The 114,030-nt window shown below is 65.0% G+C and carries 102 protein-coding genes, 1 tRNA gene and 2 pseudogenes (2 of these 105 running past the window's edge); 54 read left to right on the forward strand and 51 right to left on the reverse strand.

Going from position 1 to position 114,030, the window contains the following annotated elements:
- The 5 genes from dxr to pyrH all read right to left on the reverse strand — a co-directional run.
- Positions 1–670: the 5' portion of a 1-deoxy-D-xylulose-5-phosphate reductoisomerase gene (gene dxr, locus ACXYMN_RS03095; protein WP_459011951.1), read on the reverse strand. Its footprint begins 503 nt before the window's first position; only the first 670 of its 1,173 coding nucleotides appear in the window; the start codon lies at positions 668–670; its stop codon lies beyond the left edge, outside the window.
- 1 nt (position 671) lies between these two features.
- The gene (locus ACXYMN_RS03100) at positions 672–1,463 is read right to left on the reverse strand and encodes a phosphatidate cytidylyltransferase (RefSeq protein WP_459011952.1); all 792 of its coding nucleotides are present in this window, start codon (positions 1,461–1,463) and stop codon (positions 672–674) included.
- Positions 1,460–2,185 carry a polyprenyl diphosphate synthase gene (uppS, locus tag ACXYMN_RS03105; RefSeq protein ID WP_459011953.1) on the reverse strand — a complete coding sequence of 242 codons (726 nt, stop codon included), beginning with the start codon at positions 2,183–2,185 and terminating at the stop codon, positions 1,460–1,462. The genes ACXYMN_RS03100 and uppS overlap by 4 nt, the downstream gene beginning before the upstream one ends.
- A gap of 45 nt (positions 2,186–2,230) precedes the next feature.
- Positions 2,231–2,794, reverse strand: coding sequence for a ribosome recycling factor (gene frr, locus ACXYMN_RS03110; protein ID WP_459011954.1), 564 nt, complete (start codon positions 2,792–2,794; stop codon positions 2,231–2,233).
- Positions 2,795–3,106: 312 nt separating this feature from the next.
- Positions 3,107–3,838, reverse strand: a complete 732-nt coding sequence (gene pyrH / locus ACXYMN_RS03115) for a UMP kinase (protein ID WP_459011956.1) — start codon at positions 3,836–3,838, stop codon at positions 3,107–3,109.
- A 102-nt stretch (positions 3,839–3,940) separates the two neighbouring features.
- Between pyrH and miaA the strand changes: the two genes are divergently transcribed.
- The 3 genes from miaA to ACXYMN_RS03130 are packed head-to-tail and all read left to right on the forward strand — an operon-like array spanning position 3,941 to position 7,376.
- Positions 3,941–4,849 (forward strand): tRNA (adenosine(37)-N6)-dimethylallyltransferase MiaA, encoded by a 909-nt coding sequence (gene miaA / locus ACXYMN_RS03120; protein ID WP_459012352.1) that lies wholly within the window; start codon positions 3,941–3,943, stop codon positions 4,847–4,849.
- Entirely contained in the window at positions 4,846–5,709 is an 864-nt protein-coding gene (locus ACXYMN_RS03125) for a helix-turn-helix transcriptional regulator (RefSeq protein ID WP_459011957.1), read from the forward strand. The genes miaA and ACXYMN_RS03125 overlap by 4 nt, the downstream gene beginning before the upstream one ends.
- Positions 5,706–7,376 carry an ABC transporter substrate-binding protein gene (locus ACXYMN_RS03130; RefSeq protein ID WP_459011958.1) on the forward strand — a complete coding sequence of 557 codons (1,671 nt, stop codon included), beginning with the start codon at positions 5,706–5,708 and terminating at the stop codon, positions 7,374–7,376. The genes ACXYMN_RS03125 and ACXYMN_RS03130 overlap by 4 nt, the downstream gene beginning before the upstream one ends.
- A 158-nt stretch (positions 7,377–7,534) precedes the next feature.
- Here the strand turns inward: ACXYMN_RS03130 and ACXYMN_RS03135 are convergent, their stop codons facing one another.
- Complete coding sequence (locus ACXYMN_RS03135; protein ID WP_459011960.1) at positions 7,535–8,122, reverse strand: lytic transglycosylase domain-containing protein; 588 nt, start codon at positions 8,120–8,122, stop codon at positions 7,535–7,537.
- A 220-nt stretch (positions 8,123–8,342) separates the two neighbouring features.
- Between ACXYMN_RS03135 and ssb the strand changes: the two genes are divergently transcribed.
- Positions 8,343–8,891, forward strand: coding sequence for a single-stranded DNA-binding protein (gene ssb, locus ACXYMN_RS03140; RefSeq protein WP_459011961.1), 549 nt, complete (start codon positions 8,343–8,345; stop codon positions 8,889–8,891).
- Positions 8,892–9,090: 199 nt separating this feature from the next.
- On the forward strand, positions 9,091–10,155 hold the full coding sequence (locus ACXYMN_RS03145; RefSeq protein WP_459011962.1) for a site-2 protease family protein: 1,065 nt from the start codon (positions 9,091–9,093) through the stop codon (positions 10,153–10,155).
- Here ACXYMN_RS03145 and aroB read toward each other — a convergent pair.
- Complete coding sequence (gene aroB, locus ACXYMN_RS03150; RefSeq protein WP_459011963.1) at positions 10,133–11,254, reverse strand: 3-dehydroquinate synthase; 1,122 nt, start codon at positions 11,252–11,254, stop codon at positions 10,133–10,135. The genes ACXYMN_RS03145 and aroB overlap by 23 nt on opposite strands.
- Positions 11,251–11,820 (reverse strand): shikimate kinase, encoded by a 570-nt coding sequence (locus ACXYMN_RS03155; protein ID WP_459011964.1) that lies wholly within the window; start codon positions 11,818–11,820, stop codon positions 11,251–11,253. Before ACXYMN_RS03155 ends, aroB begins: the two co-directional genes overlap by 4 nt.
- 101 nt (positions 11,821–11,921) lie before the next feature.
- Between ACXYMN_RS03155 and ACXYMN_RS03160 the strand changes: the two genes are divergently transcribed.
- The 4 genes from ACXYMN_RS03160 (at position 11,922) to ACXYMN_RS03175 (ending at position 15,936) form a co-directional block, all read left to right on the forward strand.
- The gene (locus ACXYMN_RS03160) at positions 11,922–12,071 is read left to right on the forward strand and encodes a hypothetical protein (RefSeq protein ID WP_459011966.1); all 150 of its coding nucleotides are present in this window, start codon (positions 11,922–11,924) and stop codon (positions 12,069–12,071) included.
- Entirely contained in the window at positions 12,061–13,623 is a 1,563-nt protein-coding gene (locus tag ACXYMN_RS03165) for a hypothetical protein (protein ID WP_459011967.1), read from the forward strand. Before ACXYMN_RS03160 ends, ACXYMN_RS03165 begins: the two co-directional genes overlap by 11 nt.
- Entirely contained in the window at positions 13,620–14,546 is a 927-nt protein-coding gene (locus tag ACXYMN_RS03170) for a site-specific tyrosine recombinase XerD (protein ID WP_459011968.1), read from the forward strand. Before ACXYMN_RS03165 ends, ACXYMN_RS03170 begins: the two co-directional genes overlap by 4 nt.
- 73 nt (positions 14,547–14,619) lie before the next feature.
- The gene (locus ACXYMN_RS03175; protein ID WP_459011969.1) at positions 14,620–15,936 is read left to right on the forward strand and encodes an HlyC/CorC family transporter; all 1,317 of its coding nucleotides are present in this window, start codon (positions 14,620–14,622) and stop codon (positions 15,934–15,936) included.
- Here ACXYMN_RS03175 and ACXYMN_RS03180 read toward each other — a convergent pair.
- Positions 15,878–17,023 carry a histidine kinase dimerization/phosphoacceptor domain -containing protein gene (locus ACXYMN_RS03180; RefSeq protein ID WP_459011970.1) on the reverse strand — a complete coding sequence of 382 codons (1,146 nt, stop codon included), beginning with the start codon at positions 17,021–17,023 and terminating at the stop codon, positions 15,878–15,880. The two genes, ACXYMN_RS03175 and ACXYMN_RS03180, sit on opposite strands and share 59 nt — an antisense overlap.
- A gap of 271 nt (positions 17,024–17,294) precedes the next feature.
- Between ACXYMN_RS03180 and ACXYMN_RS03185 the strand changes: the two genes are divergently transcribed.
- The gene (locus ACXYMN_RS03185) at positions 17,295–17,912 is read left to right on the forward strand and encodes a nucleotidyltransferase family protein (protein ID WP_459011972.1); all 618 of its coding nucleotides are present in this window, start codon (positions 17,295–17,297) and stop codon (positions 17,910–17,912) included.
- Positions 17,913–18,093: 181 nt separating this feature from the next.
- On the opposite strand, the gene ACXYMN_RS03190 is transcribed toward ACXYMN_RS03185, so the two are convergent.
- Positions 18,094–21,315, reverse strand: coding sequence for an Ig-like domain-containing protein (locus tag ACXYMN_RS03190; RefSeq protein ID WP_459011973.1), 3,222 nt, complete (start codon positions 21,313–21,315; stop codon positions 18,094–18,096).
- 1,130 nt (positions 21,316–22,445) lie between these two features.
- Between ACXYMN_RS03190 and ACXYMN_RS03195 the strand changes: the two genes are divergently transcribed.
- Positions 22,446–23,192 (forward strand): 5-oxoprolinase subunit B family protein, encoded by a 747-nt coding sequence (locus tag ACXYMN_RS03195; RefSeq protein ID WP_459011975.1) that lies wholly within the window; start codon positions 22,446–22,448, stop codon positions 23,190–23,192.
- A complete protein-coding gene (locus ACXYMN_RS03200; protein WP_459011976.1) occupies positions 23,189–24,205 on the forward strand; it encodes a 5-oxoprolinase subunit C family protein in 1,017 nt (338 codons plus the stop codon). Before ACXYMN_RS03195 ends, ACXYMN_RS03200 begins: the two co-directional genes overlap by 4 nt.
- Before the next feature lie 742 nt (positions 24,206–24,947).
- Here ACXYMN_RS03200 and ACXYMN_RS03205 read toward each other — a convergent pair.
- Positions 24,948–25,033 (reverse strand) — tRNA-Leu (locus ACXYMN_RS03205).
- A 110-nt stretch (positions 25,034–25,143) separates the two neighbouring features.
- Here ACXYMN_RS03205 and ACXYMN_RS03210 point away from each other — a divergent pair.
- A complete protein-coding gene (locus ACXYMN_RS03210) occupies positions 25,144–25,722 on the forward strand; it encodes a YqaA family protein (protein WP_459011977.1) in 579 nt (192 codons plus the stop codon).
- The gene (locus ACXYMN_RS03215; RefSeq protein ID WP_459011978.1) at positions 25,719–26,177 is read left to right on the forward strand and encodes a disulfide bond formation protein B; all 459 of its coding nucleotides are present in this window, start codon (positions 25,719–25,721) and stop codon (positions 26,175–26,177) included. Before ACXYMN_RS03210 ends, ACXYMN_RS03215 begins: the two co-directional genes overlap by 4 nt.
- A gap of 3 nt (positions 26,178–26,180) precedes the next feature.
- Here ACXYMN_RS03215 and ACXYMN_RS03220 read toward each other — a convergent pair whose 3' ends face one another.
- Positions 26,181–26,606 carry an Lrp/AsnC family transcriptional regulator gene (locus ACXYMN_RS03220; RefSeq protein WP_459011979.1) on the reverse strand — a complete coding sequence of 142 codons (426 nt, stop codon included), beginning with the start codon at positions 26,604–26,606 and terminating at the stop codon, positions 26,181–26,183.
- Positions 26,607–26,733: 127 nt separating this feature from the next.
- Here ACXYMN_RS03220 and rocF point away from each other — a divergent pair, with 127 nt between their 5' ends.
- Positions 26,734–27,657: an arginase gene (rocF, locus tag ACXYMN_RS03225; RefSeq protein WP_459011980.1), complete on the forward strand. Its 924-nt coding sequence runs from the start codon at positions 26,734–26,736 to the stop codon at positions 27,655–27,657.
- A gap of 8 nt (positions 27,658–27,665) precedes the next feature.
- Positions 27,666–28,712, forward strand: a complete 1,047-nt coding sequence (locus tag ACXYMN_RS03230; protein ID WP_459011981.1) for an ornithine cyclodeaminase — start codon at positions 27,666–27,668, stop codon at positions 28,710–28,712.
- Between the two features lie 119 nt (positions 28,713–28,831).
- Here the strand turns inward: ACXYMN_RS03230 and ACXYMN_RS03235 are convergent, their stop codons facing one another.
- From ACXYMN_RS03235 to purC, 5 genes are all read right to left on the reverse strand, one after another.
- Positions 28,832–30,169: a sigma-54-dependent transcriptional regulator gene (locus tag ACXYMN_RS03235; protein ID WP_459011982.1), complete on the reverse strand. Its 1,338-nt coding sequence runs from the start codon at positions 30,167–30,169 to the stop codon at positions 28,832–28,834.
- A 6-nt stretch (positions 30,170–30,175) separates the two neighbouring features.
- Positions 30,176–31,939 carry a sensor histidine kinase gene (locus tag ACXYMN_RS03240; RefSeq protein ID WP_459011983.1) on the reverse strand — a complete coding sequence of 588 codons (1,764 nt, stop codon included), beginning with the start codon at positions 31,937–31,939 and terminating at the stop codon, positions 30,176–30,178.
- A 37-nt stretch (positions 31,940–31,976) separates the two neighbouring features.
- Positions 31,977–32,645, reverse strand: a complete 669-nt coding sequence (gene purQ, locus ACXYMN_RS03245) for a phosphoribosylformylglycinamidine synthase subunit PurQ (protein ID WP_459011984.1) — start codon at positions 32,643–32,645, stop codon at positions 31,977–31,979.
- Positions 32,645–32,875, reverse strand: a complete 231-nt coding sequence (gene purS, locus ACXYMN_RS03250) for a phosphoribosylformylglycinamidine synthase subunit PurS (RefSeq protein ID WP_459011986.1) — start codon at positions 32,873–32,875, stop codon at positions 32,645–32,647. The genes purQ and purS overlap by 1 nt, the downstream gene beginning before the upstream one ends.
- Before the next feature lie 70 nt (positions 32,876–32,945).
- The gene (purC, locus tag ACXYMN_RS03255) at positions 32,946–33,707 is read right to left on the reverse strand and encodes a phosphoribosylaminoimidazolesuccinocarboxamide synthase (RefSeq protein ID WP_459011987.1); all 762 of its coding nucleotides are present in this window, start codon (positions 33,705–33,707) and stop codon (positions 32,946–32,948) included.
- Positions 33,708–33,875: 168 nt separating this feature from the next.
- On the opposite strand from purC, the gene ACXYMN_RS03260 reads away from it, so the two are divergent.
- On the forward strand, positions 33,876–34,190 hold the full coding sequence (locus tag ACXYMN_RS03260; RefSeq protein WP_459011989.1) for a DUF1476 domain-containing protein: 315 nt from the start codon (positions 33,876–33,878) through the stop codon (positions 34,188–34,190).
- Between the two features lie 215 nt (positions 34,191–34,405).
- Positions 34,406–35,425 (forward strand): betaine--homocysteine S-methyltransferase, encoded by a 1,020-nt coding sequence (bmt, locus tag ACXYMN_RS03265; protein WP_459011991.1) that lies wholly within the window; start codon positions 34,406–34,408, stop codon positions 35,423–35,425.
- A gap of 5 nt (positions 35,426–35,430) precedes the next feature.
- On the opposite strand, the gene ACXYMN_RS03270 is transcribed toward bmt, so the two are convergent.
- Positions 35,431–36,516, reverse strand: a complete 1,086-nt coding sequence (locus tag ACXYMN_RS03270) for a PA0069 family radical SAM protein (protein ID WP_459011993.1) — start codon at positions 36,514–36,516, stop codon at positions 35,431–35,433.
- A 193-nt stretch (positions 36,517–36,709) separates the two neighbouring features.
- Here ACXYMN_RS03270 and ACXYMN_RS03275 point away from each other — a divergent pair, with 193 nt between their 5' ends.
- From ACXYMN_RS03275 to ACXYMN_RS03285, 3 genes are all read left to right on the forward strand, one after another.
- The gene (locus tag ACXYMN_RS03275) at positions 36,710–37,414 is read left to right on the forward strand and encodes a corrinoid protein (RefSeq protein ID WP_459011995.1); all 705 of its coding nucleotides are present in this window, start codon (positions 36,710–36,712) and stop codon (positions 37,412–37,414) included.
- A gap of 107 nt (positions 37,415–37,521) precedes the next feature.
- Positions 37,522–37,695 (forward strand): hypothetical protein, encoded by a 174-nt coding sequence (locus tag ACXYMN_RS03280; RefSeq protein ID WP_459011996.1) that lies wholly within the window; start codon positions 37,522–37,524, stop codon positions 37,693–37,695.
- The gene (locus tag ACXYMN_RS03285; protein WP_459011997.1) at positions 37,676–38,320 is read left to right on the forward strand and encodes a DUF1638 domain-containing protein; all 645 of its coding nucleotides are present in this window, start codon (positions 37,676–37,678) and stop codon (positions 38,318–38,320) included. Before ACXYMN_RS03280 ends, ACXYMN_RS03285 begins: the two co-directional genes overlap by 20 nt.
- A gap of 70 nt (positions 38,321–38,390) precedes the next feature.
- Here the strand turns inward: ACXYMN_RS03285 and ACXYMN_RS03290 are convergent, their stop codons facing one another.
- On the reverse strand, positions 38,391–40,025 hold the full coding sequence (locus ACXYMN_RS03290) for a divergent polysaccharide deacetylase family protein (RefSeq protein WP_459011998.1): 1,635 nt from the start codon (positions 40,023–40,025) through the stop codon (positions 38,391–38,393).
- Positions 40,026–40,214: 189 nt separating this feature from the next.
- On the opposite strand from ACXYMN_RS03290, the gene ACXYMN_RS03295 reads away from it, so the two are divergent.
- The 6 genes from ACXYMN_RS03295 to ACXYMN_RS03320 are packed head-to-tail and all read left to right on the forward strand — an operon-like array spanning position 40,215 to position 44,922.
- On the forward strand, positions 40,215–40,796 hold the full coding sequence (locus ACXYMN_RS03295) for an anthranilate synthase component II (protein WP_459011999.1): 582 nt from the start codon (positions 40,215–40,217) through the stop codon (positions 40,794–40,796).
- The gene (trpD, locus tag ACXYMN_RS03300) at positions 40,793–41,806 is read left to right on the forward strand and encodes an anthranilate phosphoribosyltransferase (RefSeq protein WP_459012001.1); all 1,014 of its coding nucleotides are present in this window, start codon (positions 40,793–40,795) and stop codon (positions 41,804–41,806) included. Before ACXYMN_RS03295 ends, trpD begins: the two co-directional genes overlap by 4 nt.
- A gap of 35 nt (positions 41,807–41,841) precedes the next feature.
- Positions 41,842–42,480, forward strand: coding sequence for a uracil-DNA glycosylase (locus ACXYMN_RS03305; RefSeq protein WP_459012002.1), 639 nt, complete (start codon positions 41,842–41,844; stop codon positions 42,478–42,480).
- Positions 42,477–43,277, forward strand: a complete 801-nt coding sequence (trpC, locus tag ACXYMN_RS03310; protein WP_459012003.1) for an indole-3-glycerol phosphate synthase TrpC — start codon at positions 42,477–42,479, stop codon at positions 43,275–43,277. The genes ACXYMN_RS03305 and trpC overlap by 4 nt, the downstream gene beginning before the upstream one ends.
- Before the next feature lie 2 nt (positions 43,278–43,279).
- Complete coding sequence (gene moaC, locus ACXYMN_RS03315) at positions 43,280–43,759, forward strand: cyclic pyranopterin monophosphate synthase MoaC (protein ID WP_459012004.1); 480 nt, start codon at positions 43,280–43,282, stop codon at positions 43,757–43,759.
- Entirely contained in the window at positions 43,756–44,922 is a 1,167-nt protein-coding gene (locus ACXYMN_RS03320) for a molybdopterin molybdotransferase MoeA (protein ID WP_459012005.1), read from the forward strand. Before moaC ends, ACXYMN_RS03320 begins: the two co-directional genes overlap by 4 nt.
- 33 nt (positions 44,923–44,955) lie before the next feature.
- On the opposite strand, the gene ACXYMN_RS03325 is transcribed toward ACXYMN_RS03320, so the two are convergent.
- The 11 genes from ACXYMN_RS03325 to ACXYMN_RS03375 all read right to left on the reverse strand — a co-directional run bounded on the left by ACXYMN_RS03325 (position 44,956) and on the right by ACXYMN_RS03375 (position 57,757).
- Positions 44,956–47,226 (reverse strand): hybrid sensor histidine kinase/response regulator, encoded by a 2,271-nt coding sequence (locus tag ACXYMN_RS03325; RefSeq protein WP_459012006.1) that lies wholly within the window; start codon positions 47,224–47,226, stop codon positions 44,956–44,958.
- 104 nt (positions 47,227–47,330) lie between these two features.
- Positions 47,331–48,479, reverse strand: coding sequence for an RsmB/NOP family class I SAM-dependent RNA methyltransferase (locus ACXYMN_RS03330; protein WP_459012007.1), 1,149 nt, complete (start codon positions 48,477–48,479; stop codon positions 47,331–47,333).
- A gap of 293 nt (positions 48,480–48,772) precedes the next feature.
- On the reverse strand, positions 48,773–49,387 hold the full coding sequence (locus ACXYMN_RS03335; protein WP_459012008.1) for a hypothetical protein: 615 nt from the start codon (positions 49,385–49,387) through the stop codon (positions 48,773–48,775).
- A gap of 94 nt (positions 49,388–49,481) precedes the next feature.
- Entirely contained in the window at positions 49,482–51,161 is a 1,680-nt protein-coding gene (locus ACXYMN_RS03340; protein WP_459012009.1) for a bifunctional protein tyrosine phosphatase family protein/NAD(P)/FAD-dependent oxidoreductase, read from the reverse strand.
- 10 nt (positions 51,162–51,171) lie between these two features.
- The gene (locus tag ACXYMN_RS03345; protein WP_459012011.1) at positions 51,172–51,606 is read right to left on the reverse strand and encodes an EF-hand domain-containing protein; all 435 of its coding nucleotides are present in this window, start codon (positions 51,604–51,606) and stop codon (positions 51,172–51,174) included.
- Positions 51,607–51,618: 12 nt separating this feature from the next.
- Complete coding sequence (locus ACXYMN_RS03350; protein ID WP_459012012.1) at positions 51,619–52,503, reverse strand: MBL fold metallo-hydrolase; 885 nt, start codon at positions 52,501–52,503, stop codon at positions 51,619–51,621.
- A gap of 87 nt (positions 52,504–52,590) precedes the next feature.
- Positions 52,591–52,770, reverse strand: coding sequence for a YgaP family membrane protein (locus ACXYMN_RS03355; RefSeq protein WP_459012013.1), 180 nt, complete (start codon positions 52,768–52,770; stop codon positions 52,591–52,593).
- Positions 52,770–54,437: an ABC transporter ATP-binding protein/permease gene (locus ACXYMN_RS03360; protein ID WP_459012014.1), complete on the reverse strand. Its 1,668-nt coding sequence runs from the start codon at positions 54,435–54,437 to the stop codon at positions 52,770–52,772. Before ACXYMN_RS03360 ends, ACXYMN_RS03355 begins: the two co-directional genes overlap by 1 nt.
- A gap of 27 nt (positions 54,438–54,464) precedes the next feature.
- Positions 54,465–55,160, reverse strand: coding sequence for a Crp/Fnr family transcriptional regulator (locus ACXYMN_RS03365; RefSeq protein ID WP_459012015.1), 696 nt, complete (start codon positions 55,158–55,160; stop codon positions 54,465–54,467).
- Positions 55,161–55,213: 53 nt separating this feature from the next.
- Positions 55,214–56,428, reverse strand: coding sequence for a TsoY family (seleno)protein (locus ACXYMN_RS03370; protein WP_459012016.1), 1,215 nt, complete (start codon positions 56,426–56,428; stop codon positions 55,214–55,216).
- 438 nt (positions 56,429–56,866) lie between these two features.
- Positions 56,867–57,757, reverse strand: a complete 891-nt coding sequence (locus ACXYMN_RS03375; protein ID WP_459012017.1) for a LysR substrate-binding domain-containing protein — start codon at positions 57,755–57,757, stop codon at positions 56,867–56,869.
- A 116-nt stretch (positions 57,758–57,873) separates the two neighbouring features.
- Between ACXYMN_RS03375 and ACXYMN_RS03380 the strand changes: the two genes are divergently transcribed.
- Positions 57,874–58,578: an SDR family oxidoreductase gene (locus ACXYMN_RS03380; RefSeq protein WP_459012018.1), complete on the forward strand. Its 705-nt coding sequence runs from the start codon at positions 57,874–57,876 to the stop codon at positions 58,576–58,578.
- Positions 58,568–58,816 (forward strand): DUF6552 family protein, encoded by a 249-nt coding sequence (locus ACXYMN_RS03385; protein WP_459012019.1) that lies wholly within the window; start codon positions 58,568–58,570, stop codon positions 58,814–58,816. The genes ACXYMN_RS03380 and ACXYMN_RS03385 overlap by 11 nt, the downstream gene beginning before the upstream one ends.
- 247 nt (positions 58,817–59,063) lie before the next feature.
- On the opposite strand, the gene ACXYMN_RS03390 is transcribed toward ACXYMN_RS03385, so the two are convergent.
- Positions 59,064–60,230: a CARDB domain-containing protein gene (locus ACXYMN_RS03390; protein ID WP_459012020.1), complete on the reverse strand. Its 1,167-nt coding sequence runs from the start codon at positions 60,228–60,230 to the stop codon at positions 59,064–59,066.
- Entirely contained in the window at positions 60,227–62,272 is a 2,046-nt protein-coding gene (locus ACXYMN_RS03395) for a hypothetical protein (protein ID WP_459012021.1), read from the reverse strand. Before ACXYMN_RS03395 ends, ACXYMN_RS03390 begins: the two co-directional genes overlap by 4 nt.
- A gap of 281 nt (positions 62,273–62,553) precedes the next feature.
- Between ACXYMN_RS03395 and ACXYMN_RS03400 the strand changes: the two are divergent.
- A pseudogene (locus tag ACXYMN_RS03400) lies at positions 62,554–62,716 on the forward strand (integrase); the annotation flags it as partial.
- A 1,257-nt stretch (positions 62,717–63,973) separates the two neighbouring features.
- On the opposite strand, the gene ACXYMN_RS03405 reads toward ACXYMN_RS03400, so the two are convergent.
- Positions 63,974–65,062, reverse strand: a complete 1,089-nt coding sequence (locus ACXYMN_RS03405) for an NAD(P)/FAD-dependent oxidoreductase (protein ID WP_459012022.1) — start codon at positions 65,060–65,062, stop codon at positions 63,974–63,976.
- A 36-nt stretch (positions 65,063–65,098) separates the two neighbouring features.
- On the reverse strand, positions 65,099–65,992 hold the full coding sequence (locus ACXYMN_RS03410; RefSeq protein WP_459012023.1) for a pirin family protein: 894 nt from the start codon (positions 65,990–65,992) through the stop codon (positions 65,099–65,101).
- A 103-nt stretch (positions 65,993–66,095) separates the two neighbouring features.
- Here ACXYMN_RS03410 and ACXYMN_RS03415 point away from each other — a divergent pair, with 103 nt between their 5' ends.
- Entirely contained in the window at positions 66,096–66,989 is an 894-nt protein-coding gene (locus ACXYMN_RS03415) for a LysR family transcriptional regulator (RefSeq protein WP_459012025.1), read from the forward strand.
- 422 nt (positions 66,990–67,411) lie between these two features.
- Here the strand turns inward: ACXYMN_RS03415 and ACXYMN_RS03420 are convergent.
- Positions 67,412–68,181: pseudogene (locus ACXYMN_RS03420) on the reverse strand (IS3 family transposase); the annotation flags it as partial.
- Positions 68,182–68,355: 174 nt separating this feature from the next.
- On the opposite strand from ACXYMN_RS03420, the gene ACXYMN_RS03425 reads away from it, so the two are divergent.
- The gene (locus ACXYMN_RS03425; protein WP_459012026.1) at positions 68,356–70,620 is read left to right on the forward strand and encodes a RyR domain-containing protein; all 2,265 of its coding nucleotides are present in this window, start codon (positions 68,356–68,358) and stop codon (positions 70,618–70,620) included.
- On the opposite strand, the gene ACXYMN_RS03430 is transcribed toward ACXYMN_RS03425, so the two are convergent.
- The 3 genes from ACXYMN_RS03430 to guaB all read right to left on the reverse strand — a co-directional run bounded on the left by ACXYMN_RS03430 (position 70,584) and on the right by guaB (position 76,796).
- Entirely contained in the window at positions 70,584–72,614 is a 2,031-nt protein-coding gene (locus tag ACXYMN_RS03430; protein WP_459012027.1) for a toll/interleukin-1 receptor domain-containing protein, read from the reverse strand. The two genes, ACXYMN_RS03425 and ACXYMN_RS03430, sit on opposite strands and share 37 nt — an antisense overlap.
- Positions 72,611–74,848 carry a hypothetical protein gene (locus ACXYMN_RS03435; protein WP_459012028.1) on the reverse strand — a complete coding sequence of 746 codons (2,238 nt, stop codon included), beginning with the start codon at positions 74,846–74,848 and terminating at the stop codon, positions 72,611–72,613. Before ACXYMN_RS03435 ends, ACXYMN_RS03430 begins: the two co-directional genes overlap by 4 nt.
- Positions 74,849–75,347: 499 nt before the next feature.
- Positions 75,348–76,796, reverse strand: a complete 1,449-nt coding sequence (guaB, locus tag ACXYMN_RS03440) for an IMP dehydrogenase (RefSeq protein WP_459012029.1) — start codon at positions 76,794–76,796, stop codon at positions 75,348–75,350.
- Between the two features lie 524 nt (positions 76,797–77,320).
- On the opposite strand from guaB, the gene speB reads away from it, so the two are divergent.
- The 5 genes from speB (at position 77,321) to ilvN (ending at position 84,629) form a co-directional block, all read left to right on the forward strand.
- Entirely contained in the window at positions 77,321–78,280 is a 960-nt protein-coding gene (speB, locus tag ACXYMN_RS03445) for an agmatinase (RefSeq protein WP_459012030.1), read from the forward strand.
- Positions 78,281–78,397: 117 nt separating this feature from the next.
- Positions 78,398–79,546 (forward strand): CaiB/BaiF CoA transferase family protein, encoded by a 1,149-nt coding sequence (locus ACXYMN_RS03450; protein ID WP_459012031.1) that lies wholly within the window; start codon positions 78,398–78,400, stop codon positions 79,544–79,546.
- Between the two features lie 77 nt (positions 79,547–79,623).
- Positions 79,624–81,660: an ASKHA domain-containing protein gene (locus tag ACXYMN_RS03455; RefSeq protein WP_459012032.1), complete on the forward strand. Its 2,037-nt coding sequence runs from the start codon at positions 79,624–79,626 to the stop codon at positions 81,658–81,660.
- A gap of 562 nt (positions 81,661–82,222) precedes the next feature.
- Positions 82,223–83,977 (forward strand): acetolactate synthase 3 large subunit, encoded by a 1,755-nt coding sequence (locus ACXYMN_RS03460; RefSeq protein WP_459012033.1) that lies wholly within the window; start codon positions 82,223–82,225, stop codon positions 83,975–83,977.
- A gap of 91 nt (positions 83,978–84,068) precedes the next feature.
- Positions 84,069–84,629 carry an acetolactate synthase small subunit gene (gene ilvN / locus ACXYMN_RS03465; protein WP_459012034.1) on the forward strand — a complete coding sequence of 187 codons (561 nt, stop codon included), beginning with the start codon at positions 84,069–84,071 and terminating at the stop codon, positions 84,627–84,629.
- 9 nt (positions 84,630–84,638) lie between these two features.
- Here ilvN and ACXYMN_RS03470 read toward each other — a convergent pair whose 3' ends face one another.
- Positions 84,639–84,986, reverse strand: a complete 348-nt coding sequence (locus tag ACXYMN_RS03470) for a hypothetical protein (RefSeq protein WP_459012035.1) — start codon at positions 84,984–84,986, stop codon at positions 84,639–84,641.
- Positions 84,987–85,266: 280 nt separating this feature from the next.
- Here ACXYMN_RS03470 and ACXYMN_RS03475 point away from each other — a divergent pair, with 280 nt between their 5' ends.
- Positions 85,267–86,016 (forward strand): helix-turn-helix domain-containing protein, encoded by a 750-nt coding sequence (locus ACXYMN_RS03475; RefSeq protein WP_459012036.1) that lies wholly within the window; start codon positions 85,267–85,269, stop codon positions 86,014–86,016.
- A gap of 2 nt (positions 86,017–86,018) precedes the next feature.
- Here ACXYMN_RS03475 and prfB read toward each other — a convergent pair whose 3' ends face one another.
- From prfB to ACXYMN_RS03495, 4 genes are all read right to left on the reverse strand, one after another.
- On the reverse strand, positions 86,019–87,143 hold the full coding sequence (gene prfB, locus ACXYMN_RS03480) for a peptide chain release factor 2 (RefSeq protein ID WP_459012037.1): 1,125 nt from the start codon (positions 87,141–87,143) through the stop codon (positions 86,019–86,021).
- A 328-nt stretch (positions 87,144–87,471) separates the two neighbouring features.
- Positions 87,472–89,979, reverse strand: coding sequence for a penicillin-binding protein 1A (locus ACXYMN_RS03485; RefSeq protein ID WP_459012038.1), 2,508 nt, complete (start codon positions 89,977–89,979; stop codon positions 87,472–87,474).
- Between the two features lie 100 nt (positions 89,980–90,079).
- A complete protein-coding gene (locus ACXYMN_RS03490) occupies positions 90,080–91,318 on the reverse strand; it encodes an N-acetylmuramoyl-L-alanine amidase (RefSeq protein ID WP_459012039.1) in 1,239 nt (412 codons plus the stop codon).
- A 153-nt stretch (positions 91,319–91,471) separates the two neighbouring features.
- Positions 91,472–92,635, reverse strand: a complete 1,164-nt coding sequence (locus ACXYMN_RS03495; RefSeq protein ID WP_459012040.1) for a pyridoxal phosphate-dependent aminotransferase — start codon at positions 92,633–92,635, stop codon at positions 91,472–91,474.
- Between the two features lie 54 nt (positions 92,636–92,689).
- Between ACXYMN_RS03495 and ACXYMN_RS03500 the strand changes: the two genes are divergently transcribed.
- From ACXYMN_RS03500 to ACXYMN_RS03530, 7 genes are all read left to right on the forward strand, one after another.
- Entirely contained in the window at positions 92,690–94,015 is a 1,326-nt protein-coding gene (locus tag ACXYMN_RS03500) for a M48 family metalloprotease (protein ID WP_459012041.1), read from the forward strand.
- Between the two features lie 38 nt (positions 94,016–94,053).
- Positions 94,054–94,806 (forward strand): DsbA family protein, encoded by a 753-nt coding sequence (locus ACXYMN_RS03505; protein WP_459012042.1) that lies wholly within the window; start codon positions 94,054–94,056, stop codon positions 94,804–94,806.
- 65 nt (positions 94,807–94,871) lie between these two features.
- Entirely contained in the window at positions 94,872–95,327 is a 456-nt protein-coding gene (locus tag ACXYMN_RS03510) for a hypothetical protein (RefSeq protein ID WP_459012043.1), read from the forward strand.
- 68 nt (positions 95,328–95,395) lie between these two features.
- Positions 95,396–96,169: a transglutaminase-like domain-containing protein gene (locus ACXYMN_RS03515; protein WP_459012044.1), complete on the forward strand. Its 774-nt coding sequence runs from the start codon at positions 95,396–95,398 to the stop codon at positions 96,167–96,169.
- A 223-nt stretch (positions 96,170–96,392) separates the two neighbouring features.
- Complete coding sequence (locus ACXYMN_RS03520) at positions 96,393–96,647, forward strand: PepSY domain-containing protein (RefSeq protein ID WP_459012045.1); 255 nt, start codon at positions 96,393–96,395, stop codon at positions 96,645–96,647.
- A gap of 78 nt (positions 96,648–96,725) precedes the next feature.
- Entirely contained in the window at positions 96,726–97,250 is a 525-nt protein-coding gene (locus tag ACXYMN_RS03525) for a cytochrome b/b6 domain-containing protein (RefSeq protein WP_459012046.1), read from the forward strand.
- 11 nt (positions 97,251–97,261) lie between these two features.
- Entirely contained in the window at positions 97,262–97,774 is a 513-nt protein-coding gene (locus tag ACXYMN_RS03530) for a helix-turn-helix transcriptional regulator (protein WP_459012047.1), read from the forward strand.
- Between the two features lie 28 nt (positions 97,775–97,802).
- On the opposite strand, the gene ispG is transcribed toward ACXYMN_RS03530, so the two are convergent.
- From ispG to hemA, 3 genes are all read right to left on the reverse strand, one after another.
- Complete coding sequence (ispG, locus tag ACXYMN_RS03535; RefSeq protein ID WP_459012048.1) at positions 97,803–98,957, reverse strand: flavodoxin-dependent (E)-4-hydroxy-3-methylbut-2-enyl-diphosphate synthase; 1,155 nt, start codon at positions 98,955–98,957, stop codon at positions 97,803–97,805.
- 112 nt (positions 98,958–99,069) lie between these two features.
- Entirely contained in the window at positions 99,070–100,347 is a 1,278-nt protein-coding gene (locus ACXYMN_RS03540; RefSeq protein ID WP_459012049.1) for a helix-turn-helix domain-containing protein, read from the reverse strand.
- Positions 100,348–100,476: 129 nt separating this feature from the next.
- Positions 100,477–101,700 (reverse strand): 5-aminolevulinate synthase, encoded by a 1,224-nt coding sequence (gene hemA / locus ACXYMN_RS03545; protein WP_459012353.1) that lies wholly within the window; start codon positions 101,698–101,700, stop codon positions 100,477–100,479.
- Positions 101,701–102,099: 399 nt separating this feature from the next.
- Between hemA and ACXYMN_RS03550 the strand changes: the two genes are divergently transcribed.
- The 3 genes from ACXYMN_RS03550 to ACXYMN_RS03560 all read left to right on the forward strand — a co-directional run bounded on the left by ACXYMN_RS03550 (position 102,100) and on the right by ACXYMN_RS03560 (position 105,122).
- Entirely contained in the window at positions 102,100–103,479 is a 1,380-nt protein-coding gene (locus ACXYMN_RS03550) for a dipeptidase (RefSeq protein WP_459012050.1), read from the forward strand.
- 188 nt (positions 103,480–103,667) lie between these two features.
- Entirely contained in the window at positions 103,668–104,177 is a 510-nt protein-coding gene (locus ACXYMN_RS03555; protein WP_459012051.1) for a hypothetical protein, read from the forward strand.
- Between the two features lie 72 nt (positions 104,178–104,249).
- Complete coding sequence (locus ACXYMN_RS03560) at positions 104,250–105,122, forward strand: alpha/beta fold hydrolase (RefSeq protein ID WP_459012052.1); 873 nt, start codon at positions 104,250–104,252, stop codon at positions 105,120–105,122.
- Positions 105,123–105,218: 96 nt separating this feature from the next.
- Here ACXYMN_RS03560 and ACXYMN_RS03565 read toward each other — a convergent pair whose 3' ends face one another.
- From ACXYMN_RS03565 to choW, 3 genes are all read right to left on the reverse strand, one after another.
- The gene (locus tag ACXYMN_RS03565) at positions 105,219–106,094 is read right to left on the reverse strand and encodes a glycosyltransferase family 2 protein (protein WP_459012053.1); all 876 of its coding nucleotides are present in this window, start codon (positions 106,092–106,094) and stop codon (positions 105,219–105,221) included.
- Between the two features lie 62 nt (positions 106,095–106,156).
- The gene (gene choV / locus ACXYMN_RS03570; RefSeq protein WP_459012054.1) at positions 106,157–107,188 is read right to left on the reverse strand and encodes a choline ABC transporter ATP-binding protein; all 1,032 of its coding nucleotides are present in this window, start codon (positions 107,186–107,188) and stop codon (positions 106,157–106,159) included.
- Positions 107,185–108,024 (reverse strand): choline ABC transporter permease subunit, encoded by an 840-nt coding sequence (choW, locus tag ACXYMN_RS03575; protein ID WP_459012056.1) that lies wholly within the window; start codon positions 108,022–108,024, stop codon positions 107,185–107,187. The genes choV and choW overlap by 4 nt, the downstream gene beginning before the upstream one ends.
- A 157-nt stretch (positions 108,025–108,181) precedes the next feature.
- On the opposite strand from choW, the gene betI reads away from it, so the two are divergent.
- Both betI and ACXYMN_RS03585 read left to right on the forward strand, forming a co-directional pair.
- On the forward strand, positions 108,182–108,751 hold the full coding sequence (gene betI, locus ACXYMN_RS03580) for a choline-binding transcriptional repressor BetI (protein ID WP_459012057.1): 570 nt from the start codon (positions 108,182–108,184) through the stop codon (positions 108,749–108,751).
- A gap of 96 nt (positions 108,752–108,847) precedes the next feature.
- Entirely contained in the window at positions 108,848–109,039 is a 192-nt protein-coding gene (locus ACXYMN_RS03585) for a hypothetical protein (RefSeq protein WP_459012058.1), read from the forward strand.
- On the opposite strand, the gene ACXYMN_RS03590 is transcribed toward ACXYMN_RS03585, so the two are convergent.
- Together ACXYMN_RS03590 and ACXYMN_RS03595 are read right to left on the reverse strand one after the other, a co-directional pair.
- The gene (locus ACXYMN_RS03590; protein ID WP_459012059.1) at positions 109,017–109,754 is read right to left on the reverse strand and encodes an RlmE family RNA methyltransferase; all 738 of its coding nucleotides are present in this window, start codon (positions 109,752–109,754) and stop codon (positions 109,017–109,019) included. The genes ACXYMN_RS03585 and ACXYMN_RS03590 overlap by 23 nt on opposite strands.
- A gap of 26 nt (positions 109,755–109,780) precedes the next feature.
- Positions 109,781–110,893, reverse strand: coding sequence for a Ppx/GppA phosphatase family protein (locus tag ACXYMN_RS03595; RefSeq protein WP_459012060.1), 1,113 nt, complete (start codon positions 110,891–110,893; stop codon positions 109,781–109,783).
- A 185-nt stretch (positions 110,894–111,078) separates the two neighbouring features.
- Here ACXYMN_RS03595 and ACXYMN_RS03600 point away from each other — a divergent pair, with 185 nt between their 5' ends.
- The 4 genes from ACXYMN_RS03600 to ACXYMN_RS03615 form a co-directional block, all read left to right on the forward strand.
- A complete protein-coding gene (locus tag ACXYMN_RS03600) occupies positions 111,079–111,993 on the forward strand; it encodes a hypothetical protein (protein ID WP_459012061.1) in 915 nt (304 codons plus the stop codon).
- 171 nt (positions 111,994–112,164) lie between these two features.
- Positions 112,165–112,461 (forward strand): virulence factor, encoded by a 297-nt coding sequence (locus ACXYMN_RS03605; RefSeq protein ID WP_459012062.1) that lies wholly within the window; start codon positions 112,165–112,167, stop codon positions 112,459–112,461.
- A 31-nt stretch (positions 112,462–112,492) separates the two neighbouring features.
- A complete protein-coding gene (locus ACXYMN_RS03610) occupies positions 112,493–113,413 on the forward strand; it encodes a methylenetetrahydrofolate reductase (RefSeq protein ID WP_459012063.1) in 921 nt (306 codons plus the stop codon).
- A 10-nt stretch (positions 113,414–113,423) separates the two neighbouring features.
- On the forward strand, positions 113,424–114,030 hold the 5' portion of the coding sequence (locus ACXYMN_RS03615) for an HAD family hydrolase (protein WP_459012064.1). 68 nt of this gene lie beyond the right edge of the window; the window shows 607 of its 675 coding nt (coding positions 1–607); it begins with the start codon at positions 113,424–113,426; its stop codon lies off the right edge, out of view.

A 114,030-nucleotide genomic window follows, 5' to 3' on the forward strand; every position in this document is an offset into this window, starting at 1 on the left:
CAATGAGTTCCATCGCCTTGTTGAACATGGACGCGGAATCGATGGTGATCCGCTGGCCCATGTCCCAATTGGGGTGCGTGGCGGCCTCGTCCGGCGTGGCGCGGGCCAGATCCGCAAGCGGCCAGTCGCGGAACGCGCCGCCCGATGCGGTGATGATGACGCGTTCGACGGCGGCGATATCCTCGCCCAGAAGCGCCTGGAAAACGGCGGAATGTTCGCTGTCGACCGGAATGATCCGGCCCCCGTGCCGCGCCGCGGTGGCCATCATCAGCGGCCCGGCGCAGACCATGCTTTCCTTGTTGGCAAGGGCCAGCGTCGCCCCCTGTTCCAGCGCCGCGAGGCCCGGGGCCAGCCCCGCCGCCCCGACAATCGCCGACATGACCCAGTCCGCCGGACGGGACGCGGCCTCGATCAGGGCTTCGGGCCCGGCGGCGACCGCGATGCCCGTCCCCGCCAGCGCGGCGCGCAGGTCTGGCAGCGCATCGTCATAGGCGGTGACCGCCAGGCGGGCCCCCAGGCGCCGGGAATCGGCGGCCAACAGGGCCACATTGCGCCCGCCGGTCAGCGCCACGACCCGGTAGGCGTCCGGATCGCGCGCCACCAGATCGATGGTGTTCTGCCCGATGGACCCGGTGGCCCCGAGGATCGAAATGCGCCGCGGCTCGGTCATGTCATGCAAGGCCAGGAGGGAACCCCACGATCTGGCCGACGATCAGGATGAACAGCGCCGCCCCCAGCATGCCGTCGAACCGGTCGAACAGGCCGCCATGTCCGGGGATCAGGTTCGAGCTGTCCTTGACCCCTGCCCGCCGCTTGATCGCGCTTTCCGCGATATCGCCCAGCTGGCTGGCCATGGCAATGGCGATGGACAGGGGCACTAGGCTCATGGTGGCACCGGTCAGGCTGGCGAAGAACGCGCCCAGCGCGCCCGCGGCGATCCAGCCCGCCACGGTGCCCGACCATGTCTTCTTGGGACTGACCCGGGGCCAGAACTTCGGCCCGCCGATGGTGCGACCGGCAAAATAGCCCGCGACATCGGTCGCCACGACCACCAGCACCAGCCAGAGCATCCAGACCAGTCCAAAATCGTCCCGCAACGCCATCATGCCGTACCCGGCCAGCACGATCAGCGCGGCAAAGACCGCATAGGTGACGCCGCCGCGTGTCATCTGGCCGAAGCCCAGCATCGACGGCGCGAGAAGCAGCGGCATGGCATAGGCCGGGGGCACCTCTCCGGCGATCAGCACCGCGAAACCTGCCGCAAGACCCAGCATTTTCGGCGTGCGCACCCGGTCGGCATCAAGCATGCGCACCAGTTCCCAGACCATCAGGCCGGACACCAGGGCAATCAGAAGATGGAAGACGAACCCGCCGATCCAGACGCAGGCCATGCCCACGGTGACCATCACCACCCCCGAGATCATCCGCTCGGACAGGTCGCCCCAGTTGCCCTTCGGCTTCATGCAGAGACAGCCCCGTAGCGCCGTTCCCGGCGTCCGAAGGATTCGGTCAGCTGGGCAAATTCCGCTGCGGTGAAATCGGGCCAGAGCGTGTCGATGAACTCGTATTCCGCATAGGCCGATTGCCACAGCAGAAAGTTCGAGATGCGCGCCTCGCCCGAGGTGCGGATCACCAGGTCGGGATCGGGCAGCAGACAGGTATCGAGGTAGCGCGGCAGGGTTTCCTCACCGACATCCTCGGGCGCCAGCTTGCCGTCGGCCACGTCCTGCGCAAGCCGACGCGTGGCGCGCGCCACCTCGTCGCGGCCCCCGTAATTCAGCGCGATGGTCAGGTTGGTGCCGTCGCAATGCGCGGTCATGGCCTCAAGCTCGTCCATCAGGTCGCGCAGCTTGGCGTCGAGCCCGGGACGGTCGCCGATAAAGCGCACGCGCACGTTGTTCTCGCGCAGCGACTTGGCCTCGCGCGTGATGTAAAGCCGGAACAGGCTCATCAGGCCCGCGACCTCGTCCTGGGTGCGTTTCCAGTTCTCGGTCGAGAAGGCAAAGATCGTCAGGTATTCAACGCCGCAATCCGGGCAGGCCTCGACGATCTCGCGGACCCGGCGGGCACCGGCCTGATGACCGAAAAGGCGCGGTCGGCCACGGCGTTGCGCCCAGCGGCCATTGCCGTCCATGATAACGGCCACGTGGCGCGGCGGCGCTTCGGCGGTGGTACGTTTCGGCATGGCGTTCTTCCCTCGGCTGCGTCGGAGGACCGGGTGGCGGTCCGGTCAGACCTGCATGATTTCCTGTTGCTTCGTATCAAGCGCCTCGTCGACCTTCTTGATATAGCTGTCGGTCAGTTCCTGCACTTCGGTTTCCCAGAACTTCTGGTCGTCTTCGGACAGACCGTCGGCCTTGGCCTTCTTGATCTGGTCCATGCCGTCGCGCCGCAGGTTGCGCACCGAGACACGGGCGCTTTCGGCGTATTGCGCGGCCACCTTGGTCAGTTCGCGGCGGCGTTCCTCGTTCAGTTCGGGGATCGGCAGCATGATGATGGTCCCGTTGAGCTGCGGGTTGATGCCCAGACCGCTTTGGCGGATGGCCTTCTCGACCTTGCCGACCAGACCCTTGTCCCAGACGTTGATGGTCACCATGCGCGGCTCGGGCACGTTGACCGTGCCGACCTGGTTGATCGGCGTCATCTGCCCATAGGCATCGACTTGCACCGGCTCCAGCATCGAGGCCGAGGCGCGCCCGGTGCGCAGCGATGCGAACTCTGTCCGCAGGTTCGCCATGGCGCCCTCCATGCGGCGGGTGAGGTCGTCTGTATCCAGCTCAAAATCGTCGGCCATGGGTCCGTATCCTGTAGATCGTCGCTCTGCGGCGTGTTCGGACCCCTGTTAGCGTTTAACTGACGCACGGGCAACAGTTTGCCCCGATGCGGCAACCCGTCGACGGGGCCACGTGACCCTTGCGCCGCAACCAGCCCGGCGCGCCGCGATCCAATGCCATCCGGGCGGCAGGCTATTTGCCGGATCACGCCGTTACGCGCGGCACGACACGGCACGGCAATTCAGCCCGCGACATATCCGGCGCGGCCCGATGCAGTCTGACGTTCAGATCTCAAGAAAGGATGAATCTGGACAGGGTCACCCGATGCCGCCTCAACCATGCACCGTCGTATAGGTGCCGCGACCGGCAAGGATACCGCGGAAGCCATCGGGTTCGTCCAGCGAGAATACGATGATCGGCAGGTTGTTGTCGCGGGCCAGCGCGATCGCCGAGGCGTCCATCACCTTGAGGTGCTTAGCCAGGCAATCGTCGTAGCTGACGGTCTCGTAGCGCACCGCGTCGGCATGCTCCATCGGGTCCTTGTCGTAGACGCCATCGACCTTGGTGCCCTTGAAGATCGCCTCGCAGGCCATTTCGTTGGCGCGCAGGGTCGCCGCCGTATCGGTGGTGAAATAGGGATTGCCGGTGCCCGCCGCAAAGATGCAGACGCGCTTCTTCTCGAGGTGGCGCACCGCCCGGCGGCGGATATAGGGCTCGGCCACCTCGTCCATGCGAATGGCCGAGATGACGCGGGTATAGACGCCGATGCCTTCCAGCGCCGATTGCATCGCCAGCGCGTTCATCACCGTGGCCAGCATGCCCATGTAATCGGCCGTGGTCCGCTCCATCCCTTGCGCCGATCCGGCCAGCCCGCGAAAGATGTTGCCGCCGCCGATCACCATGCAGATCTCGACACCCAGATCGTGCACGGATTTGACCTCGCGGGCGATGCGTTCGACCGTGGGCGGATGCAGCCCGTAGCCCTGATCCCCCATCAACGCCTCCCCGGATATCTTCAACAGGACGCGTTTGAAGGTGGTCTCGGGGGTGTCGTTCTGGGCCATGTTGCGCTCCATCCGGCTGGCGGTCTAGGATCGAGCGCATAGATGTCTGAAATCCGCCGCGATGACAATGGCGCGGGTTCGACCAGAGGCACGCAATCCGCGATGATCGACCTTTCCGCACTCGATCCCGACCGACCCGTGCTGATTGCCGGTCCGACCGCGTCCGGCAAGTCGGGGCTGGCGATGGCGATTGCGGCGGCTCAGGGCGGTGTGATCGTGAACGCCGACGCGTTGCAGGTCTATGCCGACTGGCGCGTGCTGACGGCCCGACCGTCGGTCGCCGACGAGTCCCGCGCGCCGCACCGCCTTTACGGGCATGTGCCGGGCGACCGGCCCTATTCGGTGGGGGCCTGGCTGCGCGATCTCGACCTGCGGGACGGCGCGCATGGCGGCGCATCCATCGGCGGCGCGCGACCCATCATCGTCGGCGGCACCGGGCTTTACTTTTCGGCGCTGACCAAGGGTTTGGCAGACATTCCTCAGACGCCGGATGCACTGCGCACCGAGGCCATGGCCCGTATCGCGGAGGGCGGGATCGGTGCCATGCTGGACGCGCTCGACCCGCGCACCCGCGCCCGGATCGACACCCGCAACCCGATGCGCGTGCAGCGCGCCTGGGAGGTGCTGCGGACCACCGGGCGCGGGCTGGCCGATTGGCAGGACGACACGCCGCCGCCGCGCCTGCCGCTGCACCGGGCACAGGCCTTCGTGATCGGGGCGGACAAGCACTGGCTGACCCCGCGGATCGAACGCCGGTTCCGGCAGATGGTCGATGCCGGTGCCCTCGATGAGGCAGAAACCAACGCGCCCGGCTTCACAACCGCGCGGCCCTCGTCGAAAGCCATTGGCGCGGCAGAGCTTGTGGCGCATGTTAGAGGTGACATGTCACGCGACGAAGCCATAGACCGGGCCGTTATCCAGACGCGGCAATACGCCAAGCGGCAACGCAGCTGGTTCCGCGCCAATATGCGCGATTGGGTGTGGCTCGATCCTGCGCAGATATCGGAATGAGCATGCCCGGACCGAGCTTTCTGCGCAAACCCGCCCGAATTCACCAGCTGACCGAGGCACCACGCCCGATCCTGTGCCAGAACGCTACGCAGTTCACCCATGGCGCCACGTGGAAGCTGGGCGACCTGCATGACCGCGAGGACGATCTGCTGGTCTGGATCACCCGCGGCCAGGGTCGCGTCACCATCAGCGGTGTGCGGCGCGGGCTTGGGGCGCATAATGCGCTGTTTCTGCCCGCAGGAACGCTGCTGGCGCTCGATCTGGGGCCGCAGACACTGGCGCAGGTGGTGCAAGCCCCTGCCGGGCTGATGATGCCGCGCGACCGCCAGCCGCTGCACCTGCGATGCCGCGATAGCCTGCCACAGGCCGAATTGACCGCGCAGATCGAAGACATGCAACGCGAGATTTCCCGCAACAGGCTGCACCTGCGCGACGCGCTCGAGGCGTATCTGTCGCTGATCTCGGTCTGGCTGCGGCGGCAGGCGGCAACCGGCGCGCTCGACCGGCCCAAGGACAGCGCAAGCCAACGTCTGACCCGGCGCTTCGCGCAGCTGGTGGTGCGCGATCATCGCACCGACCGCGCGATGGCGGACTACGCCGCCGCCCTCGACGTGACGCCAACGCACCTGACGCGCTGCTGCAAGTCGGTCGCGGGCAAGACCGCCGCCGAAATGATAACCGAACGCAAGCTTTACGCCGCGCGGGTCATGCTTTCCGAAGCCGACCCGAGCATCGCCGAGGTGGCGGCCAGGCTGGGCTTCCACTCGCCTGCCTATTTCACCCGGTTCGTCCAGACCCATACCGGGCAGACGCCGTCGAGGATTCGCAAGGCCGCGCTGGCGGCAGGAGCCGTCGCATGACCAGATCGCACCCCGCCCTGCCCGGTCTTGGCCGGGACTACCGCGCCGGGGCCCTGTCGCGGCGCGAATTCCTGACCCGGGCCACCGCGCTCGGGGCCAGTGCGGCGGCGCTGAACGCGCTCGGCCTGCCCGCACCGGCCCGCGCCGAAACGCCCCGCGTCATGGGCGGCACGCTGCGCATCCAGCAGGACGTGCGCCCGCTGAAGGACCCGCGCACCTTCGACTGGCCCGAGATTGCCAATATCGCCCGTGGCTGGCTGGAATACCTGGTCGAGCAGCGGGCCGACGGGTCGCTGCGCGGCATGTTGCTGTCCGGCTGGGAGGTCAATGACGACGCCACGCGCTACGTTCTGCACGTGCGCGACGGGATCCGCTGGTCCGACGGAACCGCCTTTGACGCCGACGATGTCGCGCGCATGTTCTCCCTGTGGTGCGACGCGTCCGTCGAGGGCAACGTGATGGCCGCGAGCCTCGCCAGCCTGGGCGATCCGGACACCGGCCAGTTGCGCGAAGGCACCGTCACGGTCCCCGGTCCGATGCGCGTCGAGATCGTGCTGCCGAAGCCCGATGTGTCCCTGATCGTGGCGCTGTCGGACTATCCCGCCGCCGTCACACCACCCGGGTTCGACCCCGAGACGACGGCCGAAAACCCCGTGGGAACAGGCCCATACACGCTGGAGTTGATGCAGGAGGGCACGCTTGCCGTGCTGGAGCGGCGCGGCGATCACGACTGGTGGGGCGATGCGGTCGACGGCATCGGCCCGGCCACGCTCGACCGGATCGAGTTCATCGATCTCGGCACCGATCCCGCGACATGGGTGGCCGCGATCGAGGTGGGCCGCGTCGATATGCTGTATGAAAACGTCGGACGGTTCGTCGACGCCGCCGACGCGCTTGGCTGGGACAAGTCCGAGGTGCTGACCGCCGCGACGGTGGTGCTGCGCGGCAACCAGGCCGCCGAGGTGAACGGCGAAAGGCTTTATGCCGACGCATTGGTGCGGCGCGGCCTGAGCCTTGCCATCGACAACGCGATCTGCCTCGAGCTGGGCTATGGCGACCGGGGTCAGGTTGCCGCCAACCATCACGTCGCCCCGTTCCAGCCCGATTACGCCGATATCGGCCCTTCGGTTCACGATCCGGCGGCGGGGCGCGCGGCGCTGGTCGAGGCCGGCAAGATCGACGTCGAGCACGAGGTCGTCACCCTGGATGACGGCGTGGCGCGGCGGACCGGCGAGGCGGTCGTGGCGCTGCTTCTGGATGCCGGGATCAAGGCGCGGCAGGTGGTGTTGCCGGGGTCGCGCTTCTGGTCGAACTGGAAGGCCTTTCCGCTGTCGATCACCGAATGGAACCATCGCCCCCTTGGCGTGCAGGTCATGGCGCTGGCCTATCGGTCGAACGCGGTCTGGAACGAATCCGCCTACGCCAACCCGGCCTTCGACGCCGCGCTCGACGAGGCGCTGACCATTGCAGACGCCGCTACCCGCGCCGAGGTCATGGGCCGGTTGCAGACGATGCTGCGCGAAGATGCGGTGATCGTGCAGCCCTACTGGCGCGCGCTCTACCGGCATTTCCGGCCCGGACTGCTGGGCGCCGACATGCACCCGTCCTTCGAGATACATCTGTACGGTCTGGGATGGGCCGAGGGCGCCGAGCCCGCGCGCGAATAGTCGACGCACAAGGCGCAGCGCAAGGCCGCCGGATGCCCGCGCGACACCGCGCGACACAGGCAACGCTCAGGGAAAGAGGACGGCGCGACGGGCGTGCAGGATGGCCGAGTTTTCGGAAGATCGCCGGATGGCAGGCGGTCAGGGTCCGCCCCGCGGGATCAGCTGCCCCAGATCACCTTCACGTAATTCTTGGTCTCGTTATAGGGCGGCACGCCGCCGTATTTCTCGACCGCGCCGGGACCCGCGTTATAGGCCGCCAACGCCAGACGCCACGACTTGAAGCGCTGGTACTGCGCCTTGAGATAGCGCGCCCCGCCTTCGAGGTTCTGGCTCGGGTCGGTCGGATCGACGCCCAGCCGCTTGGCGGTGCCGGGCATCAGCTGCGCCAGCCCCATCGCCCCCTTGTGCGACAGCGCGTTGGGATTCCATCCGGATTCCTGTTGCACCAGCCGCAGGAACAGATCCTCGGGAACGCCGTGGCGGCGGGCGGCGGATTTCGCGACATTGAGATAGACGCCCTTGTAACGGCCCGCGTAGCGCGGTGTCTCTTCGTCCCACTTGGTCGGTGTCTTGACCCGCGCGGGCTGCAGACGCACCGAAGCGCGGTATTGTTCGGAGGCGCGTTTGTCGAGGATGCTGGTCTGGTTGCTGAACAGGTTGGCCCGGCCTTTTGTCGACAGAACCTCCGCATGTGCGCTGACTGCGACGAGCGCAAGGGCGGTCGCTGTGATGATGGCGTAACGCATTGTCCCTCTCACGTCGTTCTGTCGCGTGCTGACTTTGGCGCGAGACTATACGGAAAACGCCGCGATTGACCAGTGCCGACGCAGCCCCCGTTCGCGCCGCCATAAACCCCGTGTTCACCATATTCGGTTTTGGTCACCGGATCGGTGGTGTAACGTCGCCGCCAAGGCGGGCCTCGGCCCGGAATCAGCGACGCTTTTGGCACGAGAAAAAGGGGACGACATGGCCGGATCCGTGAACAAGGTCATCATCGTGGGCAACCTGGGGCGCGACCCCGAGGTGCGCACGTTCCAGAACGGCGGCAAGGTGTGCAACCTGCGCATCGCCACCTCCGAGAACTGGAAGGACAGGAACACCGGCGAGAAGCGCGAGCGCACGGAATGGCACTCGGTCGCCATCTTTTCCGAGCCACTGGCCCGGATCGCCGAGCAGTACCTCAAGAAGGGCTCCAAGGTGTATATCGAGGGCCAGCTGGAAACCCGCAAGTGGCAGGACCAGTCCGGACAGGACCGCTATTCGACTGAGGTCGTGCTGCGCCCCTATCGCGGTGAGCTGACCCTGCTCGACAGCCGGTCCGACAGCGGCGGCGGCGGCGGTGGATATGGCGGCGGTGGCGGCGGGGGCTACTCCGACGATTATGGCAGCGGCGGCGGCGATCAGGGCGGTGGCTATGGTGGCGGCTCGGGTAGCGGCTCGGGCGGCGGCTCTGGCGGTGGTGGTGGCGGATCGCGCGCCCCGTCCCGCGATATCGACGACGAAATCCCGTTCTAGGCCCCCAGGGGTCGCGGGTATCGCAACCTGGCCGCGCGCTGATCCGTCAGGGCGCGGCCTTTTCATGTCCCGCCCCGCCCTTGGCCTTGCCCCGGCCCGCCCCGGCCCGTCCCGTGGCAGACCATATGGCGCACCGATCTGGTATCTCCGTCCCGGGGGGGCCATCTATGAAGCAATTGCAGCGACACAGGCAAACCACATGACATGGTCTTTTCCCCTCGGCAGGTTACTCGGTTCAGAGGTGCGGGTGCATGGCACGTTCCTTCTGCTGCTCGTCTGGATCGGCGCGTCCGCGTGGTCGATCGGCGGTGTGACGGCGGCGCTCTACAATGTGGTGTTCATTCTCGCGCTCTTCGCCTGTGTCGTGGCGCATGAATTCGGCCACGCGTTGATGGCCCGGCGCTTCGGCATCAAGACGCCCGATATCACGCTGTTGCCCATCGGCGGGATCGCCCGGCTTGAACGGATGCCGGAACGTCCCGGCCAGGAAATTGCCGTCGCGCTGGCGGGCCCCGCGGTCAACGTGGTCATCGCCGGGACGCTGTTGCTGCTGGGCGTGGTCCCCGGCATGGGCATGATCGAGGGCACGACGGGCATCGGCGCTCTGGCGGGTGGGCTCTTGTCGGTCAACATCCTGCTGGTGCTGTTCAACATGGTCCCGGCCTTCCCGATGGATGGGGGGCGCGTGCTTCGCGGCATCCTGTCGATCTTCGTGCCGCGGCTGCGGGCCACCCGCGTGGCGGTGCGGATCGGTCAGGTCTTCGCGGTTCTCTTTGCGATCTACGGGATCTGGTCGGGCAGCTTCATGTTGCCGCTGATCGGGGTCTTCATCTTCCTCGCGGGCAATGCCGAGCTGGCGCAGATGGTCGCACGTGCCAAGGTTGCCGATCTGAGCGTGGGCGACGCCATGATTTCGGATTTCATGCACCTGTCACCGGACGCGCCGCTGGCCGCCGCCGCCGAGCTGTCCGAGAGCAGCGCGCAGGACGTCTTTCCGGTGATCGGCAGCGACGGTCGCCTGCAGGGGTTCGTGACCCGCACGTCGCTGCATGCGCCCGCGCCCGAGACCCTGACCGACGCGCGGGTGCGCGACATCCTGCACGAGGCACCGGATTGCCTGCCCATGAGCCGGGGCGCAGGCGCGCTGTTCGACGTTCTGGCCGACGCTCCGGCGATCGGCGTCACCGGACCCACCGGGCGTATCGTGGGCTTTGTGACACAGGCCCGTGCGCTGGAATTGCTCAAGCAGCGGCGTGCCCGCTAAGCGCATCCGCCAGAAGCTGCTGCACGGCGTCTTGGGGCACGTCCGCGGTGACAAAGGCCTGCCCGATGCCCCGCGCGAGGATAAAGCGCAGCTGTCCGTCGAGCACCTTTTTGTCCTGCGCCATGAGCCCCAGAAGCGCCTGTGCGTCGGGCAGCGCGCCGCCGATATCCGCAAGATCGGTCTTCATTCCCATCGCCCTAAGATGCGCCCGCACGCGGCTCGGATCCTCTTGCGCGCAAAGCCCCAGCCGCGCCGACAACTCGAACGCCAGCGCGCAGCCGATCGCGACGCCCTCGCCGTGCAACAGCCGGTCGGAATAGCCGGTCGCGGCCTCCAGCGCATGACAGAAGGTGTGCCCGAGGTTGAGCAGCGCGCGGTCGCCCTGTTCGGTCTCGTCGCGCACGACGATCTCGGCCTTCATCTCGACCGACCGCTTGACCGCGTGCAGGCGGGCTGCCGCGTCGCCTGAGGCAATGGATGCACCATGCGCCTCAAGCCATTGAAAGAACGCGTAATCCCCCAGAAGTCCGTATTTCACGACCTCGCCGTATCCGGCAATGAAATCGCGACGCGTCAGCGTGTCCAGCACGTCGATATCGGCCAGCACCAGCGTCGGCTGATGGAACGCGCCCACCAGGTTCTTGCCATGCGGAGAGTTGATCCCGGTCTTGCCGCCGACCGAGCTGTCGACCTGCGCCAGAAGCGAGGTCGGCACCTGAACGAAACGCACGCCCCGGCGCAGGATCGCCGCCGCGAAGCCGACCAGATCGCCGATCACGCCGCCGCCCAGGGCCACGACCACATCGCGCCGCTCGACCTTCTGTTCCAGCAGCCATTCGACCACCGTTTGCAGGTGCGGCCAGCCTTTCGTCGCCTCGCCGGCCGGCAGGGTCAGCGCCGCCGATGCGATCCCCTGTGCCTCGAGCGCCGATTGAAAGCGTGCCAGATGGGCCGGGCCGACATGGCTGTCGGTGACGATGCTGACCCGCGGCTGGGTCAGGTGCGGGGCGATCTCGGCGCCCGCGCGGTCGATCAGGCCCTGCCCGATGCGGACATCGTAGGCCCGCGCCCCGAGGGCGACATGGACGGTTTCGGTCATGGCGTGTCTCCTATGACGTCTGGGCGGGCCGACAATGTCTCGAGGATCCGGCGCGCGGTATCCTCGATGGAATATTGCGGCTCCGAGCGGACCGTCAGATCCGCCAAGCGGTAGACCGGCACGCGGGCGGCGTAGATCTCGGACAGGGTCCGGTAGGGATCGTCGGTGCGCAGCAAGGGGCGCGTCGTCTTGTGCTTCACCCGGTTCCACAGCAGCTTGAGATCGGCATCAATCCAGACCGACACGCCCTGCTCCGAGATCATCCTGCGATTGGCCTCTTGCAGGAAGGCGCCGCCACCGGTTGACAGGATCGCCGGGCGCCCGCCCAGCAGCCGCGCGATGACCTCGCTTTCGCGGCGACGAAAGAATGTCTCGCCGTCGCGCGCGAAAATCTCGGCGATGGTCATGGCGGCGGCGCGCTCGATCTCGGCGTCGGAATCGAGGAACGGCACCCGCAGCATGTGCGCAAGTGCCCGGCCCACCGCCGTTTTTCCCGCGCCCATCATGCCCACGAGCACCACGGACTTCCGCAGTCTGTTGCCTTTGAGAGCCGCTGTCTCGGCCATCCGCCGCCCAATCACAAAGATTTCGGCGTGAATGACGTGAACTCGCTCAGAATGCCAGTTATAAGTGCAAAAAAATGCCGAGGCAGAAGGCGAGCGAAACCATGGGGCGACTTCTCAAATGGCTGTTTTACTTGGTTGTTCTGGCCGGTATCGCGCTGGTCGGCTATGCGTATCTGGGTGAATTCTTCGGTGCCGATTTCTCACCGCCACAGGCGGAGATTCGCCATCCGGTCGATCTGGATGTGGATTAAAGGCGCGTCACTCGCGGCCCTGATCGGCGGACCGGCGCTGGCGACAGAGCCGTTGTCGGTGATCGACTGGCTGACGGACGACGCGCGACCGCCCCTGGCCACGACCGCGACCCCGCCGCCCAGTCGCCCGAAACCCGCCCCGCGCGACGAACCGCCGGTGGCCGATACGGTGACGGTGCCCGATGTCGCGGCCGCGCCGCTGGATGCGCCCTCGATCGAGGCGGTCGGCCTGCTGCCCAGCCACACCACCGGACTGCCGGTGTCGCTGTGGGCGGCCAGCGACGCTGCGCGGCTGTCGCGCCTGGTGGCAGCCAGCGACGCGGTGGTGCCCGCGATGGCGGCCCTGCTGAACACGCTGCTGCTGGCCGAGGCCAATCCGCCGAAAGACTCCGGCGACGGCAGCTCCTTTCTGGCCGCGCGTGTCGCCCGCCTGATCGACGGCGGCGCGATAGAGCCGGCGCTGGCGCTGCTGGAACGCGCCGGGCCGACCCGGCCTGACCTGTTCGCGCTCTGGCTCGATGCGGCGCTGCTTCAGGGCAATCCGGCGGCCCCCTGCGAGGCATTGGCCGAGAACCCGCGCCTGAGCGAAGACATGGCCAGCGACATCTACTGCGCCGCGCGACAGGGCGACTGGCCGCGCGCCATGCTGACCTACGAGTCCGCAAGCACACTGGGCGCGCTCGATGCGCGCGACGCGGACCTGCTGGAGCGGTTTCTCGATCCGGAACTGTCCGAAGGCCTGCCCGGCCTGCCACCGCCTTCGCGCCCCAGCGTGCTGCAATTCACCCTGTTCGAGGCGATCGGAGAGCCGTTGTCGACCGCGCGCCTGCCCCGCGCCTTTGCCGCCACCGATCTGGCGGGCAATCAGGGCTGGAAGGCGCAACTGACCGCCGCGGAACGGCTGTCCCGCGCGGGCACGCTGTCGGAAAACCGGCTGCTGGGGATCTATTCGCTGCGACAGCCGGCGGCATCGGGCGGCATCTGGGACCGGGTCGAGGCGTTGCAACGTTTCGATATCGCCATGACGGCCCGCAATCCGACCTCGGTATCGACGGCACTTGTCCGGGTCTGGCCCAAGATGACCGCCGCAGGTTTGCTGGTGCCGTTCGCGACGCTTTATGCCGAGCGGTTGCTGGCGCTGCCGCTGACCGGAGAGGCGCATGACCTGTCGATCAAGACGGGTTTCCTGTCGCCGCAATTCGAACGCGCCGCGGCGCGGGCGAACCAGTCCAATCCGGAAAACGCGTTCCTGTCGAGCATCGCGCGGGGCGAAGCGCCCGATCAGACCCCCGACCTGCCGCATGCGCAGGCGATTGCCGCCGCCTTCACCGACGCAGAGCCGCCCGCATCCATCCAGCGGCTGCTGAAAGCGGACAAACTGGGCGAGGCCATTTTGCAAGCCATCGGTCTTTTTGCGGTCGGGGCCGATGGCAACGACCAGCAACTGACCGATGCGCTGGCCACGTTCCGCGCGCTCGGGCTAGAGGACACGGCACGTCGGGCCGCCTTGCAGCTGGCGCTTCTCGACGTCACGCGCGGCACCGCGCAGTGACCGACGCCCGGTTGATCTCGGCCTTCCTCGAGGCGCAGGCGGCCGAACGCGGCGCGGCGGAAAACACGTTGTTGGCCTATGCCCGCGACCTCGGGGACGTGGCCGATTGGCTGGCGGCGCGCGGGCAAGACTTCGCCAGCGCCATGCGCGGCGACATCGAGGCTTATCTGGTGCATTGCGACGCGCAGGGACTGGCAAAGTCGACGCGGGCGCGCCGGTTGTCGGCGATCAAGCAGATCTACCGGTTCGCCTTCGAGGAAGGGTTGCGCAGCGACAATCCTTCGGTGCAGATCAGCGGCCCGGGACGGGACAAGCGGCTGCCGAAGACCCTGTCGGTCGCCGAGGTGGACCGGCTTCTGGACGCCGCCGAGGCCTATGGCCGCAAGCCCGAGGACCGCGCCCGGAACGCCTGCCTGATGCAACTGCTCTACGCCACCGGCATGCGGGTGACCGAACTGGTCAGCCTGCCGCTGTCGGCGGCCAAGGGCGATCCGCGGATGCTGCTTATTCGCGGCAAGGGCGGCAAGGAACGCATGGTGCCGCTGTCGCCCCCTGCCCGCGCGGCGCTGGCGGCCTGGCTGAGCCTGCGCGAGGCCGCCGAAGAGGAAAGCCGCGCCGAAGGACACAAGGCGTCGAGCTACCTCTTTGCGTCGCGGTCCAAGGCCGGACATCTGACGCGGCACGGCTTTTACGCGCTGATCAAGGATCTGGCGGTGGCTGGCGGCGTCTCGCCCGCCAAGGTCACGCCGCACACCCTGCGCCATGCCTTCGCGACGCACCTGCTGGAAAACGGCGCCGACCTGCGCGCGATCCAGACCTTTCTAGGCCATGCGGATGTTGCGACAACGGAGATCTATACCCATGTGCTTGAAGAACGCCTGCGCGAATTGGTGCTCGAGCATCACCCGATGGCCCGCGACTGAGCACCCCCCCTTGTCGCCGCGCGCCTGCGACCACATAACAGCATGACCTTTCACCAAACGGGACCATCGGACCTTGGACGCTGCCTTCTGGATCACCTCCGTCTCCATTCTCGGGCTGCTTGTCCTGTCCGGGTTCTTTTCGGGCTCTGAAACGGCGCTGACAGCCGCCTCGCGCGGCAAGCTGCGCGCGGCGATGGACAAGGGCGACAAGGGGGCGGAACGCGCCCTCAAGATCACCGAGGACAACGAGCGGCTGATCGGGTCGGTTCTTCTGGGCAACAACTTGGTGAACATCCTGGCCACGTCGCTGGCCACGGCGTTGTTCACCCGCCTCTTCGGCGAATCGGGGGTGGCGCTGGCGACGCTGATCATGACGCTGCTGGTGCTGATCTTCGCCGAGGTGCTGCCCAAGACCTATGCCATCACCAATCCCGAGGCCGCGGCCAGCCGCGTGTCTCCGGTGATCCAGGTGGTGATCCTTGTCTTCTCGCCCATGGTCAGCGCGGTCCGGGTGCTGGTGCGCGGTATCCTTGGGCTCTTCGGCGTCAAGACCGACCCCGACGGTCAGGTTCTGGCCGTCCGCGAAGAAATCGCGGGCGCGCTCAACCTCGGCCATTCCGAAGGCATCGTCGAGAAAGAGGACCGCGACCGCATCCTCGGCGCGCTCGATCTGTCGGACCGCACCGTCGAGGAGATCATGCTGCACCGCTCGGCGATCGAGATGATCGACGCCGACAGCGACCCCTCGGCGATCCTGCAACAATGCCTCGACAGCCCGCATACCCGCCTGCCGATCTTTCGCGACGACCCCGAGAACATCATCGGTGTGATCCATGCCAAGGACCTGCTTCGGGCGATGTACAAGCTGATGGAGGGAGCCGAGGCCTCGATGGAGGCATTGCAGGAGTTCAAGGTCAGCAAGGTTGCGATGAAGCCGTATTTCATCCCCGATTCGACATCGCTGGACGACCAGATGCGGCAGTTCCTGCGCCGCCGTACGCATTTTGCGCTGGTGGTCGATGAATACGGCGCGTTGCAGGGGCTGATCACGCTCGAGGATATCCTGGAAGAGATCGTCGGCGAGATCACCGACGAATTCGACCCCGACGCGGATCACGCGATCACCATGGCCGACGACGGGCATTACTGGATCGACGGGCTGATGACGATCCGCGACTTCAACCGGGCGACGGATCACCAACTGCCCGACGACGAGGCAAACACCGTGGCCGGTCTGGTCATTCACGAGGCGCAGATGATCCCGACCGTGGGTCAGGCGTTTGCGTTCCACGGCTTCCGCTTCGAGGTGGTCGCGCGCGAGAACAACCGCGTCACTCGGCTGAAAGTGCGCCCACTAGATATGGCACCTCTTCCTGCAGAGGCTGGGTGACCAGTTCGAGACGGTAGCCGCCCGCGTCCGCCCGCATCTCGAGCTTGCCGCCGATCTGGTCCGCCGCGCTTTCGATCAGGCGCATGCCGATCGAGGCGATCTCGTCGTCGTCCCGGTGCAGCACGGTGGCCTGATTGCCGATGCCATTATCCTCGCAGACCAGTCGCAGACCCCCGTGTTCGGTCGGCTCGAGCAGCACGGTCAAGAGGCCATCGCGCCCGTCCGGAAACGCATGTTTCGACGCGTTGGCGGCAAATTCGCTGATGATCATCGCCACCTGCGAGGCCTTGCGGCTTTCGGTCTTGAACGGCTTCAGATCGGTCTGCATGACGACATTGGCCGCCAGTTGCGGGCGCAGAAGATCGACCACCCGGGCGATGTAATGATCGAGCCGGATGACGTTCAGTTCGTTGGTGTTGTAGAGTTCGGCATGCAGCTGCGCGATGGCATTCACCCGGCGCGCGATGGCCGACAGCGCCTCTTTGGTCTCAACGCTTTTCGCACGCGCGCCGTAGATCCGGATGAAGCTTGATACCGTCTGCAAGGAATTCTTGACGCGGTGGTCAATCTCGCTGCGCAGAATTTCTTCGTTTTTCAGGCTCTTGTGCAACTCGAGCAGCTGCATCACCTGCCCCGCCAGCATCTTCAGCGCGATGCGCTGCGTCGATGTCAGGCTGCGCGGCCGGGTGTCGATCACGCATAGCGAACCCAGCACGTTGCCGCGCTCCGAGATCAGCGGCGCACCGGCATAAAAGCGCATCGGCGCGGGACCTTCGAGGCACAGCGGGTTGTCGGCGGTGCGCACATCCTTCAGCGTGTCCTCTATCTCGAGCACGTCCTCCTGCAGGATGGTATGGCCGCAGATTGCATTCTCGATCGGGGTTCCGGTCATGTCGGTGCCGCAGCTGGCCTTGAACCACTGGCGGTTCTCATCCACGAAAGACACCAGCACCACCGGCGCATCGCAGATTTCCTTGACCAGTTCGACAATGGACTGGAACGACTCTGTCGGTTCGGAATCGAGGATCGCGTATTCGCGCAATTCCTCCAGCCGTTCGGCCTGATTGCTGGGTGTTGGGGCGCGCATTGGCATGCCTTTCTACCGATCCGTCAACACGGATGTCATCGTTATCCTGTGCAGAGGTCGCGCCATCCGGCACTTCTGCGGTTACGCACGCTCCCGCCGTACGGGATGCGCATCAATGGCCAAAGCATGCGAAACGGCCCAAACTGTCTGATAAAACACGCATTTGAGACTGTCAATTTCTCTGGACCCGCCCGGGCGGGCAAGCAAAGATACCCGGTGAAACTGGCGAAAAACCGCGCAGCGGCGGTCATAATCGGGTTGGACAGGCCACATGCAGGGTGTCAGCAGCATCATTCCCGCGGCGGGCTTCGGAAAGCGCATGCGCGGCGGCGACAAGCTGCTCGAGCCGGTCGAAGGCCTGCCGCTGCTGCGCCGGATCGTGTTGGCGGCGCAGGCGGTCTCGGATTTGGTGGTGGTGGCATTGCCGTCAGACAGCGGGCCGCGGGCCGATGCGCTTGACGGTCTGACCGCGGTTCGCATTGCCGTGCCGGATGCGGCCCTGGGCATGGCGCGGTCGCTGGTGCGCGCGGTCGGCGCCTTGCCCGATACCCCCACCGGCATACTGATCCTGCCAGCCGACATGCCCGAAATCGACGCGGGCGATCTGCGCCGTCTGGCGGATGTTTTCCGCGACCACCAAGGGCGCAGGATCGTGCAGGCCACAAGCGACGACGGTCAGCCGGGACACCCGGTCATCTTTCCCGACGATTGCCGTGCCGCGCTGATGGCGCTGACCGGCGATCGCGGTGCGCGCGACGTGTTGCGCGCCAACTTGCCGCGCCGCGTCCTCGTCCCGCTGTCGGGCAGGCGCGCCCTTGTCGATCTCGACACCCCCGAGGACTGGGCGCAGTGGCGCGCGGGCCAGGCAGGCAGCAGCGCGCCGGACTGACCCCGCAAGACGGACTGGCGCGCGACGGGCGCGGGTGGCAGGCGACGCCGCGGGCGCGGCCCTGCGTTGTCACCCTGCGCCGCGAAAAAATGCGGGGCGGAGCGCCCCACGCGCTCCGCCCCGTATCCTACCCGAAGCAACCGGTCCTTGAGCGGCGCTTCGAGCCGCTGCAATGACGGGTTTATTTTGTCAGAAGCCGTGCCTCGTGCTTTTTCAGCGAGCGCCGCGCAGAGGTGTAGCCCTGAAGCCCTTCGGTTTCCGCAAGCTCGGGGAACAGTTCGAGGATCTCGTTCCGTTGTGCATTCCCGATCCCCTTGAGGCTGTAGTCGCCGGGCTGGAAGCTTTCGGTCCATGCACCGTTGGCCAGCACGACCTCGTGACGGTCGAACATGAAGTGGATGTAGCTGACGCCCAGCGCCGACACCTCGTCCACGCCGTCAAGACCGGTCAGGTGCTTGGCTGCCGCCAGAACCTCACGCTCTTCGAAGTAGAGCGCGGTCTTGTCGTTGTTGACCAGCATCCGGTGGTTCGGGCTGACCAGCATGTCATGCTCGGGCAGGTTGTTGCCAAGGCTTCCGGCACGGATCAGCACGGGCTTCATGTGGGGCTTGCGCGCCAGTTGGAAGCCGGTGAGGTCCTTGCGACCGACCCAGCGGATTTCCTGCAACCCGTTGTCGCGGGTGATGATCCGGTCGCCTTCGCGCAACTCCTCCACAAGGCGCTCGCCCTGGGGCGTGGCCACCTTGGTGCCGGGGGTAAAGCAGGGCACGATTTCCTCGATGTTGAAGAAATCCATCGAGCCCGTGACTTCGCCCGCGCCATTGAGATATTCGATTGTGCCGTCGATGCCGTTCGAGGGCACGCCCGGGCCGTCATCGTCCGGACGCTCGTTGACGAGGCGCCAGTCGACGTCCTTCTCACCCACACCCGACAGGTCCAGCGTGTCGAAGTCGTCGCCGGCATTGCCGCCCTGAACCGTGTCGCCCGCCCCCTCGGAAGCCGAGGAAACGATGATGGTGTCGCGGTCGGCGCCGCCGTCGATGTCATCGTTGCCGCCGTCGCCGTTCAGCGTGTCGTTGCCCTGGCCGCCGACCAGCGTGTCGTCGTCATCGCCCCCCGAAAGCAGGTCCTCGTCGATGCCGCCATCGAGCTGGTCCATGCCGGAGCCGCCTTCAAGCGTGTCGTCATCGTCGCCGCCGATCAGCGTGTCGTTGCCGAGGAAACCCTGCAGCAGATCGCGGTCGTTTTCGGGCTGCGGATCGGCATCGTCCGTGATCTCGAGCGATGCGGGCGCCGAGCCGTCGATCAGGTCGTCGTCCTGGCCGCCGTCAAGCGTGTCCGAACCATGGCCGCCCAGCAGGATGTCGTTGCCCTGCCCGCCCATCACGAGGTCGTCGTCGATGCCCGCCGCGATGGTGTCGTCGCCGCCGCCGCCGTCGATGGTGTCGGCATCGTCGCCGGTCGAGATCAGGTCGTTGCCCAGGTTGCCCTCGACGTAGTCACGCCCGTCATTGGGGTTCGGGTCGCTGGTGAAGGTGGTGCCACCAACGGTGATCGGCAGGTTGAGGTCGTCATTCTCGTAATCCGAGAAGGTGTCGACGCCTGCGATGATGGTGTCGTCGCCGTCGCCGCCTCGGATCGTGTCCGACCCCTGAACATCCTCGATGTAGTCGTTGCCGCCGCCGCCGCCGACCACGTCGTCGTCGATACCCGGGTAGATCGTGTCGTCGCCGCCGTTGCCCATGATCGTGTCGGCATCGTCGCCGGTCGAGATCACGTCCGCGCCGCCCGTGCCGTCCACCACGTCGAGATCGTCGAGCGGATCGGGATCTTCGTCAAAGCCGTCCAGCGGGTCGAAGGGCTGATCGGCTGCGGGCACGGGGAACACATCGGTGTCGATGCGGCCTTCGGGATCGACGACGCTGACCACCAGTTCGCCGGTATCGGTGCCGCCATTGCCGTCGTCGACCACGTAGGTGATGGTGTCGTCGCCGACAAAGCCGTCATTGGGGGTGTAGACCACGTTGCCGTCGCCGTTCACCTCAGCGGTGCCGTTTGTCGGCGTGCCGACGCTGACCACGGTCAGCGGGTCGCCGTCCGGATCGCTGTCATTGTCCGACACATCGACGGTCACGGGTGTCCCGATATTCGTCTCGGCCTCGTCATCGACCGCCACCGGGGGCCGGTTGGGCGCGGTTCCCACGGTCACCACGAGCTGGCCCGTGTCGGTGCCGCCATTGCCGTCGTCGATGGTGTAGGTGACGGTGTCGTCGCCGACGAAGCCGTCATTGGGGGTGTAGACCACGTTGCCGTCGCCGTTCACCTCAGCGGTACCATTGGTGCCATTGGTCACACCGGTCACGGTCAGCGGGTCGCCGTCCGGATCGCTGTCGTTGCTGGACACATCGACGATCACCGGCGTCTCGAAGCCGGCATCCGCCTCGTCATCGACCGCCACCGGGGGCCGGTTGGGCGCGGTCCCCACGGTCACCACGAGCTGGCCCGTGTCGGTGCCGCCGTTGCCGTCGTCGATGGTGTAGGTGACGGTATCGTCGCCGACGAAGCCGTCATTGGGGGTGTAGACCACGTTGCCGTCGCCGTTCACCTCAGCGGTGCCATTGGTGCCATTGGTCACACCGGTCACGGTCAGCGGGTCGCCGTCCGGATCGCTGTCGTTGCTGGACACATCGACGATCACCGGCGTCTCGAAGTCGGCATCCGCCTCGTCATCGACCGCCACCGGGGGTTGGTTGGCCGGACCGCCATCCGTGGTCGAGAAGTGGATGTTCGACACCAGCAGGGTCTGCTGCGCGGTGCCGCCATTATCCTGAATGAAGGTCATGCTCTGGATCGGTCCTTCGATCTCGACCAGAAGCGAGCCGTTGGGATCGTCGAAGTTCGTCGTGACCTGGCCTATCGCTGTGCTGCCGGTGACGGTGGCCGCACCCGAGGACGTGATGACGATGGTCGCGGGCACACCGTTGGCGTCGACGGCTTCGATGGTGAGCTGATCCTGGAAGCCGGGCCCGGGGCCCACCGCAAGGTCCTGCGGACCGCTGTCGATATCGTTCAGGCGGAAGCTGACGTTCTGGACGCTGTCGCCATAGGCCGGATCGGTCGAGCGGAAATCGAAGGTGGTGACCGACGTCGGCAGGGCTGAGGGCGTCCCGGTGTCGTTGCCTTCCGCGTAAAGCTTGAGGTGGGAATCCGGGGCGTAAACTTCGCCCGGTGCCACATACCCGTTGATATCGACGATGTAGGTGGTCGAGCTGTCCGACTGCGAATCGTAATCCACATCGACCGCGACGCCTCCGGTGTCGATAGAAACCGCGCCATCTTCGCCGGGGCCATTGCTGACCCGGTTCAAACCCGACCCTGTCCAATCCAATACGAGATCAGCCATGTTCTAACCCTTTCGTCATCGAGGGACGCCCGTCCCGTCTCCGCTATTGCGGTAGCGGCCCACCAGGCGCGCCGTTCAAATTCCAGCGGTCATCGCAGGCAAGACGTCGGGGAGACTTGGCGCGGCGTCAAACACGGCGCGCAAGGGCTCAGGCGGCATCCCGACAATTGTCGGGCCACACTCTCCGATTCATCCAGCAGGATGTCCGTTTTTTGGTGGTCGCCCCCGTGACCAGCAGATGTCGCCCCCCAGTTGGGCTTGCATTAGAGATACGGGATCACGCCGCCGGGACAAAGCGAAAATTGTTGGAAAAGTGTCTGAAACCGGCAAGATGGCGGCAACAGAGGCAGAAACTTGCCGGTACTTGGGCGGCGTTTCAGGGGCCATTGTTTCCGCCAAAGCTGGATTCCGGGCACATTTTTAACGAAATTCGCGATATCTGCCGAGTTTGCTCCGGTATTGTTTCCGGATGCGACACAAAACGCCGCCCAATCATGGCCGACCGATGCGCTGCCTTAAAAGTGCCGCGGTGCCCCGGGCCTTTGTTCAAGCTCGTGAACCAATACCCCGCCGGTCCGCGGCATTGATGCCAAACCCCCGGAATGTGCAGGGTCGGAGCCCCCCGAATCAGCGGTGGGCATGGCCACATTTCGCCACATCTGTGACGGGCCCGCCCCCCGAAGGACCGGGCACGCGCCGTGCCTGTGCGCCCATCCGGCGCGCTGACCCGCGCGCGACGGCACCTTTCGGGCGCCCGATGCGCGGCGATGGTCAGGCGGGGCCTGTCGCGGTCTGATGCCGCGATCGCCGGACAGCGCGTCGGTCCCCAGGGGTCGCTTGCGGCCTCGATTGCGGCACTTGCGGTGCCGGTTGAGTGCCGGGTGACCGCGAAGCACTTGCATTCAGGGGGATCGCCATGATCCTCTGCACCCTCAATCCGAGCCTTGGCAGCGCGCGGCGGGACGTCAAATATCCGCACTGCTGCAGGCCCTGCTGGAGCTTGATGCGATCATGCCACCGTTCCCACCGATTTTCAGCGGAATCGACGCGGTTGATGATGCCGCGCGGACCGGGGGTGTCGCCGGGCGGGCCATGCCGCCGGTCGCCCCGATGCCGGTCGGGGCACTGCCATGACGACGTCATCGCAAGGTGACTGGCCGAAAATCCGGTCGGTCGGCATCGACGGGTTGCTGGTCAGTTTCGGCGATACCCTGAGCGAGGCGGCAAACCGGGCCGCCCTGGCCTTCCGCGCGGCGCTGGATCGCGACGGCCCCGACGGGATCGCGGAAACCTCGACCTCGCTTGTCTCGACGTTTCTGCGCTTCGATCCGGTGCATGCGGACCATGCCGGACTGCGCGCCGCCGTGGCGACCTTGCTCGGCGCGCAGGACTGGTACGGCGCGGCCCTGCCCGAGGGCCGGCGCTTCTGGCGTATCCCCACGGTGTTCGGCACCGAACTGGCACCGCAGCTTGACGAGGCGGCACAGGCCGCCGGCATGAGCGCGCAAGAGGCGGTGCGCTCCATCTCCGAGACTTGCGTGCGGGTGCAGACCATCGGCTTCGCCCCCGGCCAGCCCTATCTTGGCGCCCTGCCCGAGGCCTGGGACCTCCCGCGTCAAAGCCAGCTGACCGACAAGGTGCCGATGGGCGCGCTGGTCGTCGCGGTGCGCCAGCTGGTGCTGTTTTCGGTCACCACGCCCACCGGCTGGCGACATATCGGGCAGACGGCGTTCAGACTGTTCCGCCCCGACAGCGATACCCCCTTCGTGCTGCGCCCCGGCGACGAGGTGCAGTTCGACCCGGTGGCGCCCGAGGCCTTTGCGCGACTGCAGGCAGACGGCCCCGACGGCGGCGCCACATCAAGGGCCGTGTCATGACCCGTCATCTGATCGTGCATCGCGCGGGCCCGGGCATGTCGGTGCAGGATCTGGGTCGCGAAGGCTATCTTGCCTTCGGTCTGTCGCGCAGCGGTGCGGTGGACCGGCTCGCCCTTGCCGAGGGGGCGGCGCTGCTGGGGCAGCCGGTGATGGCCGCGCTCGAGATGGCGGGCATCGGCGGAGACTTCGAGGCCGACAGCGACATGCGCATCGCGCTGACCGGCGCGCCGATGCGGGCCAGCATGGATGGCGCGCGGCTTGCCTGGAATGCCAGCCACCTGCTGCCCAGGGGCGCGCGGCTGTCCATCGGTCCGGTCGAGCGCGGGGTCTACGGCTATCTGCACCTGGGCGGCGGGCTTGCCACCCCGCAGCGGCTGGGCGCGCGGTCGGCGCATCTGGCCGCCGGGTTCGGCGCGCTGGTCGCGGCGGGCGAGACGCTGCCCGTCGGCCCCGACAGCGGCAGCCGCACCGGCATGACCATCGATGCCGAACAGCGCTTCGACGGCGGCGCAGTGCGCGTGGTGCCCAGCCTTCAGACCGATTTTTTCGCCCCGGCAGAACGCGCGCGGTTCGAGTCCACGCGCTTTACCCGGGACACCCGGGGCAACCGGATGGGCGTGCGCATGGTGCCCGAGGGTCGCGGCTTCGAAAGCGACGCGGGCCTGTCGGTCCTGTCCGAGATCATCGTGCCCGGCGACATCCAGGTCACCGGCGACGGCACGCCCTTCGTGCTGCTGGCGGAAAGCCAGACCACCGGCGGCTATCCGCGGATCGGGTCGGTGCTGCCTGTCGACCTGCCGCGCGTGGCGCAGGCGGCGGCGGGGGCCGCGATCACCTTCACCTTCATCGGACTCGACGCCGCGATCGGGATCGAGCGGCGCGAGGCGGCCCGGCGCAAGGGCCTCAAGGCGACGGTGCGTCCGCTGGTCCGGTCGCCGCAGGACATTGCCGATCTGCTGTCCTACCAGTTGATTGGCGGCGTGACAGCCGGGGATGATCTGGAGCGGGACTGAAGCGCGGCACCGCTGTCGCCGGACCTGGCAAAGGGCTTCGCGGGGACGTGGTCGTCCTTGTCGCCCCCCCCCCTGCCCGCCTTGTCTGTCGGACCCTGTCGCAGGCCCGGCTCTGCGGGCCAAGCCGCTTGGGTCCATTGGTGCCGGCGACTTCCTCGGGGGTGTCGTCGTTCTGGCCCGACCGAACCGCATCGACATGAAAGTAATTCTGCCAACCAAACTACTCTCCCCAAAAATGCCGAGCTCAGCCGCGAATTTCCTGAACGTGCTGCGTCGATTTCCCCAGGGGCGGAGCGTCTTGAGGGTTTGCGGTGCGCCCCTGGCCTGATCTGCGGACATCACCACGTCGCCATTGTCCGCCAGAGCCTTGATATGCCCGCCCACGGTCTCGTAACGATCGCCCAGCGCTTCGATCAGTTGATCCGTCAGCATGTTCTGGAGTTCGCCGCGCTCCTGGCCAAGAAATGCCGACCTCTTGCGCTCAAGCACCCGCAAGGCGAAGGCCATACCGACCTTTTTGAGCAATCGTGGCAGTGTGCTGAGACAAGACGCCCGGGACCGCCCCGGCAGATCTTCGCCGCAAGACGACATTGCCGAAACTGGTTCGTGGCCGGTCAAAGCGACTCCCGAAAGGAGCGGGCAACTGCACCGGGTCACAACGCGATGCGGTTTTGCAGATTGGAAGAGGCGCAAAACCCAAAGGGCGTGCCCGTCCTTTCAACAAATAAGCTTTTGAAAAGACTGGTACCCGAGGTCGGACTCGAACCGACAAGGTGTTGCCACCGGGGGATTTTGAATCCCCTGCGTCTACCATTCCGCCACTCGGGCACGCGCGGCTTCTCTAGCGATCCTGACACGCTTCGTCCAGACGGGAATCGGGCTTTCTTGACGCTGCCGGGCGGGCGTGATCAGAGAGGCGAAATTCAAAGGACGCTTTCATGCTGCGCGCGACGTACGACAAGACCCTGGCCCTGGCCGACCATCCCCGCGCCCTGTGGCTGCTGGCGGCGGTGTCCTTCATCGAAAGTTCGGTGTTCCCGATCCCGCCGGACGTGATGATGATCCCGATGATCCTTGCGGCACCGCGCCGGGCCTGGCTGATCGCGCTGGTCGCGACGGTTGCTTCGGTTGCCGGCGCGCTGCTGGGCTATGCCATCGGCGCATTCTTCTACGAAGGCATCGGCGCGCCGATCCTCGAGGCGCTCGGCAAGGGCGACAAGATGACCGCCTTCAACGCGAAGTTCAACGAATACGGGGTCTGGGCGGTGCTGATCGCCGGTCTCACGCCATTTCCCTTCAAGGTCATCACCATCATGTCGGGCTGGACGGCGATGCCGGTGGTGCCCTTCATCCTGTCCTCCATCGTGGCCCGCGCGGCGCGGTTCTTTATCGTGGCAGGGCTGCTCTATGCCTTCGGCGCGCCGATCCGGGAGTTCATCGAGAAGCGGCTCGGCCTCGTCTTCACGCTTTTCTGTGTTGCGCTTGTCGGCGGGTTCATGGTGTTGCGGGTGCTATGACACGCACCCTCCTGATCCTTCTGGCCGCGGGCGGCTCTCTGGTGCTGATGCTGGGCGCGCTCGGCTTTCAGTACCTGGGCGACCTGCCGCCCTGCAAGCTGTGCTACTGGCAGCGCTACCCGCATGTCGCGGCGATCGTCATCGGTGCCATCGCATTGCCGGTTGCGGGCCGCGCCCTGCCCGCGCTGGGCGCGCTGGCGGCACTGACCACCGCGGCCATCGGCGGCTATCACACCGGGGTCGAGCGCGGCTGGTGGCCGGGGCCCGATACCTGCACCTCGGGCGCGATTGACGGGATGTCGACCGACGACCTGCTGGCGCAGATCATGAACGCACCGCTCATCCGCTGCGACGAGATCGCCTGGCAATTCCTGGGCCTGTCGATGGCAAGCTGGAACATGCTCGCCTCGCTGGTGCTGGCCGGTCTCTGGATCGCGGCGGTTCGCAAAGGCTGAGGCCTAGCTGCTGCGCCTGGTCGCCAGCAACAGCGACGTCTCGCTGGTGGTCACGCCACCCACCGCGCGAATGTCGTTCAGCACCGCGTCCAGACGCTCCAGATCCGGCGTTCCCAGTTCGGCGATCACATCCCAGCGGCCATTGGTGGTGTGCAGCGCGCGCACCTCGGGCAGTCCAGACAGGTGCCGCAGGATGCGGTCGGTACCGCGCCCCTCGATCCCGATCATCATCAGCGCCCGCACCGGATCCCGCGCGACATCTTCCTTCAGGACCACCGTGAAGCCCAGGATCCGACCCTCGGCGCGCATTCTGTCCACCCGCGCGCGAATCGTGGTCCGCGACAAATCCAGCGTCGCGGCAAGATCGGAATAGGACGCCCGAGCGTCGCGCCGCAACGCCGCGAGAATGCTGTGATCCGTTGCGTCCATTTCGGAACCTCCTGCTGCCGTTCTGGCGAAAGATCCGACATTCCGCGCAATTTGCCAAGGTGACACCTGCGCGAAACGGCGGATAATGGCAGCGAACGCATTCTCCAACACATCTGACGAGGTCCACATGACACCGACGACGATCCTGCTTCTGGGCGCTCCGATGGATTCCGGCAAGCGCCGCGCGGGCTGCCTGATGGGGCCCGATGCCTATCGGACGGCCCGGCTGCCCGAGGCGCTGCGCGACCTTGGCCACACGGTCGTCGACCTGGGCAACGTGGCACCCGATAGGGTCGATGTCCCGGCAGAGCCGCATCTGCACGCCCTGCCCGAAACCGTCGGCTGGACCCGGGCCCTGGCCCGCGCCGCAGAGGACGCGATGGCGCGCGGCACGCCGATCTTCATGGGCGGCGATCATGCGCTGTCCATGGGCACGCTCTCCGGCGTGGCCGCCCACGCGGCACGCACCGAGCGGGCGCAATTCGTGCTCTGGCTCGATGCGCATACGGATTTCCATACCCCGCTGACCACCGACAGCGGCAACCTGCACGGCACGCCGGTGGCCTATGCGACCGGACGCCCCGGCTTTGACGCCTTCCCGCCCGTCGCCGCGCCGGTGCCGGACCAAAACGTCTGCATCATCGGGCTGCGCTCGGTCGATCACGCCGAACGCGCGGCGATCGCGGCCTCGGGCATCCGCCGCTACGACATGCGCGCCATCGATGAAGACGGCATCCGCCGCCCGCTGGCCGCCTTTCTCGACGATGTCGCCGCCGCCGGGGGGGCGCTGCATGTCTCGCTCGACGTGGATTTTCTCGACCCGTCGGTGGCGCCTGCGGTCGGCACCACGGTTCCGGGCGGGGCTACCGTGCGCGAAGGCCACCTGGTGATGGAGATGCTGCACGACAGCGGGCTGATGACCTCGCTCGACCTCGTGGAACTGAACCCGATGCTGGACGAGCGCGGCCGGACAGCCCAGCTGATGGTCGATCTCGCCGCCTCGGCCTTTGGCCGCCAGGTCTTCGACCGCCCCACGCAACGCATCTATTGAGGCCCGCCATGAAAACCGATCCCTCCGACAAGGCGCTCGTGCCCTTCGTCTCCGTCGATCACATGATGGGGCTGATCCACCATCTCGGCCTCGAGACGATGATCCTCGGTATCGCCGACACCATCGAGGCCGACTTCCGCCGCTGGGAAAGCTTCGACAAGACCCCGCGCGTGGCCTCGCACAGCCCGGTCGGGGTGATCGAACTGATGCCGACCTCGGATGGCGAGATGTATGGCTTCAAATACGTCAACGGCCATCCCGGCAACACCCGCGACGGGCTGCAGACCGTGACCGCCTTCGGTCTGCTGGCCGATGTGGCGACGGGCTATCCGGTGCTGCTCAGCGAAATGACGATCCTGACCGCGCTGCGGACCGCGGCGATGTCGGGCGTGGCGGCGAAACACCTGGCCCCTTCGGGCGCGCAGACCATGGCGATGATCGGCAACGGCGCTCAGGCCGAATTCCAGAGCATCGCCATGAAGGTCTTGGTCGGCATCGACGCGGTGCGGCTTTACGACATCGACCCGGCGGCTTCCGCGAAATGCGCCCGAAACCTCGCCGACACGGGTCTGGCGGTCACGATCTGCACCAGCCCCGAAGACGCCATCGAGGGCGCGCAGATCCTCACCACCTGCACCGCCGACAAGCAATTCGCGACGATCCTGACAGACAACATGGTCGGGGCCGGGGTGCATGTGAACGCCATCGGCGGCGATTGCCCGGGCAAGACCGAACTGGCCCCCGGCATCCTGCACCGGTCCTCGATCTTCGTGGAATACCCCGAACAGACCCGTATCGAGGGCGAGATCCAGCAACTGCTCCCGGATCACCCGGTAGCCGAGTTGTGGCAGGTCATCGCCGGGCAGGCCCCGGGGCGACGATCGGCCACCGAGATCACGCTCTTTGACAGCGTCGGTTTCGCGATCGAGGATTTCTCGGCCCTGCGCTTCCTGCACCGGGCGATCCGGGACACCCCCTTCTCGACGCCGCTCGACCTTTTGGCCGACCCCGACGACCCGCGCGACCTCTATGGCATGATCCGGCGCGCGGGCTGACCCGCCCGCCATCTCCGCGTCCCGCGCCGCGAACCCGCAGCCCCGTTCACGATCGGACCCGAAATACTCCGGGGAGCGCGAGGGGCCGGCCCCTCGCTCCCGCCCGGGCCGCGAAGGCTTCAGTCGAGGTAGTCGGACCGCTGCAAGGTATACTTCGCCATCTTCTCGTTCAGGGTCCGGCGCGGCAGGCACAATTCGTCCATCACCGCCGAGATCGAGCCCTTGTGCCGCCGCATGGTGTTGTCGATCAGCATGCGCTCGAAGGCCTCGACATATTCCTTCAGGGGCTTGCCCTCGGTGGTCATCACCGGCTGCATGTCCTCGTGATCGTTCATCAGCAGCGACGAGATCGTGCCGGTTCCGCGGCGCGATTGCAGCACCGCGCGCTCGGCCAGATTGATCAGCTGGCGCACGTTGCCGGGCCAGGGGGCCTGCAACAACTGCGCCGCCTCCTGGGCGGTGACCTGCGGCGCGTCGCAGCCATATTCCTCGGAATACTGCTCGGACAGACGGGTAAACAACGTCAGGATGTCCTCGCCCCGCTGGCGCAGCGGCGGCACCGTGATGCGCAGGGCGGCCAGCCGGTAGAACAGGTCCGGTCGCAGCGCGGTCTCGCAGGTGCGGCCCTCGTCCTGAAGGTTGCAGATCGCCACGATCCGGGTTTCGGGCGGGTTGCCCTGATCGTTGATCACCGACAGAAGCCGTGCCTGGGCGGCATCGGACAGGCTTTCGATATCCTCCAGCACCAGCGTTCCGCCGCGCGCCTCCTCGATGGCGGGCAGTCGGCTGTCCTCCGGATCCATGGGCCCGAACAGACGCTTCATCAGCGCCGCCTCGTCCATCGCCGCACAGGGCAACAGCACGAACCGCTTGCCCGCCCGGCTGCCCACCGCGTGCAGGGCATGGGCGATCAGCGTCTTGCCGGTCCCGGTCTCGCCCTCGATCAGCACATGCCCGTCCGCCTGCCCCAGATCGAGCACATCCTCGCGCAGCCGCTCCATCGCGGGGCTCTGCCCGATCAGTTTCTGCATGATCTGGCCGCCATCGGACAATTCGCGCCTGAGCTGGCGGTTGTCGAGCGTCAGCCGCCGCGCATTGGTGGCCTTCTTGGCCAGTTCCGACATCCGGTCGGGGTTGAACGGCTTTTCCAAAAAATCGAACGCCCCGATCCGCATCGCCTCGACCGCCATGGGCACGTCGCCATGGCCGGTGATCATGATCACCGGCAGCGCGGAATCCACCCCCATCAGCTTTTTCAGCAACTGGATGCCATCCATCCCCGGCATCTTGATATCCGAGATCACGATGCCCGGATAATCCTGCCCGAGGCTGCGCAACGCCTCTTCGCCCGAAGCGAAGCTCTCGGTGTCATACCCCGACAGCGCCAACCATTGGCTGATCGATTGGCGCATGTCCTTTTCGTCATCGACGATCGCGATCTTCATTGCCTGAGCCATGTGTTCTTATTCCGCAGCTTGTGTGTCTTCTGCCATGATGGGCAGCTGTATCTCGAAAACGGCGCCGCCGCTTTCCGCGTTACGGGCAATCAACCGTCCGCCCAGATCGCTGACGATCCCCGACGAGATGGCAAGCCCGAGGCCGGTGCCGTCGCCGGGTTGTTTGGTGGTGTAGAACGGCTCGAACAGCGCATCGAGATCCTCGATCCCGTGGCCGTTGTCGCGCACCGTCATGGTCGCGGTCTCGCCGCTGGCCAGCAGCAGCTCGATCTCGGGGTTGCGCACCGATTTGGTGGCATCGAGCGCGTTGCGCAGCAGGTTGATCAGCACCTGCTCGATCCGCATCCGGTCGCCCATGACGTAGACCGGCTGGTCGGGCAGGATACGGGTGATGCGCACCTTGCGCGCCTTCAGCTGCGGCTCCATCATCGACAGCGCCGATGTCAGGGCCTCGCCCATCTCGACCGGCGAAAACTCCTCCTGCCCCTTGCGGGCATAGGATTTGAGCTGCCGGGTGATCGCGCCCATGCGTTCGATCAGATCGTCGATGCGGTGAAACGCCGACAGCGCCTCGTCCGGGCGGTTGCGCCGCAACAACAGGCGCGCACCCGCGAGGTAGGTCTTCATCGCCGCCAACGGCTGGTTCAACTCGTGACTGACCGCCGCCGACATCTCGCCCAGCGCCGCCAGCTTCGAGCTTTGCGCCAGCGTCTGCTCGGCAACGGCAAGGTTTTCCTGCACCCGCTCGCGCTCGGCGATCTCGCGCTGGAGGCGGATATTGAGCTGCCGCAACTCCCGGCTTTCGCGCTGGAACAGGGCCGCGCGCAAGGCGGTGCGCCGCGACAGTGCGTAAAACGCCAGTGCCGCCAGAAGGGCGAAGGCCATGATCTCGAGTGCCAGCACCGCGTTCACCTTCTCGCGCACGCTCTGGTAGGTGGTGAACGACGTCAGCGACCAGCCCCGGAACGGGATACGGCCATCGACCCGCATCACCGCCTCGCCCATGACATAGGCATCGGCGGGCAGCGCGGTCCAGTCGGCGGTGGCCTGGATCGCCCGTTCTATGGCGGTATCGGCCGGCTGCCGCTTCAGCGCCTCCTCGATGGTCAGGCTGCGCCAGCGCGGCTCTGTCGCAAGGATGATCCGCCCCTCGCTGTCGGTCACCAGCACCGCGTCTGAAATGCCCGCCCAGGCGCGTTCGAACTTGGCCAGGTCGGCCTCGACCACGATCACACCGATGGCGACGCCCTGGCTTTCGACCCGGCGCGAATAGGTGAAGGTGAAATTGCCGACCTCGCCGCGCAGCGATGTGAACACGGTCGATGAGGCGCGGACCGCATCGACGAAATAGGGCGCGTTGCGATGGGTCTCGCCCAGCCGGTTGCGGTCGGTCGCGGCGACGGTGCGGCCCTCGCTGTCAAGCAGCATCAGCGACGCGGCACCGATCTCCTCGACGAATGAGATCAGCCGCTGGGTCGACTGGCTGTAATCCTGCGTGTTGAGCGCGTTGATCAGTGCGGGATCGCGCGCCAGCAGCTGCGGCACGATGGCATTGCGCCGCAATTCCGACAGCAGGTTCCCGGAATACAGCGCCAGCCGCAATTCCGCGCGGTTGCGCGTGGTCTCGGTGAACCGGTCGGTCAGCAGCGCGTTGGTGATCCACACCGTCGCGGCGGCCACGACGAACAGGATGCCCAGGGCGGCGCGCACGCGCCACGACAACGGACCCGGCCCGAACCGGCCGCTTTTGGATGATGTCGTCACGGACATGGCGCCAAAGATACGGGGGCCGCGCCGCCGCCACAAGTCAGGCTGTCGCCAGCGCCTCGGTCAAATGGGCGAAAAGGCGCTGACCATCGGTGTTGCCATGGCCCGGCTCGGCGGCCCGCTCGGGATGCGGCATCATGCCGAGGATCCGCCGGTTCTCCGACAGGATGCCCGCGATCGCCCGCTGCGAGCCGTTGATGTTGTCGCAATACCGGAACGCCACACGGTCCGCGCCCTCGAGCCGGTCCAGCGTCGCCGCATCGGCGAAATAATTGCCGTCGTGATGCGCGATCGGGATCCGGATCTCTTCGCCCGCCGCATAGCCCCGGGTAAACACGCTGTCGGTGGTCGCGACCTCCAGCCCGACGGTGCGGCAGATGTATTTCAGACCCGCATTGCGCAACAGCGCCCCCGGCAGAAGCCCGGTTTCGGTCAGGATCTGAAAGCCGTTGCAGGGCCCGAAGACGTACCCGCCGCGCTCCGCATGGCGCACCAGCGCGCGGCAGATGGGCGAGTTCGCCGCGATGGCACCGCAGCGCAGGTAGTCACCATAGGAAAATCCGCCCGGCACACCGACCATATCGATCCCATCGGGCAGCGCGGTGTCCTTGTGCCAGACCATCTCGGTGTCGAATCCCGCCGCGCGAAACGCAACCGCGAGGTCACGGTCGCAGTTGGAGCCGGGAAAAACCAGAACCGCGGCGCGCATCACACCACCTCGATGCGGTAGCTTTCGATCACCGTATTGGCCAGAAGCTTGCGGCACATCTCCTCGATGGTGGCCTCCGGGGTGCCGTCCTCGAGATCAAGCTCGATCACCTTGCCCTGGCGGACGCCATGAATGCCCGAGAAGCCCAGACTACCCAGCGCGTGCCGCACCGCCTCGCCCTGCGGATCGAGAACGCCATCCTTCAGCATTACGTGCACTTTTGCCTTCATGGCGCGAAGCCCCTTGTCTTTTCCATTTTCCAAATACGCATGCGCCCGGGTCGGCCCGGGTGCGCGGATATCAGTTGATGAGCGTCGGTTTGGTGATCGGCTGGCTGTTCTTGGGCATCACGCCGAGACGGCGCGCGACCTCGGTATAGGCGTCGGTCAGATTGCCCAGATCGCGGCGGAACACATCCTTGTCGAGCTTCTGCCCGGTCTCGATATCCCACAACCGACAGCTGTCGGGCGAGATTTCGTCGGCGATGATCAGCCGCTGGAAGTCGCCGTCGAAAACCCGGCCGATCTCGATCTTGAAGTCCACCAGCCGGATGCCGACCGCCATCATCACGCCCGACATGAAGTCGTTGACCCGCAGCGCCAGGCTCAGAACGTCGTCCATGTCCTGCTGGCTGGCCCAGCCGAAGGCGGCGATATGTTCCTCGGTGACCAGCGGATCGCCCAGTTCGTCGTCCTTGTAGTAATATTCGACGATGGGGCGCGACAGCGGCGTGCCCTCCTCGATGCCCAGACGTTTCGACATCGATCCGGCGGCAACGTTGCGGACCACGATCTCCAGCGGGATGATCTCGCAGCTGCGCACCAGTTGCTCGCGCATGTTCAGCCGTTCGATGAAATGCGTCGGCACCCCGATCTGGTTGAGGCCGGTCATGAAAAATTCCGACAGCCGGTTGTTCAGCACGCCCTTGCCGTCGATCACCGCGCGTTTCTCGGCGTTGAACGCGGTCGCGTCGTCCTTGAAATACTGCACGATGGTGCCTGGACGCGGGCCTTCATAGAGAATCTTCGCCTTGCCTTCGTAGATTTTCTTGCGGCGTGCCATGCGGGCCCTTTCGAAAAACCGGGGTTCGGCGCAAGAGCATGCCCTGCGCACCTGTTGCGGCTCCTTTAGTCCATGCCCAGATTTCCCGCAAGCGCGGTGCCCTGTCGCCTTGCAGGCACCGGCCCACTCGGCCTAGGTTCATTCCGAACGTTTATCTGGAGATCCGCCATGACCACATTCGACGATCGCGAGCGCGCGTTCGAAAACAAGTTCGCCCACGATGCAGAGATGCAGTTCCGCGCCGAGGCGCGGCGCAACAAGCTTGTCGGGCTCTGGGCCGCCGAAAAACTCGGCCGGACCGGCGACGACGCCGCCGCCTACGCCAAGGAGGTGGTGAAGGCGGATTTCGAGGAGGCGGGCCACGAGGATGTGGTGCGCAAGGTGGCGGGCGATCTGGGCGACAAATCCTCGCCCGAGGAAGTGCGCGCCAAGATGGCCGAACTGCTGGTTGTGGCCAAAGGTCAGCTTGTCAACGAGCACTGAGCGATTCGGACGGGGTCGATGACCCGCAAGCCTGGTGCCGCGTCGCGACGCGGCACCAAAGGATCACGCGCGGCATGCGCGACACCGGGCACATCGCGATGATGGCTGTGCTTTCACGCCCTGCCTCAAGATCATCTTGAACATTATGAATTTGCTTCAGGCCCGGTGATCGGGCAGAGGGGCAATCGATGCAGCCAGCCGAAAGCCCGGAATCCATGACAAACGCCCTCTCGAAACTTCTCGAAACCCGCGACTGGCTGATGGCCGACGGGGCGACGGGCACGAACCTGTTCAACATGGGCCTGTCTTCGGGCGAGTCACCCGAGTTCTGGAACGTCGATGCGCCCGACAAGATCCGCGCGCTCTACAAGGGCGCGGTCGATGCCGGGTCGGATATCTTCCTGACCAATTCCTTCGGCGGCAATGCCTCGCGGCTCAAGCTGCATGACGGACAGAACCGGGTGCGCGAGCTGAACATGGCCGCCGCCGGTCTGGGTCGCGAGATTGCCGATGCGGCAGGCCGCCCGGTCGTGGTGGCAGGATCGGTCGGGCCGACGGGCGATATCATGCAGCCGGTGGGATCGCTCAGCCACGAAGACGCGGTCGCGATGTTCCACGAACAGGCCGAGGCGCTGAAGGATGGCGGAGTCGATGTGCTCTGGGTCGAGACGATCTCGGCGCCCGAGGAATACAGGGCCGCCGCCGAGGCCTTCGCGCTGGCCGACATGCCCTGGTGCGGCACCATGAGTTTCGATACCGCCGGGCGCACCATGATGGGCCTGACCTCGTCGGACATGGTGGCCATGGTGCAAGGCCTGCCGAACCCGCCGCTGGCCTTCGGGGCGAACTGCGGCGTCGGTGCGTCGGATCTGTTGCGCACCGTGCTGGGCTTTGCCGCCGAACACCCCACGCTTCCGGTCATCGCCAAAGGCAATGCGGGCATTCCGCGCTTTCACGACGGGCATATCCACTATGACGGCACGCCCGAGCTGATGGGCGAATACGCCGTCCTGGCGCGCGATGCGGGGGCGACGATCATCGGCGGCTGTTGCGGCACCATGCCCGAACACCTGCGCGCGATGCGCAAGGCGCTCGAAACCCGGCCGCGCGGCGACGCCCCGACGCTCGAGACCATCGAGGCCCGGATCGGCGGTTTCTCGTCGGCAAGCGATGGCACCGGGCCGCAGGAGGGTGCCGGCAAACGCGAGAACGCGCGCCGTCGCCGCCGGGGCTGATGCGCTCAGAACAGGCTCAACTGGTCCCCCGCACGCGGCGGAATGCGGAACAGATCCGTGCGCAGCGGCGCGGTCGCCCCATCGAGGCCGAGGCGGCGCGTCGCCAGTGCAAAGCGCTGCGCGATGATCCGGGCATAGTGCCCCTCGCCGCGCATCCGCTTGTGCCATTCGGACGAATAGACCTTGCCGCCGTGCATTTCGCGCAGCCGCGCCATGACTCGCGCGGCCCGGTCCGGGTAATGCGTCTCGAGCCAGTCCTGCCAAAGCGGCGCCACCTCGCGCGGCAGGCGCAGCATGATCCAGCTGGCCGCATCGGCCCCGGCATCGCGCCCCGCCGCGAGGATCGCCTCAAGCTCGGGGTCGGTCAGCGCGGGCACCAGGGGCGACGCCATCAACCGCACCGGGATACCCGCATCGGTCAGGCGGCGGATGGTGGCGAGACGGCGGGCGGGCGCGGGTACGCGCGGCTCCATCCGGCGCGAAAGCCGCGCATCCAGCGTTGTTACCGAAATGCCGACCCGCGCCAGCCCCAGTGCCGCCATCTCGGACAGGATGTCGATGTCACGCTCGATCAGCGCGCCCTTGGTGACGACAGCCACCGGATGGCGGTGATCGCGCAGCACCTGAAGGATCGCCCGCATGATCCCGCGCGCTTTCTCGATCGGTTGGTAGGGGTCGGTATTGGTGCCGATGGCGATGGTCGCGGGCGCATAGGACCGCGCGCGCAATTCGCGGGCCAGCACCTCGGGCGCGGTGGGACGGGCGATCAGCCGCGTCTCGAAATCGAGCCCCGGCGACAGACCGAGATAGGCGTGGCTGGGCCGCGCGAAGCAATAGACGCACCCGTGTTCGCAACCACGATACGGGTTGATCGTGCGGTCGAAGGGCAGATCCGGCGACCGGGTATAGTTGATCAGGCTGCGTGGCACCTCGTCGCTGACGATGGTGCGCTCGACGTGCCTCTCTTCTGGGATGTCCCAGCCGTCATGCGCGTCGGCCCGGCTGAACCTCTCGAACCGACCGGCATCGCGGCTTGCCGTGCCGCGCCCGCGCCGGGCCTCGGGCGGGATATGGGTCTGGTGACGGCTCATGTCGCGAAAATAGAACGAAGCAGGAACATTCGCAACGGTTTCGTGGCCGCTTTCGGCGCTGGACCAGCGAAAAGGTCGGTTGCAGGGCCATCTCGGTCGCAATCTGGCGCTAATCCTTGTGGAAATGCCCACAAGACTCATATTCAAGGCGGCGCAGCCATTGTGTCTGCGCCCATGCAAAAGGCCGTGGCACATGTCTGACGAAGAAGACGATCTGATCCTCTCTGACCTCTCCGACGAGGAACTCGTGCCGCAGATGCACGACGACCTCTATGACGGTCTCAAGGAAGAGATCGAGGAGGGCGTGAACATCCTGCTCGGACGCGGCTGGGCCCCCTACAAGGTGCTGACCGAGGCACTGGTCGCGGGCATGACCATCGTCGGCCGCGATTTCCGCGACGGTATCCTGTTTGTGCCCGAAGTGCTGCTGGCCGCCAACGCGATGAAGGGCGGCATGGCCATCCTCAAGCCGCTTCTGGCCGAAACCGGCGCACCGCGCATGGGCAAGATGGTGATCGGCACGGTCAAGGGCGACATTCACGACATCGGCAAGAACCTGGTGTCGATGATGATGGAAGGCGCAGGCTTCGAGGTGGTGGATCTCGGCATCAACAACGCCGTGGAAAGCTATCTCGAGGCGATCGAGAAAGAGCAGCCGGACATCCTTGGGATGTCGGCGCTGCTGACCACGACCATGCCCTATATGAAGGTTGTGATCGACACCCTGAAGGAAAAGGGCATTCGCGACGAATACATCGTTCTGGTCGGGGGCGCGCCGCTGAACGAAGAGTTCGGCAAGGCCATCGGCGCCGATGCTTATTGCCGCGATGCCGCCGTCGCGGTGGATACCGCCAAGGATCTCGTGGCGCGGCGACACAATCAACGCGCTGCCGGGTGATTATCACCTCTGGGTGACTGAAACCCGCCCAAAGGCCCTATCCTCGTGGATGGGGCTTTTTCTTTTAACCTTTGTGACCCATATTGAAGACAGGAAAAGGAGCGATCATGCCTGTCACATCCTTCGCACTCACCATTCTTCTGGTCGTGGCCGCCGCGGCATTGACCGTCTGGGCCATGAGCGCGTTCGGTCTTCTGGCGGTGTTGCCGGTACTTCTGGTTCTGGGCGTTCTGGCCCGTTGGGGCCTTGGGCACGTGCCCTATGACGACAGTCACGGCTGACGACGTCACGCTGCGCGACGCAGGCCTTGAGGCGCGTGGAAGTGGTCGGATCCTGCTGATCGCCTGTGGTGCCTTGGCGCGCGAGATCCTTGATCTCAAGGCCGCGAATCGGTGGGATCACCTCGATCTGCACTGCCTGCCCGCGATCCTTCACAACACCCCCGACAAGATCACCCCTGCCGTGCGCGCGCTGGTCGATGCGCGGCGCGCCGATTATCAGCGCGTCTTCGTGGTCTACGGCGATTGCGGCACCGGCGGGCTGTTGCAGGCGGCTTGTGACGAGATGGGCATCGACATGATCGCGGGCCCGCATTGCTACAGCTTTTTCGAGGGAAACGCGGAATTTGCCGCCCGCGACGAGGCCACGGCCTTCTACCTCACCGATTTTCTCGTGCGGCAATTCGATGCCTTTGTGTGGAAGCCGCTCGGCCTCGACCGGCACCCCGAGTTGCGCGACATGTATTTCGGCAATTACGAAACCCTTGTCTATCAGGCGCAGACCGATGATCCGGCCCTGACCGAGATCGCCCGGACCTGTGCGGCGCGTCTCGGACTGACGTTCGAGCGGCGGGCGACCGGCTATGGCGATCTTGAAACGACGCTGCGGCATTGGGCACGGACCTGAGCGGCGTGCCCATCGGTCCGCAGACGCCCCGGGATGCGCAATCCGTCGCCTTCCCGACGCTGCCTGCCGCTCAGTCCGGCGCGATGACGCCCGAAATCGGCACCAACGCCAGTTCGTTCGCACGGTCCTGCAACCCCCAGAGCAGCAACGCCGAGACCGTATCGGCCTTGAGCCGCCCCAGCGCGATCACCTCGCCGTCCTGTCGCGCGCGCAACGCGACGCGGTCGAGCAGACGACGCTGCATGCCCGGGTCCTGATTGTCGCCGTCGATATCGCGGAAAATCGCACCGGCGGGCACCCCTTCGCGCTGCGCCAGCGAGGTGGCGGTGTTCAGCCCCTGCCCCTGCATCACCAGCCCGTGCCCGGATGCCGCGAGATAGGCCGCGACCTGTTCCGATACCGCGCGCGCGCCCTGCAATCCGGCGCTTGGTCCTTCCAGCACGCCCACCACCTCTTTCAGGCTTTGCAACGCGGCCTCGAAGGCGATCTCGACATCGCTGGCCCGCGCGCCTTCGGGCATGTCGACAAGGGCCAGCACCTCGAAACCCTTTTCGCGGTAGCCTGCCATGCGCGCGGCCGCATCGGGCGCACCGGGATCGACCGCGAAGGTCACCGGAAACGGAAACGCATTGAGCGCCTCGGGTCCAAGCGGCCCCTTGCCGTCGTCGATCAGGATGATCGCCATGCGCGGTGTCCCGGGGGGCGCGTCGATGTTCGCGGCATACCGCTTGAACGGGGGCAGCGCGTCCGGATCGGCGGCCGCACCTTGGGCGGGTGCATCCGTGTCCGGCCCGGTCGCGGGCGCCGCACCGATGGTCGGAAGCCGTGTGCTGCGCGCGGCATCCGCCCGTTCGGTCAAAGGCCGTGCCGGGGCGCTGAGGATGGGGTTGTCGGCAGAGGGGTCCGGCGCCGCCGCAGAGGGCGATGCGGGCGCTTGCGGGGCCAGCGCGGCAATGTCGTCGGTCGTGGCGGTCGGTTCGGCAGTCGCGGCCGCGTCGCCACCGGCCCCCGTGCTTGCCGGGGATGCTGCGGCGTCGGCATTCCCCATGGGCTCTGGCGCTGCGGTTTCCGACGGGACCGCATCACCCCCAGCCGACACGTCGGGCAGCGATGCAGGCACATCGGGCGTGTCGGTCGCATCCGCCATCGCGGTCGGAGGTTCCGGTGCCGCGTCCTCTGTCGCCGGTGCCGGGGGCGCAAATGCCGATCCGTCATCCGGCATGTCCGGCAGTGGCGGCTGGGCCGGGTCGGTCGAGATCGACAACTCCGTCTCGGCGACGGGCGCCGCCGGGCCTTGCCCCGGGGTAGTCTCGATCCGGGGCATGTCGGTCGACACCGAGATGTCCGCCGTGCCCCCCGATGCCGCCGGGGCGTCCATCGCCGAGCCCGCCCCGGCGACGTTCGGTGCCGCGGCGGGCTGGGTGTCCGTGCCCTCCGGGATCGGCGCATCCGCGCCGGGCGGGTTCAGACCGGCGGCGGTGCCTTGTTGCGGTGTCGCGGGCGTCGTCTCGCCGGACGGCGCATCGCCGACATCCGACACGGCCTCGGGGGCGCGGCCTTCGGTCACGTCGCCGGTGGCCACATCCGGTTCGGGAAGAACGCCGTCGGGCGGCGTGGGATACCCCATCAAGATCGACAGCCCTGCCGCCGCCGCCACCGAGATCACCAGCCCAGTCGCTGCCCCTGTCAGAAATCCGCGCGCCATCGCTCGATCCTTCGTCTTTTGCCTGTCTCGGCCCGACCGGGCCTGTCCTGCGGACTTCTTGCGGGTCTGGACCGGGGCGTCATGCCCCTGCCCTTGACCTCACCGGACCGCTCGGCCCATCTATACCGGAACTTCTCCCGACCGGGCCAGCCCCCAAGGGGGCCGAAACCGGCGAAAACAGGCGCGCGCATGCTTCTTCTGATCGATAATTACGACAGTTTCACCTACAACCTCGTTCATTACCTGGGTGAATTGGGCACCGAGGTCGTGGTGCGCCGGAATGACGCGCTCGACGTTCAGGCCGCGATGGCGATGCGACCGGCGGGCATTCTGCTGTCACCGGGCCCCTGCGATCCCGATCAGGCGGGCATCTGCCTGGCCCTGACCGCCGCCGCCGCCGAGACCGCAACGCCGCTGCTGGGGGTCTGCCTCGGGCACCAGACCATCGGTCAGGCATTCGGGGGCCGGGTGCAGCGCCACGACGAGATCGTGCACGGCAAGATGGGTGTCGTGCATCACACCCGCACGGGCGTCTTTGCCGGTCTGCCCTCACCTTTCGAAGCGACGCGCTACCATTCTTTGGTGGTCGACCGTGCGACGCTGCCCGACTGTCTCGAAGTTACCGCAGAGCTGGCCTGCGGCACCATCATGGGGCTGTCGCACAGGACCCTGCCGATCCACGGGGTGCAGTTTCACCCCGAAAGCATCGCTTCGCAACATGGACACAAGCTGTTGAAAAACTTCACCGATCTTCTGACGGTCCCGGCATGAGCGACGTTCTGAAGCCGCTGATCGGAACCGCCGCCGAGCGCGCGCTGACCGCCGAAGAGGCGCGGACCGCCTTTACCCAGCTGTTCGAGGGCGAAGCCACGCCCAGCCAGATCGGAGGCTTCCTGATGGCCCTGCGGACCCGGGGCGAAAGCGTCGCGGAATACACCGCCGCCGCCGCCGTCATGCGCGCCAAATGCCACAAGGTCGTGGCCCCGGCGGGCGCGATGGACATCGTCGGCACCGGCGGTGACGGCAAGGGCACGCTCAACATCTCGACCGCGACGGCCTTCGTGGTGGCCGGTGCCGGCGTTGCCGTCGCCAAGCACGGCAACCGCAACCTGTCGTCGAAATCGGGTGCCGCCGATGCGCTGACACAGATGGGCGTCAAGGTGATGATCGAAGCCGACCGGGTCGAGTCCATCCTGCGCGACGCCGGCATCTGCTTCATGATGGCCCCGATGCACCATCCGGCGATGGCCCATGTCGGTCCGACGCGGCAGGAACTCGGAACAAGAACGATTTTCAACATACTGGGACCATTGACAAATCCGGCAGGCGTCACCCGGCAACTTACCGGTGCATTCGCCCGCGAGATGATCCGCCCCATGGCCGAGGTCCTGCAGGGTCTGGGCTCGGACCGCGCATGGCTGGTCCATGGCAGCGACGGCACCGACGAATTGTCGATCGCCGGAATCAGCTGGGTGGCCGCGCTGGAGGATGGCGCGATCCGCGAGTTCGAGACCCACCCCGAAGAGGCGGGACTGCCTGTGCATCCCTTCGAGGCGATCCTGGGCGGCTCGCCCGAGGCAAACGGCCGGGCCTTCCGCGCCTTGCTGGAGGGTGCCGAAGGGGCGTATCGCGATGCGGTCCTGCTGAATTCCGCGGCGGCCCTGATGGTTGCAGAAAAAGTGCCCGATCTGAAGGCAGGTGCCGAAATGGCCGCCGAATCCATCGATTCCGGGGCTGCAAAATCCCGCATCGAAGCACTTGCCCGCCTGTCGAACGCGTGAGCGACCCATCGACGCTGCCATTCAGGCCACCGACCGTGCCCGCGGCCTGGGCGCATCTTCCGTTCTTTCGGCGGGACTGGCCCGGGATCGTCACCCGGCTTGCCTCGGATGGCCGCGATATCCTGCCGCCGCCCGACCGGATCTTCGCGGCGCTAAACGCGGCCTCGCCCGCCGATGTGCGCGTGGTGATCCTGGGCCAGGACCCGTATCCGACCCCCGATCACGCCAATGGGCTGGCCTTTTCCGCAGCGCCCGGCACGCACCCCATCCCGCGATCCTTATCAAATATATTCAAAGAGTTGCAGGCCGATCTGGGAGTGGTTCGTGAGAGTTGCGATCTGTCTGACTGGGCCGGACAGGGCGTGCTTCTGCTCAATACGGCGCTGACCGTACCGGCCGGGCAGGCCGGCGGACACGCACGTCTGGGCTGGCGACGACTGACAGAAGAGGTGCTGTCCGAATTGTCCGACCGACCCCGCGCCTTCGTGCTTTGGGGCGCGCATGCACAGGGCTTCCGCCCTTGCATTTCAGGCGATGCGCATCTCGTGCTCGAATCCCCGCACCCCTCGCCGCTTTCGGCCCGACGGGGCTTTTTCGGCTCGCGGCCCTTTTCCCGGATCAATGCTTGGCTTAGGTCTCGGGGCGACACCGAAATCGCATGGACGCGGACATGACCGAGACCATTCTGGACAAGATCAAGGCCTACAAGCTGCAGGAAATCGCCGCGGACAAGGCCAAGATGCCGCAGGACCGGCTTGAGGCGGCGGCAAAAACCGCATCCCCGGTGCGCGGCTTCGAGGCCGCGCTGCGACGCGCGCAGACGAACGGCTACGGATTGATCGCCGAGGTCAAGAAGGCGTCGCCGTCGAAAGGCCTGATCCGCGCCGATTTCGACCCCGCGGCGCTGGCCCGGGCCTATGAACGCGGCGGCGCGACCTGCCTGTCCGTGCTGACCGACAGCCCCAGTTTCCAGGGGGCCAAGCCCTACCTCGGTGAAGCGCGGAACGCGACCCGGTTGCCCGCGATCCGCAAGGACTTCATCTACGATCCCTATCAGGTGGTCGAGGCCAGGTCGCTGGACGCCGATTGTATCCTGCTGATCATGGCGTCTCTCGAGGATGGCCAGGCCGCCGAGCTTGAGGCCACGGCAATGGACTGGGGTATGGATGTGCTGATCGAGGTTCATGACGCGGCGGAGCTTGAGCGGGCGAAAGGTCTGAAATCGAAACTCATCGGGGTCAACAACCGCAACCTGCACACTTTCGAGACGTCGCTTGAAACCACCAGGCGCCTGGTCGGCGCGATGCCCGAGGATGCGCTGGTCGTATCCGAATCGGGACTTTCGACGCCCGCTGACCTGGCCGAGATGGCGGCGGTGGGCGTTCGGTCCTTCCTGATCGGTGAATCGCTGATGCGGCAGGCGGATGTCGAGGCCGCGACCATTGCCCTGCTGGCCGATCCGGTGGCATGACGATGTCGAACGGGCTCACGCATTTCGACGCCAAGGGCGCGGCACACATGGTCGATGTGTCGGACAAACCGGTGACCGCGCGCGTTGCGACCGCCGCTGGCTGGGTGAAGATGGCGCGCGAAACCTTTGATATCATTACCGAGGGCCGCGCAAAAAAGGGCGATGTGATTGGCGTGGCACGGCTTGCCGGGATCATGGGGGCAAAAAAGACGCCCGAGTTGATCCCGTTGTGCCACCCCCTACCGGTGACAAAAGTCGCCGTCGAGATTACGCCCGATGCGGACTTGCCGGGCCTTCGCATCGAAGCCACGGTGAAGACGACCGGTCAGACCGGCGTCGAGATGGAAGCGTTGACCGCCGTGACGACCGCGGCCTTGACGGTCTATGACATGGCCAAGGCAGTCGACAAGGCGATGGAAATCGGCGGCATCCGCGTGACATTGAAGGATGGTGGCAAATCGGGCCGCTTCGAGGCGCCATGATCTCGGTCGCTGCCGCGCTCGAGGCGCTGTTCGCCCTGACTTCCATCCTTGGCACGGAGACGGTCGAGTTGCGGGCAGCCTTTGGCCGGGTTCTGCGCGAAGACGCCATCGCCGGACGCGATCAGCCGCCCTTTGCGGCATCCGCCATGGATGGTTACGCGGTGGTTTCGGCCAGACCGGGCGACAGTTTTCGCGTGATCGGCGAATCGGCTGCGGGCCATCGGTTTGACGGCGCTGTGGGCCCGGAAGAGGCCGTGCGCATCTTCACCGGCGCGCCCCTGCCCGCCGGTGCCGCCCGCGTGGTCATCCAGGAAGACGTGTCGCGCCGCGAAGATCGCATCACGGTCCTGGAGACACTGGATCACGGCGACAACATCCGTCCTGCGGGATGTGATTTCCGCGCCGGTTTTCGCCTTGCCGCGCCGCGGGTGTTGGGGGCCAACGATGTCGCGTTGCTTGCGGCGATGAACCTTGCGGAGGTTCGGGTCACGCGCCGACCGCGCGTTGCCTTGATTGCCACGGGCGACGAGTTGGTGGCACCGGGCGATACGCCCGGCCCCGACCAGATCGTGGCCTCGAATACCTACGGGCTTGCCGCCCTGTTCACCGCTGTAGGAGCAGAGGCGCGTATCCTGCCCATCGCCCGCGATGACCGCGCGTCGCTCGCGACGGCGTTGGGACTTGTCGAGGATGCCGATCTGGTCGTGACGGTGGGTGGGGCGTCGGTGGGAGATCACGATCTGGTCGCCGAAGTTGCCGGTGGGCTGGGCCTCGAGCAGGCCTTCTACAAGGTTGCGATGCGGCCCGGAAAACCGCTCATGGCGGGGCGTCTTGGCGGCGCGATGATGATCGGGCTGCCCGGCAATCCGGTGTCTGCGATGGTGTGCGGGCATGTGTTCGTGTCACCGGTCTTGCGTTCCATGCAAGGATTGCCCGCCATGGCCGCGCCGCGTCGCGAGGCCCGGCTGGCGGCTGCCATTCCCGCAAACGGACCGCGGGAGCACTATATGCGGGCGCATGTGAAGGATGGCTCGGCAACCGTTTTTGACCGGCAGGATTCAAGCTTGCTGTCGGCGTTGGGCGCGGCCAATGCGCTGGTGGTGCGCGAAGCGTCCGCACCTGCGCGAAATATCGGCGACAGGGTCGAATATCTGCCGGTTTGAGCCTGCTTTTCCGCCCTATCGGGCGTCATCGCGTCAGCCCAGTTGCTTCTGGACCATCTCCGACAGGGCGTTGAGCGAAAACGGTTTGGGCAGGAACGCCACGTTCATCATGTCCGATCCGGTTCTCTCGAGCGCATCCTCCGCATATCCTGAAACGAAGATGACGCCGACATCCGGTCGGGTCTTGCGGGCCTGCTTGACCCAGGTCGGACCGTCGAGACCCGGCATGATGACGTCCGAGACAAAGAGATCGACCTCGACCGCGGAATCCGACAGGATGTCGAGCGCCGCCTCGGCGCTGTCCGCTTCGATGACCGTATAGCCGCGCAGTCGCAGGGCCCGCGATGCGAACGCACGCACCGGGGCTTCATCTTCGACGAGCAGAATGACGCCATCCCGGCTGCGCGCCGACACTTTTTGCGGCAATGGCGCGGGCGCGCTGGGGCGCTCGACCTGTTTGTCATAGGCACGGAAATAAAGGCTGAACGTCGTGCCCTTGCCGATCTGCGAATCCACGAAAATGAACCCGCCGGTCTGCTTGATGATGCCGTAAACGGTGGACAGACCGAGGCCTGTACCCTCTCCCAGGCGCTTGGTGGTGTAGAATGGCTCGAACACTTTTTGCAGCTTGTCGGCGGGAATGCCGGTGCCCTCGTCGGTCACCTTGACCACAACGTACTGACCGGGGGCGAGCTTTGCGCGTTCCCGTTCAAGCGGTGCGGCGAGGGTGACCGTTTCGGTCTCGACCTCGATGCGGCCGCCCTCGGGCATGGCATCGCGCGCGTTGACCACGAGGTTCATGATCACCTGTTCAAGCTGACGCCGGTCCCCGCGGATGGGTGGCAATACCGGGTCATGGCGCAGCGTCAGAGTGGTCTTTTCGCCCACAAGGCGATTGAGCAGATGTGTCAGATCGGCCAGCGTTTCGCGCAGATCGAGCACTTCGGGACGCAGCGTCTGCTTGCGTGAGAACGCCAGCAGTTGTCCGACAAGCCCAGCGGCGCGATTGGCGTTCTGGTTGATCTGGATAAGGTCGCCGTAGTCCGGGTCACCCGGATCATGTCGGAGCAGCATCAGGTCGCAATGCCCTGATATCGCTGTCAGAAGATTGTTGAAATCATGTGCGACACCGCCCGCAAGCTGACCGATGGCCTGCATCTTCTGGCTTTGGACAAACTGGGCTTCCAGCGTTTTCAGCTCGGTCGCATCGTTCAGAACCGCCACCAGCAAAGTGCGCCCCTGTTCCTGCACCCGCGCCAGTGTGACCTGAACGAAAATCTCGCGGTCATCGCGCGACAGCCGCAAGAACTCTGATCGTGTCAGACCCTTGCCTGCCGCCGCATCTTCGAGCCAGTCGGCGATGGAACGGCCCAGCCCCTCCATGAACCGCGCCACGGGCTTGCCTTCGACGGCATCCGCGTTGAACAGGCGTCGCGCTTCGCTGGTGGCGAAGACGATCTTGCCCTCGGGCGTGACCTTGAGCAGGGCAATCGGCAGATCTTTTAATCCGGCACCAGTCGCAGGCGCGGCGCGTGCCACGGGCAGCAATGCCACTTCGCGACGCCCCGGACTTTCGGTCAGGATGGACAACTGGAAGGGGCGCGGACCGCTTTTGGTCAGGACTTCATAGACCCGCGAGGTATCGATCGGGGGATCGGCGACGAGTTGCTCGATATTGCGGGCGCGCTGGCCGATCAGATCGCGCGCGGACTGGTTCATCGACAACACCGCGCCCTGCCGCCCGAGCGAGATCAGCGGTGTTCCGGTCAGCGCAACCTGGGCCTCATCCTCGGTCTCGAAGCGCCACAGAAACCATGCGCCCACCGGACGCACGGTGACCAGGATCCTGTCGGTGCCCCGCATGACCCGGTCCGAGGCGTGCCCATTTTCCACAGCGGCGGCCTGCAGTGTTGCGCGCAGTCTTTCTGGATCGGCGATGTCCATCGCAAAGCACTGCGCGATCCGCTGACCTGTGGTCAGCTCCAGCGTTTCGGTACCGACCGCGTTGCATGCCAGGACATCGCCCGACGCGTCGCTGACACAGCCCGGAACCGGATCGCCGGCGATCCAGGTGTCGATCATCGCAACCGGATCGGCCGACTGTTGCGGCGCGCGCCGGACGCGCCATGCCCAAAGCAAGGCAAGGGCCACAACGCCGATCGAACTGAGACCCACCAGCGGCATGTCGACCGAAATGTCGAACAGCATCAGTGCACCGATACCCGAAAGGATGCAGATCGCCCCGATCAAGGGCCAAGAATATTCCGCACGTCGTGTCGCGCCTTGCACGATCTCCGAGGCCATTCGCGGCTCCCAAGCTGTCTTCGCTGACGCAGACCTTTTCGCCGAAGGCTTAAGGAATTCTGAAGTCGCGCGAAAATTCTACCTTTAGTTGCGTAAAGCAGTATTCATTCGCGCGTCAATACTGCGTGGTAGAATCCATCCCCATCGCCGTCGGGCTGTGCCTGAGAGTCCCGGCACAGCGTGAATTCGGGATGGCTATGCAGAAAACCAGCGACCTGATCCGCGTTTTCCCGTTTGAAAACAGAGCACGTGGCATAGGCCAGCGTTCCGCCCGGGCCCAGAAGACGGGCCGCGTCGCGCAGGATCGCGGCTTGGATCACCACGAGATCGGCAAGCCGTTCCGGCGTCAATCGCCATTTGGCCTCGGGCGCGCGTCGCCATGTGCCGCTGCCGGAACACGGCACGTCGCAGAGAACCAGATCGAATCGCCCGGTGGGTGCAGGATCGACGGTGATTTCGGCCCCGGCACGCGCGGCCCGCTGGGGAATGTCCCGCATGCGCTCGGGCGCGGCATCATGCGCCGAAACCGCCCCCCGAAGACGCGCCGCCATGGCAAGGCTCTTGCCGCCACCGCCCGCGCAATAATCAAGCACCCGCATGCCGGTTTTCAGCGGAAGATCGGCAATCGCCGCCTGCGAGGCCGCATCCTGCAATTCGACCAACCCGTCGCGGAAAGCGCGTGACCGGGCCACGCGGCGGGGGTTTTCGGTGACCGTCAGCGCCGTCTCCGCGCGTGGGTTGGGCAGCGTCGCGATACCATCTTCCGCCAGCACCCTTGCGGCCTCGGACCGATCTGTCCGGAGCAGGTTGGCCCGCAGCGTAACTGGCGCGCGATGGCGCAGCGCCTCGGCAACTGCCGCCGCATCGGACCCCAGGCTCACTTCGAACTCGGGCCAGAGCCAGTCCGGCACATCGCGCGCCTCCGCCCCGCCCACCGCATGAGCTGCCGCCTCTGCCGCAGTCAGCGGTGCAGGCGCGTATCCCTGGCCGGTGAACAGCGCCGCGTGATCCTGCCCCTTGAGGTGCAACAGCCCGATCATGCGCGCCCGCCCATCCGCGCCACCGCCCGCCGCGGCGCTGGATCGCCACATCCGCAGGGCGTCGAACACATGGTCGCGAATGGCCGCCCGATCGCCGGAACCGGCAAAGCGCGCCCCGCGGGCCCAGCGCGTCAGGACCTGTTCGGCGGCCTGTCCCGCGATAATCTGGTCGAGCAGCGCGATTGCCACCTGAACGCGCGCGCCGGGGGTCATCCCAACCTGCCCGTGCGATCGAACGCGTGACCGACGGCTACGTCCTGGCGATGTGGCGTCAAGGACGGCGGCCCTGCGTCACACACCGGTTCCGTGCCGCGTCTCTGGCCGAAACGGCCACGACGGCTGTCGGCATGAGGCCATCGGATCGGTCCCGGACCGACCCTTTGCCGCGACCGATTGCGGCCGGCGTGACGGTCACCCGACGCGATAATTCGGCGACTCCCGGGTGATCGCCACGTCATGTACACTGTTATCTCTACCATCTAAAATATTGAAAATTAGATATTTTATCAATTTCTTGCATCAGCGTGCATCAGCCGCCTGCTTTCAGATCTTAGATCTACGCTCGTAAACGGCTGAATGAAAGGCCGCCACTCCTCATCAAGCACAGCCGCGACCTCGAGGACCGGCCCCAGTTTCCGGCGCTTGCAGAGATCAGTGGTTGGACTCCCTGTTTCGAAAAGCTGCCTTCTGGTTCGCGATGAGTTTTTGAAATGCCCCATGACCGCACTGATTGCTGCACCACTTACGCGCTTATCGAGCCAGTCGGCATAGGTTCGCCGGATCGAATACCAGTTCACATTTCCCTGTTCCGTCGGCTCAAGAAGCTTCCGCGCAACCTGCTCGGGCGTTCTGTTCGACTGCGCCCGCGACACCAGTCTTTGAATAATTTGAGTGAAACTTCGTGAGCCATGCGCGATTGGCCTATCCTTCTCACGAATAAGCAGTTCGCTTCCATACATGGCGATCAGCTTTCCGAGAATGCGCTGGCGCAAATGAGGCGTAGATGCCGGCCTGCGGGGGCAGACCCGCAAGAAGCGCACAACGTGGTTCGAGAACGCATTGCGGTCGTACCAGCGGCCCCAATCTAGGATAGGGAGATAACGACTTAGCTGGGGTGTCATTCTGCAATCCAATGAAAAACGACGGACGAAACGCGCGCGCTCCGTCCGTCAGTTATCGCGCATCGTGGAAGGCGATGAGCAATTCGCGTGAGATCTACTCGGCGGCGGCCTTCAGCTTTTCAGGCTTGGCCATCCATTCCTTGCCCTTGAGCATCGCCTTCCAATAGATCGGCGGCAGAACAGTTTCCTTCAGGAACCACGCCGCGCGCGAGGGCTTGGTGCCATCCAGAAGGAAGCTGGGGAACGATGGCCGCAGGGCGCCGCCATATCCGAACTCCGCCAGAACGATCTTGCCGCGCTCGACGGTGAGCGGACAGGAGCCGTAGCCGTCATATTGCGCCACGGCGGAGCGTCCGGCGATATCGGCCACGATATTGGCGGCCACGGTCGGCGCCTGCTTGCGCGCGGCCGCAGCCGTCTTTGCGTTGGGCGCGTTCATCACATCGCCGAGCGACCAGATATTCTCATATTCCTTGTGGCGCAGCGTGGCCTGATCCACGTCGACCCACCCTGCCGCATCCGCCAATGGCGAGACACGAATGAAATCCGGCGCGGTCTGGGGCGGGCAAACATGGAGCATATCGAAATCGACGGTGACTTCGGTGGGCTCGGTCTCGGGCCTTGCGACCTTGAAGGTCGCCGTCTTGCCCGGCCCGTCGACCGCGACGAGGTTGTGAAAGAAGTTCAGCGTCGCGTCGTATTTCTCGACGTATTTCTCAAGCGCCGGGACGTAATCCTTCACCCCGAAGAGAACCCCGCCCGCATTCATGAACTGGATATCGATATCCTTCAGAACGCCGCGGCGATGCCAAGTATCGCCCGACAGATACATGGCCTTCTGCGGTGCGCCTGCGCATTTGATCGGCATGGGCGGCTGGGTGAAGATCGCCCGCCCCTCCTTCATCTGCTGCACCAGCTGCCAGGTGTAGGGAGCGAGATCATAGCGGTAATTCGAGGTGACGCCGTTGCGACCCAGCGTGTCCTCCAGCCCCTCGACCTTGGCCCAGTCGAGCTTCAGGCCCGGACAGACTACCAACCGGTCGTATTTCACGACGCGGCAGCCATCGAGGATCACCGCATTGTTCTTCGGCTCGAAAGCCGCGACAGCCGACTTGATCCAATGTACGCCTTTCGGAATAAGGCTGCCCATCGTCTTGGCGGTCGTCTGCGCGTCGAAGACCCCTCCGCCGACCATGGTCCAGCCTGGCTGATAATAGTGGATATCCGCCGGGTCGATCACCGCGACATTCAGACCGGGCTTGCGCGCCTTGAGGCTGGCCGCAGCCGAAATGCCGCCCGCACCCGCCCCCACGATCACCACCTCGAAATGCGCATCGCCCGTATCGGTTGGCGTCTTGCCGCCATTGGCGATGCGGCGCGCCACGCCGTTCATGTCATAGCCTGCCGCCTGCGTCGCGGCGAGGATCTCGGAGATCGGGCGTTTCCTGGATTCGTGGAAGGACCAAAGCGTGGCCGACCGCGTTCCCGTCCGGCAATAGGCCAGGACCGGACGCTGAAGGTCTTTCATCGCCGCGCCGAAATCCGCGACATCCGCATCGCTCACCATGCCCGTTTGCACCGGGACATAGCGTGCCGTGATCCCGGCGGCCGTGGCGGCGGCCTCGATCTCCTCGAACGAGGGCTGATCGGCCCCCTCTCCGTCCGGCCGGTTGCAGATGATCGCGCGGAAGCCTTGCGCGGCGATGGCCGGAATATCTTCCGGTGTGATCTGCGGGCTGACGGTGACCTTCGGTGATATCGTCTTCAGTTCCATGTTCTTCCCCTTATCCACGCCAGAAATCCAATGAGGTGACTTGCCCGTTGCCGTAGCGATCGAACATCGCCAGCCAGCCGCTTGCCCGAGCGAGGTATTCCGCGCGCAAGACCTCTCCATTGCCGTCGATGTCATTGAAGGCGAGTGTCATGCTTTCGGAGGCGCGGCGCATGGCCAGACCGGCACCCTTGGCACCCATCTGTTCCATGTCGTTCGCACCTGCCGCGTCGAAATAGACATAATTGGCAGCATCGAGCGCGCCGCTATCGTCGGCATCGAAGGTCAGGAAGACATTCGCGCACCGCGTCTTTGCATCTATAAGGTCGACCACCCCGTCGCCGTCGATATCCCAGTCTTCGACGAAATGCGCGCCGGGTCGGGTCTCCTGGCTCCAGGCCGGGGAAACGGCGAGGGTGAGCGCCATCACGAGTGCGGAAAGTCTCATCCTGTCGTCCTTTCACAGGCCATTTATGGGCACTTTGAGCATCGGGTTCCCGTCGGCATCCGTCGGAACCGCGCCCGCACGCATGTTCACTTGCAGGGACGGAATGATGAGCTTCGGCATGCCAAGCGTTGCATCCCGCTCGGTGCGGAAGCGGACGAAATCCTCCTTCGTCTTGCCGCCGCCCACATGGATGTTGTGCGCCTTCTCGTCGCCCACCGTGGTCTCCCACTGAATATCGCGTCCGTTCGGCCCGTAATCGTGGCACATGAAGAGACGCATCGCGTCGGGCAGCGCCAGCACCTTCCGGATGCTGTCGAACAGCACGGCGGCATCCCCACCGGGGAAATCCGCCCGGGCCGAACCGCCATCCGGCATGAACAGCGTATCGCCCACAAAGGCCGCGTCGCCCATGACATGAACCATGCAGGCCGGCGTATGGCCGGGCGTATACATGGCAAAGGCCTGCATGTTGCCGATCCGGTAGGTATCGCCATCCTCGAACAATCGGTCGAATTGGCTGCCGTCGCGCTGAAACTCGGTGCCTTCATTGAAGACCTTACCGAATGTGTCTTGCACGACCATGATCTTCGAGCCGATGCCGATCTTGCCGCCCAGCTCCTGCTGGATGTAGGGCGCGGCCGATAGGTGGTCGGCATGGACATGCGTCTCGATGATCCATTCGAGCTTGAGGCCCTGCGCCTTTATCTGGCGGATCAGTTCGTCCGCGTGGTCATAGGTGATCCGGCCCGCAGCGTAATCGATATCCATCACGCTATCGACGATGGCGCATGCGGACGAGGACGGATCCTTGACGATATAGCTGATCGTGTTCGTGGCCTCGTCAAAGAAGGCCTGAACGTCGGGTTTGACGTCCATGTTGACGGGATAGGCGGTCATGTTCGTATTTCCTCGAGGGGGGCGTTTTGACGGGACGGATGCGGTGCCCCGATCATCCTTGAGCGGACAATCGGGAAGCCCCGTGCCTCAGCAATCGCGGCAGGTTTTCAGGCCGACGATGCTATAAAGCGGGCAATTGCCGATGAATGCGGTCAGCGCGAAAACCGCCGCCGCGATCAGCGCGCCCCAGAACAATGCGGCCCCCCGCGCCACGGCCCGGGGATCGGCCCGCACAAAGAGCATCGCGATGCGAAGGACGGCCCTCATCATGCCACCGCGATGCGGGCGTCCAACGCCGTCGAAAGGACTGGATCATGGGTGGCCACGAGGATCGTACGCCCCTCGGATTGCAGGCGTCGCAGAGATGCCACGATCCGGTGCGCCGTATCGGGATCGAGATCGGCTGTCGGCTCATCTGCAAGGATCAGGTCGGCACCGGCCAGGATCGCACGCGTCAAAAGAAGCCTGCGCGCCTCGCCGCCCGACACGCCGCCTCCGGTTTCCCCGAGCCGTGTCTCAAGGCCATCCGGCAGTCGGCGCACGATATCGGCCGCATCGGCAAGCTCCAGCGCGGGCATCGGGTCCGCGCCGGTCCCCTTGGTATCCAGCCAAGTGCGCAACGTCTCGTCGGGGAAGTGCGCACGCTGCGGCATCATGGCGATCCGCGCCCGCCACGCATCCGCATTGTCCGCGCTCAATCGCCTTCCGCACACCCTGATTTCGCCTGTCGCCAGCGGCACAAGGCCCGCCAGCGCGGCCAAGACCGTGGTCTTGCCCACGCCGCTCAACCCCGTCAGGGCGAGGCTGTCTCCGGTCCGCAGGATAAAATCGGGCAGCCGCACCTCGCGCCCCGCAACGTTTGCCACAGCGCCCGATATCTGCACTTCGAGCGTACCGTCGAGCGGCTCCGCGCCCTCGCCGGGGCCCACAAGGCCCGTGCGCGGGGCGACGTCCAGCGCGTCCAAATCGGCCACCACGGCAAACCCTGCCGCGCGGTCGTGCCAGGCGGCGGCAAGGTCGCGGAGCGGTTGGAAAAACTCGGGCGCGATCAGCAGAAGGAACGGGCCTTCCCCGAGGGTTAGCTCGCTGCCCCAATATCCGAACCCGATCTCGCCCAGAAGCGTGAACCCCACGAAAACCGCGACCATCGCCACCCCGAGCGCCGAGAACAGCTCAAGCACTGTGGATGACAGGAACGCGATCCGCAGCACCGCCATCGTCCGCTCGCGCAAGACATCGGCACGCGTGGCGAAGTCGGCGGCAACCCGCTCCGTCGCGCCGAGCAGGCGGATATCCAGCATCGCCGCCAGCCGGTCGAGGGCCATGTCGTTCATAGTCGCGATCTCGTCCATCTGCCGCCGCGAGGCATCCTCTGCCGCCATGCCGACCAGCGCCATGAAGACCGGAATGAGCGGCCCGGCGATCAGAAGCGTGAGACCTGCGACCCAGGATTGCGAAAAGGCGAGGATCAGCAGAACCACCGGAAGGACCGAGGCGCGTTTCATCGCGACGTGGTACCGGGTGATCCACGGCTGCAGGAGCGGAAGTTTCTGCACCGCCAGCGATGCGATCTGGGCGGAGCCTGCGGCGGCTGGGAACCTGGCCTCGCGTGCCAGAAGCAATGCGCGTTCCCGGGCGATCACGCGATCCGCAACGTCGAATAGGAGCGCGCCGGAGCGATGCTCCAGCAGAGCGCGCAATACCGCACAGAGGAAGAACAGAGCGGCGGCGATCCACGCGACCTCAAAGGGCGTCGCACCCGCGGCCCAGCCTGATACGGCCCAGGCCAGAACGGCGGCCTGGATCGGCCAGAGCATACCCGCCAGCACCGACAACAGCCCGGCTTTGCCAAGGTCGCGGGCGACAGGGGCGATGATGCGCGTTTTGGCGCGATCTTTCGATGCGCGTGCCGCGTAGCTGTCCGAATAGGTCATGCCGGATCTTTCCTCTGCCTGCCGCGCTCAGACCGGTAGGCGCCTGGTCGATTGCGGCCAGAAGGCGCGGACCGCACCGCGACCCCGCGACAGACGTCTCAGGGCGGCAGGTGCATCGAGGCGAATGCGCCCACGCTCCTGCAAGATCCAGCCTTTCGCCGCGAAATCCTGCAACCTGCGGGTTACCACCTCCCGCGCGGTCAGAAGATCGCGGGCAATGTCGCCATGCGTGGCCAGAACCAATCCCTCGCTGGCATGGCCCGGCAGCCAATCCGCGAGCAATCGCTCGGCGCCGATCGTGTTCCGGGACGATAGGCGCGCAAAGAAGGTCGGTAGGCGGGCGGCATGGGTGGCAAACAGCGCTTTTTGAAAGCCGGGATCGCTATGCGCCAAACGCACAAGCTCAGCGGGCGGCAAAGCGATCCACACGCAGGGCGTCGTGCATGTCGCCGGAACCCGGATATCGCACCCGCCGAGGATCGCCGCCGTCACCGGCATGCAATCCTGACCCGCCGCCGCACGGTATTCGGCCCAGGGTACCTGTCGCTCCACCGTGCGGAAATGAACCTTTAGCTTGCCCTCCGTGACGAAGACGAAGGCCTGTGGCATTCCATGGCAACGAAAGGCCGTCTGTCCCGGCTCCATACGGGCCTCAACGCCGCCTGCGTCCCGCAACGCCTGCGCCAGTGCGGCTCCGGCTGTCGATCGGGCATGTTGCGTCATTCCGGCATCCACTTTCTGGGCGTTGCGGGGGACTGCCTCTCGCGCGGTCTGGATCACTCCGCCGCGACGGCCTGAGCGTTTCCGCGCGGCGTGAAGTGGCGGTGGTTGAGGTAGAGAACGAGCGCGATCATCGCCACCTGCGCCGCGACGGCGAGCATCGAGAGCGCCCAATAGGCGGCACCGAAATGGGCGATCAGACCCGCGCCGACAAGGCCTTTGTTAATCCAGAAATGCAGCATCACGCTCAGCGCCACGCCCGGACAGACCAGCGCATAGGCACCCGCCGAATTGCCCGCACCCCGCAGGTAGGCATCCGCGTATTTCTGGCGCCGCAGCACCAGCAATCCAAGCGCGAGAAAGACGAGTTGGATGGCAAGGATCGAGGTCGTGAGGATCAGCGTGTCCGCCCGCGCCCCATGAGCATCGAAGGTCGTATGCAGCCCGTGCTCCTGCCGCATGGTCATGATGCCGAGCACCGTCAGGATCGGCACCACAACCATCAGGGTCGGCGCGCTTTCCCGGGCGGTGCCGTGGTGGAGCATTGAATTGAACGCGGTAATTGCTGCGACCAGACCGTAAAGCGCCGCGATCGCGCCTACCATGACCGATAGGATCAATGAGATGCCGACGATCAGGGGATTGCCGCTCATCGCAGCCGGCGCGGACAGGCCGACCGCGATCATCGACAAGGCAAACGCTGGCAAGAGCTGCGCGAAGGAATTGTTCGCGGTGACATCGAAGACGCCGCCCTCGCTCAGCACCCGCCCGAGAAAACCACCGATCCTGCGAAAGGCGAGATAGGAGATCAGTGCAAATGCGATCAGCGCCAGCGGAAACAGGTATTCTATAAGGGTCCAAAGTCTGGGGACGAAAACCAGCCCGAGGATGAACCCGACATTGACGCTCATCGCGAGAGCTAAGGGCATCGCCAGAAACTGCGTCTCACCGTTCGACCGGATTAGACTGTCATAGGCGTCGGTCTTCCGAAATTCGAACAGCCGGGCCAGATTCCAGACCAGCAGCTTGATGTTGAGAAAGGCGAACCCCGAAATACCGGTTACAGCAGCGGTTATCGCCATTTTCAACGGCCAGGCGCCCTGCGTGAAAGCGGACAGGATGTCCTCAAAAATCGGGACGGGCTGGCCGGGATGCGGCACCCAGAACATCAGGAACATGAAGAAGGTCACGGCCAGCCCGCCTGCGCCGAGCGAGGCGAGGAAATAGAGCGGCGACCAGGTATCGGCGGGTCTTCGATCTGAAGGTGTCATGGTGGTGCTCCTTGAGTGACGAGCAACCCATGCCATGAGGCTTGTGTGAAAGACGGTGACTTGGTCACCGAGTCAAATCGAAATGCTTGACGCTCACCGACATCAATTGTGACGCTGCGCAGCGAATGTCGGCTGTTCGCCCTGAGGTGGTCTCGGGAAATCGGACAGGTAGGCCCGCAGGCAGACGTCTTCGTACTTGATGGTTCGCCAAAGGCGCTCGACGAAGACGTTGTCGCGCCAGGAGCCTTTCCCATCCGTGCTGACCTCGATTTCGCTGCCGGACCGTCACGAACGGCCCGAACCTGCCATTGCCAATGCCGTCAAGCGCTGCGATGCAGCTTCACCAGACCGGACTTTCGCTGCGACCGCATGATGCAAGTGCCCTTATGGCGAAGGACGCGGGACGCAGCGGCTTAATTAGCGAAGGACCGGGGCCAGCTATTCGCTGCCTTCGCCCGTCATACCGAGCAACCAGTCCCGCACGCGCAATGAGGCGTCAGAGGCTCCCTGTCGTGGCGTCAAGAGATAGAAGTCCTGTCCACCGTCAAGGGCGGCGTTGAGTGGTTGCACAAGGCGACCTGCTTTCAGGTCGCGCTGAACGAGGTAGCGACTTGCAAGGGCGACTCCCTGTCCGGCCAGAGCCGCGTCGAGGCTCAACGTCGTCTGGTTGAAGCGGAGCCCGCGCGATTGCCCTGCGTCGCGCCTGAACGCCGTGTCGAGGAACTTCGGCCAGAGATCGTGGGTGTCGTGCAGCAGGGTCATGCGAGACAGCGCTGCCGCATCGAGTGGGACATCCTGTTGGGCGACGAGATTGGGCGAGCAGACCGCGATGACCTCCTGAGGGAACAGAAGGTCGGCGCACAGGCTCGCCCCGAAGGGCGGCCGCCCCTGCCGCACCGCGAGGTCGATCCCGTCGGCATGAAAGCTGGAGACGCGCTCGGTGGCGGTGATGCGGAGATCGATTTCGGGATGGGCGACGGTGAACTCCGCAAGCCGCGGGATGAGCCATTTCGACGCGAAGGTCGGGGTCACGCTGATTGTCACCCGCGATGGTGCGGACCGGAGCGCCGCGGTTGCGTCGAAGAGCTGGGAAAAAGCGCGCGAGACCGCCGCGTGGTAGGCGCGCCCCTCCTCGGTAAATGCCAGGCCGCGCGGCTCCCTCAGGAACAAGCGGAGACCGAGATGCTCCTCGAGACCGCGCACCTGCTGGGCGACCGCGCCTTGAGTTACGCCCAGATCCTCGGCCGCCGCGCGGAAGGTCAGATGTCTGCCAGCGGCAGTGAATGCCCGAAGGCCATTCAGAGGGGGAAGGTCAAGTTCGTCTTGCACGATAGATTTCCTACACTCACGCAACAGCCCATCTGGCTGGTCGGAGCAACGTAAAGCCCTTAATTAAAGGATAACAGGAGAAATCGGCACCTTTTGGCCAGCAAGGAGTTTAGGATATGACAGCAGAAAAAGTGGCACTGATCACGGCAGGTGGCAGCGGTATCGGAGCTGGTGCCGCGAAACGCCTGGCCGCCGATGGTTTTAGAATCGGCATCCTTTCTTCCTCCGGAAAGGGGGAAGCACTGGCCCAGGATCTCGGCGGCTACGGTCTCACCGGATCGAACCAGTCGGCCGAGGATCTCGCACGGCTCGTCGACGGTGCAGTGGATCGCTGGGGACGCGTCGACGTTTTGGTGAACTCGGCCGGGCATGGACCCAAAGGTGACATCCTCGCACTCACGGACGAGGACTGGCACGCTGGACTCGACGTCTACCTTTTGAACGTGATCCGCCCCACCCGCCTCGTCACGCCGATCATGGCGGCCCAAGGCGGCGGCACGATCATCAACATCTCGACCTTCGCGGCCTTCGAGCCCGACCCGCTCTTTCCCACCTCGGGCATCTTCCGGGCCGGACTCGCCGGCTTCGCCAAGCTCTACGCGGACAAGTATGCCGCGCAGAACATCCGCATGAACAACGTCCTTCCGGGCTTCATCGACAGCCTTCCGGAGACGGAAGAGCGCCGGTCGCGCATCCCGATGGGCCGCTACGGCAAGGAAGACGAGGTCTCCTCGCTGATCGGCTGGCTCGCTTCCGAGGGGGCCGGCTATGTCACCGGACAGAACTGGCGGATCGACGGAGGGCTGACCCGTGGCGTCTGAGGCAACCAACATCATCGAGCGCGGTCAGTCCGCTTTCGTCGTGAAGTGGGTGGCCTCGATCATCCAGATCCTCGGCTATGCCGGAACCGGGTTCGGTTGGACGCCCTGGAATCTCTACCTGTTCCTCGCCGGCGTTCTCGGCTGGCTGATCGTCGGCGTGCTATGGAACGACAAGGCGATCATTCTGATCCACCTCATCGCCCTCGGCTCCATGCTTGTCGGTTTGGCCAGCCAGTAACGTGATCGGGCTCCGAGCCGCTTTGCGGCGACGCGGAAAGACCCGTGCCAGATGTGCCAAAGCCGCCTCAGGGACGGCCCCATGCCGACCTTGGAGAGGCCACGCCGCAGCGCAGCTTCACCAGACCAGCCATTCGTGCTTCGTACAGCAATTTCGGTTGTCGAACGGCCGCTGTGCGGACGAAATGGACGTCCCTAGCCGGTTCACTCAGTTTCGAACAAGCTAGGGCGTTACGGATGCTATTGCGTCAAGCAACTATCAAGAGTGCCGTGTAGCCGCCGGTGCGCAGACCGCCAAGGTATTCGGCAATGTCAAAAGCATAGACACTTCCGGCGATGTCAGTCTTAGGCATGACCGCTTGAAAGTGCAGGTCACGCTGTTCGAACGCCTTTAGCGTGGTTTCGATGGTGATCACCGGCTCACCCGGCTCCTTGGCTGGCTCCTGCCCATCTTTCACCCGCATCAGCCGGGCAAAAGTTTCAGCGTCATGGCGAAGAAACGTTGCCTCTTCCGCCAGTTTCGCGTTGACCGGGAGCGACAGCCGACCTGGGCGGAATTCCTTGGCGCCTCTGATCTGCATGGCCCGGGCTTGGGCCAGGGCCAACTCTCCCGGCAGCGCCCGCACCACGATCCGCGTTTCCTGCGGGAAGCGGCTGATGTTGAGGACCTTCAACAATAGCTGCGTTTCAGAGCCGGGCGGCAGCAACGCGACATTGGTGTTGCGTTGGGCCGAATGGCGATCGTTTATCGGGTCCAGCACCGGCTCGTAGGGCGGGGTATTGGGGTCGATCCCCGGCGCCCAGGCTTTCACCAGCAGGCATTGGTGGGCGATCTTTTCCGGAAACCACTCGACGGGGCATTGTACCATCACGGCGCTGTCCTGCCCTGGTCCGGCGGGAGACGGGATGTAAACGCCAGTCGCCGTTGCTGCCGCCGGGTCACCGCCGATGGGCGTGATGTTGGCATCGGTGATCGCGAGGGAGGGGTCAGCCCAATAGAAGCGCACATTGACATTCAGTGCATCCATCAACCCGGCATTGTGGACCCGGGCAAAGATCTGGTTTGCCTTGCCCTCCTCGGGCTGGTTGATCCCCAGCGTACTGGTCACCCAGATATCGGGTGACAGCCAGAACGGACTGCCCGGCACGTTTGGATCCTCATGGTTGAGGAACAGGTAGGGCGTATAGACAGGATGATCGTCATCGCCCTTGCCGTGGATGCGGTAATCCGGAAGCGGAAAGGGCCAGGGCGTATAGGGTTCGGGTGGCACCTTGCCGTCCCACTTTTCCCAGTCCTTGGAGTCGGGTTCCTTGCGGTCCCGCTCCTTGAGATCTTCCGTTTCGCTCTTGCGGCCCGAATAGAGGCCGGGCTTTCCATTGTCTTTGCCAAAGCGGTCATCGTCGCGGCGTTTCATTCCGGAACCTCCTGAACGGGCTGCGTGGCGTCGGCAGGGGCGGTTCCCAGCTGTGGTCGCCAGGTCTTCCAGCCATAGCCGCGGTCGCCATCGAGATTGTAGCTCGGCAGGCCCTGCGCTGCGCCGCGGATGATATCCAAGGCGTTTTCCAGCGCGCCGCCGAAATTCTGGTCGCGCGTCGGGAAGAGGCCGAGATCGGTCATCATGCCGCCATTGGCAAGCCCCGCGCCATCGATGATGGCATCCGCATAGTTCTGCTGTTCGAAAAGCGAGCGGGTCGCAGGCAGTTCCGGATCATCGGTTGGGTCGCGCAGATAGCCCGCATCGGGCGGCACGGCCGGTTGGCCGTTCTGCGGCGGCAGGCCCTGCATGCGGAATGGATAGCGTCCTTCGCGGCTGCGGGTCAGTGCCACGCCATCCTGATCGGCAACCGGCTGCCAGGGATCGTTGGGACCGGCGGGCGCGGTGCCCAGGCGGATGGGCTGCGGATAGCCCAGCCCGCCCGTCACCAGCGCATCCTGCAACGCGATCAGCGCCTGCTGCAGCTGCATGCGCATCCAGTAGATGTTGGTGCGCAGTTCCTCCCATTCCGGCCCGCCGGGCGCGACCAGTAAAGTGATGATGGCCACGATTGCAGCAACCGCTGCCGCGGCTGCAAGAATGAGGCTTGCGAAAACGACGGCCAGCACCGCGAGAATTGCGGCGATGATCGCCGTTATCGTGGCCGCGACGGACCCGCCGCTCGAGCCACCGCCGCCGGGGCTGGGATTGGGTGGGGTCGTTCCCGAGCCACCGGAGCCATACCAGTCCGGCGGGGTCTCCGATCCCGGCGGGGGAGGGCCGAGCGGTTTGAAGCAAAGCGGCGACTCTCCGGTCATGAAATGCAGCACGGACAGCAGGCCGACATAGGCTTCGCGCAGCGCCCTTTCGTCGCTGATTGCGACCGGCGGGGCCTGGAATTGTCCAAGCCCGCCATAAACGTTGGCAACCGTGTTCTTAAGGAGTGCGGACACCTTGTCGAACCGAGGGGTCGCAGGCATGGCATCGTTGATCACAGCGTCGACAGCATCCGCGCCGGTGACGCCGTCGATGTCGACCATCGTGTCGAGCATGGCACCACAGAGGCTTGTCCAGTCTGCATAGGCCGGTGTTGGCGTGTCGCCAGCCATGGTCGCAGGGGTTTGGTAGCGGCCATGAGTCCACGCGTCGACATGGTTGCGGACATACTTGTTGCGCCACCAATGGGTCCGGTAGGGACCGCCGGTTATGGAATTGCAGAACGGTTCGCCAATGGCCGCGCCGCCGACATGGGTCATGTAGCCGTAGGCGTAGGCGCGCAGCTGATCGTCGCCCGTGCCATCCGCCTGTTTGAGGAGCTCCGCGGCGAAGTCACCGGTCGCTTTCCAGCGCATGTATTCCCAGCCGCGCCATGTCGCCGCCGGCAGCGACGGCGTCGCCTGAATCGGGGGACGCCCGCCAATCGCGCCCAGAGCCCCGGCCGAGTAGGTCTTGGTGATCGCGTCGGTCAGCCCCTGCAGGTTCTGAAACTTTGCCTGCAGCCCCTGGGCGTCAGATTCCAGTGCCTTCAACGCGTCCACATCTTCATTCTCGGCCGCGGTGGCGAGATCTTCCAGCGTTTGCTGGATCTCCGTGATCTCCTTGTAAAACGGCAGGATCTGCCGATAGGCGACGGCATAGGCCGCCATCTCGGGGTTGGGAAAGATCGCTTGGATCAGTGCCTGTTGATCGGCCTGGGGCAGTGTGTTCAGATCTGCCGTCTCGATCTTGTCGACAGCGTCTTTCGCGACTGGGCGATAGCGCAGCATCTCGGTGCCAACCGCACCCAGTGCTGCGAATTCGTGATTGTCCTTCATAATCTGGGCGATGGCCTGATCGGCGGCCGATCCGCCGGCAAGCGCATCGATAGACAGATCGAGCAATGACAAATGGAATGGTGCTCCGGGCATCGGTAGTCTCCTCCTTGAAACAATAAAATGGCGAAGAAAAACGCGGTAACAATGGATCATGGATACCTTGCTCATGGTGAGTCGGTCCATCGCCTAGTGGGAGAAGCACTCTCTGAGCGAAGAACCGCCGGATTCCATCCCGGCTGAGCGCCGAAGGCTGGTCGAGAAAAATCCACCAAGACGATGTGCATCTGGTGTTGCCACGGTTGAGTGGCTGCATTGAGCTCGAAGCGGTCATGCGGCGGTGCGGCAGGCTCGGCCCGCCGTGGTCGCCCCGCAGTGTAGCGGATTTGCTGTGTTCAGCCTTCGGCATGGTGCCGAAGATGTGGCGGGAGCGGTGGATCCGAGGAACCATCATGCCGACTACAATCCTGCCAGCCGTCCGCGCCTGCTGTCCCGCCTGGAACAAGGGCCTCATCGTCGGCCAGAAGCGTCCGCTCGAACCGAAGCACGTCTGGGCGATCCGGGTTCGGCTTGAACTGGCCGAGACGCGACTTGGCGCTCTTCAACCGCGCCATCATGGGCCCCTCTTGCGGCGAATGCTCGCAAGGGGGGCGAGCCTGGACCTACAAAAGCCAGTTTGCTTCCGCTTTGGGGATACTTTCCGAGAAGGACATTTCGTGGATGATGTTGCCGGTTGCGACCTCGCCCCCCCCCTGCGAGTGGCACCGTCACCCTGATGTCGCCGCCAAGACGGATATAGCCTGGCCGTGCGGTTTCGTCATCCGGTTGCTGGTCGGAATTGAGCGCGTCGCTCAAGAGGTGATTGCCCGAAATCTCGATACGGATCATGTCGCCGTTGTAGGGCGCTTCGATCAGGAAGCCGTCAGGCCAGCCGTTGCCGGACTGCGGGCCGACATGGATTTCACCGACGAAACTGTCTTCGAACTCACCCGTACTCAGCGGGATTTCACTGTCTTTTGCCAACATGAACTTGCAGACGACCTTGTTGCCGTAATCCGCGTTGTGTTGAATATACGAGAAGTTCAGCGTGAAATCTCCGCATTCCGCACGGCCCCAGTGCCACGCCTTGAGAACGCCTTCGATACCGGCATTGCCCCAATTGTGGTCGTGATAGCCGTGACCATCCTCGATAGCGATGGTTTCGCCCGCGATCCGAATGGTGCCGTTCACAACTGCGCGCGGTGCGGGCACGACATGCGCGTTAAACACCGTCAGCGCCTCGTCGAAATACATCGCACCGGATCCGGCACGCCAGGATTCAACGGTCGCGACATGCTCAAGGTCGACGACCACATCATCATGCTCGGCGTGAAGCTGCCAATTCGGATAGCGGCCTTTACACCAGTTGTTGCCCAGCTTTACGTCGCAATGCTCCTCGGACGCGATGAAGTCCACACCGGCGAACGGCACCTGGAAATCGCGGTTGGTGCCGTCGGGGAGTTCGACGTTCAACATCAACATCGGCGGTAGATCAGGGTTGTCCAACATGATCAACGGGCGGTCCATCAGGATCACCGCGGCCTTGAGGCCTGACTGGGTGAACAGATCAAAATACCACCACTCGTAATGGCGCGGGTTTCCGTCATTGTGATAGCCGTCGTCGCGGTCTGTCACGACTTCCTGGGCGGCCTGGTCGTACAGGCCCGGTGCCTCGTAGTTGCCAATGACGAGTTTGGCCGTCTGGGCACTGGCCGCAGACCGCAAGCCGGGCACAAGTAGGAACCCCGCTCCGAACGCGGTTGACGTCAGAAGGGATCTTCGGGAGATTTCCATAGTCTTTCCTTTTGGGCGTTTGGTTCAGTCGCGTTCTGGTCAGCTTTCAGGCCGGTTCAGCAGCTTTGCGTATTTCTTGAGAAACAGGTCCGCGCCCTTCATCTTGCTGGTCAGGAAGTCTCCAGCGGTGAAGAAACCAAGGAAGGAATTCCCCTGTTTGGGGCCAAGCGGCACAAGGATCGGCGCCTTGCTGCCCCATGGCTTGTAAGGCTTCATGTCCTCGACGGTTTTGCCCTGCCCCAATCCGGACAGCGTCGCCTTGAGCCAAGGCAGTTGGCGGCTTGTGGCGACAATGGTCATCCCGTCGCCTGCATCCGCGACATCGCCGGCCGCGAAAACATTGGGCAGCGAGGATGGGCGCATCCACGGGTCGACCTTGATCCGGTTTGCCGTCGTTTTCTGGACCCCGGCGAGCGTTTCAAGCACCTCGGAATTCGCGCGCGATCCGATAACCGGAAAGATCAGGTCGAAGTCGTGCTGTGACCCATCGGCGAGTTGCAGGGTTCCCGCATAAGGCTCGGTCAAGCTTTTCAGGTTCTCCGCCATCTGGCCAAGAATGAGCGTGACGCCAGCCTTGCGCAGTTTCGCAGCCAAAGAGGTGCCCAGCTTTGACGGCATCGTGGGGAACAACGCCTCGTCGCTTGAGATCAACGTTACCTTCTTGTCCGGCATGGCATAGGCGATTTCGCCCGCAAGCTCGGTGCCAACGGCACCAGCCCCGACAATGCCGATGCTCCGCGCCGCTTTGAGTTGCTGGTGAATGCGCTGGTTGTCCGCCTTGAGGCCCGCGATATCGGCGCCTTGAGGCTTGAAAGGCATGGCGTTGCCGGAACCGGTGGCAACAACGATTTGATCCGCCTCTACCCGAGTGCCGTCCTCCAACGTGACACCCTTCGCGTCTATGGCTTTTGCCTTGGACGCGATGACCCTGCCGTTCGTGAGCAGCCGATCATAGGGAATAAGAGCGCGATCCAACAGCGAAGGGTCGACAACCGCCCGGATCATGGCCGGCGCGTGGACGAAGTGACTGCGCGGCTCGATCAATGTGACTTCCGCGGTGTCGTCGAGAGACTTCGCGAGTTCGGCGCCTATGTAACCGCCGCCGACAATGGCAATTTTCTGTGACATGATTTCTAACCTTCTTGGGGGCCTTGCGGCGTTATTCTATGATTTGTAGGCAGCGTGATCGGCGGGATAGGTGATCTGTCCGAATTTCCCGGCGCGATACTCGCGGAACGCTTGCGCCAGCTCGCCGTCGCTGTTCATGACAAACGGGCCGCGCATGGCGATGGGGTCGGTGATCGCCTCACCGCCAAACAGCAGCAGATCGAGCGGTTCAACAGCCGGGTTGGTTATCTCCAACGTCCCACCCCGGGCGTCCAATCCGATGAGGGTATGAGCGTCGATCTTGGCATCACCGACCACGGCCCCATGCGTCGGCAGGAATCCCGCGACAGGCAGACCGGCCTGCAAGGCGATATCGACCGTCGCAAGCGGCTCGATCCTGACGTGCCAGATAAATTCGCCCGCATAGGTGGGGATGGGCGAGGATTGCCCATCATAACCGCCAAGCAAAACTTTGACCTCCCCACGCCCACCCGCGAGCATTACAACGGGCAGGTCCGGGGATGAGACGGGCATGTATTGCGCAGGCTCGATCTTGTTCGGCGCGGGCAGGTTGATCCAGAATTGAAAGGAATGCAGCACCCCGCCATCACGGCGCAGGGGCGTCGCGAGCATTTCGTCATGGATTATGCCGTTGCCCGCGTTCATCCATTGCACGCCTCCCGCCGTGACGGTGCTGTTGTTTCCCAGGCTGTCGAAATGGGTCATGGCGCCTTCCATGACATAGGTGAAGGTCACGATACCCCGATGGGGATGGGCGAAACTGCCATCGGGCTCGGGCAACTCACCGGCAGCGATTGCGCGCCTGGGCAGATGATCGAGAAGCAGGAACGGGCCGACCGCGTTCACAGCCCGGTTCGGAAGGGCACGTGCGATGGTAAATGTACCGACTCGATCGGGCTGTGCTGGTTCTTGGAACGAAACGTGTTTCATTGGATTCCTCCGGTTGTTGATCCGGTGATATGCGAAGCGGAACTTGATTGATATTTATACTTTTTTTGTATCTACATAAGTAATCCTTAACTTGTGATGCCTGATGAAACTCGATCAACTGAACGTCTTGCGCGCCGTCGTTGAAACCGGCTCGGTCAAAGCGGCCGCCGAACGCCTCAACCGGACACAGCCAGCGATCAGCCAGGCGTTGAAGGCCCTGGAATTCCAGACCGGAACCGAATTGTTTGACCGGTCGGGGTATCGGCTTGAACTCACACCCGTCGGCAAACGGGTCTATCTTCAATCCTTGCGCGTTTTGACGGAGGCGGAGGATCTGGGTCAGTTGATCCAGCATTTCGAGAAAGGGCAGGAAGAAACGATCACGATCGCGGTGGATGCCAGCACCAACCTCAACGCGCTGACCCCCGTCTTGTGCAAACTGCAAACGGACTTTCCCGAGACCCGCGTGGTCTTGCGCCCCGAGGTTCTGTCCGGCGCCATCGAGGCCGTAAAAACGGAAACCGCGGCAATCGCGATTTCACCGATGTCCTCGATCATGCTCGAGGAAGAGGGTTTCGACTACATCCCCCTCGGGACATCGACGTTGCGCAATGTTACGTCACCATCCCTTTGGGCTGAGATGGACAATCCCAGGCGGCTCTCGGACCTGCGGCGCTTCCATCAGGTCATCGCAAGCGACAGCGGGCAAGCAGGAGGGCTGTTCGACCGCGAAATCGGCGTCCAGAAAGGCCAGCGCCGCTGGTACGTCAGCGACCTGCACACAAAGAAGCACCTTCTGATCGCGGGCCTCGGCTGGGGCCGCCTGCCGGAACACATGATCGCGGAAGAGCTGAAGCAAGGGCGGCTGTGCGAGATAGACTTGCCACACACGCATCTTGCCTTCAACGTCACCATCTATGCGTTTCGCCAGTCCAAACCGATCGTCCGCACCGTAGCGGAATTGCTTTGGAGGGAATTTGAAGCCCATGCTGCGTAAGGCATGTGTATCGTGAAAGTCGGCTTTGATAGCCGATTTCCCGACGCGTTTCTGCTCCTGCCTCTTTATGAAAGTAGTGCTCTGGCTATCCCCGTGATGCCGACAAATGCATCATGGGAACCCCTGACAGTCGAATTGCAGCTTCGGCAAAATCCACACGCGATTTCGCAGTCGCAGCGAATGTCGGCAATCGACCTTTTCCACCCTTCGTGTCGGCAACAGCGATGTTTCCGTATGTGAATCAAACCTGGGAAAAAACGTTACTGTTTAGTGGCAAACGATACATTTTCTTCTCACGGCGTCCATGCAAGCACACGCTGCCGAGGATTTGTGCTATCGGGCGCGAGAAAGGAGGTTGAGCAGGTCCCTGATCCAAATACGCCATGGACCTGTCCCGCCTTCGTGCCGCCCCAAGTGCTCGTTTAAGCCACCTTTCGTTCGAACGCGACCGGGCTTTTCCAACCCAGTGCCGGGTGGCTGCGGCGAGGATTGTAGAAGCCGTTGATGTATTCGAAGATCGCCAATTCAGCGTGCCGCCTGGTTTCCCATGACCGTCGCCAGATCAGCTCCGCCTTGATGGTTTTGAAGAACGTCTCAACGGCAGCATTATCGTGGCAATTTCCTTTGCCGCTCATCCACTGCCCGGCAGTGCATGTTTACATGCACGAGAGGGAACACGCTGAACCCATGCTGGCGCAAGATTTTCTGGTAATCGTGAGAGCAGTATTGGCTGCCCCTGTCGGTATGATGAATGCAGCCTTTGGACGGTGCCCGGAAGGCGATGGCCATGTTTAACGCTCTGATCGCCAAGTCACGCTTCATTCGGTTGCTGACGGCCCAACCGATGACACGCCGGAATTGCAGGTCCAGGATCACAGCCAGATAGAGCCACCCCTCGCGGGTCCAGACATGGCTGATATCGCGTGCTCATTTCTGGTTTTGGTGATCCGCCGTGAAGTTCAGGTCCAGAAGATTTGGCGCGATATTGAACTTGTGATCGCTATCCGTGGTCACGTTATGTGTCCGAGTTCTGACAACAGACATGCCATTCTGGCTCATCAATCGGCCCACACGGCGGTGCCCCGCATCCAAGCCAAGCTCTTTCAACTCTGTTGGTCATCCGTGGCCTGCCGTCGCTGCCGAGGCAGAGACGTGACTGTTCTTTAATATGCGCCAGCGTCACCAGATCACTTGGCCCCATCGGGAATATCCCGCCAGCCGAGGCCGAAGAGAACTTCTATGCACAGCGCGACCGGCTCGATATGGTCGCGTGAAATGAAGCTATAGGGCACCGGTAAAACCGGGACGATTCAGTTGATGACGGTCCGCGATCAATGTAACGGTTGGCAAAAGCGGGCCGATCAGATTGAACCAGAAAGCCATTAGCGTTGCGATCCTGATCGGCTTTGGCCTGCTGGCCTTGCTGAGCGGCGTGGTGGGCTGGCACCTTGACGGTTTCCAACTTTCCGAGGCCGTCTACCGTGCCTTCATGGTCTTTCACGGTGCGGACCTTTATCTGACGCCCCCGAATATCTGGATATCGATTGCCCGATGGGTCGGGCTCGTCACTTTTGTCTCTGCCATCTTGGGTCTTCTGCTTGCCGTTTCCCTCGATGTCCTGCGGGACATGCGCATTCGCTTTCGCAGGGGTCACACCGTCGTCATCGGCGTTGACGACTTTGCGGTAAGTTACGCGCTGGCGATGTCGGGCAGCGCGCCGCGCATAACGATTACGGACACCGCCGCGCGTCTGTCGGCATACACAAATCGCGATGGCCGCAGCAGCATCCTGAAGGTGGCGGTCAATTTCCTGGACGATGACAAGATGTTCGCCGCCCTTGGATGGCGGCCCGAGCTTGTGGTGTTCGGCGACCCGAACCCGGCCCGGAACCTCGAACGCGCCACGAGGCTGCATGTGCGCAGACCGAGGGCACCGATTGTCGTCTGCTCGGACGACCACTCCTTGAATGCAGAAATGGGCCTCTGGTCGCCAAGCTTCAGCTCCGTTCCGGTCATCGGCAGTAACCTGTTTTCAGCGCGTGCCCTGATCACGGATGCCTCCCCCCTCGATCTTGCGCGCGCGCGCTGCCAGTCGCGGCCGCATGTTGCGATTGTCGGGGTCAATGATATGGCCCTGACACTGGTCGAGGAAATCGCGCTGCGCTGTCATGCGCCCGATCTGGACCCCGTGCGCGTCACGCTGTTCGACAAGGACCCGGATGCGGCCGCACGCAAGATCGACCTTGCCCGTCCCGGTCTGCGCCGGGCTGTGGATCTGGTCGGCCCGTTGCAGTTCGATGGCCTCGCCTGCGCCCTTGATACCAGTGACCGCGCGCGCATCACCGAGGCCGCCGAGGCGCTGCCACTGACCGCGCTGATGGTCTGCACCGGCAGTGAAGCCGGCAACATGGAGATCGCGCTGCGCCTGCGCCGCATGCAGTTGAATGGCCCGTCAGCCCTTTCGGCACCGATCCTCATCGAAGCGGTCAACGGGGCGACCGTCGCGCCCGAGCCGATCACCGATCTGACCTGCGGCCTTTATACCTTTGGCGGCAAGATGGTTCGTGCAAGCGATATAGCATTGGAGCATCTGCAACTATCCCTGGGCGAAAAGCTGCATGAGATCTGGAGCCGGGGCGCGACCGATGCTCTGCCATGGGCGCAACTCGACCAGGCCGGTATTCGGACCAACACCCGCGCGGCGCTGCAATTGATCGAGACGCTGAAGACACTCGGATTTACACCGCCATCCAGAAAAATGGTGGCACCTGTCGCCGTGATGCCCGCGCAGATCGACAAGTTTCTGGATGACATGCCTCTGCTCGAAGAACTCGCCCGGACGGAACACGAGAGGTGGGTGGCCGAGCGCTGTGCCGAAGGATGGATATATGCCCGCGACCGTTGTGATCGCAAGAAACACCACCCGCTTCTGGTATCCTGGGCCGCCCTCGACAATGCGGAGGCCGAGAAAGGCAAGGATCGGAACAATGTGACCGAACTTCTGCGCCACACCCGTGAGGCCGGGCGCTTCGCAGGTCCCGGGTCGCGGTGGCGTCGGCGTATTCGAGTCGGTGCTCTGGGTCCGCTCAGGATCGAAGCGGTCGATGCGGGGGAACTGCGCAAGGGCATTCAGGCGTTCCTGACAAGTCAGGGCTTGAGGGCGCAGGATTGCCATCTCGAGGTTGTTTCACCCAACGCGCCGGGCTTCGACCGGGTCGTGCCTGCGGTGCTGGCGCGTGTTTGGGAAAGGCTGGGCGGCACGTTGCCGGATCTGTTGCTTGTCGAGGCCAGCACATGCGCCGACATCGACCGTTTCGCCCGCGACCATGTCAACGCGTCCGTGGCGCAGGGCCAGACACTTGCGCTCGATCGGCGCCGATGGGGCCGCAGACGGCGCATCGGCTTGCCGGGGCATTGGCCAGGCTCCACCGACGTGACAACGTTCTTGCAAGTCGCCGAGGCCGGCACCGACCACGTCTTTGCGATAAGCGATCTCGTGATCGTGGCCCACGACGAAACGCACGGTGCAATGGTCAAGCGCGGGATTGCCCGCGACGGTGGCGCGACTGCCATCCTTCGCCTGATCAGCGCGACCTATTCGGCGGGCGCGCCCATCGCGGCAAAGTCATAAAGGCCGATGTCATAGGTGAACGGCCCGCGTCCGGAATTGGCAAATGAGGCTTGCACGCTGATTTCGGTGCCGCAATCAGCCCTGTTGACATAGCTCAGGCCAAGTGGCCGGGTGTGCCTGAGATCGATATGGCGGCACGCCTGATCGGTGCCCGTGCTCCAGTACATGTGCAGCGCATCGCTGAGACCTCCCGAGCCCCTCAATGGGTGCGGCCCGAACATCTCGATTGCGCGCGCCTCGACGGCCTCCAGTGTCGGGCCATTTTTTTCGAACCTCGCGCTGAAATAGATCGTGCCGACGGTATCCTCGCGGCCCGCCTGCACATGGCGCATCAGCGCGATAATTCGTCCTCGTTGTTCATCTTCCAGCCGGGTGATCTCGCCAAAACCGGACACACCGCCATAGCTGAGCATATCGGCGGGCGGTGACACCGAACGCTCGACCGCCTTGGGCAGCGCCGCGCGGGCAAGTGCCACGGCGTCGTCGAACGGCATCCCCAGAGAGATCCCGCCGATCTGGAGGCTTTTCTTGCTGCCTGGATCAGACGGCAACGCCTCGTCCAGCGGACTGCCCACGACGGATGGGCCGATAAGCCCGTTGGCGGGATCGCGCGAGATGCGGCAGTAATCGGCATCGGATTTCAGCGCGGGACCGCGTTCATCGATCAAGGCGAACCCCCCGTTGGCGTCGCGCTGGAACATCATTTCATGCGCAACGATCCGGTCATCAAGATAGGCCGTCGCGACGCATGCCCGAAGGAATTGGTCCACCTCGCGGGCGTAGGTGTATTCCGTTGCGAATTGCCCATCGGCACCTGCGCGCAGGATTTCGTTCGCCGGCCAGCTTTCGCCATCCGGGCCGGTTTCGATCACGAGCTCGACCGATCGCGGCAGGCGTCCGCCCCGATCATTGCGGCGCAGCTGAAATACCGTCTCATCCTGGTCCCACGACCCAAGCGGCTGTTTGATGCCGGTTAAAAGAGCGTAGGAATGGCGGGTTTCATACGCGGCGAGAGCCATCGCATCGCGCAATGCCGCGATTTCCTCGGCGCTTGGTGCGCTGCCGAACACGCTGTTGCAATCTTCCCCACGCTCCAGTTCGACGATCTCGCGCGCATTGTCGAAATCGACAAGTTCCGTCGAGGTCTTGCGCAATGCACGCAACTCCCCGTCGGCGGTGTGGAACAGGATACAGACCTCGACCGGCCCGGTCGCGGACAGGATGTTCATCCGCATATGGTATTCGTTATCTTCGCCTTCGACAGATGCGTTCTTCGGCGGAAAACTACCTGCGCCAACAAGGCGCCCGGCAGGTTCGCGCAGCTGTAGCCCGATCGGCTCAGTCTGGGCGAAGGGCGTATAGAGCACCGCAATCATCGACCTTACAGGTGCAAGCCCCGTCTCGCTGTTATCGAACCGGGACAGGCTTGCGAAGGTGTCGGGGTAATCGTCTGCGAATACCGCTTCGTCCTGCAACGCGGCGTCGATACGCGACTGGTAAACCAGCACCCCGACGAGAGCGGCCGAAACCGCCACAATAAGTGCGCCGAATGCGCCCCAGAAACGCCTGCGGTCACGCGCGGCCCCCTTGTGGGAAAGTTCGCTGCCTGTTCGGACCGCCTCGGCCAATTCGTCATATCGTGCCTCGACATCGCCCGAAAACAGGTCGACCCACCGGCCTTCGTTGATGAAATAGGAAAATTCCTGTGCCAGCGCGAGTTCCAGCAGCCGCACAGGATAAAAGCTGTGACCGAGGTCGTTGGCGATCTCGATTTCCCGGCGGACATGGCGCGAGCGCATGGCATCCACCGAAAGCACCAGCACCGTTGCATCGCAGCTTTTCATGCCCTCGACCAGCCGGTCGGCATAGTCCTGACCGAACGCGATCTGCTCGGGCGCGAGCCACACCTCGATGCCGCGGGCCTCAAGACCCCGGGCCAGACGCTGCACGGTTTCAAAGTCGCGCGAGGCGTGAGAAATGAAGACGCGCGTCACCAGGGTAGCCTCTGTCGCGATGTGGACCAGATCGTATATTGCACCTGCGAACCCCGCTGATCATATTTTGCGCCCGCCTGCGTGATGCAGTGCCCGAGGTCGGATCGCAGCATCTCGCCTGGTTTGGGGCGCGGCGATCCATATCTGTCGCAGCTTGCAGGTTCGGCGGGCCACAGCCATAGCCCCGCGCTATCGACGCTTTTTCCGGTGCCATAGCCGAACAGGTCGATCCCCTTGCCAAAGGTGGCCTTAATCCGGTCGCCCCATGCCTGCACATCGAGCGTTCGGTGGCGGACGCCCCATTCCGTTTGCAGGGGGGTGTAGACGTATGCCACCGTTTCGACCGATGCGTCGGTGCGGATCAGAATGACAAATCGCGCTGTGCCGTCACCCGCGCGCAGCCAGCGTATCGACCCGGGTGCCACATCCTGCACGATCACCGGCAGCGGCTGATTGCGCCGAGATCGCGAAAGGCGGGCGATGCCTTTGGCCGACACGTCCGAGACCGTGCCACCCAGCAGGATGCCTGCGGCCTCGACGGCCTCCTGCCAGTCTTGCCCCGGATAAATTCCGCCGATCTGGACGATGTCGCCCGCTCGCAGGGCGGTGCCGTCCGGCAACATCATGGCGACCGGGTCCGGACGGCTGTAGGCGTCGATGAAAAAAGGCCGCCCCGTGGGGTTGAAGCGACCGCAGGGCACATCCGCCGAGACCAGTTCCGGCCCGCCTTCCTCGATCGTTTCATAGCTGCCGGCGTCGGACTTGCCTGCGATCAGATACGTGATGATGTGGTCGGACGGCTGTGCCAAAGGTGTTTGAACACAGATCAGAATTAGCGGAGGCGCAAAATTTTGCAAATCGTCGATGCCGCGACTTGCTGCCAGATGTGCATGGGGCCGCCACTCGGAATCTTCGGTTGCCATTCGGCCGAACACCGATATCCGCGAGCCGGGGATCGGATCCGCCCCGGCCCCGCCCCCACGCGAGCGGATGATGACGCGCAGACCGCCCTCGGCATTTGATTCCAAGGCGCGCGGCAGGCTGTATCCAGTCGTTCCGTAGACGGCCAACAAGCGTTCATGGCGTGCAACCGCGACAAGCGGCGCGTCGTCGATCGCTCCGTCCATCAGAGCGTCGCAGCCCGAGTCCTGATCTGCGACGCGGCCGGCTTCTACCAGATCGACGCGAATGCCGTCATCGGCGGCATGCAGGTCGTAAAGCGCGTATTGCGCACGCTGCAGGTTCGGCCCGATCTCACGCGCGTAGATCAGGCACAGCCGGTCGCCGTCCGGCTGGTTCAACATGTGAAAACCCGCCTGGCCCGGATCACGCACCCGACCGGCATGTTGGGCGACCTTCTGCCAATCGAATCCCTGCGCCTGCGCCGGTCGGTATACAGCCGCGCGCATGGCTGGCGATGCGAGCGCGAAGGCGTGAAAGTAAAGCGTGAGCCGCCGCTCGGCGATATAGGGGTTGGAACCTTGCAGGTCATATCCCACGACCAGTTCGCCCGGCGGCTGAAGCAACTTTGCCGCGCGCGCATCGGCCTGTGCTTCGGCCAGTCGTGCGACGCGCGCACCGTTCCACATCAAGGCCCCGCCGGCCAACACCGCAAGCGCGGCCACCACGGCCAGGGCCTGTGTCCAGCGGGTTCGCCGCGCCCGGAGGCGGCTGGGCCGCTGCGCAGGATTTAGCGCTTTGCCGCCCTGGATCGTCCGCGCAAGAAAGTCGAGGTCCTCGCCCCCCATGCCCGGCTCGATGTCCAGCCATTGCGACCACTTGAGGAAGAACCCAAGGTTCGATGTCAGCGGCGCCGCGTCGACCCGCACGGTATACAGGTCAAGGCCGGCATGATCCGCCGCGCCAACCCACCGCGCCATGTCCGCCGAATCGAACGACGCCGCCGACAAGACCACCAGGCCGGCAGCAACGCCTTCGAACGGGATCGCATTCGCAATTTCAGTCACATTGACGGGGTGTGCCGCAACGCCGCGTGCCGTCAAAGCAGCCGCAAGCTCATGCGCAAGTTCGGAATCACCGGGAACGAAAAAAACAAAACTCGTCATGGGATCAAGGTCGGGGGATTTGATCTTCGGGTCAATCGTCGTTGATGCGAGAAAGGACCGAGGCCATGTGTCCTCTTTCCCCAGGCGCACTTGTCCCTTGGCCTCTAACAGGCTGCTGAAAAAGGCCGGTCTCGACGCGGTTTCGAGACCATGAACCACCTTCGGCACGGCAGTGGCGGTCAGGGTTACGATGCGCGGGACGGACGAAGCGAGCGGATCTCTGTTCAGCTATCGGTGAAGATTGTCCCGAAACCAGGTGACACCCGCCTTACACAAACCAGTTGCCACGGCGGACACAACCGCGGCACAGAACCGTACACACCAGAGTCAGCGTTGGTGTCAGAGCCGTTTTCTCTTTTGAATTCATGCGTTGGGAGGCGTGAGTCCTGCCCCTACCCCGGAGCCAAACTTCCAGCGTTCTCTAATGTGAAAATTGCCCTGAACTCCCAGCGAGGGTCATTGAAGGCGTATGCGCCTGCCCGCGGGAACGCAACATAGCCCATATCTCAAGCAGAACGCATCAATTCGCCGCAAAAGCTATCCTATTTTGCATCGGTAAATTACCTGATGCGTTGTCCAGTTCTGGGTATGTTCTTGACTGTTCCGGTCATGTTCCGGCGCGGGCCAGAGCGCCGCCGATTACATCTTTTATATACTTATCGATTTCTTACCCAATTCTATAGTTAGGCGATTCCCGGGTGATCGCCACGTCGTGTACGTGGCTTTCGCGCAGGCCTGCATTGGTGATCCGGACGAATTGGCACCTGCCGCGCATCTGTTCGACCGTGCCATTGCCGGTATACCCCATCGCTGCCCGCAGCCCGCCGATGAGCTGGTGAATGACATTGCCCGCCGGGCCCTTGTAGGGCACCTGCCCCTCGATCCCCTCGGGCACCAGCTTGTCGGAGGCCGCGTCCTTCTGAAAATAGCGATCCGCCGACCCGCGCGCCATGGCACCCAGACTGCCCATGCCGCGATACGCCTTGAACGACCGGCCCTGGTACAGGATGACCTCGCCCGGGGACTCGTCGGTGCCCGCGATCATCGACCCCACCATGGCGCAGGACGCACCCGCCGCGATCGCCTTTGCGAAATCGCCCGAGAACTTGATGCCGCCATCGGCGATCACCGGAACGTCGCCCGCCGCCTGGGCGCAATCCATGATGGCGGTCAGTTGCGGCACCCCGACACCGGCCACCATCCGCGTGGTGCAGATCGATCCGGGCCCGATCCCGACCTTGACCGCATCGGCCCCGGCGTCGATCAGCGCCCGCGTGGCCTCTGCGGTGGCAACGTTGCCCGCGATCACCTGCAACTCGTTCGACATCCGCTTGGCGCGCTTCACAGCTTCGATCACACCCGCGGAATGGCCATGCGCCGTGTCGATCACCACAATGTCGACCCCCGCATCCAGCAACGCCTCGGTACGTGCAAATCCGCTGTCGCCGACCGAGGTCGCCGCGGCCACCCGCAGACGGCCCAGCCCGTCCTTGCAGGCGGTCGGGTTCAGCACCGCCTGCTCGGTGTCCTTGAGCGTCAGAAGACCGGTCAGCTTGCCGTCGCCATCGGTCACCAGCAGCTTTTCGATCCGGCGGGACTTCATCTTGCTGATCGCCTCGTCGCGATCCGCGGGCTCGTGCAGGATGGCCAGGTTTTCACTGGTCATCATGGCATGGACCGGCGTGTCGTCGCGCGCGGCGAACCGCATGTCGCGATTGGTCACGATGCCCACCACGCGGTGCTTGTCGTCGACCACCGGAAAGCCCGTAAAGCCATAGCGTTCGGTCAATGCGCGCGCATCGGCCAGGGTCTGGTTCGAGGTCAGCGTCACCGGGCTGTAGACAATCCCGGATTCGAACCGCTTGACCCGCCGGACCTCGCGCGCCTGGTCCTCGATGCCGAGGTTCTTGTGGATCACCCCCATGCCACCGGCCTGCGCCATGGTGATCGCCATGCGCGCCTCGGTCACCGTGTCCATCGCCGAAGACAGCAGCGGAATGTTCAGCGCTATGGTTCTGGTGACCTGCGTGCGGGTGTCTGCGGTCGAGGGCAGAACCTCGCTCGCACCCGGAACCAGCAGAACGTCATCGAAGGTCAATGCCTCGCGAATCTCCATGATCGGACCTTTCCGTGGGGAGCCTCGTTTGGCGCTTCCCTATTGCATGGCGCAATCGGATTGGAAAGGCCGGGTCAGGGCTTTTCTGACGCTGTGGCGCGCCGATGCCGCCGGTCTGCCCCGGGGCGACCGGCCCCTCGCAGGTGCGACAATCCCGAGACGATCCGTTACCGTGAAACGGCATGCGCCAGGGGTCCGCCCCGACCCCCGGGGGCGATCGCATGGCGGCAAGACAGAAGGCAGCATTCCGGGGTCTCGCAACACGGCCCGACAGATCGGCGCAACCCGCAGCCGACAGACGCTGATCGCGCCCGAACCGAGCAGAGCGGCACTCAAGGGCCGACCATGCCCTTCACCTTTCCGAAAAACGCCGGGGGTGAATTGTCCGCGCCCCGCGCGGTCAAGAGGGGGCTGGCCCCCTCCCGCGGTCCGCGGCCTGCCGCGGACATGACCTGCATGCGCGCCCGCGCGCATTCCACCGGATCAAGACTTGCCACTCTGTCGCCAAGGCCCAACAATGCCGCATGACACATGCATACGACACGGGCCGTCTCAACCTGCCCTTCACCGGCATCTGCACATTTGCCAAGAAACCCTACGAACCGGACTGGTCCAGGCTCGATGCGGATGCGGCGATCCTGGGGGCCCCGTTCGATGCCGGGACGCAATATCGCGCCGGGGCGCGCTTTGGCCCCCGCGCGGTGCGCGAGGCGTCGACGCTGTTCTCCTTCGGGCATGGCGGGGCCTACGACCACGAAGATGACGTCACTTATCTCGGCGCGGACGTGCAGATCGTCGACATGGGGGATGCCGACATCATCCATACCGACACGCTTCAAAGCCACGCGAACATCGAACAGGGCGTGCGCGCGGCGCTGAACGCCGCGGCGCTGCCGGTGGTGATCGGCGGCGACCACTCGGTCAACATTCCCGCAATCCGCGCCTTTGACGACGCCGGAGATATCCATGTCCTGCAGATCGACGCGCATCTCGATTTCGTCGATGAACGCCACGGCGTCCGGCACGGTCACGGCAATCCGATGCGCCGCGCCGCCGAACGACCCTTCGTCACCGGTCTGACCCAGGTCGGCATCCGCAATGTCAGCTCCACCGCCAAGGACGGCTATGACGCCGCCCGCGCCATGGGGGCCGATATCCTGTCGGTCCGGCAGGCCCGGGCGCTGGGCGCGCGCGCCACCGCGGCGCGGGTGCCCCCGGGCGCGCGGGTCTACATCACCCTCGACATCGATGCGTTCTGCCCGTCCATCGCACCGGGCACCGGCACGCCGTCGCATGGCGGCTTTCTGTATTACGAGGTGCTCGAACTGTTGCAGGAGGTGGCGCGGTCGCACGAGGTGGTGGGGATCGACCTGGTCGAAGTGGCACCGGATTACGACCCATCCGGATCGACGGCGATTCTGGCGGCGCAGGTCCTGATGAACCTCCTCGGGTTCGTCTTTCATGCCCGCCGCGCGGGTGGATAACCAACCGACGGGCGGCTTGCTGCCAAAACCGGGCGGCTTGCGGAATGTCTCTTGCATCGCGGGTGTCCGGGGCGTTGAACGGGGCCAAACATCTTCGAGCAGAAAAGACCTTTGCCCATGCCCCATCCTCTCTCCGGTCTGATTGTCCTCGACCTGACCCATGTGCTCGCCGGCCCCTTCACCACCCGCGCGCTGGCCGAACTCGGGGCCCGCGTGATCAAGATCGAGCGGCCCGGAACCGGCGACGACGGCCGCGCCCTGCCCCCCTTCAAGGCCGACAAGAGCGCCTATTTCGCCGCGCTGAACCACTCCAAGGCGTCGATTGCGCTGGATCTCAAGGCCGAAGCCGACCGCGTCACCTTCGAACGCCTGCTGGCGCGCGCCGATGTGCTGGTCGAGAATTTCCGCCCCGGCGTCATGGACAAGCTCGGCTTCGGCTGGGACGCCCTGAACAGCCGGTTTCCCCGTCTCATCTACGGCGCGCTTTCGGGCTATGGCCAGACCGGCCCCGACGCGCGCCGCCCGGCCTATGACATCGTCGCCCAGGCCCGCGGCGGGGTGATGGCGCAGACCGGCAGGCCGGGCCAGGAACCGGTGCGCGCGGGCACCGCCACCGGCGATCTGGCGGCGGGCATGTTCCTGGCCCAGGGCCTGCTCGCGGCGCTGTACGAACGCGAACGGACCGGCCATGGCAGACGCGTCGAGGTGTCGATGCTGGATGCGCAGCTGGCGTTGCAGGCGCAGGGTATCGCCGAGGTGTCGGTCACCGGCACCGCACCGGGGCCGCAGGGCAGCCGCGCGGGCGATATCGCCCCGGCAGAGGCCATCCAGACCGCCGATGGCGTCATCGTGATCGCCGCGGGCAACGACCGGCATTTCGAACGGCTCTGCACCGCGCTGTCGCTGCCGCTGGACGAAGATCCGCGCTTTGCGACCAACGCCGCGCGGGTGCAGAATGCGCGGCTTCTGAAACGCCATATCGAGACCGTCACCCTGGCCAAGACGCGCGCGCACTGGCTGGCACGGCTGACCGCCGCGGGCATCCCGAACGCCGCGATCCAGGGCATCGACCAGGTCATGAAGGACCCCCAGATCCTGTCCCGGAATATGCTGGTCGACGTGCTCGATCGCAACGGGCGCAAGGCCTTCGTAGCTCCGGGCAATCCGATCAAGATGTCGGGTGTCGAAGACCGCACTTCGCGCAGCCCCGCCCCGGATCTCGACGCCAATCGCGGAGAGATCCTGCGCTGGCTCGACGAGGTGTGACCGCAAAGCGCGCGGACCGGCTTTTCCTTCCTCGCAAAAGTCATATGGTGCGCGCGACCTGCATCGAAGGACCCGTCATGCGCACCGATCCCCTTGTCGTCTTCACCCCCTCGGGCAAACGCGGGCGGTTTCCCGCGGGAACGCCGGTGCTGACCGCCGCGCGGCAATTGGGCGTCGACCTCGATTCGGTCTGTGGCGGGCGCGGGATCTGCTCGAAGTGCCAGATCACTCCGGCCTTCGGCGAATTTCCGAAACACGGGGTGACGGCGCACACGGACGCCCTGTCTGAGTGGAACGCGGTCGAGCAGCGCTACCAGGACAAGCGCGGGCTGAAAGCCGGTCGGCGTCTGGGCTGCCAGGCCAGGATCGACGGCGATATCGTGATCGATGTGCCGCCCGAAAGCCAGGTCCACCGCCAGGTCGTGCGCAAGGCGGCCAGCGCCCGGGTGATCGAGATGGACCCGGCGACGCGGCTGCATTTCGTCGAGGTGCAAGAGCCCGACATGCACGAGCCCTCGGGCGATTTCGAACGGCTGGCGGCGGCGCTGAAACGCGAATGGGGGATCCTACGCCTGACGGCCGATCTGTCCGTCCTCGCCGACCTCCAGCCGGTCCTGCGACGCGGCAAGTGGCAGGTCACCGCGGCGGTGCACACCAGTCACCATGGCGGCGCGGCGCGGCTCGTGGCGCTTTTTCCCGGGCTGCACGAAACCGGTATCTTCGGGCTGGCCATCGACCTCGGGTCGACAACCATCGCCGCGCACCTGACCGACCTCGACACCGGTGCCGTGGTGGCCTCGTCCGGATTGATGAACCCGCAGATCCGCTTTGGCGAAGACCTGATGAGCCGGGTCTCCTATGCGATGATGAACCCCTGCGGCGCGGCCGAGATGACCCGCGTCGTGCGCGACGCCATCGACACGCTCGCGGTCGAGATCGCCGCCGAAGCCGGGATCGACCCGGCGCTGATCGTCGAGATGGTCTTCGTGTGCAATCCCGTCATGCATCACCTGCTGCTCGGCATCGACCCGGTGGAACTGGGACAGGCGCCCTTCGCGCTGGCCACCTCGTCAGGGCTTGAGATGACGGCGCGCGATCTGGGCCTGGCGGGGCTGCGCGCATCCAGCCAGGTTTACATCCTGCCCTGCATCGCGGGGCATGTGGGGGCCGATGCGGCAGCGGTGGCCCTGTCCGAAGAGCCGGGCAAATCCGAAGATCTGGTACTGGTGGTCGATGTCGGCACCAACGCGGAAATCCTGCTTGGCGACAAGAGCCGCGTTCTGGCCTGTTCATCGCCGACCGGGCCCGCCTTCGAGGGCGCGCAGATTTCCAGCGGTCAGCGGGCCGCGCCCGGCGCGATCGAGGCAATCCGCATCGATCCCGACAGCAAGGAACCGCGGTTCCGGGTGATCGGGTCCGACCTCTGGTCCGACGATCCGGGCTTTGCCGAGGCCGTCGGCGACGGCGGCATCACCGGCATCTGCGGTTCGGGCATCATCGAGGCGGTGGCCGAACTGCGGCTCGCGGGCCTGATGGATGACAGCGGACTCATTGGCTCCGCCGAACAGACCGGCACCACGCGCCTTGTTCCTGACGGGCGGACGCATGAATACGTGATCTGGGACAGATCGACCACCGGCGGTCCACGGATCACGGTCACGCAGGGCGATGTGCGCGCCATCCAACTGGCGAAATCGGCGCTGTATGCGGGCGCACGGCTGTTGATGGACGAACGCGGCGTCGACAAGGTCGACCGCGTGGTGCTGGCCGGGGCCTTCGGTGCCCATATCTCGCCCAGACACGCGATGGTGCTGGGAATGATCCCGGATGTGCCGCTCGACAAGGTGACCTCTGCGGGCAATGCCGCCGGCACCGGCGCGCGCATCGCCCTGTGCAATCTGGCCGCGCGCCGCGAGATCGAACAGGTGGTGCACGAGATCACCAAGGTCGAGACCGCCATCGAGCCGCGCTTCCAGGAGCATTTCGTGGCCGCGAACGCGATCCCGCACAAGACCGATCCCTTCCCCGAATTGCGCAGCATCGTCGATCTGCCGGTGGTGGCTTTCGGCGCGGGAGGCGACCGCGAAGGTGGGCGGCGCAGACGGCGGCGGTAAGCCGACCCACCGTTCCGCGCGCGGCATCGGTCCACCAGAAGGGCGTTTTTCTGGAAAGATGAAGCGGGACGGGACAGCGCCTCGCACCGGGGGCTGCGCGCGTCGGCAAAGGGCTTCATCTTTCCCTTGAACGCCGGGGGTGAATTGGCCCGCTTGCGGGACAAGAGGGGGCTGGCCCCCTGATCCGTCCGCGGCCCTGGCCGCGGACACGACCGGCATGCGCGCTTGCGCGCATTCCAATGGATCGGGAATCGCGGTCGATCCGCTTCGGACCTTTCACTTCCGGTCGCGGGAATGCGGATCAGCGCAACTTTCGCCATGTTTTTACCCTGGCCACGGCAACTTTTTCGTGGATTTCGCGGTTGACGCCTCCTTTTGGCGGGCATAGAGGTAATGCGCACGCGAAAGGAGCCTCAGGGCATGACCCCGAACATCGTCGTCATCGTAGGATCATGGCGCATGGGCCGGTAACGGACACCCTAACGGTACCCCATGCGCCCTCGGAAATCCGGGGGCTTTTTTATGCGCGCAACACAGAACAACGCCGAGATGGAGTGGATCGATGAGCAAGGCGATGACCGGAGCGAGAATGGTGGTTCAGGCACTGAGGGATCAGGGTGTGGACACGGTATTCGGCTATCCCGGCGGTGCCGTGCTGCCGATCTATGACGAGATCTTCCAGCAGAACGACATCCGCCACGTTCTGGTGCGGCACGAACAGGGTGCCGTGCACGCTGCCGAGGGCTATGCGCGGTCCACCGGCAAGCCGGGTGTCTGCCTCGTGACATCCGGCCCCGGGGCCACGAACGCGGTCACCGGCCTGACCGACGCGCTGATGGATTCCATCCCGATCGTCGTGCTGACGGGTCAGGTGCCGACCTTCATGATCGGCTCGGATGCCTTTCAGGAGGCCGACACCGTGGGTATCACCCGCCCCTGCACCAAGCATAACTGGCTGGTCAAGGAGACCGAGAAGCTGTCGGCCACCATCCACGAGGCCTTCCACGTGGCCACCGCCGGCCGCCCCGGCCCGGTGCTTGTCGACATACCCAAGGACGTGCAATTCGCCAGTGCGGACTACCAGCCCAAGACCCAGGCCAAGACCCGCCGCTACCAGCCGCAGGTCAAGGGCGACATGGAGATGATCACCCGGTTGGTCGAGGCGATCGAGACCGCCAAGCGCCCGGTATTCTATACCGGCGGCGGCGTGGTCAATTCGGGCCCCGCCGCCAGCCAGCTTCTGCGCGAACTGGTCGAGGCCAGCGGCTTTCCGATCACCTCGACGCTGATGGGGCTCGGGGCCTACCCTGCCTCGGGGCGCAACTGGCTGGGCATGCTGGGCATGCACGGTCTCTATGAGGCCAACCTCGCCATGCATGGCTGCGACCTGATGATCAATGTGGGCGCGCGGTTCGACGACCGGATCACCGGCAGGCTCGATGCCTTCTCGCCCAATTCAAAGAAGGCGCATATCGATATCGACCCGTCGTCGATCAACAAGGTGATCCGCACCGACATCCCGATCATCGGCGATGTGGCGCATGTGCTGGAAGATGTGCTCAAGATCTGGAAGGCGCGCGGTCGCAAGGTCAACCGCGAGGGCCTGCAACGCTGGTGGGCCGAGATCGAGGAGTGGAAGAAGGTCAACTGCCTGAAATACACCCCTCTCGAGAAATCGATCCGGCCGCAACATGCCCTGTCCCGGCTCGAGGCGCTGACCAAGGACCGCGACCGCTATATCTGCACCGAGGTCGGCCAGCACCAGATGTGGGCGGCGCAATACCTTGGTTTCGAGGACCCCAATCGCTGGATGACCAGCGGCGGTCTCGGCACCATGGGCTACGGATTCCCGGCGTCGATCGGGGTGCAGATGGCGCATCCCGACGCGCTGGTGATCAACGTCGCGGGCGAGGCGTCCTGGCTGATGAACATGCAGGAAATGGGCACCGCGGTGCAGTTCCGCCTGCCGGTCAAGCAGTTCATCCTGAACAACGAACGCCTCGGCATGGTGCGCCAGTGGCAGGAGTTGCTGCACGGCGAGCGCTATTCGCACAGCTGGTCCGAGGCGCTGCCCGATTTTGTCAAGCTCGCCGAGGCGTTCGGCTGCAAGGGCATCCTGTGCAGCGATCCCGCCGACCTCGACGATGCGATCATGGAGATGCTGGACTACGACGGCCCGGTGATCTTCGACTGCCTTGTCGAAAAGCACGAGAACTGCTTCCCGATGATCCCGTCGGGCGAGCCGCATAACAAGATGCTTCTGGGCGAGGCGTCCACCAAGGACGCCATCGGCGCCAAGGGCGCGGTCATGGTCTGACAGGACGGGGGTGCGACCGCGCGCCCCCTGCCCGATCCGCTTGCATTTCAAACGACCGGCGCGCGCGCCGCGCCATCCGAAAGGAACCGTCATGTCCCCGTTGAAGATCAAGAAGGGCTCGAACAAGCACTCGGCCTACAACCTGCGCCCGACCTTTTCCGAGCATCTCGAAACCCACACGCTCGCGGTGATCGTCGACAACGAACCGGGCGTTCTGGCCCGGGTGATCGGCCTGTTTTCGGGACGCGGCTACAACATCGACAGCCTGACCGTCGCCGAGATCGACCATGAAGGGCACCAGTCGCGCATCACCATCGTCACCACCGGCACGCCGCAGGTGATCGAGCAGATCAAGGCGCAGCTTGGCCGCATCGTGCCGGTCCACGACGTGCACGACCTGACGGTCGAAGGCCGTTCGGTCGAGCGGGAACTGGCGCTGATCAAGGTCGAAAGCACCGGTGAGAAACGCCTCGAGGCGCTGCGCCTCGCGGATATCTTCCGTGCGCAAGTGGTTGATTCAACGCTGGAAAGCTTCGTGTTTCAGATCACCGGGACGCCTGAAAAGGTCGATGCCTTCGCGGATCTGATGCGCCCTCTGGGGCTGTTGGAAGTGGCGCGCACCGGCGTTGCGGCACTGGCGCGCGGCACCTGATCCGTCACGTCACGCGACGCAGCTTTCTTCGCGCTGTGGCGCGTCGCGGCGCGCGGTCTGGATCGGCACGACATTGGACGACCGTTCGGACGTCTCGCGGCGCACCAGAACGCGCGGCAAGGCCTTGTGCGATCCCACCTCGATACGGCGCAGATTGCGGGCGCGCCGATACGCCGCGGCATCATCATCGACGCAACACAGGATCATGTCGCCCGCGTCGATATCGGCACCCAGATGGGTGCTGTCGCTGTCTGCCGTAACGTAAGCCAATTCGCCCTGATCCTCGCACCAGATCACTGCAGTTCCATTTTGCGCATTGGCCCAGAGCACGACACCGTAAACTTCTTTTTCAGTCATTTCGACTTTCCTTTTTTTTGCGTTTTTCAATTACTTTCAGCGAATTTTCCCGCGGGGCCTATGCACCAAGCTGACACTGTTCGTGAAAAAATGTGCCATTCCCGGGGCGACATGTTGCTGAACAGCGTCAATGCTGTATCGTATCCGCGTCAATTCACGATGTGCCCAAGTGTAAAAAGTGCCCCCTATTATCCCCCAAACCCTTGATGATAGTGAACAAATTATGCAGAGTTCAGAGAATCCGAATCCGTCTGAACTCCGGACCCGCTTTGGCGCTAACTTGCGTCACCTCAGCCGCAGAGCACCGTCGATCAGTGCGCTGTGTCGCGAAATCGGCATAAATCGCACGCAGTACAACCGCTACCTCTCGGGCGAGAGCTTTCCCCGTCCCGACATCCTGTTCCGGATCTGTCAGTTCTTCAAAGTGGACGCGCGCATACTGCTGGTTCCCGTCGCCGAGATCGAGGAGGACCGGAACGGGCTGACCAGCGCGACCGAATTGCGGGACTTTCTTGGCGGTGACAACGTGCGCGCGCCGGACGAGGCCGATTTTCCGTCGGGCTTCTACCGCTTCACGCGCCCCAGTTTTGTCGACGACAAGAAGTTCCTCATCAGTCTGGTGATGATCTATCGCAAGAACGATCAGGCCTTTCTGCGCGGACTCGAGGCCCGCGACGCCATGCGGCAGCAGGGACTTCCGCTGGACCGGCGCATGCGCGAGTTCCGGGGGCTGGTCATCCCGCAATTCAACGGTGTGGCCATCCTGATCAGCCGCCGCGGCGGGCAGACGACAAGCTTCAATTTCCTCAGCCGCGTGCCAACATTCGAGAACAACTTCTGGGTGGGCTACACCGCCCGCACCATCCCCGAGACCGACGGCGGCGCACGGTTTGCCCGGCAGGTCTACGAATACCTCGGACCGAGCCTGGCCTGCGGAATACAGGCGGCGCGCAGATCTGGGCTGTGCGAGGCCGATGATCTGCCGACGTTCCACCGCCGGCAACTCAAGCTTGGCGAAGCGCTGGTCTAGGCTCAGTCGCCCTGCGCGTCCGACCGGCTCTTGCCCGACACCTTCAGCGCCAGCGTGGCCGCCATGAACTGATCCAGATCGCCGTCCAGCACGCCCTGGGTGTCGGATGTTTCAACCTGGGTGCGCAGATCCTTGACCATCTGATAGGGCTGCAGCACGTAGGACCGGATCTGGTTGCCCCAGCCCGCCTCGCCCTTGGCCTCGTGCTGGGCGTTGATCTCGGCGTGCCGCCGGTCAAGCTCCATCTGGTAGAGCCGCGATTTCAGCGCCTTCATGGCGATGTCGCGGTTCTGGTGCTGCGACTTCTCCGACGATGTCACCACGATGCCGGTCGGATGGTGGGTGATGCGCACGGCGGAATCCGTGGTGTTGACGTGCTGGCCGCCTGCCCCGGATGACCGGTAGGTGTCGACGCGGATGTCGGCGGGGTTCACCTCGACATCGATGTTGTCGTCCACCACCGGGTAGACCCAGACCGAACAGAACGACGTATGCCGCCGAGCCGCGCTGTCATAGGGCGAGATGCGCACCAGCCGGTGCACCCCCGATTCCGATTTCAGCCAGCCATAGGCGTTGTGCCCCGAAATCTTGTAGGCGGCCGACTTGATGCCCGCCTCTTCGCCCGGACTTTCGGACTGCAACTCGACGTCATAGCCCTTTTTCTCGGCCCAGCGGACATACATCCGCGCCAGCATCGACGCCCAGTCGCAGCTTTCGGTGCCGCCCGCGCCCGAGTTGATCTCGAGGAAGGTATCGTTGCTGTCGGCCTCGCCATCGAGCAGCGCTTCCAGCTCCTTGCTGGCGGCCTTGTCGACCAGTGCGCGCAGCGCCGCTTCGGCCTCGGCGACGATGTCCTCGTCGCCTTCCATCTCGCCCATCTCGATCAGCTCGACCTGATCGCTCTTTTCCTGCGAGATGCTGCGATATGTCTCCATCGCGTCGACCAGAAGCTGGCGGTCGCGCATCAGGATCTGCGCCGCGTCGGGGTCATCCCAGAGCGTCGGATCCTCGACCCGGGCGTTGAACTCCTCAAGCCGGTGCTGGGCGGTGTCCCAATCCAGTCGCTGGCGCAGAAGAGCCAGCGATTTCTCGATCCGCTCGACATTGTTCTCGGCTTCAGCGCGCATGGAGGCTCCAGGTCTCTGTGTGGATGAGGCGCGTGATAACGCATGTCCCGAGGCCTCACAAGCGGCCCGCCGCCGCCCTGCCCCGGTTCGCGCGCCGTCCACATCAGGCCCCCCGGTCGCGGCACCGATTGCGCCGCGCCCCTGCTCTCCGCGCGCGCAACGATCCCGGCCTTGCGCGTCCCCCCTGGTTCATCTTTCCAGAAAAACGCATTCCGCAAGCAGCCGCCGGGCCGGGCAATAGGCAAGGGCACGCCGTTCGCCAAGGCAGGCGCGCCACCCCCCCGGGTGGCGCCGGTCGGCCCGGCAAGGCCGGGTCGATATGACACAATCAGTAAAGCCCGCCTGTCGACAGGGTTCCGAAGGATGCCTTCGGGCCCACCACCGCCTTCTTGCCGGTCGAGGTCGTGACCTCCTTGGCGCGTCCGCTGGGCTCGATGATGTCAAAGCCCGAGCCCATCGCCCAGCCGCCATCGAACTGGATCCCGAACATCGGCTCCAACCCTTCGCGGAAACACTCCGACACCACGTTCGCCCCGGAGGCACCGTCGCCAAGCCGCGCGCCGGTCGAGCGGTCGATCTTGATGAACATGCATTCCGACGGCACGCGGAAGTCGCCGCCGCCATATTTCGCCGTCGCCTTCAACATGAACTTCTGGAACACCGGGCCACACATGCCCCCGCCCGACGCCCCGCGGCCCAGGCTGCGCGGCTGGTCGTGCCCGATGTAGCAACCCGCGACGATGGACGATGTGAAGCCCACGAACCAGACATCCTTGGCATCGTTGGTGGTGCCGGTCTTGCCTGCGGTCGGGACCGGAAGGTTGACGGTCTTCGACGCGGTGCCGCGCTCGACCACGCCGCGCATCATCGATGTCAGCTGGTAGGCGGTCACCGGGTCCATGACCCGTTCGCGGTTGTTGGCGATGCGCGGCGCTTCGCCCGCAGGCAGGTTCGGATCCGAACAATTGACGCAGACCCGTTCGTTGCCGCGCTCTTTCTCGTGGTTGTAGACGGTGTTGCCAAACCGGTCCTGGACCCGGTCCACGAGCGTCGGCTCGACCCGCTCGCCGCCATTGGCGAACATGGCGTAGGCCGCGACCATCTTGAACAGCGTCGTCTCTTCGGACCCCAGGGCATTGGCCAGGACCCGCTGCATGTCCTCGTAGACGCCGAAACGCTCGGCGTAGCGGGCCACGGTATCCATTCCGATCTCCTGCGCCAGGCGCACGGTCATCAGGTTCCGCGACCGCTCGATCCCGGTGCGCAGCGGCGTCGGGCCGTAGAACTGGTTCGACGCGTTGCGCGGCCGCCAGACGCCCTGCGGCGTGTTGATCTCGATCGGCGCGTCAACCACGATCGTCGCGGGCGAATAGCCGGAATCGAGCGCCGCCGCATAGACGAAGGGCTTGAAGCTGGAGCCGGGCTGGCGCTTGGCCTGGGTGGCGCGGTTGAACACCGAATGCTGATAGGAAAACCCGCCCTGCATGGCCAGAACGCGGCCCGAATTGACGTCCATCGCCATGAAGCCGCCCTCGACCTCGGGCACCTGGCGCAGGGTCCACCGGATGAAACTGCCATCGCTGTCGGCGATCATCCGGCGCACATGCACGACATCGCCACGGCTGAAGGTGTTCACGAAGTTGCCGCGCATCCACTTGATGTCCTCGCGCGGCACGGTGCCTTCGCCCTGCCCCTCGATGCCAAGGCTCAGGGTGTTCTCGGCCACACCGAGCACCACCGCCGGATACCATTGGCTTTCCAGGTCGATGTCCCGGGCGATGGTCAGGTTGCGCAGCGCCTCGTCCCAGTTGCCAAGCTGATCGTCGGGGATGGTCTTGCCGGTGCCGCGCCAGACGCCGATGCCGCGATCGTAGGCCTCGAGCGCGCCGCGCAGCGCCTTGGCGGCCTCGTCCTGCATTTCGGGATCCAGCGTTGCACGCACCGAAAAGCCGCCCGAGAAAAACTCGCCCTCGCCGAAATCGCGGCTCAGCTGACGGCGGATCTCGTCGGTGAAATAGTCGCGCGGCGGCAATTGCGCCTGAAACGGCTCATAGTCGCCCGCCTGAACCGATCGCAGCGGCATCTCGCGCTCGACCTCGTAGGCGGCCTTGGTGATGACACCGTTTTCCTGCATCTCGCGCAGCACGTAGTTGCGCCGCGTCAGAAGCCTGTCGGCGTTCCGCACCGGATGGAAATCCGACGGCGCCTTGGGCATCGACGCCAGAAACGCCGCTTCGTGCGGGGCCAGTTGCGACAGGGTCTTGTTGAAATAGGTCTGCGCCGCCGCCGTGACGCCATAGGAATTCTGCCCGAGGAAGATCTCGTTGAGATACAACTCGAGGATCTTGTCCTTCGACAGCGTGCTTTCCAGACGTGTCGCGAGGATGATTTCCTTGATCTTGCGTTCGGCCCGGCGGTCGCCGCCCAGAATGAAGTTCTTCATGACCTGCTGCGTGATGGTCGACGCACCGCGCACATCCTGCCCGCGCGACCGGACCGCATCGACGATGGCAGCCGCGATGCCGCGCGGATCGTAGCCTTCATGCACATAGAAATTCTTGTCTTCCGCCGAAATGAAGGCCTCTTTCACCAGCTTCGGGATCTCCTGCGCGGGGGTGAACAGGCGGCGCTCCTCGGCGAATTCGTCGATGATCCGGCCTTCGGTCGAATAGATCCGGCTGATCGTCGGCGGGGTGTACTGCGCCAGGCTTTCGTGGCTGGGAAGATCGCGCCCGTAGATCCAGAAGATCGCCCCCAGCGAGATCGCGACCGCAGCTGCGCCCAGCGTCAGAAGCGAGAAGATCGCGCCGAAGAAAGAGAAGATCATACGGGTCATGGCACCGTGCCTTACAGGTCAGTTGCGGCCCGCATTATAGACCTTTGACGTCCGGGTCAAAACACGAAGCCTTGCAGGATCGGCGATGTTACGCCGCGTCCTATTGCCGCCTGAGCCCGGCCAGCGCCGCATCCTCGACCGCCCAGGCGGACAGCCCGTCGCGAATGCCCGCCGCCATCCCTGCCCGCCAGGCGGCATCGCGCAGGTTTTTCAGCTCGACAGGGGTCGACAGATAGCCGACCTCGAGCAGCACCGACGGGATGTCGGCGCTTTTCAGCACCGAGAAACCTGCCTGGCGCAGCGGCCGCTTGTGGATGTTGCCGGTGGCGTTTTCGATGCTGGTCACCAGCGCTTCGGCCAGCGCCGCGCTGCGCGGGCTGGTGTCGAGCCGGGCAAGGTCCATCAGCACCCCGGCCACCCGGTCGTCGGTGCGGGCCAGATCGAGACCGGCAAGGATGTCGTCGCGGTTGTGCCGCTCGGCCATGGCGGCAGAGGCCGCGTCGGAGGCATCGTCGGACAGGGTGTAGACCGTGGCACCGCGCGCGATGCCTTCGGCCAGCGCATCCGCGTGCAGCGAGATGAAGAGGTCCGCACCGGCATCATGGGCGGCGGCCACGCGCGCCTCGAGCGAGACGAAGACATCCGCGTCCCGGGTCAGCGTGACCTCGAAGCCACCGGCGCGCAGCAGCACCTCTTTCAACTCGCGCGCAAACACCAGCATCAGGTCGGCTTCGGTGGCACCGCTGTGTTCGGCGCCGGGGTCGATGCCGCCATGACCGGGATCGAGCACCACGTGCAACGGCCTGCCGTCCTGGCCGCCCCGGGGCAGCGCCCGGACCGGCGCGGGGGCCGGCAGATCCCAGCGCGGATCCCGGGGCGCGCCTGCGGCGGCGGCGAAACTGTCCGCATCGCTGGGGACCAGCGCAATGGAAAGATGTGCCGCTCCGGTGTCCTGCGCCACGCGCAGCCCCGCCGTCTCGACCCGGTAGGGGGCCGCCAGCACCGCCACCATGCGCGACCAACCCGCGCGGTAGGCGCCCATGCGCAGATCGGTCACGGCTTCGGAACGGTCGAGCGTGTCGGCCCGGGCTGCGCCCCAGTCGACCTCGCGGAAATCGACCACCAGTCGCGGCGGCCCGTCGAGCGTGAAGACGCGCCAGGGCACCCCCTGGCTCAGCGAAAGATCGATGGTGACACCGTCGCCCCAGCGCGCATCCTCGATGGCGCTGGCCGCGGGATCCAGTCGGGCAAGCCCGCCCAGCCCCTGCGCGGCCGCTGGCGTGAGACATGGTCCCGCGCACAAGGCCAGACCGAGAAATATGGCGATGATCCTGCTCATCCCGCCTCGCTTTTGTTGTTTCGGCGGAGCATAGCGGAAAGGCTGGGGGGCTGTCTGCCCCCCAGACCCCCCGAGAGGTATTTTTGGTCCGATCGTGAACGGGAGGGCTGGGCAGCAGGCGCAAGCGGCATGCGCGTCGTCGCGTGGGCGCGGTCAAGGGTCGGTGGGGACCCGGGGGCGGTGCCGCATGAAATCGGTCAGCCGGGAGAGACCTTCTTCGATATCGGCGGTGGCGCGGGCATAGGAAAAGCGCAGCGTTGCAGCCCCGCGCACCGGGTCGAAATCGAGACCCGGGGTCACCGCGACGCCGGCCTTGTCGAGGATCTCGGCGGCGAAGGCGCGGCTGTCATCGGTGATGTCCGACACATCCGCATAGACGTAGAAGGCCCCGTCGGGCGGCGCAATCCGGGTGAACCCGGCTTTCGGCAGGCCGTCCAGCATCAGCGCGCGGTTGCGGCGGTAGACCGCCATGTTCGCCGCAAGCTCGTCATCCGCGTCCATTGCCGCCAGCGCCGCCACCTGGGCCGCATGCGGGGCGCAGATAAAGAGGTTCTGGGCCAGCCGCTCGACCTGCCGCAGCTGGGCCTCGGGCACCACCATCCAGCCGACCCGCCAGCCGGTCATCGAGAAGTATTTGGAGAAGGAATTGATCACGCAGACATCGTCCGAGATCTCGAGCGCACAGACGGCCTTGGCCTCGTATTCGATACCGTGATAGATTTCGTCCGAGATGAAGGCGGCACCCCGGTCCCGGGCCGCCCCGATCAGCGCGCCAAGCGCATCGCGGCCCAGCATCGTGCCGGTGGGATTGGCGGGCGAGGCCACCAGCAGGCCCTGCCAGTCATGCGGCGCGAGGTCTTCGGGCGTGGGTTGCAGGCGGTTGGCATCGGCGCTGTCCACCTCGAGCGCATGAAGGTCGAGCGCGCGCAGGATCTGGCGGTAGGACGGGTAGCCGGGGCGCCCCAGAGCCACCGTCGCACCGGCATCGAAGAGCGCGGTGAAGGCGAGGATGAAGGCACCTGACGAGCCCGGCGTCACCACCACGCGGGCGGGGTCCAGATCGACGCCGTACCATTCGCCGTAGAGCCGCGCGATCCGTGCGCGCAGGGCGGGCAGTCCCAGCGCCACGGTATAGCCCAGGGCATCGGTCTGCATGGCGCGGGCCAGCGCATCGCGTGCGGCTTGCGGGGCCGGTGTGCCGGGTTGGCCCACCTCCATGTGGATGATGCGACGCCCCGACGCCTCTGCTGCCCGCGCCGCCTCCATCACGTCCATCACAATGAAGGGATCGACATCGCCCCGCCTTGAGTTCCGCATGACCGTCTCTCTATGGTTCGGCCCAAGACATGGCGGCAGGAAAGGCAAGCGTCAATGCGGAGCAGCCCATGGATCCGGCTTTTGGTGGCCAGCGTTTGCCTCGCCTTCGTCGCGGCCGGCCCCGCGCGTGCGATCTCGGTGCTGCGCGATGCGGATATCGAATATGCGCTGCGCGAACTGGCCAAGCCGATCTTTGCCGCGGCGGGGCTGTCGCCGTCGAACGTGCAGGTGTTGCTGGTCGACGATCCCGGCCTCAACGCCTTTGTCGCCGACAATTCCCACATCCTGATCCATTCCGGCATGATCCTGAAGCTGGACAGCGCGCGCGCGTTGCAGGCGGTGCTGGCCCATGAGGCTGCCCATATCGCCAATGGCCACATCTCGCGCCGGGTGGCGAACATGCGCAACGCGCGCACGGCGGTCGGGCTGGGGCTGATCCTGTCGGGGCTGGCCGCGACGCAGAATGCCGAGGCGGGGCTTGGTCTTGCGATCGGCACCCAATCGTCGGTGCTGCGCAACTTCCTGGCCCATACCCGGGCCGAAGAGGCCGCCGCCGATCAAAGCTCGGTGCGCTATCTGGTGCGCGCCGGGATCGACCCCGGCGGTGCGGTCGAGGTGATGGAGATCTTTCGCGGCCAGGAGGCCCTGTCGGTCGCGCGGCAGGATCCCTACATGCTGACCCATCCGCTGAGCCGCGACCGGCTGCGGGCACTGCAGGGATTTGCCAATGCCTATGGCAAGGACATCCCGCGCGACCCCGGGGCCGAGTACTGGTTCCAGCGGGCCAAGGGCAAGCTGTCGGCGTTTCAGCGCAACCCGGCCTGGACGCTGCGCCGGGCGGGCGACAGCGGTGCCCAGGACATCCGGCTGATGCGCGAGGCGGTGGCGCATCACAAGCGCGCCGACCTGTCAAAGGCGCTGGCGGCGATCGACGGCGCGCTGCGGCTGCGTCCCAACGATCCGTTCCTGCTCGACCTCAAGGGGCAGATCCTGCTGGAAAGCCGCCAGGCCAAGGCCGCGGTCGCCACCTACCAGCAGGCGGTCAGGTTCGCCGGAGGGAACGCGCTGATACAGGGCGGGCTTGGCCGGGCATTGCTGGCGGCGGGCCAACCCAAGGCGGCACTGCAGGCGCTTGACCGGGCGCGGTCGCGGGACGGGCAGGATCCACGCGTGCTGCGCGATCTCGCGGTGGCCTATGCCCAGACCGGTCAGACAGGGCTTGCCTCTGTCGCCACTGCCGAGCGATACGCGCTGCAAGGCCGACTCAAGGATGCCGCCCTTCATGCCGAACGCGCCATGGCGCTGTTGCCGCGCGGCTCTGCCGCATGGCGCCGGGCCGAAGACGTGGCCATCACCGCCCGCGCCGCCCAGAGGCGCTGACCCGACACACAACCGTTTTGATCCTGCAGGGAGTTTACATGTTCAAATCCGCAATCACCGCGCTGGCCCTCGTGACGGCCTCGGGCAGCCATGCCCAGGGCTTCGATGTCACCGACATGTCCGACGCCGAGCGCGACGCCTTCCGGACCGAGATCCGGTCCTACCTGATGGAGAACCCCGGGGTCATCATCGAGGCGGTCAACGCGCTTGAGGATCGTCAGGCCGCCGAGGCGGAGCAGGCCGCGCAGGCCGCCGTGACGGCGAATGCCGCAGCGCTGAGCGATGACGGCCTGTCCTGGGTCGGGGGCAATCCCGATGGCGACGTGACCGTGGTCGAGTTCATGGACTACCGCTGCGGATACTGCCGCCGCGCCAAGCCCGAGGTCGAGGAACTGATTGCGAGCGACGGAAATATCCGCTTCGTGGTCAAGGAGTTGCCGATCCTGGGCGAGGCGTCGTTGACGATGTCGCGCTTTGCCATCGCGACCCAGCGGGTGGCGGGCGACGATGCCTACAAGCAGGTTCACGACGTCCTGATGTCGATCAATGGCGAGCCGACAGAGCCGGTGCTGCGCGAGGTGGCGGACGATTTGCAACTGGATGCGGATGCGATCCTCGCCGCGATGGGGTCGGACAGCGTCACCCGTCAAATCGCCGAGACCCGGGCGCTGGCCGAGCAGCTACAAATCCAGGGCACCCCGTCCTTCGTGATGGGCGATGCGCTGGTGCGGGGCTACGTCACCCTCGACGAGATGCGCGATATCGTCGCGGCAGAGCGCGCCGACGGCTGATGCGTCGATCCCTGACATCTGCGGCGGCGGTCCTTTGGGCCGCCGCGCCTGCTTTGGCGGGTCCGTTGTTCCAGACCGATGCCGAGCGTGCGGCCTTTGCCGCCGAGCTGCGTGCGGCCCTTCTGGCGGACCCCGAAATCGTCGATCGCGCCCTCAACCCGCCCGCGCCATCCGCCGCCGACCTCTACCTTGACGCGCGCAATGCCGACCTGGCCCTGATCGCCGCCGACACCGACCTGCTGTTCGGTGCGGGCCCGACGCTTGGACCTGCGGGCGCGCCGGTGGCTCTGGCGTTTCTGACCGATCCGGACTGCGCCGCCTGCATCGCGGCGCAGGCCGAGCTTGAGGCGCTGCTGACCGACCGGGGCGCGCGGGCGCGGATCATCGACGCCACGACCGCGCCGGGCCGCGCGTTGATGGACCGCTTGACGCTCGATGCGCTGCCGTCCTACGTGCTGCCAGAGATGATGGTGCGTGGCGCGATGCCGTCCTTCGTGCTCGGGCGCTATCTCGACCAGTAGTCCGGGCCGCGCGCGTCCGGCTGTCTTCGCCATGCTTCCCGCCCCTTTCCTGTCGCCCCGGAGCCGCCATGCATCTGAAGATCGACGTCACACTCGACTACGCGCTCGATGCGCCGACCGATTGCCTTGTCCAGATCAATGCCGCCGCCCTGCCCGATCAGCGTGTGCGCCACGAGCGGCTCAATGCCCATGGCGCCGAGACCTGGGTCACCCCCGCCGAGGACGAGATCGGGCTCAGGCTCTGGTTTCACGAGGCCGAGGCGCTGACGCTGGACTACACCACCGAGGTGCGGATCGAGCGGGATGTGCACGACATTGCGAAGCTGCACGCCGACAGCCCCGCCGATCTGCCGCGCGATGTGGTGAAATACCTTCTGCCGTCGCGGTTCTGTCCGTCCGACAAGTTCATGACCTATCTTTCGACCGCCTTTCCGGGGTTGGCCGGTGGCGCGCTGGCGGTCGAGCTGGAAGACTTCGTGCGGCGCAACTTCTCGTATGTTCCGGGCGCGTCCGGGCCAGAGACCTCGGCGCTCGAAACCTTCGTGACGCGGCAGGGCGTCTGCCGGGACTTCGCGCATATGCTGGTGACGCTGGCGCGCGCGGGCACGATCCCCGCCCGGGTGGCAAGCGCCTATGGCGTCGGCGTGACGCCGCAGGATTTTCACCTCGTCGCCGAGCTGTGGCTTGACGGGCGGTGGCATATCATGGACCCGACCGGCATGGCCGAACCGGGCGGGATCGCACGCATCTGCGTCGGACGCGACGCTACGGATGTGGCGTTCCTGACCAGCTACGGACGCGCGACCCTGCTGCGCCAGAGCGTCGAGGTCACCACGCTGTAGGTGCGTCGGTCCCGCCCGGCCGTCGCTGCGGCCCCGGCAGCGCGCCACGGCCAAGCGCGGCACCCCGCGCCCTAAACCCCGGTTATAGACGCCTGAACTTCCGGTCGAGACGCGCCCGCTACAACCGCGGGCCAATGGTCGGTCGGGCGGTCCGATGGCTATCTGATCCCGGCAACCGCACAGGATGCGGGACGCTGAAACGGATAACCCAAAGGACTGACCGATGCTCAAGACCACCCTCCTCTCCGCCCTTTTCGCAGGCTCCCTCGCCCTGTCCGCCCAGGCCGGCGACACCGTCGCTCTGACGGACGAAAGCACCGCCCGGATCCGCACCATGCTGACCGAACAGGGCTTCGAGGTCGCCAAGATCAAGATCGAAGATGGGCTCTACGAGGCCTATGCCAGAAAGGACGGCCAGAAATACGAGGTGTTCCTCAACGCCCAGCTCGACATCGTGCGCACCGAGGCGGACGACTGACGCGACCGCGCAGGTGCGGGCGGACCACGGGCCGCCCCGCCGCGCGCGCCCCCCTTCTCTTATGGCGGAGATCGAACCATGAAACGTGTGCACGTCTGGGACCCGCTGGTCCGCATCTTCCACTGGTCGCTGGTGCTGGCCTTCGGGGCCAACGCGCTGGTGATCGACGACGACAGCGGCCTGCATGAATGGGTCGGCTACGGGATCGCCGCGCTGATCCTCCTCCGCATCCTGTGGGGCTTTGTCGGACGGGGCTATGCCCGGTTCGCAAGCTTCCCGCCCGATGTCGCGGCGGCGCGCAATCAGGTCACCGACATCGCCACGGGCCGCAAGACCATCCATCTCGGCCATACCCCGCTCGGGGCGCTGATGATCTACAACCTGCTGCTGGCGCTTCTGGTCATCGGGCTGTCGGGGTATCTGATGACAACCGACGTGTTCTGGGGGCTGGAATGGCCCGAGGACCTGCACGAAGCGGCTGTGACATGGACCGAGATATCGGTTGTGGCCCATGTACTTGCGGTCCTTTATGAAAGCAGACGCACGGGCGTCAATCTGCCACGGGCGATGGTGCGGGGTTACAAGGAAATTCCTTCCGGCTAGTATGCGTCGCGATGACGATACCGCTGGATACGACCACGAAGTTTCCCGCGGGGCTTGCGCTCTTGATGGTGGTGCAAGCCCTGTGCGTGGTGTTTTTCACGGGCGACGTGATCGCGGATTTCTACCTGGTTGGCGCCGCCGACAGCGCGCCCATCCACCGCAATATCGAACTGGTCGCCACGCTGAGCCTGTTGGCCGCCATCGCCCTCGAAGCGCGCGTCCTCAGGGACCTGCTGCGGCGCAAGGCGCATCTTGAACGCAGCCTGTCCATCGCCAACACCGCAGTATACGAGGTGATCGAGGCCCATTTCGCCAACTGGAAGCTGTCGCCATCCGAAACCGACGTGGCGACCTTTCTGGTCAAGGGGCTCGATATCGCCGAGATTGCCCGGATGCGCAACTGCGCCGAAGGCACGGTCAAGGCGCATCTCAACGCCATCTACCGCAAGTCCGGCACCCGCAACCGGGGCGAATTGCTCAGCGTGTTGATCGACAGCCTGCTGACCGGAACGGAGCGGATCTGACATTGCCGTGGGCAACGACGCTTGCGTCTTACTCTGCCGCCTCGGTTGCCTCGGTTGCCTCGGTGGCCTCACGGGCCGCGTCCGCGTCGATCTCTGCCGCGCGCTTTTCGACCGCTTCGACGATATGCTCGACCATCTGGTCGTTCGACATCTTGTGGCTGGCCTTGCCCGCCAGATAGACCATGCCGGACCCGGCACCACCGCCGGTAAAGCCCACATCGGTCATCAGCGCCTCGCCCGGGCCGTTGACCACGCAGCCGATGATCGACAGCGACATCGGCGTCTTGATATGGGCGAGCCGGTCTTCCAGCGTCTCGACGGTCTTGATCACGTCAAAGCCCTGCCGCGCACATGACGGGCACGAAATGATATTCACACCGCGGTGGCGCAGGCCCAGCGATTTCAGGATCTCGTAGCCGACCTTCACCTCTTCGACCGGATCGGCCGAAAGCGAGACGCGGATCGTGTCGCCGATGCCCATCCAGAGAAGGTTGCCGAGACCGATCGCGGATTTGATCGTTCCCGAGGTCAGGCCCCCCGCCTCGGTGATGCCAAGATGGATGGGCGCATCGGTGGCTTCTGCCAGTTGCTGATAGGCGGCGACGGCCATGAACACGTCCGACGCCTTGCAGCTGATCTTGAACTCGTGAAAATCGTTGTCCTGCAAGATGCGGATATGTTCGAGCCCGGATTCGACCATCGCGTCGGGGCACGGCTCTCCGTACTTGTCGAGCAGGTGCTTCTCGAGCGACCCGGCATTCACGCCGATCCGCATCGAGCAGCCATGATCCCGGGCCGCCCGGATAACCTCGCGGACGCGATCGGGCGCACCGATATTGCCCGGGTTGATCCGCAGGCAGGCGGCCCCGGCCTCGGCGGCCTCGATGCCGCGTTTGTAGTGAAAATGGATATCGGCCACGATGGGCACCGGGCTTTCGCGCACGATTTCCTTCAGCGCCCTGGCCGAGTCCTGGTCGGGCACGGAGACGCGCACGATATCGGCCCCCGCATCGACCGACGCCTGGATCTGCGCCACGGTCGCGGCCACATCGGTGGTGGCGGTATTGGTCATGGTCTGCACGGTGATCGGCGCATCGCCCCCCACGGGAACGGAACCCACCATGATCTGCCGCGACTTGCGACGATAGATATTGCGCCAGGGGCGGACGTGATTGAGGCTCATCGAGCGTCCTTTCGTCATGGTGCCAGAGGACGTGCCACGGGACATGCAGCACAGGTCCCGCCCTAGCTATTCACCGGACCGGGCGCTTGCAAGCGGTGCACTGGCGAAAGGATCAGTCGGCGGCGGGCAGGTCCGATGCCACGTTCAGCTCGGCCACCACGCGGGCCAGATCGGCATCCTGCTCCAATTCGGCGACGCTGTAGGTTTCGGTCAGGCTGGCAACGGCCAGCGGCAGGTTGGACGTGACCGACCCGCGCGGACCGACGGGCCCGAAGGTCTGTCCGTTGATGGCGAAATAGACGGCACCCGATTCGCCGATGCGAAGGGTCGGCGGCTCTTCGGTGCGGGGCACGTCGTAGGTGTCGCCCGCGTTCATGATCGCCTCGTAGATAACCGATCCGTCGGCGGCGCGCACCCGAACCCATGCCGGACGCACGGCGATCATGGTCACGCCCGGACCGGCGGCTTCAAGCACCTGCGGGCCAAGGGGCGGCGACTGGTCCAATGCCTCTGCCAGCGCGGTCTCGACACCGGCGGCGGCGGAGTTGCCAGCCACTGTCAGGCCGTCGAAATCGCGCGGTGCCTCGGTGCCCGGACGGGCGGGCAGACGGCGCGACCCGGCGTCGGCGAAGGCACCGACGCTGGCGGGATCAAGGGTCGAGATCGGGGCATCGCGGGCAATCAGCACCGGAACGTCAAGCGCTTCGGGACGATAGAGCCGATCCAGCGCATCCGAGCTTGGCGGCGTGAAGACCCCGGCACCGCCCTCTGGCGTGTCGGTTTGTGCTGTGGCCACATCCACCGGGTCGAGATCGGACAGCACGACGGGCGTCTGATCGACCGGCGACAGGCGCACGCGCTGCACTTCCTGCAACACCGAATAGCCGCCATAGCCGATCCCGGCCACCAGCAGCAGCAATACAAGCGTGGAGCCGATGGCCCCGGGTTCGACCCGGCTGAAAAACCCGTCGCCCGGAGGCGCGAAGGAAATCCGCGGTTCGGAAAAGGGATCGCGCGCGGCAGGCTCGGGCAGCCGGTCCTTGCGCTTGACGATCGACGCGGCCTCGGACATGCCATGCGCCGTCTCGAAACCGCTTTCGGCGCAGAACTGCGCGAAGGCCTCGTCGGGATCGAGATTCAGGTAGCGCGAATAGGACCGAACGTAACCGGCAATGAAGCCCGGCGTGTCGAAGGCGGTCGGATCGCAGTTTTCGATGGCGGCGATGTAGTTTGCCTTGATGCGGATCTCACGCTCCACGTCGAGCAGGGATTTGCCCATCGTGGCACGTTCGCCGCGCATGACATCACCAAGACGCACCTCAAACGCGTCGTAGCCCTGCGGCACGACGACAACGTCTTGTTCCTGCTTTCGGGATTTCCGCCCGATCATCGCGTCTGCCCTACCGTTCCCATAGCACGCGCCCCAATCTGCCCCGGCGCGACACGATTACGATTCGTGCCGCTTGCTTGATTGCGGAGAAGATAGCACATCACAATGGATTTCTAACGTGTTTAGCGACTACGCACTTAATTCGGCGCGATTCAGCGCACAATGCGCCCAAAGATCGTCCATCGCGTGGATCAGCTTGTCCATTTCGTCCGGGCCATGCACCGGCGACGGCGTGAAGCGCAGCCGTTCGGTGCCGCGCGGCACCGTCGGGTAGTTGATTGGCTGGACATAGATGCCATAGCCTTCCAGCAACATGTCCGACAGTTTCTTGGTGTGCACCGGGTCGCCGACGATGACCGGAACGATGTGGCTGCCATGGTCGATGATCGGCAGGCCCATGCCCTTGAGCCGCAGCTTGAGGATTCGCGCCTGCGTCTGGTGCTGGTCGCGGCGGTCCTGGTCGCGCTTGAGATGCGCCACCGATGCGGCGGCCCCAGCGGCAATGGCCGGCGGCAGCGACGTGGTGAAGATGAAACCCGGCGCGTAGGACCGGATGGCATCGCACATCTTCGCGGATGCCGCGATATAGCCGCCCATCACGCCGTAAGCCTTGGCCAGCGTGCCGTTGATGATATCGAGCCGGTGCATCAGGCGGTCGCGTTCGGCCACCCCTGCCCCGCGCGGGCCATACATGCCCACCGCGTGCACCTCGTCGATATAGGTCAGCGCGTTGAATTCGTCCGCCAGATCGCAGATCGCCTCGATCGGGCCGAAATCGCCATCCATCGAGTAGATCGATTCGAAGGCGATCAGCTTCGGCGCGGCCGGATCGTCGGCGGCCAGAAGTTCGCGCAGGTGTTCCACGTCGTTGTGCCGGAAGATCCGCTTGGCCCCGCCATTGCGGCGCACGCCCTCGATCATCGAGGCGTGGTTGAGCGCATCGGAATAGATGATCAGCCCCGGAAACAGCTTTGGCAGCGTCGAAAGCGTGGCGTCGTTGGCGATATAGGCAGAGGTAAAGAGCAGCGCGGCTTCCTTGCCGTGCAGATCCGCCAGCTCGGCCTCGAGCCGCTTGTGATAGACCGTCGTGCCCGAGATGTTGCGCGTCCCGCCCGACCCCGCGCCGGTGGCGTCGATGGCCTCGTGCATGGCGGCCAGAACCGCGGGGTGCTGGCCCATGCCCAGGTAATCGTTGCCGCACCAGACGGTGATCGGTTGTTCGGTGCCGTCAGGCCGGGTCCAGGTCGCGTGGGGGAACTGGCCCTGCCGACGCTCGATGTCGATGAAGGTGCGATAGCGGCCCTCTTCGTGAAGCCGGTCGATCGCCTTGGTCAATTGCGCCGCATAATCCACGGTGTGTGCCTCCATCATCGGGTCGGACCGCACAAGATCCAATATTCAAGTTCTGGAATGCTTAAAGACTAGTGGCCTTCCTGGCAACTGCCTATGCCAGTTGACGGCATTACATCCTTGATTTCGATCAATCGATCGCGGCGCATCCCCCCCGTGACCGACCATGACAATGACCCGGATACCCGTTCGGCGGGCTGATCCCGCGTGCCCGGCATGGGTCTTGTCGCTTCAACTACCGATTTTGCAGCGCCGCGCCAAGTACAACAATGCCGCAGGCCGCCAAACGGGACCAATTGTCGATGCCGCGACCGGTGGCGTGGTCCCGCCGGTCAGGCTGGACACGCCGGATCGCGGTGATACCGTCGCGGGCAAACCGCACCCATTGATGAAGGCCGCATCATGTCCCTCGACGCCGTTCTGTCCCGCATCGACACCGACCTCGACGCCGCACTCGAGCGGCTGTTCCAGCTGTTGCGGGTGCCCTCGATCTCGACCGATCCCGCCTACAGGGACGACTGCGACAGGGCCGCGGACTGGCTGGTCGCGGATTTGCAATCCATGGGCATCGCCGCCGCGAAACGCCCCACCCCCGGGCATCCGATGGTGGTGGCGCATGTGGACGGACCCGGCCCGCACCTTCTGTTCTACGGCCACTACGATGTGCAGCCGGTCGATCCGCTGAAGCTTTGGCACCGCGACCCGTTCGATCCGGCCATCGAAGAGACGCCGTCGGGCCGCGTGATCCGCGCGCGCGGCGCGTCGGACGACAAGGGCCAGCTGATGACCTTTGTCGAGGCCTGCCGCGCCTATATCGCCGAAAACGGCGCCCTGCCCTGCAAGATCACCTTTTTCTTGGAGGGCGAGGAAGAGTCGGGGTCGCCGTCACTGGTGCCATTCATGAAGGACCATGCGGACGAGCTGCGCGCCGATATCGCGCTGATCTGCGATACCTCGATGGCGGCCCCGGGCCAGCCCTCGATCGCGACGCAATTGCGCGGCATGGTCAAGGACGAGTTCACCCTGCAGGGGCCCGCCATGGACCTGCATTCGGGGCTTTACGGCGGCCCGGCCCTGAACCCTCTGCGCGAGATATCGAAAATCATCGCGACGCTGCATGACGACGCGGGCCGCGTTGCGGTCGAGGGTTTCTACGATGGCGTGCCGGAACTGTCCGACGACATCCGCCGCCAATGGGCCGATGCGGGCTTCGACGAGGCGACGTTCCTGGGCCGGATCGGCATGAGCCGCGCCCATGGCGAGACCGCGTTCACCGCGATGGAGCAGGTCTGGGCCCGCCCGACGCTCGAGATCAATGGCCTCTGGGGGGGCTATACCGGTGCAGGCACCAAGACGGTGATCCCCGCCGAAGCGCATTGCAAGATCACCTGCCGCCTCGTTGGCGAACAGGACCCCGCGCATGTCCGCGACCGCCTGCGCGCCCACATAGAGGCGCATCTGCCGACCGATGCCAAGCTGGTCTGGCACGGCGGCCTCGAGGGCGCGCCCGCCTCGGTCATGGACACGTCGCGGCCCGAGTTCGAGATCGCGCGCACCGCCCTGTCCGAGGAATGGGACCGCGAAGCGGTGTTTGCGGGCATGGGCGGCTCGATCCCGATCGCCGGGTACTTCAAGACCATCCTGGGGATGGAATCGATGCTGATCGGCTTTGCCAATGACGACGACGCGATCCATTCCCCGAACGAGAAGTACAACGTCGAAAGCTTCCACAAGGGGATCCGAAGCTGGGCACGCATCCTCGATGCGATGAAGTCTAACTGACGCGGCAGGGACCGGATGCTGGTGCCCGGTCGGTCCGTTCCCAAAATCCGGAAGTCCTGTTCCGGATTAACCATTCCGTAAGGTAACGGTGCAACAACGTGTCCGTATTCCCAGATGCGCCGTGATCGCTTCACGATCTGAACACATTTCTCGCGCTCAGTGGTCACATGAGCAGACAATTCAAAAAAATGGGACAGGATGAATTCCGGGCACGGGTCGGTCGCATCGACGGACATTTCGCCCGCACCGGTCGCAGCAAGTCCAACATCCGCAACCGCAACGAGCACCCGGTATTCTGGGCGATCATCGGTCTGGTCTGGTTCCTGTTCGTGATCTCTGTCGCCCGTAACCACGACTACCTGAGCGACAGCCTGATGCAGGGCACGCTGTCCGCGGAGCATCGCGATTACCTGCTATACGGGCTGACCGCGCTGATCATGGTGTCCACCGTCGCGCTGGGGTTTCATCTGATCCGGTGCCTGTTCAAGGCCCGTGGCGACCGCGGCGCGTCCGGCAGCATCGTGATCGGCGCGCTCGCCGCGATGATGCTTACCCAGATGCCGGATGGCCTGATCCAGGACAGCTTCTCGGCGCTGACCGGAACCAGCGAATTGCTGGCCTCTGCGTCCGACACGGCACAGGGTGCCATTGGCATCAACATCGACAAGATCCGCTACGTCCGCAGCCCGATCAAGTGACCGGTCAACTGACTGATCGGGACGTTTGACGCGCCCCTTGCCTGCGCTAGCCTGCGCCGGAAGGAGACGCCCATGCCCGAAATTGCACATATCCACGGACATCGCATCGCCTATGAGCGCGCGGGCTCGGGCCCGCCGATGCTGTTGCTGCACGGTTTCCCGCAGATGCGCGCCATGTGGCGCCCCCTGATGCGCGGTCTCGCGCCGCATTTCACCGTGATCGCCGCCGACCTGCGCGGCTATGGCGACAGCTGGACGCCCGACCGCATGGAGGACATGTCGTTCCGCGCCATGGGCGCGGACATGCTGGGGCTGATGCACGGGCTGGGGTTTTCCCGCTTTCATCTGGCCGGACATGACCGTGGCGGGCGCGTCGCGCACCGCATGGCGCTGGATGCACCCGAACATTTGGCCAGCCTCACGGTGATGGATATCGTGCCGACCGAGCATCTTCTGTCAACGCTGACGCACCAGGTGGCGCGCGCCTATTACCACTGGTTCTTCCTGGCGCAGCCCGCACCGTTTCCGGAAACCATGATCGGCCACGATCCCGACACCTATTTCGAGCGGTGCCTGCTGGGATTCGGCAAGGCCGCACTGCCCGACTTCGATGCCGACCTGCTGGCGGAATATCGCGCTGCATGGCGGCGGCCCGAAACCATCCGCGCCATGTGCGACGATTACCGCGCGGCGATCGACGTCGATATCGTCCATGACGCCCAAGACCTGAACCGGCAGGTAAAGTGCCCGTCGCTGGTGCTCTACGGTGCAGATGGCGCGATGGCGAAAGCGATGAACGTTCCCGCGACCTGGGAGCCGCGCCTTGCGGATATGCAAAGCCAGGCGATCCCGGGCGGACATTTCTTCCCCGATCAATCCCCCGAAGAGACCGTGGCGGCGCTGTTGGCGTTCCTGCAGGGCCGGAGAACGGTTTTAGCGCCGTGATCCGAGGTCCCGGCGCGGGGCCGGGACAGGGCGGCGCGCCGGGACCGGCGGGACCATGGCAACGGACCCGATCCGCGGCCTCGGATCACCGCGCGGTCAGACGATGCCGTCGAAGCGCGCGGGCAATTGGTATTGCAGGCCGTATTCGGGCCGGTCGAACTGCCAGAACCCGGTCTGGCCGCGTGGCTGCCAGCTTGACTGCATCTCGGCGCGCAGCCAGCCCAGATCGAACCCGTCGCGTTCGTCCAACGTCTCGAACGCCTCGAATACCGCGCGATCCTCGCCGCGCGCGTCAGCGAACCAGTGCCGCCCGATCGAGGTCTCCTTCACATCGACCCCGATCGCCTCGATCACCGCGTTGCGGCGGTTCATCGCCTCCACGTACTGGCCGAAATCGCAGAACTTCAGATGCAGCAGATAGAGCCCCTCGGGGGTATTCAGCTTTTCGGCCTTGGCGAAGTGCCCGCCCCGCGACAGCTGCGCGGGCTTGCCAAGGATGCAGGGCTTGGAATGGTGCGGCAGCAGTTTCACATGCCGACGCGGGCCGATCACGTGGTCCCCGATCTCATCGCTCTCGCGATCGATCCGGTGCGTCACATCCAGCCCAACGGGCGTGTAGACGCGGGGCCGCCGCTTGGCCTCGAGCCAGCTCAGCAGGTCATGGCCGGTCTCGGGGTCGATCACCACGACCTCGTCCACATCGCCGACGACCACATGCGTGTAATAGCCCAGAAGCCCCGTCACCATGCTGTTCAGCAGCCGCCAGCGCTTGCGCTCGAATTGCGGATGCGGATCGCCGGGCAAGCCGATGACATTGCAGCCTGCCGCCATGTCCGCGACCATCTCGCCGCGCCCGTGATTGATGACATAGCAGTTTTCGCGCCCGAACAGCCCGCCGTAATAGCGCAGCCACTTGTCGAGGAAGAAGGCGTCGTCTCTGACCATGGTCAGCGCGGCGGCGGTGGTCTGCATGTCTGCTCTCGGGCCTCTGATCGGTCTCTTGCGCGCCACCTTAGCGGCGCAGGCGCGCGGCGTCAGCCCTGCCCGCGCGGATCGAGCAGACGGCGCAGCAGGCCGGTCTCACTGACCTGTCCGACCAGTTGGCCCTTGTCCTCGACGCCCACCGGTGCCGAGGCGTCGGCGCACCGCCGCATGACCTCTTCGACGCGCATGTCGGCGGGCACCTGCGTCTCGGGCGCGCCGTCGACGGGTTCCATCACGTCGCGGGCGGTCAGCACGCCCAACGGGTTCATGTGGGCGACGAACTCGGCGACGTAATCATTGGCCGGATTGGAGTAAATGTCCTGCGGCTTGCCGCATTGCACGATCCGGCCGCCTTCCATGATGGCAATGCGGTTGCCGATCTTGAACGCCTCGTCGAGGTCGTGGCTGACGAAAATGATCGTGCGCTTGAGCTTGCGCTGCAGATCCAGCAGGTCGTCCTGCAACTTGTTGCGAATAAGCGGATCGAGCGCCGAAAACGGCTCGTCCATCAGCAGGATCGGCGCATCGGTGGCAAAGGCCCGCGCCAGGCCGACGCGCTGCTGCATGCCGCCGGACAGATCGCCCACCTTGCGGTCACCCCAGCCGTCAAGCCCCACAAGCCCAAGCTGCGCGTCCGCCTTGGCCAGCCGCTCGGCCTTCGACAGCCCCCCGAATTCGAGCCCGAGGGCCACGTTGTCGCGCACGCTGCGCCACGGCAACAGGCCGAATTGCTGGAAAACCATCGCCACATGACCCAGCCGGATGCGGCGCAATTCGGCGGCGTTGGCATCGGTGACGTTGACCATGGTGCCGCCGTCATTGACCGACACCGTCCCGCGCACCACCGGGTTGAGCCCGTTGATCGCCCGCAAGAGCGTCGATTTGCCCGACCCCGACAACCCCATCAGCACGAGGATCTCGCCCTCTTCCACATCGATCGAGCAGTTGTGGACACCCAGCACCTGGGCGGTCCGTTGCTGGATATCGGGCCGCGACATGCCTTGGTCCATCAGCGGCAGCGCGGTTTCGGGCGCGTCGCCGAACACGATGGACACGTTGTCGATTTCCACGGCATGGGTCATTTGCGGTCTCCCATGTTGAGGATGCGGTCGAGCATGATGGCGACGACGACGATCACGAAACCCGATTCGAAGCCCAGCGACGTGTTCACCTGATTGAGTGCGCGCACCACCGGCACGCCCAGCCCGTCCGCGCCCACCAGCGCCGCGATCACCACCATCGACAGCGACAGCATGATGGTCTGGTTCAGCCCCGCCATGATCTGCGGAAAGGCCGAGGGCATCTCGACCTTCCAGAGAAGCTGGCTCGGGGTGGCGCCGAAGGCGGTCGCCGCCTCTTTCAGCGCGACAGGTGTCGAGGAGATGCCGAGATAGGTCAGCCGGATCGGCGCGGGCACCACGAAGATCACCGTCGCGATCAGGCCGGGCACCATGCCGATACCGAAAAAGACAATCGCCGGGATCAGGTAGACAAAGGTCGGCAGCGTCTGCATCAGATCGAGGATCGGGCGCAGCCAGACGTAAAGCTTCGGACGATGCGCCGCGGCGATGCCGATGGGTACGCCGACCCCCATGCAGACCACGCAGGCCGACAGGATCAGGGTCAGGCTTTCCAGCGTCTCGCCCCAGTAATCCTGGTTCAGCACGAACAGGAATCCCAGCGCCACGAAGACGCAGGTCTTCCAGTTGCGCTGCAAGGCCCAGGTGATCGCCACGAAGGCCGCGATGATGAAAAACGGATGCGGCGTCTCGAGAACCCAGAGGATGCCGTCGATCAACCCCTCCATCACCAGCGACATCCCGTCGAGCAGGAAGCCCAGGTTCTCGCGGATCCAGTCGAAGATCGCCTCGGCCGTGTCGCCGACCGGGATCTTGTATTCGGTAAGCCAGTCAAGCATCGTCACGGTCCCTCACGCGGCCTCCTTGACCGGCGTGCCGCCGGAGGAGATGTATGTTGATTGACGGGTCAATTAACCACAGCGTAGCCTCACGGCGCAAGCCCAGTCTTGCAGCGGTCCGGACTTGACCGGGCCAGACCAGAACCGGTATCGGCCCATGATGACCAAGGAAACCCAGCGACGTCACGAACTGATTGACGCCACCTTGCGGGAAATCGGCGCCAAGGGCACGCTGAATGTCACGGTCAGCCAGATCGCCAAGCGTGCGGGCGTCTCCTCAGGGCTGGCGTTTCACTATTTCGGCGACAAGGAGCGGCTGTTTCTGGCCGCGATGCGCACCATTCTGCGCGAATTCCGGGTTGCGATCTGCGCGGCCCTGAAAGAGTGCGAAACGCCCCGAGAACGGCTCGAGGCAATCCTGCGGCAATGCTTCGACGCGATGCATTTCGAAGATGGTGCGGTTGCCGCCTGGCTCAATTTCTATGTGCTGGCGCAGACCTCGGACGAGGCGCAGCGGCTGTTGCGACTGTATCATCGCCGGTTCCATTCGAACCTGGTGCATGCCCTGCGCCCCGAGATCGGCGCGAGGGCGGATGCGGCGGCGGAACGGATCGCGGGACTGGTCGACGGGCTTTACCTGCGCTTCGCGCTCGACCGCACGACGGTCGACCCGGGGCCCGCGGTGGCGCAGGTGCTGGCAGCGCTGGAGGCGGAGCTGCGGGGCTGAAAACCCCGGCGCGCAAAGACCGGAGCTTTCCCCGGGACCGGCCCGATTTGGCCGCATTGATCCGCCATGCTGGCGTCTGTCAGAGCGGAGCCCGTCATGCGCCATCATCCCACGACCCCGACAAGCCCGCGCAGCGACCGGCTGCAGCGTCTCTTCGCGATCCAGCGACAGGTCTGGCGCCAGACCGGCATGGCCGATTGCGACCGCGACCATCCGCTGACACCCGAAGGGCTCTACCGGCTGCGCGAGGGCGCGCGCGACAGCCTCAATCGTCCGCGGACCGGATAGCGCCGCGAAATCCCGTGGCGACCACGAACTTTTCCGACGAATCGCTGCGCGACGCCGGCGGCTTGACGTTGGCGACCTTGGTGAACCGCTTTTTCAGAAGCGCCTGAAGCGTGCCCTCGGCCCCGCCCGCAAGCACCTTGGCGACGAATGTGCCGCCCTCTTCCAACACGTCGAAGGCAAAGTCGGCGGCCGCCTCGCACAGGGTGATGATGCGCAGGTGATCGGTCTGCTTGTGCCCGGACGACGACGCCGCCATGTCCGACATCACCACATCGGCCTTGCCGTCAAGCCATTCCTTGACCTTGTCGTCGGCCCCTTCGTCAAGGAAATCGAGCAGATGGATCTCGGCGCCCGGCACCGGGTCGACCGCCTGCAGGTCGATGCCCAGCACGCGCCCCTGGGCCTTGCCCGTGCGTTCGCCCAGCGCGTTGACGCGCTTGACCGCGACCTGGCACCAGCCGCCGGGCGCACAACCCAGATCGACCACCCGGGCGCCGGGCACCAGAAAGCGATACTTGTCGTCCAGTTCGAGGATCTTGTAGGCCGCGCGCCCGCGATAGCCCTCGGCGTTGGCGCGTTTGACGTAGGGGTCATTGAGTTGGCGCTGCAACCACAGGGTCGACGACATCTTGCGGCCCCGGGCGGACTTCACCTTGACCTTCAGGTCGCGCTGGCCGCGCCCCGAGCTTTTCCGTTCACCGATCTTCTTGGTCATGGCGCGTCTGCCTTTTGTCCACAGCCCTAGTAAGGCGCGTCTTCCAGCACCCCATGCGCCGACATCTGCGCATAAAGCAACCCCTCGCGCAGGCCGCGATCGGCGACCGACAGCCGGTCCGTGGGCCAGCAGCGCAGCAGGGCCTGCAGGATCGCGGCCCCCGACATGATCAACGCCTGGCGGTCCTGCCCGATGCGCGGATCGCGGCGGCGCCCGTCGGGACCCATGGCCAGATAATTCTGGATCACCGTCTCGATCTGGTCCGAGGTCATGCGCAGCCCGTCGACCTTGGTGCGGTCATAGCGGCGCAGCCCCAGATGCGATGCGGCCACCGTGGTGACCGTGCCCGAGGTGCCGACGATCTGGAACCCCTCGCGCGCCTGTTCGTCCTTGTAGGGCGCGAACTCGGCGAGGTTTTCCTCAAAATACCAGGACATCAGCGCGTAGCGCGCGGCGTCGTCCTGCACGTCCGAGAACTGATCGCGCAGCGTCGCGACCCCCAGCGGCACCGAGATCCAGTCGACCACCTTGGCCGCGGGAAACGGGCTTTCGGGGGTGTGAAAACCCGCGTGCAGCCGCATGATCGCGCGCGGCCGGTCGCGGTGCGGCACCGAGGACAGGTCGATCCAAACGAGCTCGGTCGAGCCGCCGCCGATATCGACCACCAGAAGCTGCTCTGTCCGTGTCGACACCAGCGGCGCGCAGGAAATGACCGCCAGCCGCGCCTCTTCCTCGGTCTGGATGATCTCGAGGGTGAGCCCGGTCTCGCGCTTGACGCGGCGCATGAATTCGCGCGAATTGGCGGCCCGGCGGCAGGCTTCGGTGGCCACCAGCCGCATGTTCTTGACCTTGTGGCGCTTGATCTTCTGCTCGCAGACGCGCAGCGCCGCGATCGTGCGCCCCATGGACCCACGCGACAGCCGACCCGTCCGCTCGAGCCCGTGGCCAAGCTGTACGGACTTCGAGAAGCTGTCGACCACATGGAACTGACTGCCCTTCGGCTGGGCAATCAACATGCGACAACTGTTCGTACCCAGATCCAACGCGGCATACAGCTCTGCGGGATCCGGGGTTGCGGGCGCGAGGCTCTCAACCGGTTTCGGGAAAGCGCCCGCACCACCGGGACGCTCAGGCGCCATGATCTTGCGCCTTTTTTTGATTTCTACTTGAAACAGAGGATATGCATTCCTGCGCCCGCGGGCAATACGCATGTCACGCTGCAGTCGCATCCTTGATGAAAATCCGGTGCATCCGGCGCTTGCCCCTTGCTGCCCGTCCGGCGGGTCGCGATCATGCGTCAAAGCCAGCGAAAGCCCTTGTTCCCATGCCCGACGACGCAGTTCTAACCGGTCTCTATTTCCATCTCGGCGTGCATCGCACCGGCACATCGTCGTTCCAGGAATTTCTTGCGCTGAACCAGCCGACGCTGGAGTCCGCCGGGTTCAACCTGGCCGTGGCCAACCGCGACTCCGCCACGCTGTCGAGCCTGAAGCTGCGCCTGCCCGACCCGCGGCACTTCCGCCGGGGCGATCTGGACGAGCGCCGCGAATGGCTGCTGGAGGAGATCGAGAAACACCATATCAACGCGGCCCCCCGCACCATCCTGTCGGAAGAGAACATCCCGTCGGGCTTTCAGGGCCTGTTCACCGACCGGCCCTATGGCGCGGCATACGACCGCCTCGTCTTCATGAAAAGCGAACTGACCCGCCCGGTGCGCTGCGTGCTGCTGGTGGTGCGGTCCTATGACAGCTTTCTGACATCGGCCTACCGCAAGCGCTGCGAGTTCCGCGCGATCGACCCCTTCGCGGACTATATCCCGCACGCGATGAAGGCCCGGCGCGGCTGGTTCGACCTTGCGGGGGATATCCTGCGCGCGCTGGCCCCCGAACGCCTGATCGTGCTGCGCCAGGAAGACCGCCCCAGCCATTTCGAGATGATGCATCACCTCGTGCCCGACACCCGCGACCTGCCGCTGGCCAATATCGCGAAACAGGTCAATGTCAGCCCCACCGATGCCGCCTGCCGTGCGATGCAGGCGATCTTTGCCGACGGCGGCAAGCTGGGCATCGGCGCCACGCGGCGGCTGATCGCGGATTATGCCGACGACAAGAGCGGGCCGTCCATCGCCGAATTCCCCCGCGAAGAGGCGCAGGCCCTGAAGGCGCGCTATGCGCGCGACCTCAAACGCATCTCCAACCTGGACGGGGTCGAGATGCCGGGGTTTCAGCCCGCGACATGAGCGCGGCTCAGCATCTAGCTGAGGGGTTTTCCACTGCGCCCCGGTGGCCCTTCGCCCCCCGGTCCTCTAATGTCGCCAGCGTCGCCCGCAGATCATCGAGGGTCGATAATCGACCCCGCCGCGCGCCAGCGCCGCGCTAGATATGCCGACACGGAAGAGGAATGCGAAAAGATGCCCGACGTCACCATCGTCTATTGGCGCGATATCCCCGCTCAGGTGATCGTGGGCAAAGGCCGCCGGGCCGACAAGGTCCAGCTTGCCGAACGCTTCGAACAGGCCATTGACCGCGCGGCGATGGCGTCCGGCGCGGCCGGGACCGATGCCTACCTGGCCGAGTGGCGCAAGGCCGACCCCTATTCCGTCGATGGCAACCCCGCAGAGGTGGCACAGGCCGAGGCCCGTCGCATCGATGCGGAATTTGATCAGGCCCGGCTCAAGGTCTTGATCGACAATCATGGCCGGGCGTAGTTTTTCGCTCGGGCGCGCGACGGAGATCCTCATGGCGCTGCTTCCCTTCCGCAAGAAAACCACCGGCCACCCGGGCACCGACGCGATCGGTGGCTTCCTTCAGGGCCATTCGGTCGAGGTGATGCCCCGCACCGCCGAGAAGGTCGCGGATTTCCGCACCCTCTTCGCGCCCGGCACCCGCGTCTACATCGCCCATATCGACGGCACCCCCATCGACGACATGGTCGCCACCGCCAGGCGTCTGGCGGCGGAAGGCTTTGCCGTGATGCCGCATTTTCCGGCACGCATCATCGCCGATCAGCCGACGCTGGCCGACTGGATCGCGCGCTATCAGGGCGAGGCCGGTGTCACCCAGGGCCTGATCCTCGCCGGGGGCCTGTCCGATCCCCGCGGGGACTTCGACAGCTCGATGCAGCTGCTCGAGACCGGCCTGTTCGACAAGGCGGGATTCACGCGCCTGCACGTGGCGGGCCACCCCGAGGGCAACCGCGACATCGATACCTCGGGCGGCGAGGCATCGGTGATGCAGGCCGCGCGCTGGAAACAGGATTTCTCGCAACGCACCGATGCCCGCATGGCCATGGTCACGCAGTTTGCCTTCGAGGCACAGCCGATCATCGACTGGACGCAACGGCTGCAGGAAAACGGCGTGCACCTGCCGGTGCATGTGGGCCTTGCCGGTCCCGCCAAGCTGCAGACGCTGATCCGGTTCGCCATCACCTGCGGCGTCGGCCCGTCGCTGCGCGTGCTGCAGAAACGGGCGCGCGACGTGACCAAGCTCGTCACACCCTACACCCCTGACGATGTCGCCGCCGACCTTGCGCGGCACGTGGCCACGAATCCGGACAGCCTGATCGAGGCGGCGCATGTGTTTCCGCTGGGCGGCATCGGCGCCAGCGCCGACTGGGTCCAGGCACACGCCTCCCACGCGCCCGCGCGCGCCAGCCTGTAACGGAGAGCCCATGCACGCCGCGCTGCTTTTCGACCTCGACGGGACGTTGATCCACTCCGATCCGATCCATGTCGAGGTCTTCGGCGATCTCTACCGCGAACGCGGCAGGCCCTTTACCCGACAGGACTATTTCGACAGCATCCATGGACGCGAGAACGTCGCCATCTTCTCCGAGGCCTTCCCCGATGAGGACCCCCATGCGCTCGGCGACGAAAAGGAAGCCCGGTTCCGCGACCGGCTGTCGCGCATCGCGGCCCCGGCCATGCCCGGCGTCCACGCCCTGATGGCGCGCGCGCAGGACGCGGGCTGGGGCATCGCCATCGTGACCAACGCGCCGCGCGACAACGGCGAGGCGATGCTTGCGGCGCTGGGCCTGACGGACGTGGCGCAGGAATTGATCATCGGCGGCGAATGCGCCCGCGCCAAGCCCGACCCGCTGCCCTACCAGGAGGCCATGCGCCGCCTCGGAGTTTCCCCCGACCGCGCCATCGCCTTCGAGGACAGCCCTTCAGGGATGCGCGCCGCGCGCCGTTCGGGGGCCTTTGCCGTCGGCATCCGCTCCAGCCTCGACGATCACGCCCTGCGTCAGGCCGGCGCGAATCTGACGCTTGCAGACT

The organism is Roseivivax sp. CAU 1753 (assembly GCF_054482575.1).

Excerpts from the sequence above, each read along its gene's own strand:
- ACXYMN_RS03100 (WP_459011952.1), bottom strand. The coding sequence starts at position 1,463 with ATGAAGCCGAAGGGCAACTGGGGCGACCTGTCCGAGCGGATGATCTCG.
- uppS (WP_459011953.1), bottom strand. The coding sequence starts at position 2,185 with ATGCCGAAACGTACCACCGCCGAAGCGCCGCCGCGCCACGTGGCCGTT.
- frr (WP_459011954.1), bottom strand. The coding sequence starts at position 2,794 with ATGGCCGACGATTTTGAGCTGGATACAGACGACCTCACCCGCCGCATG.
- pyrH (WP_459011956.1), bottom strand. The coding sequence starts at position 3,838 with ATGGCCCAGAACGACACCCCCGAGACCACCTTCAAACGCGTCCTGTTG.
- miaA (WP_459012352.1), top strand. The coding sequence starts at position 3,941 with ATGATCGACCTTTCCGCACTCGATCCCGACCGACCCGTGCTGATTGCC.
- ACXYMN_RS03125 (WP_459011957.1), top strand. The coding sequence starts at position 4,846 with ATGAGCATGCCCGGACCGAGCTTTCTGCGCAAACCCGCCCGAATTCAC.
- ACXYMN_RS03130 (WP_459011958.1), top strand. The coding sequence starts at position 5,706 with ATGACCAGATCGCACCCCGCCCTGCCCGGTCTTGGCCGGGACTACCGC.
- ACXYMN_RS03135 (WP_459011960.1), bottom strand. The coding sequence starts at position 8,122 with ATGCGTTACGCCATCATCACAGCGACCGCCCTTGCGCTCGTCGCAGTC.
- ssb (WP_459011961.1), top strand. The coding sequence starts at position 8,343 with ATGGCCGGATCCGTGAACAAGGTCATCATCGTGGGCAACCTGGGGCGC.
- ACXYMN_RS03145 (WP_459011962.1), top strand. The coding sequence starts at position 9,091 with ATGACATGGTCTTTTCCCCTCGGCAGGTTACTCGGTTCAGAGGTGCGG.
- aroB (WP_459011963.1), bottom strand. The coding sequence starts at position 11,254 with ATGACCGAAACCGTCCATGTCGCCCTCGGGGCGCGGGCCTACGATGTC.
- ACXYMN_RS03155 (WP_459011964.1), bottom strand. The coding sequence starts at position 11,820 with ATGGCCGAGACAGCGGCTCTCAAAGGCAACAGACTGCGGAAGTCCGTG.
- ACXYMN_RS03160 (WP_459011966.1), top strand. The coding sequence starts at position 11,922 with ATGGGGCGACTTCTCAAATGGCTGTTTTACTTGGTTGTTCTGGCCGGT.
- ACXYMN_RS03165 (WP_459011967.1), top strand. The coding sequence starts at position 12,061 with ATGTGGATTAAAGGCGCGTCACTCGCGGCCCTGATCGGCGGACCGGCG.
- ACXYMN_RS03180 (WP_459011970.1), bottom strand. The coding sequence starts at position 17,023 with ATGCGCGCCCCAACACCCAGCAATCAGGCCGAACGGCTGGAGGAATTG.
- ACXYMN_RS03185 (WP_459011972.1), top strand. The coding sequence starts at position 17,295 with ATGCAGGGTGTCAGCAGCATCATTCCCGCGGCGGGCTTCGGAAAGCGC.
- ACXYMN_RS03190 (WP_459011973.1), bottom strand. The coding sequence starts at position 21,315 with ATGGCTGATCTCGTATTGGATTGGACAGGGTCGGGTTTGAACCGGGTC.
- ACXYMN_RS03195 (WP_459011975.1), top strand. The coding sequence starts at position 22,446 with ATGACGACGTCATCGCAAGGTGACTGGCCGAAAATCCGGTCGGTCGGC.
- ACXYMN_RS03200 (WP_459011976.1), top strand. The coding sequence starts at position 23,189 with ATGACCCGTCATCTGATCGTGCATCGCGCGGGCCCGGGCATGTCGGTG.
- ACXYMN_RS03210 (WP_459011977.1), top strand. The coding sequence starts at position 25,144 with ATGCTGCGCGCGACGTACGACAAGACCCTGGCCCTGGCCGACCATCCC.
- ACXYMN_RS03215 (WP_459011978.1), top strand. The coding sequence starts at position 25,719 with ATGACACGCACCCTCCTGATCCTTCTGGCCGCGGGCGGCTCTCTGGTG.
- ACXYMN_RS03220 (WP_459011979.1), bottom strand. The coding sequence starts at position 26,606 with ATGGACGCAACGGATCACAGCATTCTCGCGGCGTTGCGGCGCGACGCT.
- rocF (WP_459011980.1), top strand. The coding sequence starts at position 26,734 with ATGACACCGACGACGATCCTGCTTCTGGGCGCTCCGATGGATTCCGGC.
- ACXYMN_RS03230 (WP_459011981.1), top strand. The coding sequence starts at position 27,666 with ATGAAAACCGATCCCTCCGACAAGGCGCTCGTGCCCTTCGTCTCCGTC.
- ACXYMN_RS03235 (WP_459011982.1), bottom strand. The coding sequence starts at position 30,169 with ATGGCTCAGGCAATGAAGATCGCGATCGTCGATGACGAAAAGGACATG.
- ACXYMN_RS03240 (WP_459011983.1), bottom strand. The coding sequence starts at position 31,939 with ATGTCCGTGACGACATCATCCAAAAGCGGCCGGTTCGGGCCGGGTCCG.
- purQ (WP_459011984.1), bottom strand. The coding sequence starts at position 32,645 with ATGCGCGCCGCGGTTCTGGTTTTTCCCGGCTCCAACTGCGACCGTGAC.
- purS (WP_459011986.1), bottom strand. The coding sequence starts at position 32,875 with ATGAAGGCAAAAGTGCACGTAATGCTGAAGGATGGCGTTCTCGATCCG.
- purC (WP_459011987.1), bottom strand. The coding sequence starts at position 33,707 with ATGGCACGCCGCAAGAAAATCTACGAAGGCAAGGCGAAGATTCTCTAT.
- ACXYMN_RS03260 (WP_459011989.1), top strand. The coding sequence starts at position 33,876 with ATGACCACATTCGACGATCGCGAGCGCGCGTTCGAAAACAAGTTCGCC.
- bmt (WP_459011991.1), top strand. The coding sequence starts at position 34,406 with ATGACAAACGCCCTCTCGAAACTTCTCGAAACCCGCGACTGGCTGATG.
- ACXYMN_RS03270 (WP_459011993.1), bottom strand. The coding sequence starts at position 36,516 with ATGAGCCGTCACCAGACCCATATCCCGCCCGAGGCCCGGCGCGGGCGC.
- ACXYMN_RS03275 (WP_459011995.1), top strand. The coding sequence starts at position 36,710 with ATGTCTGACGAAGAAGACGATCTGATCCTCTCTGACCTCTCCGACGAG.
- ACXYMN_RS03280 (WP_459011996.1), top strand. The coding sequence starts at position 37,522 with ATGCCTGTCACATCCTTCGCACTCACCATTCTTCTGGTCGTGGCCGCC.
- ACXYMN_RS03285 (WP_459011997.1), top strand. The coding sequence starts at position 37,676 with ATGACGACAGTCACGGCTGACGACGTCACGCTGCGCGACGCAGGCCTT.
- ACXYMN_RS03290 (WP_459011998.1), bottom strand. The coding sequence starts at position 40,025 with ATGGCGCGCGGATTTCTGACAGGGGCAGCGACTGGGCTGGTGATCTCG.
- ACXYMN_RS03295 (WP_459011999.1), top strand. The coding sequence starts at position 40,215 with ATGCTTCTTCTGATCGATAATTACGACAGTTTCACCTACAACCTCGTT.
- trpD (WP_459012001.1), top strand. The coding sequence starts at position 40,793 with ATGAGCGACGTTCTGAAGCCGCTGATCGGAACCGCCGCCGAGCGCGCG.
- trpC (WP_459012003.1), top strand. The coding sequence starts at position 42,477 with ATGACCGAGACCATTCTGGACAAGATCAAGGCCTACAAGCTGCAGGAA.
- moaC (WP_459012004.1), top strand. The coding sequence starts at position 43,280 with ATGTCGAACGGGCTCACGCATTTCGACGCCAAGGGCGCGGCACACATG.
- ACXYMN_RS03320 (WP_459012005.1), top strand. The coding sequence starts at position 43,756 with ATGATCTCGGTCGCTGCCGCGCTCGAGGCGCTGTTCGCCCTGACTTCC.
- ACXYMN_RS03325 (WP_459012006.1), bottom strand. The coding sequence starts at position 47,226 with ATGGCCTCGGAGATCGTGCAAGGCGCGACACGACGTGCGGAATATTCT.
- ACXYMN_RS03330 (WP_459012007.1), bottom strand. The coding sequence starts at position 48,479 with ATGACCCCCGGCGCGCGCGTTCAGGTGGCAATCGCGCTGCTCGACCAG.
- ACXYMN_RS03335 (WP_459012008.1), bottom strand. The coding sequence starts at position 49,387 with ATGACACCCCAGCTAAGTCGTTATCTCCCTATCCTAGATTGGGGCCGC.
- ACXYMN_RS03340 (WP_459012009.1), bottom strand. The coding sequence starts at position 51,161 with ATGGAACTGAAGACGATATCACCGAAGGTCACCGTCAGCCCGCAGATC.
- ACXYMN_RS03345 (WP_459012011.1), bottom strand. The coding sequence starts at position 51,606 with ATGAGACTTTCCGCACTCGTGATGGCGCTCACCCTCGCCGTTTCCCCG.
- ACXYMN_RS03350 (WP_459012012.1), bottom strand. The coding sequence starts at position 52,503 with ATGACCGCCTATCCCGTCAACATGGACGTCAAACCCGACGTTCAGGCC.
- ACXYMN_RS03355 (WP_459012013.1), bottom strand. The coding sequence starts at position 52,770 with ATGAGGGCCGTCCTTCGCATCGCGATGCTCTTTGTGCGGGCCGATCCC.
- ACXYMN_RS03360 (WP_459012014.1), bottom strand. The coding sequence starts at position 54,437 with ATGACCTATTCGGACAGCTACGCGGCACGCGCATCGAAAGATCGCGCC.
- ACXYMN_RS03365 (WP_459012015.1), bottom strand. The coding sequence starts at position 55,160 with ATGACGCAACATGCCCGATCGACAGCCGGAGCCGCACTGGCGCAGGCG.
- ACXYMN_RS03370 (WP_459012016.1), bottom strand. The coding sequence starts at position 56,428 with ATGACACCTTCAGATCGAAGACCCGCCGATACCTGGTCGCCGCTCTAT.
- ACXYMN_RS03380 (WP_459012018.1), top strand. The coding sequence starts at position 57,874 with ATGACAGCAGAAAAAGTGGCACTGATCACGGCAGGTGGCAGCGGTATC.
- ACXYMN_RS03390 (WP_459012020.1), bottom strand. The coding sequence starts at position 60,230 with ATGAAACGCCGCGACGATGACCGCTTTGGCAAAGACAATGGAAAGCCC.
- ACXYMN_RS03395 (WP_459012021.1), bottom strand. The coding sequence starts at position 62,272 with ATGAGCAAGGTATCCATGATCCATTGTTACCGCGTTTTTCTTCGCCAT.
- ACXYMN_RS03405 (WP_459012022.1), bottom strand. The coding sequence starts at position 65,062 with ATGTCACAGAAAATTGCCATTGTCGGCGGCGGTTACATAGGCGCCGAA.
- ACXYMN_RS03410 (WP_459012023.1), bottom strand. The coding sequence starts at position 65,992 with ATGAAACACGTTTCGTTCCAAGAACCAGCACAGCCCGATCGAGTCGGT.
- ACXYMN_RS03415 (WP_459012025.1), top strand. The coding sequence starts at position 66,096 with ATGAAACTCGATCAACTGAACGTCTTGCGCGCCGTCGTTGAAACCGGC.
- guaB (WP_459012029.1), bottom strand. The coding sequence starts at position 76,796 with ATGGAGATTCGCGAGGCATTGACCTTCGATGACGTTCTGCTGGTTCCG.
- speB (WP_459012030.1), top strand. The coding sequence starts at position 77,321 with ATGACACATGCATACGACACGGGCCGTCTCAACCTGCCCTTCACCGGC.
- ACXYMN_RS03450 (WP_459012031.1), top strand. The coding sequence starts at position 78,398 with ATGCCCCATCCTCTCTCCGGTCTGATTGTCCTCGACCTGACCCATGTG.
- ACXYMN_RS03455 (WP_459012032.1), top strand. The coding sequence starts at position 79,624 with ATGCGCACCGATCCCCTTGTCGTCTTCACCCCCTCGGGCAAACGCGGG.
- ACXYMN_RS03460 (WP_459012033.1), top strand. The coding sequence starts at position 82,223 with ATGAGCAAGGCGATGACCGGAGCGAGAATGGTGGTTCAGGCACTGAGG.
- ilvN (WP_459012034.1), top strand. The coding sequence starts at position 84,069 with ATGTCCCCGTTGAAGATCAAGAAGGGCTCGAACAAGCACTCGGCCTAC.
- ACXYMN_RS03470 (WP_459012035.1), bottom strand. The coding sequence starts at position 84,986 with ATGACTGAAAAAGAAGTTTACGGTGTCGTGCTCTGGGCCAATGCGCAA.
- prfB (WP_459012037.1), bottom strand. The coding sequence starts at position 87,143 with ATGCGCGCTGAAGCCGAGAACAATGTCGAGCGGATCGAGAAATCGCTG.
- ACXYMN_RS03485 (WP_459012038.1), bottom strand. The coding sequence starts at position 89,979 with ATGACCCGTATGATCTTCTCTTTCTTCGGCGCGATCTTCTCGCTTCTG.
- ACXYMN_RS03490 (WP_459012039.1), bottom strand. The coding sequence starts at position 91,318 with ATGAGCAGGATCATCGCCATATTTCTCGGTCTGGCCTTGTGCGCGGGA.
- ACXYMN_RS03495 (WP_459012040.1), bottom strand. The coding sequence starts at position 92,635 with ATGCGGAACTCAAGGCGGGGCGATGTCGATCCCTTCATTGTGATGGAC.
- ACXYMN_RS03500 (WP_459012041.1), top strand. The coding sequence starts at position 92,690 with ATGCGGAGCAGCCCATGGATCCGGCTTTTGGTGGCCAGCGTTTGCCTC.
- ACXYMN_RS03505 (WP_459012042.1), top strand. The coding sequence starts at position 94,054 with ATGTTCAAATCCGCAATCACCGCGCTGGCCCTCGTGACGGCCTCGGGC.
- ACXYMN_RS03515 (WP_459012044.1), top strand. The coding sequence starts at position 95,396 with ATGCATCTGAAGATCGACGTCACACTCGACTACGCGCTCGATGCGCCG.
- ACXYMN_RS03520 (WP_459012045.1), top strand. The coding sequence starts at position 96,393 with ATGCTCAAGACCACCCTCCTCTCCGCCCTTTTCGCAGGCTCCCTCGCC.
- ACXYMN_RS03525 (WP_459012046.1), top strand. The coding sequence starts at position 96,726 with ATGAAACGTGTGCACGTCTGGGACCCGCTGGTCCGCATCTTCCACTGG.
- ACXYMN_RS03530 (WP_459012047.1), top strand. The coding sequence starts at position 97,262 with ATGACGATACCGCTGGATACGACCACGAAGTTTCCCGCGGGGCTTGCG.
- ispG (WP_459012048.1), bottom strand. The coding sequence starts at position 98,957 with ATGAGCCTCAATCACGTCCGCCCCTGGCGCAATATCTATCGTCGCAAG.
- ACXYMN_RS03540 (WP_459012049.1), bottom strand. The coding sequence starts at position 100,347 with ATGATCGGGCGGAAATCCCGAAAGCAGGAACAAGACGTTGTCGTCGTG.
- ACXYMN_RS03550 (WP_459012050.1), top strand. The coding sequence starts at position 102,100 with ATGTCCCTCGACGCCGTTCTGTCCCGCATCGACACCGACCTCGACGCC.
- ACXYMN_RS03555 (WP_459012051.1), top strand. The coding sequence starts at position 103,668 with ATGGGACAGGATGAATTCCGGGCACGGGTCGGTCGCATCGACGGACAT.
- ACXYMN_RS03560 (WP_459012052.1), top strand. The coding sequence starts at position 104,250 with ATGCCCGAAATTGCACATATCCACGGACATCGCATCGCCTATGAGCGC.
- ACXYMN_RS03565 (WP_459012053.1), bottom strand. The coding sequence starts at position 106,094 with ATGCAGACCACCGCCGCCGCGCTGACCATGGTCAGAGACGACGCCTTC.
- choV (WP_459012054.1), bottom strand. The coding sequence starts at position 107,188 with ATGACCCATGCCGTGGAAATCGACAACGTGTCCATCGTGTTCGGCGAC.
- choW (WP_459012056.1), bottom strand. The coding sequence starts at position 108,024 with ATGCTTGACTGGCTTACCGAATACAAGATCCCGGTCGGCGACACGGCC.
- betI (WP_459012057.1), top strand. The coding sequence starts at position 108,182 with ATGATGACCAAGGAAACCCAGCGACGTCACGAACTGATTGACGCCACC.
- ACXYMN_RS03585 (WP_459012058.1), top strand. The coding sequence starts at position 108,848 with ATGCGCCATCATCCCACGACCCCGACAAGCCCGCGCAGCGACCGGCTG.
- ACXYMN_RS03590 (WP_459012059.1), bottom strand. The coding sequence starts at position 109,754 with ATGACCAAGAAGATCGGTGAACGGAAAAGCTCGGGGCGCGGCCAGCGC.
- ACXYMN_RS03595 (WP_459012060.1), bottom strand. The coding sequence starts at position 110,893 with ATGGCGCCTGAGCGTCCCGGTGGTGCGGGCGCTTTCCCGAAACCGGTT.
- ACXYMN_RS03600 (WP_459012061.1), top strand. The coding sequence starts at position 111,079 with ATGCCCGACGACGCAGTTCTAACCGGTCTCTATTTCCATCTCGGCGTG.
- ACXYMN_RS03605 (WP_459012062.1), top strand. The coding sequence starts at position 112,165 with ATGCCCGACGTCACCATCGTCTATTGGCGCGATATCCCCGCTCAGGTG.
- ACXYMN_RS03610 (WP_459012063.1), top strand. The coding sequence starts at position 112,493 with ATGGCGCTGCTTCCCTTCCGCAAGAAAACCACCGGCCACCCGGGCACC.